This window comes from Acinetobacter lactucae, assembly GCF_001605885.1.
Classification (GTDB): domain Bacteria; phylum Pseudomonadota; class Gammaproteobacteria; order Pseudomonadales; family Moraxellaceae; genus Acinetobacter; species Acinetobacter lactucae.
Genome location: NZ_LRPE01000009.1, coordinates 1 through 115,343, shown reverse-complemented (window position 1 = coordinate 115,343; position 115,343 = coordinate 1). Strand labels below are relative to the sequence as shown.

The window sequence follows — 115,343 nt, the reverse complement described above, 5'->3', positions numbered from 1 at the left end:
ATCAGGAATTTATTTATCTCAAATTATCAATGAGACAATTTTTTCTTATCCAACCACACCTAAACCGAACTTTTCGACCACTATTCAAGCTTTATTTACCAAATTAGGTCTTGTTCCTGCCAAACTGACTGAAGTCCGCGAAATTCACATGGCACTCGGTTTAGTAGCATCGGGTGAGGGTATATGTATTATTCCCGAAAGTGCCTGTGACATTGGAATGAAGAATTTAACTTATTTAAATATCTTGGATTTAGAAGCCTATAGTCCCATTTCTCTATCGATGCGTAACATGGACCAAAGTTCATACATTCCTAAAATCTTAGATTGTATTGAAGAGATCTATAATCAAGAAGAAGTATCTAGAAATCTAAATTTATAACTTTTTAATACGTTTTAAATTGAATTATCATGTTATTTTAAAACTTTAAACCTATAGGTAATATGTAAAAGGAATTATGGAATGAGAAAAATTTTAGGGATAGCTTCACTTATTATGTCTACTGGTGTTGTACATGCTGAACAATTAAATGAACAAGAAAAAATTTCTCCGTATAGTGCGAATATTACTTTTGCTAGCCAATACATTTCACGTGGTTTTCAACAAACTTGGGGCAAGCCTGCATTACAAATTGGTCTAGATTATGCAAATCCGAATGGATTATTTGTGGGAACTTGGGCATCGAATGTAAGTTCTAACTATTTGCGAGATGCTTCAGTTGAGTGGGATGTTTATGCAGGTTATATCAAAACTTTCGATAAGTTTTCGGCTGGAATGACGGTTTTTTATTATTACTATCCGGGAGCTGAAAGCACGCCTGAAACTGGGAGTACCAGTTATAACTATGGCGAAATTGTGCCTCAAATTGGTTATGGACCTTTGACTCTTAAATATTATATTACCTATACCCCAGATTATGCAGGCTATAACTCCGATACGATGGGTGGCCCAGCAGGTAAACGTTCACGAGGAACAACTTATTTAGATCTAACTTTTACTCAGCCTATTAATGAGTCTTGGACTTTTGGTGCTCACTATGGCTATGAAAAAATTAAAAATTTCTCGGAAGCTAATTTCCAAGATATGAAAGTCGAGCTGATTAAAGATTTAGGTGATGGCTGGACTACTGGCTTAGCCTATACCAAAGCTTGGGATAAAGATGGGTTCTATAAGAAGTATAGTAATGGTGAACCCGATGCACCCATTTCAAACCCGATTGATTCGACATTTACTGTCTCAGTTAAAAAAGTGTTCTAATTTATAAATAAAAAAGCCTGATAACTTTATTTTGAATTATCAGGCTTTAAGTAATGAATATATAAAAATTATTTTTTAATTAAATCGTAAGCCATTTTGGTGTCGTCCAGCTGAACAAGTGAAGCATGGCGAGCAGAAAGCGGATCTTTATTTTCAATTGCGGTTAAAATCGCTTTATGTCTCGGTAACGAATGGCCTTGTAAATTTGGACGTAGACTGGTGACCTGAATTGATTGTTGTAAAGGTAAAACCAGCATTTTCGACATATAAGCCAGCAAGTCATTATGCGTTGCTTTAGCAATTGCTAAGTGAAATTGAATATCTGGCTCTATAAATTCTTCAACTGTTGTCGCTTTTTCCATCCCATCATAGGCATGTTTAATGCGTTCAATATCTTCTTCGTTTGCCGTACTTGCCGCAATATAGGCCAGTTCTGGTTCCAAAACGCGTCGTACGGTAGAAAGGGTTTTAAAAAACTCATGTTCAGGCGTCGTTTGAATCAACCAAAACAATACATCTGGGTCGAGTAAATGCCATTCTTCTTTAGGCCTTACTACAGTTCCGATTTTTGGTCTTGAGTAAGTTAAACCTTTCGCATTTAAAACACGGATTGCTTCGCGAAAGACAGGACGGCTGATTTTATATTCCTCACATAAATCAACTTCACTCGGGAGTTTTTCATTTTCTGAGATTTCACCAGAAACAATTTTTAATCCCAATTGTTGAACAATTAATGCATGTTGGCTTTTGCTTGGAATAGGATTTTTATAGTCAGCTTTACTCATATTTCACTATTACGACATGTTGAATATCCTATGGTATAGATGACCTTGTGTTTTAACAAGATCATCTTTTTCAAGAATAAATATTAATGGGAGTGGCGTGGAACTTCTGAGCCTCGGCAACCGACCAAGAAATCAAAATCACAACCTTCGTCTGCTTGTAGAACATGTTCTACATAGAGTTTGCGGTAGCCGCCAATAAAACTTGGTGGAGCTGGAGGCGCTAAATTCTCTAGACGTTGCTTAAGTTCTTCATCACTCACTTCTAGGTGAAGTTTTCCTTCATAGGCATCGAGTTCGATAAAGTCACCATTTTGAACTACGGCTAAAGGCCCGCCAGCCATAGCTTCAGGGGCAACATGTAAAACCACGGTGCCATATGCTGTACCGCTCATACGTGCATCGGAAATACGGACCATGTCGGTAATTCCTTTGGCTAAAATCTTTGGGGGCAATCCCATATTTCCAACTTCTGCCATGCCCGGATAGCCTTTAGGTCCTGCATTTTTCATGACTAGAATACAAGTTTCATCGACATCAAGGTCTGGGTCATTAATGCGGGTTTTATAATCATCAAAGTTTTCAAATACGACTGCACGACCACGGTGTTTCATCAGTTCAGGTGTTGCAGCAGAAGGTTTAAGCACCGCACCTTTAGGCGCTAAATTACCGCGTAAAATACACATGCCGCCATCTTGGCGAATTGGATTGTCTATTTTCCGAATCACTTCATCATTATAAATAGGTGACTGCTGGCAATTTTCCCAAATGCCTTGACCATTTACGGTTAAAGCGTGTGGATGTGGTAAGAGATTGGCTTCGCCCATACGACGAATCACGGCCGGTAAGCCACCGCTATAATAGAACTCTTCCATGAGAAAACGACCAGAAGGCTGCAAGTCAACAATGGTTGGCATACCTCGGCCGACACGGTTCCAGTCATCGAGTTGTAAATCAACTCCAATACGTCCAGCAATTGCCTTTAAGTGAATCACGGCGTTGGTTGAACCACCAATAGCGGCATTGACTTTAATGGCATTTTCGAAAGCTTCTTTGGTTAGGATTTTAGAAAGACGTAAATCTTCGTGAACCATGTCAACAATACGCATGCCAGAAAGATGAGCTAACACATAACGACGAGAATCTACCGCTGGAATGGCTGCGTTGTGTGGTAAAGAAGTACCTAAGGCTTCTGCCATACACGCCATGGTAGAAGCAGTGCCCATGGTATTACATGTACCCGCTGAGCGTGACATACCAGATTCGGCAGAAAGAAATTCATTTAAATCGATTTTGCCTGCTTTTAACTCTTCATGCATTTGCCAAACAATAGTACCAGCACCAATATCTTTACCTTTGTGCTTACCATTCAGCATTGGCCCACCAGTTACTACAATGGCAGGAATATCACAGCTTGCGGCACCCATTAATAATGCAGGTGTAGTTTTGTCACAACCTGTTAGTAACACCACACCGTCAATAGGGTTACCACGAATAGCTTCCTCAACATCCATACTGGCTAAGTTACGTGTAAACATGGCAGTAGGACGTAAATTCGACTCACCATTTGAAAATACCGGAAACTCAACAGGGTAGCCGCCAGCCTCTAAAATTCCTTTTTTTACATGTTCGGCAATTTTTCGAAAATGGGCATTGCATGGTGTGAGTTCAGACCACGTATTACAAATCCCAATAATCGGTTTGCCTTGAAACTCATGATCTGGAATTCCTTGGTTCTTCATCCAACTACGATACATAAAGCCATTTTTATCCGTTGTACCAAACCAAGCAGCCGAACGAAGAACTTGTTTGTTATTCATACAAATTTCCCTATATAGTATTACTATTAGAACTAATTAAATTAAAAATACACCATAAATTTTATTTTTAAAAGGTTTGAAATTTAAATAGTATTACTATATTTTAAATTGAAAGGATAATTTACGAGCAAGATGCTCTATAAGTAAATAATAGGAAATGGAGTCGAACATGGATTTCGAAAAGGATGTAATACGGACGGTCACGTTTAAGCTGATACCTGCATTAGTCATACTATATCTGGTGGCCTACATTGATCGTGCCGCTGTTGGGTTCGCTCATTTGCATATGGGGGCCGACGTCGGAATTGGTGATGCAGCCTATGGTCTAGGAGCAGGCTTATTCTTTATTGGGTACTTTCTTTTTGAAGTACCGAGTAACTTACTTTTAGACAAATTTGGTGCCCGCAAATGGTTTACCCGCATTTTGTTGACGTGGGGTTTAATCACCATGGCTATGGCGCTCATTGAAGGGCCAAAAAGTTTTTATCTATTACGCTTTTTACTTGGTGTAGCGGAGGCAGGCTTTTTCCCGGGAGTTTTATACCTCATCACTCAGTGGTATCCCGTGCGTCATCGTGGAAAAATTATGGGAATGTTTGTGCTTTCACAACCCATTGCCATGATGATTGCTGGGCCTTTAGCTGGTCTATTACTTGGGATGGATGGCATTGCAAACTTACATGGTTGGCAGTGGTTATTCATTGCAGTCGGCTTACCTGCGGTTTTATTGGCTTTACCAACATTCCTGTGGTTACCAGATAACATTGATAAAGTGAAATGGTTAAGCATTGAACAAAAACAATGGCTTAAAAATGAACTTGTTAAAGATGAAGCCGAATACGATCAAACTCGACATGCCAATCCATTACATGCTTTAAAAGACAAACGCGTACTTTTATTAGCATTGTATTACCTACCAGTGACTTTAAGTATTTACGGTTTAAACCTCTGGCTGCCTTCTATTATCAAGCAATTTGGAGGTGGTACTGATCTTCAAATTGGCTTCTTATCGAGCATTCCCTACGTTTTTGGAATTATTGGATTATTAATTATTCCACGTAGTACCGATCGTCTAAATGATCGCTATGGACATTTAAGTTTTCTCTACGCACTAGGCGCTTGCGCAATGTTTTTAAGTGCTTGGCTAAATTCTCCAGTCATGCAGTTGGCTGCTTTGGCTGTTGTTGCGTTCTGCCTATTTTCATCAACTGCTGTGTTTTGGACATTACCGGGCCGTTTCTTAACAGGCGCAAGTGCAGCGGCTGGCATTGCCTTAATCAATTCTGTCGGAAATTTAGGTGGCTATGTTGGGCCATTTGGCATCGGACTTTTAAAAGAATACACAGGAAATATGGCTGCAGGTTTGTATTTCTTATCTATCGTCATGCTTTTTGGTCTGATTTTGACTTATATCGTCTATGCCAAGCTCGAACGTCAAAAAACACAAACAGTGAATATTCAAAAGCCTTTGTAAGGAATAAAACATGCAAATTATTCAATTTGAAAATCGTGCAAATCAACGTGCCGTTGCCAAAGTAGAAGGCAACATGGCATATCCGGTTAAAAATATTCAATCGGTTCGTGATTTAGCACTTTTGGCAATCCGCAATAAAGTTTCATTAGAGCAACAAGTTGAGACATTAGGGTTTGAATCAGAGACCTATGATTATTCATCTTTATTAGCAGATTTAAAGGTACTGCCACCTTTAGACCATTCAGATCCAACGCATTGTTTAGTTTCCGGTACAGGTTTAACTCATTTAGGTTCTGCATCAGCACGCGACAAAATGCATCAGCAAAATTTAAGCGATGACAGCTCAGTGACCGACACCATGCGGATATTTCAATGGGGACTACAAAAGGGTCGTCCACCAGAAGGTCAGATCGGTGCGCAGCCAGAATGGTTTTATAAAGGTGATGGTTCAATTGTGGTGAGACCGGGAGCGGAGTTGCCTTTACCTCCATTTGCTGAAGACGGTGGCGAAGAGCCTGAAATCGCAGGCCTATATGTGATTGGAGAAGACTTAAAGCCTTACCGAATCGGGTTTGCGCTGGGTAATGAATATTCTGACCATGTAATGGAGCGCCGTAATTATTTATATCTAGCCCATTCAAAATTACGTTTTTGTAGTTTTGGTCCAGCTTTACGAACAGGCGAATTACCGAAACATTTAGTGGGAACCAGCCGCTTGCGCCGTGATGGACAAATTATTTGGGAAAAAGAGTTTTTGTCGGGTGAGGACAATATGTGCCATAGCTTGGCAAATCTGGAATATCACCACTTTAAGTATCAACAATTCTTAAAAGCAGGGGATGTTCATATTCACTACTTCGGTACAGCGACTTTATCTTTTGCCGATGGTATTCAGGCACAAGTCAACGATGAGTTTGAAATCGAAATGAAAGAATTCGGTCTTCCCCTTAAAAACAAACTTGCTCATACACAAGCAGAGTTACCGATCGGTTCAGTTATAACACTTTAAGGAATTTAAAATGGTCATCGGACACAACTTTATTGGCGGTTCACGTAGCGCACAAAGTACAACTTTATTGAAAAGTGTGAATGCAACAACGGGTGAGGCTTTGCCTTATGAGTTTCACCATGCAACCGAACAGGAAATTAATCAGGCCTGTGAAGCTGCAAGCCAAGCCTTTAAGACTTACCGGCATACTTCACCTGAACAGCGTGCTACTTTTTTAGAAAACATTGCTGATGAACTCGATGCTTTAGGAACAGATTTTCTAGAAATTGTCTCGCAAGAAACTGCTTTGCCACTTGTACGTTTGCAAGGTGAACGTGGCCGTACCAGTGGACAAATGCGCCTGTTTGCTAAAGTGTTGCGTCGTGGTGACTTCTTAGGGGCTCGTATTGATACAGCTTTGCCTGAGCGTCAGCCTTTACCTCGCCCAGACTTGCGCCAGATTAAAATTGGTATTGGCCCTGTGGCAGTCTTTGGGGCAAGTAACTTTCCACTCGCTTTTTCAACTGCGGGTGGTGACACTGCTTCTGCACTGGCAGCTGGTTGTTCGGTAGTGGTGAAAGCGCATAGTGGTCATATGGCGACAGCAGATTTTGTGGCTCAGGCAATCGAACGTGCTGTCGAAAAATCAAATATGCCTAAAGGCGTATTTAACATGATCTACGGTAATGGTGTGGGTGAACCACTGGTTAAGCATCCTTTAATACAGGCTGTAGGTTTTACAGGCTCTCTTCGCGGTGGCCGTGCTTTATGTGATATGGCCGCAGCCCGTCCACAACCGATTCCAGTCTTTGCGGAAATGAGCAGTATTAACCCGATGCTGATGTTACCGGAAGCCTTGAAAAACCGTGGTGAAAAAATTGCACAGGACTTAGCCGACTCAGTTGTTTTAGGCTGTGGTCAGTTCTGTACCAATCCAGGTTTAATTTTAGGTATTAAATCAGCTGAATTTAGCCAGCTCATTCGTAACCTAACCGAAATTATGGGCGGTAAACCTGCACAGACTATGCTGAATGCAGGCACCTTAAAAAGCTATACCGCTGGTCTTGAGCATTTAACCCAGCATCAAGGTATTAAACACTTGGCAGGTCAAACCCAACAAGGCAATCAGGCACAGCCACAACTATTTAAAGCTGATGTGGAGCTGTTATTGGCAGGTGATCAGCTTTTACAAGAAGAAATCTTTGGTCCAGCGACAGTGGTAATTGAGGTAGCAGATAAAGCTCAACTTGTGCAAGCCCTACAAAGTATGAATGGACAACTGACAGCAACTTTAATTGCCGATGAAGCAGACTTCACCGAGTTTGCAGATGTGGTTCCTGTGCTAGAAGAAAAAGCTGGCCGATTACTTATAAATGGCTACCCAACGGGTGTTGAAGTATGTGATGCCATGGTACACGGCGGGCCATACCCAGCGACTTCTGATGCTAGAGGCACCTCGGTTGGAACCTTGGCAATAGACCGTTACTTACGTCCGGTGTGTTACCAGAACTATCCACAAAGTTTGTTGCCGGAAGCCTTAAAAGACAGCAACCCATTCCAGATTTTAAGACTTGTAAATGGTGAAATGACCAGAGAAGCGATCTAATAAAATAAAAAAAAGAGACCACTAGCTGGTCTCTTGTTTATTATGGTTATCTCTAATAATAAGTCTATAGCGGAGTAGGCAAATTAAGCACCACTTGAGCATCTGCAATAACATCTAAGCGGAGAATTATCTAGCGTAGTCTTTATATATAAATAAGGTCAGAAAAGATGAGATGTTTGTCTTTTTTCTCATTCCCAAAAAACTTATTTAGAGTAGTAAAATGTATAAAAACAAAGTTAACTTTCAAAAGAAAACTATTTTAAACATTATAAAAGATAATTTTTGATCTAATTATAATTTACTATACATATTAATATTTATATAAAGTAGATTGTTCATTAAACGATAGTGTTTATATTTTTCTTTAAATTACATAAGAATATTAAAATTTTAGGACAAATAATTAGTACGTTAAAATAACTTTTTTGTACTCTAAATAGATTGAAATATTACCCATCTTATAACTGATAAAATAAACAGCCTATTTAGCCACTACCACTATGAGTAGCGATGAACATGTCGACAGCTGAGCGGCAGTAGGATTTAATTGTGTTATCGTCTTCTGCTTTTGCATCATCGAAACGTGCAATAATCCGGAGGTTGGATCCTTTGAAAAGCGCAACAAACAAGTGGGCGGACTGAAGAGGATACGGCACGTTTAGAACCTTCTTCATGTGTAACCGACGGAGTAGTGCCTCAATTTGTCTAATGACATGAACGAACACGACTTCGTAATGTAGTTTGCTTAAAATTTTTTGGTTTGTCCTATCAGCTATGATCATAGTCTCAAGACTACGGAAGTCCGAGCTCAATAGAGTACAAAGTAGAGATGATCCCACTGACATAAGCTGTTCTTCGGCTGAACCATCGAGATCTTTTAGAAAAGCATGAGTTGCAAAATGTTGGCAGCGGGTGGCGACAACCGCGCTGAAAAGGGCTTCTTTATTCTCGAAGTGTCTATAAATACTCAGCTTAGAAATATTTGCACGTTGGGCGACCATGTTCAATGTCGCTGCTTTAAAACCTAATTCTACAAATAGTTCGTATGCTGCATCGATTATCGTTTGGCTAAGTGTTAGATTGGCAGGCCGACCACGTTTGCCTCGATTGTTTTTAGTCACAATAATTACTATCCTTTTTATTCTAATTAATAAATTTTGATATCAAAAAATAACGAATGCGTTGAGTCGAAATCACTGTTTGAATTGATCATGGGCTTAGATAGGGCAATATTTAAAGCTAGGCTTAGAGGAGATTTTTAAAATGGACTACAAGAATGTAGCCCATTAATTATTTACGGTACTAACAAATGCTTAGCCCTATGAATCCTTTTTAGCAGCAAGCGCTTTGCGGTCAGTTAGACGATCATGGAAGGCTGCTGCCTTGAAACCTGTTTTAAATACACACCACTGGAGTGGTTCAGGTAGTGTAGAAGGAGTCTTGTGGTATAAGTTCTTCAGAATAGGATTTTCTACTCCTTTAATTTTCTCGGCAAGGAGCTGTCCCATGAGTGACTGAGTCGCAAGCCCATGTCCCGTACAGCCCGCTGCATAGATAATATTTTGATGTGGTCCAGTTGATCCAACTACAGGCAAAAAGTCATAAGCCACACTAACGTAACCACTCCAGCAGTGCTTAATGCCAAGACCTTTCAATGTGGGATGACGCTCACGTAATGTCTGTGCCAGTGCAGCATAGGCGTCGTGATCTGGTACGTTTGGAGTTTTTGAACCGTAAACATAATTCAACTTCTTAACTGTCAACACCATTGTGTTGTGGGCAGTAAGACGATGACTTTCCATCATGAGGTGCGGTGTAATAATACCTTCTCGGCCAGGCCAACCCAGAGACTCCAATTGCTTTGGAGATAATTGGTGGGTTTCAATTGCCGAAACCCGTATTGGCGCAACTTTATCACGCAGCAATCCCAACTGAGGTGTGAAAGCATTTGTGGTTAACACCATGATGGGTGCGCTGGCACTACCACGAGCGGTTTTGCATGTAATGATTGGTCCTTCGTTATAAGAGAGCACTGGTGTTTTCTCATAAATCTTAACACCTGCCTGTATGGCTGCACGGCGTAAACCACTCACGTATTTACCTGGGTTTAGCGTGCCGCCGCGCTGTTCGCTACCAAACAGAAAAGCTGGTGGAATCCCACGAGCACGCATTTCAGCTTGATCTACAAAGCGAGTATGGGACCCTAGTTCTTCACCAACTCTCATACTGCGGCGTAGCCATTTTTCCTGCGAAGGATCTATGACAGCGCGGATAATGCCAGAAGGATTGTAATCACAATCAATGCCTAACTCGACTAGACGCTTTTCAACATAGGTCACACCCTCATCGTAGAAATTAACAAACTGCCTTGCACGATCAACGCCGAGGCGCTTGGCGAACACTTCGAATTCAATTCCCATACTACCGAGCAGATAGCCAGCATTACGGCCGCTGGCACCGAAACCACCGAACTCTTGCTCAAGTACGATGACTTTTGCACCACGAGCAGTGAGTTCAAGAGCTGTCGACAACCCGGCAAAACCAGCACCGACCACAATAACATCTGCACTAACAGAACCTTCCAGTTCCGGTTGAAGGTCGCTAGGCTGTTCTATCCAGCCACCTAAAAGACGAAATGGCATTGATTCAGGGTTGCCACTCATCACTTGTTTATCTGAATAATTCATTCGTTATCCTTCTATATCATTTCACAGTGCTAGAGCACTGGTTTTAATCCTTTTTAAAAACAATGCATTTGCTATGTTTTTACTGGCGAGCAGGAACAAAAGATTGCATAGAAACATTTTGTGATCGCTCTAGGGCTGTATATGCGTAATACAATTGAATAATAGAGAACCCCCAAGTAATAAAAGCCAAAGTCATAAAAATCATATGGTTGTCATCGCCAGGTATAGGGAAGAAGTCATATACGATAGCTATCGATAGACTGCTTATAACTGTTAATGTAGTAGCCAAAGCATGTACGATCTCTCTGGCACGTACCAAACAAATAATGAAGTAACAAAGGTAAATCACCAGAATTACCCACATAACTATGTAAAAATATGGACGTATTTCGTCAAAGAAATCCGCCAGAAAAACAACAAAAGTGCCGGCAAATGAAAATGCGAATAATAGAAACTCCTTAAGAGGAGAAGGTTTGTAATTATGGGTCAGAGCCATCAGGCCAAGCACGGCAATAATTGGCATACCGAAACTACGTGAGAATGAATCAAGAAACATAGTAATTGAAAGATTAACATTCCAAGCAGTCAACATGTAAGCAACAAAGTTAGTGGCAGAGAAAGCAACGATCCAACATTCTAAGCCGAGCAATATATTCTTTTTCTTGAGAAATTTTGCGCCGTACATCCAGCCAATAAGTGCTAATACAATACAGGCAACCAGCCCGCAAATATTTACAATTTCCAAAATAGCGGCATGTGTCATTTCATTGTTTGTTAGGATTTTTGATGCCGTAGCTTCCGTTTCACTGCCGGCATCTAGACCGAGAATTTTCATAATAGACTTCCTTGTAATTAATTGACTGTCATGTCAGTAAAATAATATGTTATGATTAATTAGTAAACTACTTTTTATTTATGGCGATAATGGAAAACAAAATAGGAAGGCCGAGTAAAGCACAGGAAAGGTCTTATGAAATTCTTCAAGCGGCTGTTTCTGTAGTGGCGAGGGAAGGACTCGAAGGAATTACTTTTGCCAAAGTAGCTGAAGCTTCAGGCATGCAACGTACTCTAGTACATCATTATTTTTCGTCACGTTCAGAGTTAATGAACGCTTTCATTGAACATTACATTTCGAAAATGGGGACTGAAATTATTCATCGTTTTAGTGGGAAACCATTGAGCGAACGAATTATAATGATGTTCACACCGGAAGTGTATCGGACTCAAGATGATTTAATCGTTTGGTTCGAACTGGTTGCTCAAAGTGCGAGAAATCCGTTTATCCAGCAAATGCTCCATACACTTTGGACAAAGCATTGGCTTCCGGATTTTGAAAATCAATTGGCACAAGAATATACAAAAGCACCTCCAGAGGCGATTAGCTCAGCGGCCTATGTCATTGTTTGTTTATTTGAAGCTTATTGGGCGTTCAGTATTCAAGGCGTCACTGATCAACATAGACAAAAGCAAATGGAGCAAACGGTATTAATGATTTTAAATGGGCTAAGCTAAATTTAATACTTAATAAAAATGTGAATATAGAGGGTGTTAAAGCTCTCTATAAATGGCTAGATCTTCTAAGGAGTAGTTGCGTAGTGAACAACAATAGGTAAGATAAAAGATTAGAAAATTTATAAAGTACGGTATCTATGAAGAAAAATTCAAAACTTGATCAAGATACACTTTTTATTAAATTACTATTTAAGTCATCTGCCAAAGTGACAGAAGATGAAGTTGAGTACTATCGAAAATATCCTGACCAAATTGACCAAGTCACAGCGCCTATTAATATCCACAAAATATTTTTATGGACTGGAGCACTTTTAGGAATTGTTGTAGTAGCAATCGCTAAACTCCTTAAATTTTCTGGTACTTTAGACTTTTTGTCAGAAGGCGTTTTAGAGTTCGTCATAGATATTATTTATGAAAGTGGAATTGCTTTAATTGGTGCAGCAGTGACCGCTTATATGCTCGGCGTCCTGCTGAATAAACAACAAGAAAACGCCGTAAAATGGCGAGAAGAAATTCGTAAACGGATAGAAGAAACTAAACAATAGATAGAAAAAAAGCTAAAGTGATTTCACTTTAGCTTTTTTATATTTAGTTTTTCTGATCATTTAAACTATGATTTATTAAATGTTGGCTCAATATACGACGAAGTTCTAATACTGTTTCAGGTTTTAGTTGGATTGAATGCCCACCTTTAATGACTTTTTCTGAAATAGCCCCCTCCAAATGAGCGCTCTTATAGGGAACGATACCGTCTGTAATGGTGTTTGGATCATCGCTTTTGGTGATATTGCCCATAATAGAGTGAAAAACTAGACCTTCTTTAGGGGTTATGCCTGAGGTGAGTTCCATAAACTCAGATTTATTACTCAGATCGCTAGGGCCATTTTGAAGTTTATTATTGATAGTTCTTACAAAGTCTTTAAGGTCGTCGTCATTACTTATCAATGTATCAGTTAAGGTTTTTAAAAATGTAGAGGGTAATCGAATAATTTTACGTGCAGTTAAAGTGAACCAACGATCGGCATAGTTTGTCCCCCGATGCGGAGCCGCAAGGAAAATGACGCGATCAAAGTTTGGAATGGGTTCCATTTTTAAACGTTCGCCAATTACAGGATGTTTTCTCATACGTGCTTGTTCATAGTTACTCATCATAGGTAAGGCTTCTTTTAAAATATCAGCATTACTCACTAAAAGCCGACTAATAATTCCTCCCATGCTATGACCAATTAAAACAGCATTAGTGGCAGCTGGATCTTGAGGATTAAGAGATCCAAATGCTTGCTTCAATAATGCGTAAATTTGAAAACGACTTTCCAAAATAGGCATATTGGTTGAGTAAAAGATTTGCCAAACTTGATAATTTTCACGTAACGTTTTATCTCCCATAATTTCATTGGTTACTGCAATCCATGCTTCTGGACTACTGGCAAGCCCGTGAACCAATACAATTACTTTTTTATTTGGATTATAGGGTTCAAGCATATATAAATGCGGCATGTTTAATCGTTGATTGCGGTCAATCAGTGTCAAATATGCAGCCGCACCTAGATTATTTTCGGCCAGCCATAAACCATAAGGTGCAGAAAAATTTGCTGCCAGTGAGTATTCTTTGCCCGCAATATTAATTTTTTCGACATTGTAAGGGTCATAGATTTTTATTTTGAAATCTGGACTATTCAATATGTCACTTTGGGTCGTTATTTTATTTTGTGGTTCGGCCACAAGAGTAGAAGCGAGATAATGGGCTTTATGAATATTGGGATTGATGCCATTTGGGTAGTTGTAAGCTAATGGATCAAGAATATAAGGGTTCTCTTTTTGAGATGGGTCTTCATTAGAGTGTAAAACCGCAACAAAATCTGAACCAAAACCATCACGACGGTTAATACTTCTTAAACCAGAAAAATTCATGTTGTAGCTTGAAGTGAATTTTTCAAGTTTTTTGCCTTGTAATTTTTGATAGGACTCAATATCAATCGTATATGTACTTTTACCAATTTTTATCTCGGAAGGAATTGTTGCGGAAGTATTCTTTTCACTATACACATTCACTAATTGATTGAGTGCTTGATTATAAAAATCTCGAATTTGTACTTGTCGATTATCAAAAATACGATCTTGAGGTTCGCGAGACGACTTAAATAAATAAGCATAGCTATAGCGAATAGTTTTATCTAAAGCGTGAAGTTCTTGTTCCAAACAGTCCCCATTGTTTGCTTCTTCAGCTTTAGCATTTACATTATTATTGGTTTTGCAATCATAAGACTCCGAAAGAGCTAAAGCTTTTGAGAGATAGAGTTCACTGGCAGTAGATAATAATTGATCTCCCTGAATTTGAGGAATTTTCTCTAAATCAGCAATACATGCTTCTGGAGTTTGCATGCAAATTTTTGCATCCATACCAGACATATATAAAACATTTAGGCTGGCTTCACTTAATTTTTTTTGGGTGAGAATACTATTACGTTCGTTTGAAATAGTGGTATGAAGTGTCTGTTTTTTCAAGCTCACCAACTGACAGCCACTTGTAACTACTATACTAAATAGGCTGAGAATACATAGGGATTGGCGTAGGGGGAATATTAGTATTTTCATAAATAGACCTCATAAATAAGGCAGGGCAAAATTCAACTCAACTGAATTAAATATGCGAAAAACAAATTTCTAATCGTCCTTTTTAGAAAAAATATGAAATTTAAAGGCTAATGATGATGCCTAATTAGCCTTTAAAGATTTTTTGAGAATAGGTTATTTATTTAACCCTCCACCCAAGGCTTTATAGAGTTCAATTTGATTATTTAATTTGGTTTGTTCGAGAATCAGTAAACCTTGTTGAGCCGAATATGCAGAACGCTGAGCATCCAAAACAGTCAAATAACTATCAATCCCGGCTCTAAAGCGGGCAGTAGAGAGTTTATAATTGGTATCGGTTGCAGACACTAAACGGCGCTGGGCATTTAAACGTTCTTCGATATGAGCATGGGCTGCTAAGGCATCATTGACTTCGCGGAAAGAAGACTGAATCGCTTTTTCATATTCAGAAAGTGCAATCTTTTGGTCGATCTCTGAAACCTTAATATTGGCTTTACGCGTTCCCCAGTCAAAAATAGGCAGGTCTATACTAGGACCAACTGACCATGCAAAGACGCCAGATTTAAATAAGTCTTTCAGTTCCGTTGATGCATATCCAGCTGAACCTGTGAGTGTAATGGTCGGAAACATGCGGGCTTTTGCAGCGCCAATGTTGGCACCAGCTGCACGAAGTTGATATTCAGCTACTTTTAGGTCTGGACGGTTTTGTAGTAAATCGCTACTTAAGCCTGTTGAAAAATTCTTTTCTTGAGTAATCGTTTTAACCGACTGAGTCGGAAGTAGTTTTGATGGAATCGCTTGTCCAGCCAAAAGATTTAACAAGTTCTGTGCTTGTGAAACTTGAGTTCTGTAGTTTGCGACATCATTACGTGCTGTTTCGACTGAAATCTGGGCTTGGCGTAAAGGTATTTCACTATCAATCCCGACGTTAAAACGTTTCTGGTTGAGATTGTATGAATCAAGTTGAGCTTTTAAGGTTTGCTGCGCAAGGTTTAAGTTTGCTGTTGCAAACGAATAGTTTAACCACGCTTGTGCAACTTGACTCACCAAACTAATTTGAGTTGAGTCTTTAGCACTTTGTGTTGCAAGGTAGTTATTTAATGCCGCATCTTTAAGACTTTTAACACGACCCCAAAAATCTAGCTCATACGCTGTTACACCTAATCCTACCTGAAATGTAGAATAAGGATTGTTAGGATCTACAGATGGGTTAACTTGCCTAATGGCGTTTGCTGTTGCACCAATGGTTGGAAGTTGATCATATTTAGTAATTTGGTATTGCTGCTGGGCACGCTCAATATTTAACGCTGCTGTACGTAAATCACGGTTATTATTCAAGCTTATTTCAATGACTTCCAATAAACGAGGATCGGAAAAGAAAGTTTTATAGCCTTGGTTAGCAATTGAAGGACCAGCATAAGTTTCAGCGAAATTTTGTGGAATATCAGACTTAACAGCCGGTTGAGGCGATTGCATACTTATACATGCAGTTAAAGTAATTGAAAGTGTGGAAATCATAAATCCACGAGATAAAACAGCCGACTTAGACATGCTTTTCTCCAAATAATAGAATAAATTTAGATATAAGAGGAACAAGGGAAATTCTTTAATTTCCCTTGCTTTATTTCATTTAAGATTTAATTTTCTGCTTGGAAGAAAACAGTTTTTCGGCCGCACCTAGTACAAAGATAAAGAACACCGGTACAAAGAAAATTGCCAAAATTGTTGCTGAAATCATGCCGCCAAACACGCCAGTTCCAAGCGCATGTTGTGTTTCAGAACTTGCTCCTGATGCAATGACTAAAGGCACAACACCACAAGTAAAGGCAAGGGAAGTCATGAGAATAGGACGTAAGCGAAGTTTTGCTGCGGCAACAGTAGCTTCAACTAAACTCATTCCTTCTTCTTTGAGCATCTTGGCGAATTCAACAATCAAAATTGCATTCTTGGCGGAAAGACCAATGATCGTAATCAGGCCAATCTTGAAAAACACATCATTCATCAGCCCTTTGCACATAATGGCAATGATCGCTCCAAAAATACCTAATGGCACAACTAGCATGACAGATAGCGGAATTGACCAGCTTTCATAAAGAGCTGCGAGTACAAGGAACACAACGAGCATCGATAATCCAAGTAAGAATGCCATTTGTGATTCTGATTGTTTCTCTTGGAGAGAAATACCAGTCCATTCATAGCCAATCCCTTTTGGTAATTTTGCGATGAGTTGTTCCATTTCACGCATTGCATCACCAGATGAAGTATCGAAGTTAGGAATACCCGCAATACTTAAAGATGGACGTCCGTTGTAGCGGTTGTATTGTTGGGGTGCTTTGTTCCATTGAGGAGTCACAACTTCTGATAAAGACACCAACTGGCCGCTGGCACCCATTACTTTAAGATTCAAAATATCCTTTAATTGCATACGTGATTTTGCTTCAACCTGCACAATCACTTGCTGCATGCGACCTTGATTTGGGAAGTCATTGATATACATCGAACCCATTGATGTTGAGATAATGTCTGAAACATCAGCGAATTTAACACCCAGAGCACTTAATTTTTCTCGGTCAATTTTTAGAGAAATACTATCTCCTTGAGGGAGGCCCTCATTCCAAACCATATAAAACTTTTTATTTTTGGCAGCCATTTCCATTAATTGATCTTGGGCAGCAAGCAATGCAGGCATACCTAAGTTCGCTCGGTCTTGTAATCGAAGACTAAAGCCAGAGAACGTACCTAACTCATCAATGGCTGGAGGTAGAACAGCCATTGATGTTCCTTCTTTACTATGTGCCATTGTTTGATTAATTGAGTTGGTCATTTCAGATGCTGAAGATGTTCTGTCCTTGAAATCTTTTAGTGTTGTAAAGGCAACGGCAACGTTCTGACCTGAACCACCGAAACCCCAACCTAAAATTGATGTATTGCTTTTAACATCCGGATTGTCTTGAATGCTTGCTTCAAACTCTTTCACGACACTTTTAGTTCGTTCAGTAGAAGCATCAGATGGAAGTTGGAAGGTGGTTAAAAACCAACCTTGATCTTCTTCGGGCATAAATGCAGTTGGCCAATATTTCATTCCAGCAAAAGTCGCAACTGTAATAATGATAAAGAGCACCATCATTGGAATGGAGTGTTTGATGACCTTAAAGAGAATGATTTCATACTTTTTAGTGAGATTATCAAAAGTACGGTCAAACCATGCAAAGAATCCTTTTTTCTGATGATGTTCATCAATTGGTTTAAGAATTGTCGCACAAAGTGCGGGGGTTAAAATCAATGCTAACAGTGCAGAGAATAAGATCGACACTGACATGGTCAGCGTAAATTGCTTGTAAATGATTCCGACCGAACCACTGGCAAAAGCCATCGGTAAAAATACAGCAGCGAGTACCAAGGTAATCCCAATAATTGGACTGGTGATTTCTTTCATGGCTTTAGAGGTCGCTTCCTTGGGAGGTAAGCCCTCAGTCGCCATAATTCGTTCGACATTCTCTACGACAACAATCGCATCATCGACGATAATACCGATGGCGAGCACCATACCAAACATGGTGAGTACATTGATTGAGAAACCTGCAATCAGCATGACTGCAAATGTTCCTAACAATGCAATAGGAGCAACAATTGCCGGAATGAGCGTATAACGGACATTATGAAGAAATAGATACATCACAATGAAGACCAAAACCATGGCTTCAAGTAATGTGTGAATTACCTTTTCAATCGATATTTTGACAAATGGAGCAGTATCGTAAGGAATACTAAATTGCATACCTTCCGGTAAATTAACTTTTAATTCTTCAATTTTAGCTCTGACACCTTCAGCAGTTTTTACAGCATTTGCGCCAGGGCTAAGCTGGATGGCTGCTGCGGTTGCTGGTTTACCATTTTCTAAAATAGCAAAGTTATATGCTTGTGAACCAATTTCAACATTCGCGACATCAGAAAGTCTAATGACACTACCGTTGATCTTACTTTTTAAGCTGATATTCTTGAATTGTTCAACGTCATTCAATTGTCCTTGGGCAGATAAAGGAACCGTAATAAGTTGTCCTTTTTCAGCAGGTAAATCACCTAAACGGCCAGGAGCGATTTCGACATTATTTTCACGAATTGCCGCATTTACATCACTGATTGAAAGACCATATGAAACTAACCTATTTGGATCTACCCAAATACGCATGGCTTTTTCGGCACCAAAAGATTGAACTTTACCAACACCTTCAACACGTTTTAACTCTTCAACGACATTTCGGACAAGGTAATCGCTCAGATCAACTTCAGAATATTGATTGGTAGGTGAATTAATACCCACTAACATTAAGAAGCCAGATGATGTCGCCTCGACTTGTAGACCTTGTTGACGAACAATTTGAGGAAGACGAGCTTCAACGGCTTTAATTTTATTTTGTACATCAACCTGAGCCATATCGACATCTGTACCTGGTTTAAAGGTAGCCGATATTTGAGCCATACCCGAAGTGTCGGTGGTTGCGCTGTAATAAAGTAAGTTTTTAACGCCGGATAGTTCTCTTTCAATCAGTGTCACTACACTGTCATTAATTGTTTTCGGAGTAGCACCTGGATAAACAGCACTAATGGTGACCTGTGGAGGCGCGACACTAGGGAAACGTGCTATGGGGAGTTTGGGAATACTAAGTAGCCCAAACAAGATAATGAAAATCGCAATCACCCATGCAAATACAGGGCGACGAATAAAAAATTGTGACAACATCATTGAGCTCCTTTAGTAACAGGTGCTTTCCAATTCGTTATTTCAAGCTTTTGTTTAGGTTGAATGCGATCAATTCCCTCAACGATGACTTTGTCACCTACTTTGAGCCCTTTATTCACTAAGTAGAACTGTTCATATTGCTGCCCAAGTTCAATTGGACGAATATCTGCAGAGCCTTTAGCATTGATGACATAAACCTGTGGATCACCATTGTTATTACGCTGGATCGCTTGAGCTGGTACAAGAAGGGCTTGAGGGACTGATGCTCGGTCAATATTGACACGCACATACATTCCAGGAAGTAATTTACGTTCAGGATTGTTTACTACAATACGAATGGTGACATCGCCTGTTTCAGGATCTACATTGATATCCTCAAATAGCATCTTTGCGCTAACATTGTAGAACTGACCTTGGCTATTAGAAATACGAACGGTTTTATCACTATTGGCAGACAACTCACCGCTTTGTAGTGCAGCCTGTAAACGTTCATATTCACCAATAGACTGCTTTACATCCACATAAACTTTGTCAATCTGCTGCACTGTAGCAAGAGTATTTGTGTCACCTTGGCTGACTAGTGCACCTTCGGTCACAAATGATTGCCCAATACGTCCAGAGATGGGAGCGCGTACTTTTGCGTATTGTAAATTAAGATTTTGACGTACCAGTAAAGCTTTCATTTGCGCGACATCAGCTAAAGCTTGGCGATATTCAGCCTGAGCATTACTGACTTCCTGTTTACTAATCGCATTACTTGGTAAAAGTTGTTCATAGCGTTCCAACTGGACCTTTAAACGTGCGACTTCAGCTTCGGCTTTATTGAGAGAAGCTTTATTGCTGTTTACATCAGCCTGAAAAGTTTCAGCATTAATTTTGTAGAGGGCTTGACCCGCTCTAACTTCACTACCTTGAGTAAATAATACTTTTTCAATAATACCGCCGACTTGCGGACGAATTTCAGCAGTACGGAAGGCTTGAACGCGAGCTGGGAGATTCTCGCTAAAATTAATGGATTGTGGCTTAAGACTTAATACACTGACTTTCGCCGATGGTACTTCTGGTTGTTTAGCTTCTTCGGAACTACAACCTTGGACAACCAGTCCAATAGACAAAAATAATGGAAGTAAAAAATGCTTTTGCATACTGTCCAACCCTATGGAGTTTTTGATGTTGTTATTATTTTGGGTAAGTGTGTAATCAAGATCTTTGAAATGTGGAAAAAGTGTGGAGATCAGCACATAAATAAGCGTATTATGATGTTTGTCTGAAATTTTTCGATGATTTATCTATGTTCGAAGCTTCATTTTCTTTTGATTGTCGTGATAAACAAATTCTTGTTGTAGAAGATGAATACGATATTGGTGACATTATTGAACAATATTTAAAACGTGAAGGCATGAGAGTTATTCGGGCAATGAATGGTAAACAGGCTATAGAAATTCATGCGTCACAAACAATTGATTTAATCTTACTTGATATTAAATTACCTGAACTTAATGGTTGGGAAGTACTCAGTAAAATTCGTCAAAAAGCACAAACGCCCGTCATTATGCTGACTGCATTAGATCAAGATATAGATAAAGTGATGGCCTTGCGAATCGGCGCAGATGATTTTGTGGTTAAGCCTTTCAATCCAAATGAAGTGGTTGCACGTGTTCAGGCTGTTCTTAGAAGAACCCATCAGAATAAAAAAACGGTTATCAAAAATCTGATTTATAAAAATATTGAAATCGATACTGAGATTCATAGTGCTTATATCAATCAGATGGAAAAGAAGACCTTACTTAACTTGACATTAACTGAATATAAAATATTACTTTTGATGATTAATCAGCCACATAAAGTATTTACGCGTGGAGAATTGATGAGTCAATGTTTGCCAGACAGCGATGCTTTAGAAAGAACAGTGGATAGCCACGTCAGTAAATTAAGAAAAAAATTAGAGGAATATGGGCTTGAACAGATGCTAATTAATGTCCGTGGTGTCGGGTATAGATTAGATCATCCCCAAGAATAATAGGATTGGACAGAAACAAGCCGACATACTGTAAGTTGAGATACGACAATGAAAAATAAATTAGGGATTAATAAGCAATTTTTTATTGCTTTTAGTATGGTGAATTTGAGCATCACTTTATTGTCTGTATTTCTAGGCTATGTAGTTTATAAGTATGCAATTGATCATGACTGGATTTCATTAAGTTCGCTGCAAGGAGACTTTACTGATTTTCATTTTATTGACTGGATTTGGCTAGGTACAGTCATTTTATGTGGTTCAATTATTTCTTTAATTATTGGAATGCAGTTAGCAAAAAGATTTATTGTGCCTATCAATTCATTGGCAGATGCCGCGAATAAAATTAGTGAGGGTGATTTGTCTGCCCGAGCAAATGATCAAAAAGTCCATTCTACAGAGATTTATACATTAATTTTAAATTTTAATGATATGGCTCAAAAGCTTGAAAGTTCTGTGCAAAATGCACAAGTATGGAATGCTGCTATTGCTCATGAATTAAGAACGCCTATCACAATTTTACAAGGTAGATTACAAGGCATCGTTGATGGAGTTTTTAACGCTGAACCAGAGCTAATCCGAAGTTTATTGAATCAAGTAGAGGGGCTGTCACATCTAGTAGAAGACTTGAGAACATTGAGTTTATTTGAAAATAAACAGCTTAGATTAAATATTGAGTCAGTTGATTTTTTAACATGTATTGAAAAAGTAGTACAGATGTTTGAGGAAAAGCTAATACAAGCAAAGATTACTATTGATTACGACATTTCACATGATTTTGTAAGATGCGATTCAAGACGTATAGAACAAGTTTTAATCGCTTTGATTGATAATGCTGTTAGATACTCAAACTCTGGAGTTCTAAAAATTAAGTCGTCAGTTGAACAAGACCAATGGACATTAGAAATACTAGATGAAGGACCGGGAATTCCACTTGAATATCAAAAAGAGTTATTCAATCCTTTTTATAGAGTAGAGCAGTCCAGAAATAAAGCTTTAGGTGGAACGGGGCTGGGCTTAGCAGTCGTGCAAGCCATTGTTTTAGCTCATTCAGGTACAATTGAATATGAAAATAAAGACTCGAGAAGTCTATTCATTATCACAATAAATATAAAAAGTTAGCCTTAATTGATAAGTGAGAAAGTAAATCTTTAAAAAAATATAAAGAATAAGAGAGTTATAAATATTAAACTATATTTGATGTGGTTTATTTGGCTTTTTATAAAAATTGATGATATTTAGTTTATAACTAAACCATAATTTATATAATTTAGTGGTAAGAAATATTTAAGGATGAGGAGAGTTACATGGTTATGGAACTAAAAAAGTAGATTTACAAACAATTTTTGATGCTCTTAACGCAGCCCAACCATTACACCGAGATTTAGAGAATTTCCCCGCTTTTATTGAGATGGGTAAAAAAGGACCCTGTGTTACTACAAATTGCATGATAGCCTTAACAGATTTTACTGAAGAAAATGGAGCTACGCGTGTAGTTCCAGGTAGTCATGAATGGGATAATTTTGAAATGTCTGATGAAGAACGCTTTAGACACCAAGAGACTATTCCCGCTCTCATGAAAGCAGGCGATATGCTAATTTGGGAAGGTAAGGTTATCCATTCTGGCGGTGAAAATAAAACTGGTAATGAATATAGACGGGGTACTTCATTGCCAATGATTCCAGGATATTTTACTCCTGAAGAAACTTATCCATTTTCAATAGATCTAGAAATTGTCAGAAATTTACCTGCACGTGTTCAAAAAATTATAGGTTTTAGGTCAATTTTTCCGAAAACTGGTAATGGACTTTGGCAACATAATTTCGAAAAATTAGAAGACTATTTAGGCCTAAATTAGAATTCTTTTTGAACTTAAGTGAAGTAGTTTATATGGCTAAACTTGAGATATAAACTACCGCCACTGATCTTAGACACTTTACTTAATGACCGATTTTTAGGTGTTTGAGGAAAGTTTATAAAGCAATTGCGTAGAGATAAAGGCTAGGTCTGTTGAGTTTATAGAAGCTTTTACCGATAAATCTGAACTGAGCCTAAAAGCATCTAGATCATCTTCCCATTTATGACTTCCGAGTAATAAATCAAAATCAAGGCTGTCTAAATTATTAAAATTAGTTATACATTTTACTGAGGAAAGCACTTCAGGCTTATTCATATCCTGTGGGTTAAACCTTTCAATATAACTCATAAATTTTTGAGCATTATTAGATGTGTGTTTTAAATTGAAATCTTTTATATAAATTTCTGAATTACAATTAGTTTTGATTGACCTTATTAAATCTAACTGTACTTTATATAAAATTAAATTCTTCTCTAAAATTGTATCCATCTCTACTAAGCTACTAATTACATCAAATTTAAAATAATTATTCTTTTTTATATATTTAACTTGATTGTTATCCCAAAAATTACGGATTAATAAAAAGCCATCTTTTTGAAGATGTAGATGTAAATTCTTAGGAAATAAAGTTACAGAGAATTCTGTAACATGTTTGAGTATAAATTCCATTTCTAGCTCCGTATGCATCTTCTAACAGGTGGAAATCTAAATTTTTTATCTAGAGTATTTTTTAGTTCTAAAACAAAAATTACTTAAATTTCCTTTAAAACTCTTAGAGATTATAAAGCTTAAACTATTTTTATTATAGTTTAGTTGTAAAATGTACATGATTTTAATTTAAAATATTTATATATATTAAATACTTATTAGTTTTAATTTTAATTATTCTTTTATTAAGCTATATTTGTTTTTGCTTATTGAGGTGTTAAAATAAGCCCTATATAACTCATGTGAATCATTCTTTTTTAAGAATTACACAGTCAATAGGCTTAAAGGTGAATAAATTTACTGAAAAGATCTATAAAAAATATTAGTTTGGACAAAGTGTTAATCTAAAGTAGACTTTCATCAGTAGGTTGTGAAGTTTTATATGTGGTGATCTGTAGTGAATAATATTCGTGTAAAACGCATTCGTGCGCCTCAGCAAAGGCAAATAGAAAGAACCAATCAAATTTTAGATTGTATGGAAGCTTTGCTCAAAGAAAAAGAAATAAACGATATTAATCTGGTCGAAATTTCTGACTTAACTGGAATAGCATTACCTTCAATCTACTATCATTTCCCAAATAAAAATAGCATATTGGTTGCTCTTACTGAAAGAGTTCATGAAAATTGGAGACAAAATATTCGTTCAAAAATTAGTCCTGATATTGAATCATGGCAAGAGTTAATTTGCCAGTTTATATCTATTGGTGCGAATCATCTTAGAGAAAACTCATATGTACCTAAACTAATTTTAAATAATAATTCACCAATGGAAACTAGAGAAGTTGATTCAAATCAATGTGCTGCTTTAGCGATGGCAATAATGGATAGTCTAGATAATTACTTTGAAGGGATTAACAAAGCTCGTTATACAGAAAAAATGATTATTGCAGTGTATATCTTAGATGGAATTTGGAAAAATGCTTTTTTTCAGTATGGCTCGTTACCAGATGAAATTGTAAAAGAATCCCAAAGAGCATTGATTTCTTATCTAAGAAGTTATTTTCCAGAAGACTTCGAACCCAAAAAGAAGCTAGAGGCTTAAAAATTAAGCCTCTATGAACTCTTAATTGTTAAGAGTTCATAGAGTGTTTTTTAAATTTTTACTTCAATATTTCACAGCTATAAAATTCATATTTCTCATTTATATAACAATAAAGCATAGACTTAAAAGAGACAAATAAAAAAGAATTGTTTAGATTACAGAAACTTATAGTAGCGAAGCTAGCTTAATAAAATAGCCGAGAATACAATTCAGGCAATAAGTTGATTACTAAAATATATTGTTTATAAATAAAAATTAATTATTTCTTATCAAAACCTTATGTCTTTTTTAACTTTGCCTAATTAACATAAATCTCAGAAATTTTTTCAATTAGTCAGTAGCTGATTTATGGGATCAGGAATCCAAAAAATTCTTACTAAACTATATTAATTATAGTTTATTTTTGGTTGGAATAGTTTTATTATTAAAAAATAGCAATTAAGCTATAATAATTGTAGTTTATTATATGTTTGATAGATCCTACAATGGATACAAGTAGCAATATTCTATAGGCATGCTTTTGCAACTTTAAAAGTAAAGCAAAAATGCTTTAAATATTAAATAGTTAAAGAAAAGGACGTCATATGTCATTAACAAAGCTAAGTAAAGATACCGAAATCAATGAAATTGTTTCTACTATCATGAAAGATGGTGGAGTAATTATTGAAAATTTTTTAAATGAAGAGCTTAACCAAGAAATCTATCAAGAATTATCTAAACAATTAGATAGTATCCCTGATGGTGAGGATGAATATTTTGCAGGTACTAAAACACGAAGAATGAGCCGATTATTCTCACGTTTACCACAAATGCAATTGGTCGCAATGAATCCAGTCTTTTTTGAAACTGCAAAAGCTATCCTTCAAAAGCCTTTACATTTTTGGAGTGGTGAAAATAGAGTAGAACTTATCCCAGACGTTCAAATCGGAATGACTCAAGCCATTCAAATTTGGCCAGGTCAAAAAGCTCAACCTCTGCATCGTGATGATGCCGTATGGATGTGGCGTCATCCTATATATGGGCGCGAAGCACGTGTACAAATTATGGTTGCTGTTACTGACTTTACTGAAGAAAATGGTGCTACAAAAGTGATCCCTCAAAGCCATTTATGGGATGACCAAAGAGGGCCTCAAATAGATGAAGCAGTTTCTGCAGAAATGAAAGCTGGGGATGCTTTAATCTGGATTGGATCAACTTATCATGGCGGGGGAGAAAATGTTAGCAGTGAACCTCGAATTGGTTTGACTATGTCTTATGATTTAGCTTTTTTAAGACAAGAAGAGAATCATTATCTTTCTATGTCACCTGAATCAATGAGTAATTTTTCAGATGAGCTGAAGGGGCTATTAGGCTGGAACATGAGTAGTACATTTGTAGGGTTTGTGGAGCATGAGGGTAGAATGATGAATCCTCTTGATTTATTAAATGCTCAACAAACTAGTCAGAAAATCTAATATTTATTATTAAATATTTTAGAGCCAAATAGAGTATGAATGATTATACTTTATTTGGTTTTTTAATATATTTTTATCTATTTAAAATTTATTTCTATTTTAAGAATAAGTTAGATTAAGTTGATGCTATTAAAATATTTTCTATAAAAAATGCAATTCAACACTGTATTATTGAATTGCATGATATTCAATTTAATTAAAATTACTTTTCAAACTGTACTTAGATGTTTTTCTAAAAAGTTAATTTGATCGGTAAGTAACTTTTCTTGCCATGGAGTAGCGTAAAAATCAAAGTGATCAATTGGGTACTCAATTAATTCGGTAGGACCTTTCATTAAGCTTGCAGTTTTTCTGGCAGCATCTGGTGGAGCAATTTGATCATTGGCTCCTACTTGTACTAACGCAGGGCATTGTATACTTTTAGCAAAAGTGATAGGTCGATTTCTAGTTATTTCTAAGGCTGCTCGAGCACAGACTTCATTACGCCACGTCGGGCCAGCCATTGATTTATAATTCTCTTCTGCGCCAGGCGTACTAATCATTGCAGCCGTTCCAGGTTGTCCCACAATTGGAATGGTGTGAGAGTCTTGAAGCATAATTGCCCTAAATTGATCTTTCAAGCCATGGGCAATAGCGGTGGTTAATTGTTTGAAACCGCCATATTGGAAAACTTGAAAAAGAGCGGCTAAACCATCTGTTGCAGGATTCATAGAAATAACAGCTGAAACTTTTTGATCTTGCGCTGCAACGGTAATAACATGACCACCAGAGTAAGAGGTACCCCAAAGTATTATTCGGTTTCGATCTATATAAGGTAGATTCCGCACAGTTGTAATTGCTGCTTGGTAGTCTTCACGCTGAGCTTTATAGGAAACATTTTGTCTTGGGAAGCCGCCAGATTCTCCAAAACCACGATAATCAAAAATAAAAGTATCAAAACCAGCTTTGTTTAAGGGTTCAGCAAAATTTAATAAACCTGTATCTTTAGTGCCGCCAAAACCATTCGCCATGACAATGCATGGTCTACCTTTTGAATTCATATGTTTATCGGTAATTGCAGGAATATACCATGCTGAACATGTAACTCCTTTACTTGTAAATTTGATATTTTCCATAATATTTTTTCCTTTATATTCAGTCGCTTATCTGGGTGAATTTAATAAGAGACTGAAATTTTTTATATATGATTAAGCTTGTACTTTTGCGCCTTCTGGTGATGGGTCCGTAACTACAGTCAATTTTTTCTTTGGGATGATCTGACTAAACTGTAATTCCTTATCAAATACAGGTCCCTTATCAAGTCTTTCAAGATCAAACTCATAATCCTGTAATAAAGTCCATGGACCTTCGGTACCTGCCTTAGGGAATTGTGCAATACTTCTTTGAATGTACCCAGAATTCAAATCGACAAATGGTACACGTTTCATATTTTTGTTACTGATGACTGGTGTAAAAATTCTATATTGGTTCTTATCCATATAGTCTAAAAGTCTACAGAAGTGTCTCCAAATAAGATCAATTTTTAAGGTCCAGGCGATGTTGGTATAGCCAAATGCGAACGCAAAATTAGGTACATCTGACAACATCATTGATTTAAATATCGTAGTGTCTGGATAGTTTATTGCTTTACCATCTACAGATAATTGAATGCGACTAAATGGCAGAGCATTTAAGCCGGTAGCTGTAATAATAATATCGGCGTCTAATGTTTTCCCGGATTTTAGTAAAATACCATTTTTGGTAAATTTATCGATATGATCGGTTACTACTGACGCTTTTCCAGAAGAAATAGCTTTAAACATATCTCCATCTGGTACTACGCATAGACGTTCGTCCCACGGATTGTACTTTGGCGAAAAATGAGTAGATACATCAAAATCTTTAGGTAGTTTTCTTCGTACATCTGCAATTAATAAGCGGCGCATAGCACTTGGGAATTGACGGCTTAATTTATAAACTGCTCTACTTAACGTAATATTCTTACGTCTAATAAGATCAAAGGCACGTTTTGGAGAAAAAAGTTTATTTAAAGTATTGGCGATAGGATCTACACTAGGAAGCGCCATTAAATAGCTCGGAGATCTTTGAAGCATAGTGATATGCTTAACTTTTTCAGCCATAGCTGGAATTAATGTGACTGCAGTAGCACCACTACCAATAACAATTACTTTTTTACCCGTATAATCTAGGTTTTCAGGCCATTGTTGAGGATGGATGATTTGACCTTGAAAGTCTTCAGTTCCTTTAAAATCTGGCGTGTAACCACTGTTGTAGTCATAATAACCTGTGCTTAGGATTAAGAACCTAGAACGCAAAGTGGTGATGTCTTTTTGATTTTTTTGTTTAACTTTGACTGTCCAAATACCTTCATCAGATGAAAATTCTGCATTTGTTACAGAGTGGCTAAGACAAATATGCTTTTCAATATCATTCTCTGAAACTGTTTCTTTTAGATAATCGCAAATCATTTTTGCACTACCAAAAGTTCTTTCGCTAGTCCAAGGCTTAAAACCAAAAGCAAAACATTGCATATCTGAATCTGAACGGATACCAGGGTAACGGAATAAACTCCAAGTCCCGCCAATTTCATCACGGCCTTCTAATATTTTAAATGTCGATTGTGGTCTATATTTCTTTAAATGATAAGCAGCGCTAATACCTGCGATCCCTGCACCAATAATTAAAACATCAGTAATGACTGATTGATCTGATGAGCTCATATCTTTTTCCTCTTTACATAATTTCAGTAAATTGAGCACCAGTTAGATTTCTAAGATGATGATTTTTAATCTTCATTCTTCCTTGACTCTGATGAACAAAAGCCTAATTCCTATATGTCTATTCAGGTTTATAAGCCTGCTCTGGTAAAGGAAAAGAGGCATTCTTTTATTATTAATTTATCAATTACACTGTGTCAATGACTTGTGGTAATTATTGAACTCTACAGTTTAATTTTGAAGTTTTTAAAATAAGCTGTTGATAAATATAGATTAAAAAATAAAAAATATTTTAATTTTTTTAAATTGTTGATTTTATTTAATTAATTTAATTATCGATATGCACTTATTTTTTATCATATTTATTGGAAAAAATATAAAAAGTAATTGAATCTCATAGTTTATTAGAAATTTTAAGTAACATTAAATAATATCAATTATTGGTTAATTTCCATTTTATACAAAATTATTGCTTTTTTAATTTTATTAAGTCATATTTTCTATAGATTAGTTGTGTTGCACAAAAGGAAGTTGTAAATGGTTATACAAGTCGAAAAAATCATGGCTGAACATGAATTACATCAGCGTGCAGAACATGAAGAGCAATATTCTTATGGAAGTGCATTTTGTAATGGACAATACGTACCAATACAAGAAGCATCTGTCCCATTAATGGATGCTGGTTTTTTACATGCAGATGCGGCATATGATGTGGTTACGGTTTCTAGAGGTGCTTTTTTCCGTTTAGACGACCACTTGGATCGCATGGAAGCATCATGTCAAAAATTCTTTCTTGAAAATCCGTATAGTCGCGAAGAAGTTAGAGAAATTCTTACAAACCTAGTTAAATTGACAGGTTTAAAAGATGCCTATGTTTGGTGGGCTGTAACTAGAGGGCCTTTAAGCAGTGCAAGCAGAAAAAATCCTGTATTGCAACAAAATGCTATGTTCGCTTTTGTGTCACCATACTTCTTCCAAGCAGATGATGAACGTAGAACAAATGGCTTAGAAATATTAATTAGTAAGCACTACAATCGTATTTCTGAGAAAGCTGTAGATCCAACAGCTAAAAATTTCCATTGGATGGACATGAAACTTGGTCTTTACGAAGCTCGTAGTCAAGACAAAGATTGGGTTGTTTTGACTGATGGAAATGGTTATTTAACAGAAGCTGCTGGCGCCAATATTTTTGCTATAAAAAATAATGAAATTTATACTCCAGATTCAGGATGTTTGGAAGGTATTACTCGAAGAACTGTCATTGAATTGGCTAATGAATTAGGTGTGAAAACACATATAACAAAAGTGAAAGAAGATGAGCTTTTAGAAGCTGACGAAGCATTCACTTCAAGCTCAGCTGGTGGTGTTATGCCTATTCAAACAGTTGATGAGGTGGTTTTACCGATTGCACCTACCAACGAAAATTCTTTAGCTGCTAAATTACATGATTTATATTGGACAAAGCGTTGGGACGGTTGGTTAGCGACGAAGATCAACTATGATTCTTAAATTTTTATAATATAAAAATAGTTAAGCCTATTTTGTTAAATAGGCTTAACTTGTTTATAACTAAAATATCTGAAACTTATTAAAATAATACTTTTAATTTTATATAATTGATTGTTAAAGATAATTTGAAAATCTGTTTATTTATGAGCTAAAATAATTTAAGTCTTGTCGAAATTTTTATTAATACCTACAATGGCTGCGTGCCCATTTGAACTAGGATAGTATGACAACCGCTCCTCGCCGCCGTAGACCAAAACACGATCCAAAAGAATCTGAGCGAGAAATATTAGAAGCTGCTGAACAGTTTTTAAGTGAACATCATTTTCGTGAACTCAATGTTGATGAAGTTATGCGACGCACGGGTTTAAAACGCCCAGCTTTTTATGTCCATTTTCGTGATAAAAATGATCTTACTTTGCGTCTTGTCCAAAATATTAGTAAAGAACTATTTAATATTGCAGATCGCTGGTTAGAGGGAAATAATCCCCAAGAAGATTTACGTCGAGCATTAGTCGATTCAGTAAAAGTCTATGTGGAGCATGGTCGTTTGTTAAGAGCTTTTGTTGAAGCTGCAAGCGGAGATGAACGAGTTGAAAGCATTTATCGTGGTTTAATACAAGACTTTATCACCGCTGCTGCTCAGCATATAAAGGCAGAACAACAGACGGGAAAAATTAAAAAAAATGTAGAAGTAGAAGAAACAGCAAAAGCACTAATTTGGCTTGAAGAGCGATATCTTTCAGAAGCTTTCGGCCGTACTTCGCAAGTTAAACCCGAAATTGTAATTCGAGTATTAGAAAATATTTGGATTTCAACATTATATGGTATGAATTAGCAAGAATGGCGTAATAGATAGGCACTTTTTCTATTTTTTGACAGCTTTCAAGTTATATTCCATGTTCATTGATTAAAAATATAGTTAAACCGGGCTATAATTTTTCATAATATTGACACAATGTCATTGACACTGTGTTGTTAATTTTGTAGTGTATAATTTGTTCATTTTTATTATTAAAATTAATTGAAATGGATAGGTAAGTTATTAATTAACTTATGGTTTATAAAGAATTATAACTCAAGGATTAATGATGGAAAAATCTGTAAGCAAAGGGTGTGCTGAGTTAGGATCACACTTAGGAATAGTTAAAAATACGATTGTAAATAACCGAATGAAATATTTCTTAGGCAGAAAATTTCAGTTGAAATCTGGCTCCATTATATTTAGTACAATCGGTGTCTTTTTTAGTGGTTATAGCCATGCTTCAGCACTTGAACAGTCGGGCCAATCGATATTGCCTTTTTTGGAAGCCGGTAATTATGCAGAAGCAAATGCTTTCGCTATTGATCCTTCTGTTTCTGGTGTAGTCCATGATCGTCCAGATCTTGTTCGACCTAATCAAAGTCGTAATACAGGAGATATTGGGCAAGATAATCAATTCTATACAGCTGCATTAAAGTTGCAACTCACAGACCGATTCAGTTTTGGGTTACTCTATGATCAGCCTTTTGCTGCAAAAACAGAATATCCAGTTCTCCCTAATAATAGTTATTCTGATGAAGCCAGTCGTGAAGGTACATCCGTAAATGTAAAAAGCCAAAATCTAAGTTTTATTTTGGGTTATTCACCTATTAAAAACTTTCAAGTTTATGGTGGACCTGTTTATCAAAGTGTCGAAGGTGATGTGTCTTTCAGAGGAATGGCCTATACAGAAGCTTTTAATGGATACAATGCTAAATTTAAGGAACAGGGCGAGCTAGGTTGGCTAGTGGGGGGAAGTTATCAAATTCCGGAAATTGCGCTTAAAGCAGCTGTAACTTACCGTTCAAAAATTAAATATGATTTTCAAGTTGATGAAAATATCTTTGGTGAGCCATTACAATATACTGCACCTGCAAAGACAAAAGTCGAAACACCTCAATCAGTAAATATAGATTTTCAAACAGGTATTGCTGAAAAGACGCTTGCCTATATGAACCTTAGATGGGTGAATTGGAAAAAATTTAATATTCGTCCAGCGCAATACGATGCCCTCACAGCACTCTATATGGATACATTAACAGGAGGTGCCTATAAACAAGGCATTGATTTGGATTCTTACCAAAAAGACCAATATAGTGTAACGCTTGGGTTGGGACAGCAGTTAACAGACCGTTGGAGTATTGCATCTGATATTGGTTGGGATTCTGGATCTGGTCATCCTGCTTCAACACTTGGACCAGTGAACGGTTTTTGGTCTTTTGGGCTTGGCGCTCAATTTAATCCAGCGCCTAATTATTTTATTGCTGCTGGCGTAAAATATTTCTGGCTAGGGGATACTAAAGCTGAAGGTGGTGGTTACTTCTTACCAATCGAAGGTATTAAAGAATTTTCAGAGCAGGCTGAGTTTAAAAATAATCACGCAATTGCATATGCAATAAAATTTGGATATCGCTTTTAGATTCTCTAGGGTGACTGTTTTTTGACATTTTTGAACTGTAAGGCAGACAAAATTATCTTTCTGCCTTAGTTTATTTTAATTTAAATTTTTAAAAAATATTTGTTAAATCAATGGAGTGAAGTTTTTGAGGTTCTAATGAAATATATCTCATTAATATTACAAGGGATAAAGTAATGGGAAGTGAAACTGCAATATTAACGAATAAAATTGCTCATATTTTATTAAGCTTAAGTAGTTCCAAAAAAGGTATGCGTTTAAAAGATTTAGTGCTTGAAACGGGTATTGCACATGCTTCTACACATCGTATATTGAATGATTTGATTAAAATTGGGTTTGTTCAGCAGCTAGATAATAAAATATATCAACTTGGTCCAGAAATATTTACTTTAGGACTAAGTGCACCTGTACCAATATCAGACTTAAATACCTTAGAGGAATTTGCGCAAGAGTTGGCAGATGACTGTGGCGATTTGGTTTGTATTGGATTAAAGCAATTTAATGGAGTACGCTATGTCGCTGTTTGTCAAGGTGAAAATCCTATTTTTCCTTATAGCATACATAAAGGTGATTTGAAGCCCTTTACGGCGACTTATTCAGGTATTGCACTTTTAGCTTATTTAAAAGAAGAAGAGCAAAGATACTGGATTCAAAAACCGAAATTAGATGCTCCTATAGAATGGGTTTCAGAGAACCACTTACATTTAAAGAAATCTATACCTGATTTTATAAATAAAATGAAAAAGGATAATTATATATATGCTCAAAATTTAGTCTATCCAAACATTAGTGGGATTACGACTATTATTCCATCCCAAAATGGAGGAGTGCCATATATGACGCTTTCTATTTCAGCTAGTACCGAGCGACTTCAACCAGAGTATGCAAAGAAGTTAATACCCAAAATAATGAGTACAGCAAGTAAGATGTCGAGTTTAATTTATTGATTTTATATAAATAATTAGCTATTTGTTTTTTAATAAATATCAAAATTATAATAATTTATCGTTATATATAGGCTAATTTTTTCAATGTATATAATAAATAAAAATAGTATGTAAAATAATTTTAAATATATTAATTTTGCTTAAAAATCTATTTGAATTAAGTGTTTTTTATTTAAATTTTATGTTTTTTATGAGAATGTGATATTTTATTTTTAAATTTAATTACTTAACAAAAGATGCTGAGTTAATTTTATATCTGGTTGTGTTTTTTATTTTAAAATGATCCATAGAGTGGACTTTAAATAAATTTCAATTGCAGCTATTAATGTTAGAGTTCTTGTGATGACCTATTTATTTTATTATATTTTTAAATAATATTTATATCCTGGGTTATCTATAATAATCAAAATCTTAAATGGAGTTATAAGATGAAAATTAGAGCAGCTGTTGTTAAATCAGTTAATGAGCCATATGAAATAGAAACTCTTGAACTCGCTGAGCCATTAGATGATGAGGTACAAGTCAAAATTGTTGCCTCAGGGATTTGTCATTCTGATGATGCTGTTCGATTAGGCCATGCTGCCTATGAATTTCCAGGCGTATTAGGACATGAAGGTGCTGGTATTGTAGAGAAAGTAGGCAAAAATATTAAAAATTTTAAAGTCGGTGATCACGTTGTTTTAGCTTATGCATACTGTAAACAGTGTAATCACTGCATGCATGGATTGCCTGCAGCATGTACAGATTGGATGACTTTAAATTGGGGTAAACATCGTGATGATGGTTCAGCTCCATTTAAAAAAGAAGATGGTACAGAGGTGAATAATTTCTTCTTCCAATCATCTTTTGCGACTCATACAAATGTTAAAGAAACTAACTTAATTGCAGTTCCTAAAGAAGCAGATCTTCGCCTCCTTGGTCCTTTAGGATGCGGTTTGTTAACAGGTTCAGGCACCGTTCTTAATGGCTTGAAGCCAACAACTGGTTCTTCAATTGCGATTTTTGGTACTGGTGCGGTAGGTTTAGCAGCAATGATGACTGCTAAAATTATGGGTTGCTCAACAATTATTGCGGTTGATATCCATGATTCGCGACTGAGTCTAGCTGAAGAGTTAGGGGCGACTCATGTAATTAATAGCAAGTCTGTAGATGCCGTAGAAAAAATTAAAGAAATTACCAAAGGGGTCGGTGTTAATTATTCAATCGATACCACAGGAATATCTGAAGTTATGAAAGCGTCTATTGATGCATTAGCAATTAAAGGGGTAGCTGCTCCAGTTGCTGTGACAAACAAGGACCTTACCGTGAATACACTAGCAGATCTTGTTGTATATAGTCGAAAGATTATTGGTGTCGTTATGGGCGAAGGTATTCCACAAATTAGTATTCCCCAATTATTAGAATTTCATGCTCAAGGAAAATTTCCTTATGAAAAACTAATAAAATTCTATGATTTTGATGATATTAATACGGCATCTTCTGATTCACTAAATGGAACAACGATTAAACCTGTTTTAATTGTTGATCGGAATTATGCTGCATAGTTTAAATGAATGTTAAGTAAAATGGATTGTAGTTCTTAATATGAAACTATTTATAACTAGAATTATATCTTAGTTAAAAATTTATATTCATAAACCATATATTAAATCTAATAATTTTTAAGGAAAGAATAACCCTTAAAATAGGAGAAATTATGCGTAAATATACAGGATTTTACATTGATGGTAACTGGTTGGATGCACAAGGTGCATCTAACATTGAAGTAATTAACCCATCTACTGGTGAAGTTGCTGGTATTATTTCTGATGGTACTGAAGAACAAGTTAATAATGCCGTAGAAGCTGCAAAACGTGCCTTTGTCAGTTTTTCACAAACTTCAGTCAATGAGCGGCTTGAACTTCTAAAAGCAATTACGAATGAATATAAACAACGTGAAGCTGAAATAGCGGCTGCAATTAGTGAAGAAATGGGTGCTCCCGATTGGCTTGCTAGTCAATATCAGGCAGCGATGGGATTAGCCCATTTAAATACTACGATTGAAGCACTGTCAAAGTTTCCGTTTGAAGAGCAAAAAGGCACTACGCGAATATTAAGAGAACCTATAGGGGTGTGTGGATTTATTACTCCATGGAATTGGCCTATCAATCAAGTGGTTGTAAAAGTTTTGCCAGCTCTAGCTACAGGCTGCACTATGGTATTGAAGCCAGCTGCTCAAACCCCATTTTCAGCATGGCTTCTAACAGAGATTTTTGATAAAGCTGGTGTACCTGCAGGCGTCTTTAATCTAGTAAACGGGCATGGTGGTAAAGTTGGGTCAGCTTTATCACGTCATCCAGATATAGACATGATTAGCTTTACAGGATCTACGGGTGCAGGGATTTCTGTGGCTGTAGATGCTGCTCCTACAGTGAAACGTGTTCATCAAGAATTAGGCGGAAAATCTGCAAATATTATATTAGATGACGCTGATATCGCTCAGGCTGTAGATAATGGGGTCAAAGCAATTATGATGAATACAGGCCAGACCTGTACTGCTCCTACCAGAATGCTTATTCATGAATCAAAATATGAAGCAGCTGTGGAACAGGCTCGTAAAACTGCAGAAAGTATTACGGTGGGTGCTCCATCTAGTAATTCTTATATGGGGCCACTTTCATCTAAAAAACAATTTGATACTGTTCAAAAATATATTCAAATTGGTATTGATGAAGGCGCAGAAATTATTGCCGGTGGTCTAGGTTCACCTGAAGGGTTAGAAAAAGGTTTTTTTGCTAAACCGACTATTTTTGCGAATGTAACGAATTCTATGAGAGTTGCTCGGGAAGAGATTTTTGGGCCAGTACTTGTCATGATACCTTATTCTAATGAGGAGGAGGCAATCGCAATTGCCAATGACTCTCCCTTTGGTTTAGCAGGTTATGTGCAAAGTAGTTCCATAGAACGTGCTCGAAAAGTGGCATCGAAAATTCGGGCAGGACAGATTTATTTAAATTATGCCCCGTTAGATTTTGCTGCTCCATTTGGAGGCTATAAACAATCTGGAAATGGTCGAGAATGGGGAGAACAAGCACTGTATGAATTTGTTGAAATAAAGTCAGTAGTTGGCTTCGGATAATTAAATAAAAAACAGGGCTTTAAAAGCCCTGTTTTTTATTTAATGAAAGTATTTTTTAGCTTGGGAGGTTAATTTTTTAATTATCAATCATAGTAAAAAATCATATTAGATCTGATCCAATTCTGACAAGTAGGGCTATCTTTTTATTATTTTTATGCATGATTTACTATTAAATTTATTCATTTTATTCATTATGTATTTATATGTACGCTAGGTAAATGCTAAACGGAGTTATGAGAATAGATTTTGAGCTTAGTGTTCGTAAACTATTTTTATTAGAGTTTATTTGTAGTAAGAACTTTATTGATAGGAAAAAATAAATGACTACGGAACTAAAAAGGGTAGATAAAAATACAGATTTACAGACAATTTTTGACATTCTACGAAAAGATGGCGCAGTTGTTTATGAAGGATTTGCAAGCCCTGAACAAGTTAAACAAATGAACTTAGATTTTGATCAGCCAATTATTGATACTGGTCCAGGTTCGAAAAGAGGTGATGGATACGAGAGTATTAAAGAATTTCACGGATATCAAACCACGCGTATTAATAATTTAGTCACTCATAGTAAGCTTTTTAGGGAAGAAATATTAGATCATGATTTGATACATGACCTTGGTGAATACTATTTCAGAGAGGAGAGCGGTGATTGGTGGCTATTAGCAACACAACTCATTCAAATTGGTCCCGGTAATACTGCTCAAAGATTACATAGAGATTTAGAGAATTTTCCACCGTTTATTAAAATGGGAAAAAGTGGGCCATGTGTAGCGGCAAATTGTATGCTAGCTTTAACAGACTTTACTGAAGAGAATGGAGCAACACGTATAATTCCTGGAAGTCATGAATGGGATAATTTTGTGATGTCACCAGAAGATCGTCAAAAACATGAAGACACTATTCCAGCCCTAATGAAGGCGGGAGATATGCTAATTTGGGATGGTAAAGTTATTCATTCTGGTGGGGAAAATAAGACAAAAGATGAGTACAGACGGGGTATAGCTATACCATTAACTCCAGCTTATTTTACTCCGGAAGAATCATATGCGTTTTCTATAGATCTAGAAATTGTAAAAACTCTTCCTTCACGTGTTCAAAAAATGATTGGATTTAGATCTGTATTTCCTTCTACAGGCAGTGGGCTTTGGCAACATAATTATGACAAACTAGAAAAATTTTTAGGTTTGGACTAACCCTTATCTTTCTAAAAAATAGTATTTAATTTTTTGATAGTTTTTAACTTACATTTAGCCTCTATTCAAATATGAATAGAGGTCATATTTTATTAAATACCCCTTTATATTTTATTTATATGAGTTTTAATTTAATTAGTTTATTTTTTAGCATCAGTTTTTGATTCTTTAAAATAAAAATATGATTTTTTTAAATTTTCCGTATCAAGCATTCCTGAACGGTACTGCAGACGAGTTTATTGTTCTGCCATACTTTACCGTTATTTAAGCTTCTTGCCTGTGAACTAATGTTTGTACTTAAATCATAAAGAGACCATTCATCAACTCTAAAGTCATGATGAAAAAAAATAATATGATCTAAACTTATAGCTTTGATCTTATCATCAAAGTAACTAATTCCATGATTTAAAATAGAAATAGAAAGTAGGTTGTAATCGGAATAATAGGCCATAATAGCTTGATGTAAAATAACAGAGTCTATTTTTAAGGTTAATTTGTCATAAGTTCGAAAATATTCAGCATAAGAAGACTTACTTTCTGCTTTAAAACCTAAAAATTGAGTTGGTTTAATTTCTAATTGAAAAGGGCGCATAAATATTGATTTATGATTGTCTGGCACTTGTTCAATCACTTGTAACTTATGGTGCTGCTCTGGCTGTAAGGAATCTGGGGAAGGGTAAACTGGAGGAGAAATCTGGAACTCGGGGCCTTGTTCAAAATATGCAAAAGAGATGAGTGCAATAAAAATTAACTGTCCATTTTGTAAAGCTTTTACTTCTCTGCGGCTAAAACTTGAACCATCTTGGAGGTTAGATACTTGATAAAGAATTGGGATATCAGTTCTGCCAGCTTGTATGAAATATGCATGTAATGAATGGGCCGGGCGATCTGTTGTTTTTGCTGCAGCGACTAAGGATTGAGCTAAAAGTTGTCCACCAAATAAATGTGAACCGAAGACCTGTGTACAATTTCCTTGAAATATTAAAGAATCGATTTCTCTTAGCTCAAGTAAATAAAGGAGATCCTGAGTAAGGATGTTCATTATTTATGTCCCTTAATAAATAAAAAGAGACAGATTTATTTAAATATGTCTCAATAAATGATTAACCTAATCTTATCTCAATTCTTTACGTAAAATTTTACCTACATTTGATTTAGGTAGTTCACTTAAAAACTCAATATATTTAGGTTGCTTGTACGCTGTTAATTTATCTGAAACAAATGCGAAAATATCATTTTCAGTCAAATCATTTTCTTTTTTTACAATGAATAGCTTGGGGACTTCTCCACTTTTTTCATCGATGACGCCAATCGCTGCTGCTTCTAGTACCTTAGGATGTCTACTAACAACTTCTTCTATTTCATTAGGATAAACATTAAAGCCAGATACTAAAATCATATCTTTTTTGCGATCCACAATTTTTGTGAAACCATCTGAGTCCATTACCCCTATATCCCCAGTACGGAAAAAACCGTTTTGTGTCATCACATTCGCCGTTTCTTCCGGACGGTTCCAGTATCCTTTCATTACTTGGGGACCTTTAATCGCAATTTCTCCCTCTTGGTTCAATGGAACCTCATGTCCATTATCGTCCAGAATAGCAACCTCAGTGGAAGGTAAAGGTATACCTATTTTTCCATTAAATCCTTTAAGAGTCGGTGGGTTAATCGTGACAACCGGTGAAGTTTCAGATAAACCGTAACCTTCTAGTAGAGGTTTATTTGTTAGTTCATACCAAGCTTTTGCAGTTGATGGCAAGGTGGCCATTCCACCGCTAGTCGATAATTTTAAATGACTAAAATCTACTAATTTAATATTTTCATGGTTGATTAAAGCGTTGGTTAAAGTGTTTACAGAAGGAAATAATACAGGAGGATATTTAACCATTTCCTCTATCAGACTTGCAGTATCTCTTGGATTTAAAATTAATACACAAGCGAAACCTGCATACTGAGAAATCATGGAAAGTTGAAAAGCGAAAATATGATAAAGCGGTAACGCACAAATCATATTTTGATGATCTTGACTGCCTGTGAGTAAAACTGGGCCATAAACTGCATCATTTTGTAATAAGTTAGCAACCAGATTGCGATGTGTTAATTCGGCTCCTTTAGACACACCAGTTGTACCACCTGTGTATTGTAAAACAGCGGTATCATCCAAATTTAATTTTGGTTTAGTATAACAACATGACGGATATCTTAATCCTCTATTAAAAGAATTAAATTTGTCATGAGTATGGTCTGTGAATGGATGAGTTAAAGAATCTTCTAGATTTACTATAAATAAATGTTTTACAAATGTATTTGAGGCGATCTGCTGAAAAATACCTTTTAAATTTTCTAATAAAATAATAGCCTCAGCACCCGAGTCTTTAAGTTGATGCTCAAGTTCTCTTGGAGTGTACAGTGGGTTTACATTTACTAGAATTAGTCCTGCCCGCAAAATACCCATAACTGAGATCGGGTATTGTAAAACGTTCGGTAGCATCACTGCGATACGTGTACCTTTTTTTAGTCCTAGAGACTGGAAATAGGCCGCGAACCGTAAAGATAAATTATCTACTTGTTGATAGCTTAATTTTTCATTTCTAAAAATATAAGCCGTTTTGTCTGAGAATTTTTGAACATTTCTTTCAAAAATCTCAATCATTGAAGTGTTTACTGGTGGCAATGTAATTTCGTTAGGAATGCCTAATTCATCATATGTCTTTTGCCATTTTTTATTCACTGTTTAATTCCTATCTTCCTTGTATTGCAAAAAGAGTAAGGTTTTTTATTCAATGAATAAAATGAATTAAACAAATATTAAATCATGCATAAAACTAATTTTATTTAGTCACTTTTAAACTGGTTTTGGAGAGTATTCATAATCTCTATTAATTGTGCTTTACACCACACGATTTCTTGTTCTTTTGATTTTTCTTCATCCCAATAAAGGTTCATTTCATACCCTTCAATTTTTGCTGGAATAGAATAAATATTTACATCTGGATAATTTTTTTTATGATACAACGCTTGCGTGTGAGAAATCGTAAGTAAGTACTCTGTTTGAGCCAACATACTAATAGCGGTCTGATACTGTTGGCAACGAAGTTTAATTTCTCTCTTAAATCCATGTTTTGATAAAATAAAATCCTCAAATACTCTACCTGTTGGTCGAGCGGATACCGTAATATGTTTTGCATTTAAATAGCTTTCTATGCTTATACCCGATTGTAAAATTGGATGTTCTTTATGACACATAATGACTAATTTATCTTTCAAACAGGTTTGCTGAGCAATTCCTTCTTCAACTAAATGATTAACATCTATCGAAAAATCGATTCTTCCCGACACTAACTCTTGACGTAAATTTTTTCTATCAATACGCACGCTATTTATAATTAAATCTTTATTGAATTTTGAAAAATGTTGAGTAATTAAAGGAAGTAGTATCGGTTCAAATTCATCAATCATTGCAATTGTTAATTTTTTTAAGTCTCTTTCTGGTTGAAAATCTAAAGTGCTTTTTATTGCTTCGTTCATTAAAGATAGTGATTGTTCAATATTGGGCCATATGCGTTTAGCTAATATAGACGGCATTACGCCGTGTCCATCTCTAATAAATAATGGATCATTAAAATGTTCGCGAAGACGTGCAAGCGCATGACTTACCGCAGGTTGGCTTAAGAACAATTGTTCACTAGCACGTGTTAAGTTTTTTTCTTTATAAATCGTGGCAAAAACTCGAAATAAATTGAGATCAATTCTCGCAAGCGATGCTACCTTTTTATTATCTTCGTGCATGATTTACTATTAAATTAATTCATTTTATTCATTATACGATTTTATGTACGCTTGGCAAATACTAAAACAGAGTTATAGATAATGGATTTTGAACTTAGCGCTAAAGGTAAGGCGTATTTAGAAAAAACTAAACAATTCATGGATACAGAGATTATTCCAATAGAAGAAAAATTTTGGAAAGAAGTACACCAAACTTGTGATCCAGAAGATTGGACTACGTGGAAATGGCCAGCAGCTTTAGAAATTCTAAAAGCTAAAGCAAAATCAGCTGGATTGTGGAATATGTTTCTGCCTGATGAAAAGCTTGGAGCCGGATTAAGTATTCAAGAGTATGCTCATATTGCTGAATATACTGGCCGTAGTTTTTTAGCACCTATGGTCTTTAATTGTAATGCGCCTGATACAGGAAATATGGAGCTTTTGTGGAAGTACGGCAGTGAAGCACAAAAGAATCAATGGTTAATGCCATTATTAAATGGTGAAATTCGTTCCGTATTTTGTATGACTGAACCTGATGTAGCTTCAAGTGATGCAACCAATATGCAAGCCACAGCAATAGTCGATGGAAATGAAATTATTTTAAATGGCCGTAAATGGTGGTCATCAGGGTTAGGAGATCCTAATACAAAACTCTTAATTTTTATGGCACATACACCTGATTCATCAAAAGTCCATCATGAGCAACATTCTATGGTTCTTGTTCCTGTTAACACACCAGGAGTAAAAATTGAAAGAATGTTACCAATTTTTGGCGATATTGATGCGCCGCATGGTCATGGAGAAGTTTGTTTTAATAACGTGCGTGTCCCTATTGAAAACTTTATTGGTGGCCCAGGTGAAGGTTTTGCAATCGCCCAAGGCAGACTAGGTCCAGGACGAATTCATCATTGTATGCGATGTGTGGGTGCTGCAGAGCGTGCATTAGAGTTAATGATTGACAGGGGAATGACTCGCATTGCTTTTGGTCAACCCATCATAGAATTAGGGGGAAATAAAGAAAAAATCGCAGATGCTCGAATTGCTATCGAACAAGCACGTCTAATGACACTTTATGCAGCTTGGAAAATGGATACGGTTGGGAATACTGCTGCAATGACAGAGATTTCGGCGATTAAGGTAATTGCACCAAATATGATGCAACAAGTTATAGATATGGCCATTCAAATGCACGGAGCGATGGGAGTTTCAAATGACACACCTTTAGCACGTTTTATGGGAATTGCTCGCTCATTAAGACTCGCCGATGGTCCTGATGAAGTCCATAAGAGAGTAATTACAAGAATTGAGCTCAAAAAGCGAGGTTACGGACATAATTACCAGCCATTAAAAGGAAAGATTGCTTAATGAGTACTATAGATGTAGGTGGAGCTGTTCGCAGAGGTGAAGAGTTAGATATTGAGAAAGTAGATCAGTGGTTGAAGAAACAAGACATTATTTTAAAAGGTATACCACAAATTACTCAGTATTCAGGTGGGGCATCTAATTGGACATATCGAATACAGTATGAAAATCGAGATCTGATTTTACGGCGTCCACCTGCAGGAACCAAAGCTAAGTCTGCCCATGATATGCAACGTGAATATAACGTTCAAAAAGCACTTAAGCCACTCTATCCATTGGTACCAGATATGGTGGCACTTTGCACTGATGCAAATATTATTGGTTGCGATTTTTATGTTATGGATCGAATTGAGGGCGTAATTACAAGAGCAAATCTTCCAGAAAATTTAGACTTAACACCTGAACAAATGCATCAACTATGTATTAATGCAATAGATGCTCTAATCGCACTTCATAATGTGCCTTATAAAGGCTCTGATTTAGAAACAATCGGTAAAGGTGATGGATATTGTCGTAGACAAGTAGAGGGTTGGATACGACGTTTTGAACAAGCAAAAACACCAGGTGTTGCTAGTTTTAAGGGTATACAAGCTTGGTTGTTAGAGCATATACCAGATGATGTGAAAACCTGTGTTATTCATAATGACTGGCGTCTTGATAACGTGATTCTAGATCCTAAAACGCCTACAACACTCATTGGTGTATTAGATTGGGAAATGGCAACTTTGGGTGACCCCTTAATGGATTTAGGTTGTGCGCTAGCTTATTGGATACAAGATGATGACAGCGTTTTATTAAGAACTTTGAGGCGACAGCCTACCCATTTGTTTGGAATGCTCACTCGTCAGGAAGTGGTTAAATATTATTTACAAAAGACCGGGTTACACACGGATAACTGGAATTTTTACGAAGTTTTTGGTTTATTTCGTTTAGCCGTAATTTGCCAGCAAATTTATTATCGTTATTACCATAAAGAAACACAAAACACTGATTTTAAAGAGTTTGGTCGTTTTGTTGAAGCTCTATTTGTTCGTTGTATGCAATTGACTTGGCAATCGAAATAAAAGAAGGAGATTATCGTGGCTTTAATTACCTTTGTTAGGCATGGGCAAGCTTCATGGGGCACAGATAATTATGATCAACTATCAATAAAAGGAACTGAACAGGCTAGGGTTCTGGGTAAAGTCTTTGATGATCAGGCTAAATCATTCGATATTGCATGGCGTGGAGAAATGGTTAGGCACTATGAAACCGCACAACATTGTTTAAGCGAGATGCATTCTTCTCTGGTCGCTATACCGCATACAGGTCTAAATGAATTTGATCATGAACAAATTTTGTTGAATTTAGATAAGAAAAAATATGCGAATAAATTTGAGATTATTCAGTTTATTAAAAATTCAACTCATCCAGCAAAAACACTGGGAGACATGTTTGCTGAGGCGGTTTACCGTTGGCAGAGTGGAGAATATGACACCGATTACACTGAAACATGGAAGCAATTTCAGAATAGATGTGTAGGTGCTTTTACAGATATTGTAAATAGTTCAAAAGGGAAAAATGTCGTCGTTTTTAGTTCTGGTGGAGTGATCTCCGTGATTATTCAATCTTTACTGGGTTTAAGTGATCGCGCGACATTTAGATTGAATTGGTCACTGGTGAATTGTGGTATTACTCAAATTCTTAGCGATACTAAACGTCATAGTATTTTAAGTATGAATGAACATCAGCACTTCCGTGAACATGGTATAAATTTATTAACTTGGCACTAACTTATTGAAGTGGAAAAATAAGTTTACTAAAGCAATAAAAAAATCATTATTAGGATAGATGGAACACAAAGGAACTAGGAGTATAAAAGTATGGCCACAAATCTTTTTGATTTAACTGGAAAAATAGCTTTAGTTACAGGAGCTAGCCGTGGTATTGGTGAAGAAATTGCTAAATTATTAGCAGAACAAGGCGCTCATGTCATCGTTTCAAGCCGAAAAATTGAAGACTGTAAGGTCGTGGCAGAAGAAATTATTGCAGCCGGAGGTACTGCGGAGGCATTTGCTTGTCATGTTGGGAAAATGGAAGATATATCATCTATTTTTGAACATATTCGTAGTCAGCATGGCCGATTAGATATTCTGATAAATAATGCTGCAGCAAATCCATATTTTGGTCATGTTCTCGATACGGATTTAGCCGCTTATAACAAAACTGTTGAAGTGAATATTCGTGGTTATTTCTTCATGTCTATTGAAGCCGGTAAATTAATGAAATCACAAGGAAGTGGTGTCATTGTAAATACTGCATCTGTGAATGCTCTGCAGCCGGGAGACCAACAAGGAATATATTCTATTACCAAAGCTGCTGTAGTTAATATGACCAAAGCATTTGCAAAGGAATGTGGACCGCTGGGTATTCGAGTGAATGCTTTGCTACCTGGTCTTACCAAGACCAAATTTGCTTCGGCACTATTTGAAAATGAAGATATCTATAAAAGCTGGATGGATACAATTCCATTACGCCGTCACGCAGAGCCGCGTGAAATGGCTGGAACTGTACTTTATTTAGTGTCAGATGCTGCGAGCTATACGAATGGTGAATTTATTGTGGTTGATGGCGGTTTAACTATTTAGGGAGGAATAGCAATGTACGAACATTATTCAGGTCAAGTGGTCTTAATCACAGGTGCGGCGAGTGGATTTGGTGCATTGATGGCAGAACAACTGGCAAAGTATGGTGCAAAATTAGTGTTGGGTGACTTGAATATTGAAAGGTTAAATACTGTAGTTGAACCGCTACGCCAAGCAGGAGTGGAAGTGGTTGCGCAAGTGTGTGATGTCAGCTGTGAAGCAGATGTACAGGCTTTGGTGCAAAGTGCAGTTACTCAGTTTGGTAGAATCGATGTCGGGATCAATAATGCAGGTATGAGTCCGCCTATGAAAAGCTTTATTGATACCAATGAAGCAGATCTAGATTTGAGTTTTGCCGTCAATGCCAAAGGTGTGTTCTTTGGAATGAAGCATCAAATTCGTCAGATGTTGCAACAAGGTGGTGGCATTATTCTGAATGTTGCTTCTGTTGCAGGTTTAGGCGCGGCTCCCAAATTGGCTGCCTATGCTGCGGCAAAGCATGCTGTGGTGGGATTAACCAAAACAGCAGCGATTGAATATGCAAATAAAGGTATTCGAGTTAATGCAATTTGTCCATTTTATACAACCACCCCGATGGTGGTCGACAGTGAACTCAAAGAGAAACAAGACTTTTTAGCGCAGGCCTCGCCAATGAAGCGTCTTGGCCATCCAAGCGAAGTGGTGGCAATGATGCTGATGATGTGTGCCAAAGAAAACTCATATCTCACAGGTCAAGCCATTGCAATTGATGGCGGCGTGACAGCTTATTAAAACATTTATTAAATACATCTTATTCATTTATTTAGGAAAAAATCATGACAATTAATTTAAAAAATCGTGTAGCAATTGTGACTGGTGCAGGTGCAGGCCTTGGAAGAGAGCATGCTTTATTATTGGCACGCTTAGGCGCAAAAGTTGTTGTAAATGACCTAGGTAGTGATGTTCATGGTAATGGCGGTTCAACTACTGCTGCTCAAAAAGTAGTAGATGAAATTATTGCTGCAGGCGGTGAAGCAATTGCAAATGGCGCATCTGTAACTGATGCAGCCCAAGTAGAAGAAATGGTAAAGCAAACAATGTCCCGCTGGGGGCGTGTCGATATTTTAATTAATAATGCAGGTATCCTGCGTGATAAAACATTTACCAAGATGTCTTTAGACGATTTTCGAACTGTTATAGATGTGCATTTGATGGGAGCTGTAAATTCCACTAAGGCTGTATGGGATATTATGCGCGAGCAAAAATATGGTCGTATAGTAATGACGACTTCTTCTTCTGGCCTATATGGGAACTTTGGTCAGTCTAATTATAGTGCTGCAAAAATGGCGCTAGTGGGATTAATGCAAACGCTAGCTCTTGAGGGAGAAAAATACAATATTCGGGTTAATTGCCTTGCACCTACGGCAGCAACTCGCATGTTGGAAGGTTTATTACCTGATGAATCTCTTAAAGCACTTGCACCTGCTGCAGTAAGTCCAGCTGCCGCCGTGTTAGTGAGCGAAGATGCTCCAACAAGAATGATTTTATGTGCAGGAGCGGGAAGTTTCGAGGCTGCACATATTACATTGACTCAAGGTATTCACATTGGAAACAGCGACGAGACAGCACATAAATTGTTAGAGCGATTAAATGAAGTATCTAATCGTGCAGGTGAAATCGTCCCTACATCTGGTTTTATTCAAGGTAATTTAGAGTTGGATAAAGCGGGTTTAAAAGTAGGGGAATAAAAATGGGTGATACTCTTTCAAATAAAACTCCGATTTCAATTGCTCAACTTTTTGAACTGCAAGGCGAAGTACTTGGAATGTCTGATTGGATTACTATTGATCAAGCAACAATTAATGCGTTTGCAGATGTGACACGAGATTGGCAATACATTCATGTCGATACGGAGGCAGCAAGTAAAAGTCCATTTGGAGGCACAATTGCCCATGGGTTCCTTACCTTATCATTGTTATCTGCTATGGCTTCAGAAGCTTTGCCGCAGATTAAAGAGCTAACGAGTTCTATAAACTATGGAATGAATAATTTACGTTTTATTCATCCAGTTCATAGTGGAAAAAGAGTAAGGGGCCAATTCTTATTAAAATCACTTAAAGAGAAGTCTCTTGGCCGTTATCAAATGGTTGTTGATGTAAGTGTTGAAATTGAAAACGAAACTAAGCCTGCGCTTGTCGCAGAATGGTTATCTCTTCTCATTTTATAGTAGGTATTTTCCATGGTAGATGAACTTATTCTGTCTCGTAGCGATTTGGATTTTATATTGTTTGACTGGTTAAAAGTAGACCTATTAAACCAGAGAACACGTTTTTCTGGTCAAGATCGTTTTGACTATACTTCAGTTTTAAATGTTTATGAAAGTTTAGCAACTGATCTATTTGCCCCACACAATAAGAAAAACGATAGTAATGAACCTAGCTTTGATGGAGAAAAGGTCACGGTAAATCCAGAAGTGGGAGTAGCATTACGCGAATTTTCTGAAGCTGGATTAATGAATGCTGCACTTCCGCTAGAATGGGATGGAATGAGTCTTCCTACTACAATTGAACGGGCTGGTATGGCATATCTGCTGGGTGCAAATGCGGGTACAGCAGCTTATGCCTTTTTAACAATTGGGAATGCTAATCTTTTAATTACATATGGTGAGAAAGAAATTATCTCGCCTTATATTACTGCTATGGCGGCAGGAAAATGTTTCGGGACTATGTGTTTATCTGAGCCCCAAGCAGGCTCAAGTCTAGCTGATATTCGTACACGTGCTGTTCCTAATGGAGATGGTCGATATCGTCTATTTGGCAATAAAATGTGGATTTCGGGAGGAGATCATGAAATTTCTGAAAATATTCTACACTTAGTACTTGCTAAAATTCCTGATGAAAATGGTCAAATTCCGACAGGAGTTAAAGCTATATCATTATTCGCCGTCCCTCGGAAACTACTTAATAAAGATGGGCAACCAGATGAAAGAAATGATGTAGTTCTGGCTGGAATAAACCATAAAATGGGCTATAGAGGCACAGTTAATTGTGTTTTAAATTTTGGAGAAGGTAAGTTTACTCCTGAAGGTGAAGCTGGAGCCTTAGGACACCTCATAGGTGAACCTGGTAAAGGACTGGCTTATATGTTTCATATGATGAATGAAGCTCGTATTTCTGTGGGATTATCAGCTGCGGCATTAGGTTATACGGGTTATTTGCATGCTCTTGATTATGCAAAAACTCGTCTACAAGGGCGACCAAAAAGTGACAGAAATCTTAATTCTTCTCAAGTCCCAATTATAAAACACCCTGATGTTCGTAGAATGCTATTAGCACAGAAGTCTTATGTATCAGGAGCTTTAGCATTATGTTTGTATGCAGCAAGATTGGTCGATGAGATTAAATCCGTTGAAGATGAAAAAGAACAAAATAATATCAATGCTTTACTAGACCTATTAACACCCGTCGTAAAAAGTTGGTCTTCTGAATGGGGGCTAGTCGCAAATGACTTGGCCATTCAAGTTCATGGTGGATATGGGTATACGCGTGAATATAACGTTGAGCAGTTTTATAGAGACAACCGTCTTAACCCAATTCATGAAGGTACATTTGGTATTCAAGCTCTCGATTTATTAGACCGTAAAACACGTATAAATGATGGTTTATCTATGAGGTTGTTAAATGAACGGATTACTAAAACAGTTCACCAAGCACTTTTAATAGATAAATTACATAATCACGCTACAAAGCTAAATGATCATTGGCAAGAAATTCTTAAAGTTACTGAGCAATTACACGCCTTAGATGATTTAGAAATGCAGTTAGCAAATGCTGCAAATTATTTAGAGGCTTTTGGGCATTTAGTTGTAGGATGGTTATGGTTAGATCAAGCAATAACTATATATGAAATGATTAAGACATCATCGAGTAGCGATTTCTTAAATGGGAAATTGGCAGCTTGTGATTACTTTTTTGGCTGGGAAATGCCAAAAATATCCAGTTGGTTGGCAGTACTGGATCCAGTGGAGACAACACCACTGAATATGCCTGAGCAATGGTTTTAAGGATTTTAGATATATAAGCAATTATTTTTAGAATGAAAAGTGACTTCTAATTCAAGCCCATTCTAAATTAGGTAGTGATAGATTATTCGATAAAAATATTCTTATTTCAATTTGTAGACTAAGTAAGTAAATAAGTTTCGTTACCTAACGAGGCAATGTATTTGCTTTGCCTAAAATTTATAAAACTTCCTTATAAGCTTAGCGCCACTTTAATAAGTTGGAATATCTTTAATACCTTAATTCCATTGCAATATTTCTATTTATTTCTCTTTTACAAGGAAGATTTATGATTGATGCAGTAATTGTTTCAACAGCTCGTACACCTATTGGGAAAGCATATAGAGGTGCTTTTAATGCTACGCACTCCCCAACGATGTTAGGACATGCTATTAAACATGCCGTTGAACGCGCAGGCATTGAACCTGATCGTATTGAAGATGCTGTTATTGGTTCGGTTTTAAATGCGGGTACGGCAGGAAATAATATCGCTCGAAATGGTTTATTCGCTGCTGGATTACCAGCGGTGATTGGTGCTCAAACAATTGATCGACAATGTGCATCCGGTTTAATGGCGATTGCTACCGCAGCGAAACAAATTATGTATGACGGTATGCAAACCGTTATTGCTGGAGGTCAGGAAAATATTTCTGCTGTACAAAGCCGATATATGGAATGGGTGAAAGCTGAAATGGACCCTAATGTTTTAGCCCATCAGCCTACAGCTTATATGCCAATGTTAGAAACCGCAGAGTTTGTTTCAAAAAAATATGGCATTTCTCGAGAAGTTCAAGATCAGTATGCCTTAGAGTCACAATTGCGTACAGCTCGCGCACAAGTAGCTGGAATATTTGATAATGAAATTGTTCCAATCACAACTCAGATGATGATAACGGATAAAACTACCGGGATATCTTCATTTAAAGAATTAACGTTAAGTCAGGATGAAGGTAATCGTCCAAGTACTACGATAGAGTCATTAAATAGTTTATCTCCAGTCATTGAAGGGGGCGTAATTACTGCTGGAAATGCGAGTCAGCTATCCGATGGTGCAAGCGCTTGTGTAGTAATGAATGGAAAATTAGTAGAACAGTTGGGGATCGAACCTCTAGGTATTTATCGTGGAATGACTGTTGTTGGAAATGCGCCTGAAGAAATGGGTATTGGTCCTATTTATGCGATTCCTAAACTACTTAAACAACATGGTCTTTCAATAGATGATATTGGATTGTGGGAACTCAATGAGGCTTTTGCTTGCCAAGTACTATATTGCCGTGATCATCTAGGCATCGATCCAAATAAATACAATGTAAATGGAGGGAGTATTTCAATTGGCCATCCATATGGCATGACAGGATCAAGATTAGTGGGGCATGCTTTACTTGAAGGTAAACGACGTGGTGTGAAGTTTGTAGTGGTTTCAATGTGTATTGGTGGAGGAATGGGCGCTGCTGGATTATTTGAAGTCGTATAAAGTCAAAAATTACTGAACTACTGTTTGTATTGAAATAGAATAAGGTGCAAACAGTATTTTTATAACAAATTAAATTATTATGAATAAAAAAAGAGAACTTTTTCTATCTAAGAAAAGTTCTCTATCTATTTAATTAAAAAGTCTTTTTTATACCAAATACTACAGTGGATGAACATTTATCTCCATATGCCATGATCTGTGTACATTCTGAATTCGTTAAATCAGTATCAGCATAAGCGAGTGTGTAACTAATATCATTATATTTTTTCCCTAACTCTACCTTGCGTGTACTGTAATTATGACGGATATCACCATTCTCATTTTTTAATTGTATACCTACATCATTATAGCCATAACGCATATCAAGCCAGACGTCATTAGGGAAATTATATTTATAACCTATATAACGATATTGAGCATTTGAGTTTTTTCCCCAGTCATAAAAGTAATTAAAAAAAGCTCCATAAGCATTCGCACTGATAAACCATTCAGTTACGTTGCCGTCAGCCCAATTTGGATAGATAGTTTGCCCTAGAGAGGAGTAAACATATACTTTCTCATTAAAGGCATGAAAATAGCCTGCCGTATAAGCGATCTCATATTTTGCTGGTACAACGACTACATCATAATTGGAAATTTGTGCAGAAATATCCCACCCTGATTTATGAGCGAGAGATACCAAGCCTTGTACTACTGGTTTACCATCACTCAGATCAAAACCAGAACGGCGATATTCTGACATAGCCGTAGCAGTGAGATTTAGATTTAAATCCTTATTAATTTCAACTGCTTGAACCAGTGGTGAAGTTGCTGTAAAGCTTAAAAAAACAATTATAAGTTTTTTATTTAACATGATTTTTTCCTTAAATATCATGAAATTAAGTTGAGTTTTCCTAGCTTGCGATTAATAATCGCAAGATTTTTTAAACTATGTGTTTGATTGATAATATTATTTGCTTATTCTTTACTGTTGACTATTTCAAGAGAGCGGTTAGTGGTAAGGGGGCCATATAACATCACTGGAACGGCGAATAGAATATACAATGCTGCGGCAGTGAACATTACTCCTTGTATCCCACCATTGGTAAATAACCAAGCACCAAGAACTCCAGAGACTGCACCTCCAAAGCGACCAATGGAGATAATAATTCCACTTCCTAATGCTCGTAATTTTGTAGGCAATGATTCAGGAATATAAGTGTAATAGCCACTTACAATGATGCCCGTGACTATGCAGGCAATACCGCCAGCAACGATTAATTCCCACATTATATTTGATATTCCTAATATAATAAGAGGGATAGTCGTTAATGCTGACATGGCTAAAATTAATGACTTACGTTCAAAGCGATCAAGTATAAACATAGTTATAAATGGAGTTACGCAGTAGATCACGTTCCATATAAAGAAAATATAATAAGCTTTTTCTTCGGAATAGTTTAAACCATAGACGAAAGAGTAGACCGCCCAGTTGCCAAATAAGTAGTATGCTAATGTTGAGCCGAAGTAACCAATACCCATTACAATAATAGTAAGAACAACGGTTTTATTTGTGAAAAGATCGGAAAGTTTTGCCTCTTTATAATGTTCTACAGATGAAATATTTGGCGTTTCTAATATTTTATTTTTTAAAATCGCTTGTCTCTCAAATTGGCTAATAAGGGTTTCTGCTTGTTGATATTTTTTTCTGGCAATGTACCAACGCACAGATTCAGGGATATAAAAACGCATAAAAGGAGCAATGAAAAATCCAATACTGCCTACATAAAAAAGATGACGCCAAGCATTATCACCACTATTGGGTAAATAGAACAGTGCTAAAGCGGATGCGGCTACAGCTGAAAATGCAAAACCGATTGTGACCACCGACATAAAGCGACCACGAGTATTACTAGGAAACATTTCAGACACATATACGAGCAAAACTGAAGTTGCTGCCTGTACGCCAATTCCTGTGATTGTTCTCGAAAACAGCATTATTTCATAGCTGGGTGAAAGGGCTGTCAAAAGTGAGCCGAATGAGTAGAGAAGAGTAGCCCAGACCATGATGGAACGCCGTCCAAATTTATCAGATAACCTTCCACCAACTAAGGCTCCAATAATCATACCAACGAAAAACATACTTCCTATAAGACCAATTTGTTCTGTACTATAATTCGTATGCGCCTTAATCGTTGGAGAAGCATATGCAAAAATTGCATTATCGTAATATTCCAGCATTAAATTTATTGCTAGCAATAATGCCCAAAAGTAATGCATCCTCATAACCGGTAAACGATCTAAGCGAGCAAGAAGTTGGGCACCACTACTATTATCATTTATTGGGCCTGAATTACTCATATTAAAAACTCCATTTACTATTATTTAATTTAGTCCATTGTTTTATATAAAATTAAGCATAAATACCTGTTCTTACTCTATTAAGGAGGTTTATTTAGGCTTATTTGTATGAAAGTGATTATCTACAGCTTTAAGAGCTAAATTTATTTATCTCCACAGCCAATCACCGCTACTACACGTATTTCGATTTTGAATTCTGGCCGAGCTAGTTGAGATACACCTATACTTGTCCAAGCAGGATAATTCTCTGGCAAATACTCATCTTTTACAGACATAAATTCAGCAATTTCTCCTCTTTGATCTGTATGGAATGTGATGATTTCCACGATGTCACTCATTGTTGCACCGGCAGCATTGAGCACTTCTTTTATGTTCTCAAAGGTCTGACGGGCTTGTTTCTCCATGGATGGTTCTAGAACACCAGTTTCAAGATTTTCACCTACACATCCCGAGACCCAAATCATATTGCCTACACGTACAGCAGCAGAAAAATGAAATGGATCGTAGTGTTTCTCTTTGCGTAAACCAGGGTTAATTAATTGTTTTTGCATTTTTTATTCCATTTTTAAGATTTTATTTATTAAGCAATTTTCTGAAAGATTGGTGATCTAAATAGATCTCCTTCATTCAGTTTTTCCATTTCTTCTCTAAAAAGAAATCCATTACGTGCATGGCTTGGATTTGAAGTAGGTAAACAACGAAACGTAGCATCATCGCCAAAGAAACGTAAAACTAATGTATGTCTAGTTGGACACTGTTCGTCGACAGGAGCTCCGCCATGTAATGCTCTTGGATGAAGAATCACAACATCTCTTGGTTTTAAATCCCATGATAAAACATCGTAAGCATTTGGATCTTTTGATAGTTCTTCATCAATATGGGGTAAGCGAGGGTAAGTTCCATCACCCCATAATGGCTCTGTTGGATCGTCTGGATTGCTGAAACTTGAACCATCATATTGGATACCATTATGAGAACCACGAATAATTTCTAAAGAATTTTTCTTAGGTAAAGATTGAAAAGTAATCCAAGCATTACCCCAATGTTTGCCAGCCCATGGAAGGTTGGCTGTGTCTTGATGCCAAGGTCCTCGACCGCTGTTACCATTTTCTTTTGCAAAAATTTCTTCAGCGAAATACCAAACATTTTCAGATCCCCAAAGTTCTTGAAAAATCTTACCGAAAGGCAAGGTTTTTACTAAATTATCTAACTTATCTTTAGATAATGGATTTGCATTATCTATATGGGTTTGAAGTTTGGTACCATCTAAAGCACGAAAATTACTTGGCCCCGGATGAGCCATATTCCATTTAAATATTTCGTAGCAGTCTGAAATTTGCTTTTCAGTAAGACAATTTTCAAAAAGAAAAGCTCCGTCATTACGAAAAGCGTCTATCTGACTTTTGGTAGGCTTAATTTCCATATCATATTCCTTTGAACTTTTAATAAATAAAATAATTAATTTCCAAATTGTGTGAGGTTTTTTTGGAAAATGACTATTAAATATATAGAGTTATGGGTAGTTATCATCGTGTTAAACCCACATCCTTATAATTCTTATTTATCCCAAATTATGACTATCTTTTGAGCTTAACTAATTTTTTATAATGAATAAAATGAATTAAATAAATGATTAACTATGCACAGTAGTTATTTTTATTCTTATTTTTTTGACTATATTTTCTTTCCAAAATCTATTGTTTCGTATGATGAAATAATTTTTTAAATATCCAATCACATTAGGACCCAATGAGGAATATTGATTCCAAAATTGAAATGTAGGGAATAGTTAATATGCCAATGTATAAAGCACCACTTCGTGACATTAATTTTGTATTAAGCGATTTACTCGATTTTGAATCACTCTATTCACAATATCCTCAGTCAAAAGAAAAAATGACCCGTGAAATAGTCGTCCCATATTTAGAAGTAGCATCTGAATTTTGTGAAAAAGAACTGCATCCGTTAAACCAAATAGGAGATCAACAAGGATGTAAGCTTCAAGATGGAGTGGTCACCACACCCGATGGTTTTAAGGAAGCCTACAAAAAATATATAGAATTAGGATTTCCCTCTTTAACCGGTAAGGAAGCGTTTGGAGGACAAGAATTCCCAGGATTATTATGGATCGCCATTTCAGAAATTTTGACGTCGACTAACTGGGCTTGGGGAATGTATTCAGGCTTATCCCATGGAGCAATGTATACCATTGAGAATCATGGAACAGATGAGCAAAAAACAAAATTTTTAACTCCTCTAGTTTCTGGAATATGGACTGGAACCATGTGCCTTACCGAGTCACATGCAGGTTCAGATTTAGGCCAAATCCGAACTAAAGCTGTCCCAAATAGCGATGGAAGCTATGCTATTACAGGGGAAAAAATATTCATTTCAGCGGGTGAACATGATTTATCTGAAAATATTATTCATATTGTTTTAGCCCGTTTACCGAATGCTCCAAGTGGCACTAAGGGTATATCGTTATTTATTGTGCCAAAATTTAATCTTGATGCTGATGGAAATATTGATAGCCGTAATGGAGTAACCTGTAGTTCTATAGAACACAAAATGGGTATCCATGGAAATGCAACGTGTGTATTAAATTTTGAAAATGCTAAAGGTTTTTTAATTGGCCCTGAAAATCGTGGCTTGAATTGCATGTTTACCTTCATGAATTCAGCACGAGTTTTTACGGCGGTACAAGGGTTAGCTGCCTCTGAAGCTTCCTATCAAGGTGCATTGGTATATGCAAAAGAACGGTTGGCTATGCGTTCAATATCCGGTCCTAAATTTCCGGATTTACCTGCTGATCCAATTATTGAACATCCTGCTGTGCGGAACATGCTTTTAACACAAAAAGTTTTTACCGAGGGTTCTCGTGCATTAGCTTATTATCTGTCGACTTATGTGGATATTGCTGAATTAGCTACAGATGAGTCTGAAAAAAAAGTAGCTGAAGATAAATTGGCATTACTGACTCCAATTGCAAAAGCATTTATAACGGAATTGGGAGTAGAAGTTGCTAAACATGGAATGCAGATTTATGGTGGGCATGGTTATATTTCTGAACATGGAATGGAACAAATTGCTAGAGATGTTCGCATTTCAACATTATATGAAGGGACTACTGAAATTCAGGCAATCGATTTATTAATTCGTAAAGTCATTGGTTCAAAGGGAAGCTTATTATTCTTATTAACTGATGAAATTCAGTCTTTTACAAAAGAACATCGCGGTATGGGTCTCACAGAGAATATGCTATCAAAGCTTGATCTACTCGTTAAAGAATGGCTTGATTTATCCACATTTATCCAAAATAAATATCCAGAAAATCTAGATGAGGTTGGAGGAGTCTCCATAGACTATCTATATTATTCCGGTTACGTGGTTTTTGCTTATTTGTGGGCAAAGATGGCGATTGTAGCTCAAAATAAAATTGATCAAGGAACCCAAGATGAGTTCTATTCTGCAAAAGTTTCTACGGCGCAATTCTATTTTGATAGAATTCTACCGAGAACTTTAACTCATTCTGCGTTGATTAAATCAAATACAGAATCATTATTTAAACTAAATCCTCAATCATTCAAATTTGATTAATTTCATTTCATACGAAGCTGTTGATAAATACTATCGGCAGCTTTTCGTGAACTCACTAAAAAATAAATCATGATATTTTTAAGCTTAAAAAATTGATCCATCAAAATTTAACTTTTTTACAAAACACTCATTAAAGCTCTAGAATAAAAAACATTTCAAATATGAAATTAATTTCATATTTGAAATGTTTTTTGTTTTTTAAGTATTTGAATTTTAATGTAAAAATAATGGCATGCAATTTGCTCCAACGCATATAGTTACAAGGAGTGAATAATGAATGCTAACCATATACTGCAATTGAGCGGCCTATTGCAGGAAAATTTGGGGTTAATTCCTCATGAGATTCAGTTAAAAAAGATGAGTGGTGGGGCTATTCAAGAAAATTGGCTCGTTCAAACTCAAGATTTTGCTTTAGTTCTGCGAAAAAATGCTGAGTCGAGCGTAGAGGCCAGTTCAGATCGTGAACAAGAGTATTTACTTTTAAATCGCCTCTATCATTTTGGAATTAAAGTGCCACAGCCGCTTTATTTTGAAAAATCACCTAACTTTTTAAATAGTGATTTCTTCATTATGAAAAAAATTGATGGTGTAACAGAAGGCCATAAATTAGTTCGAATTGCTGAAGAAGAAAAACGAAAAAAAATTACTCAAGAAATGGGTAAACAACTGGCTTTAATACATGCCATTCAATCAGACGAAATATTAGAAAAATTACTTCCTAAGCCAGATAGAGATCAATATTTAGAGAAAAAACTTAAAAGTTTTATAGAGCAACTAGATAGCTTGAAAAGACATCGTCCAATTCTTGAGTATGCAATTCAATGGATGTTTAACAATATTCCAAAAGTAGATGATCTGGTGTTAGTCCATGGTGATTATCGCATCGGCAACATCATGATTAATGATGATCAGATTTCTGGAATTTTAGATTGGGAGTTTACCCAGTGGGGCGACCGTAGAGAAGATATAGGTTGGTTTACTTCTAAATGCTGGCGTTTTGGTCAAGATAAAAATATAGCAGGGGGTATAGGTTCATATAAAGACTTTGCCAAAGCCTATGCTGAAATTTCCGATATCTATATCCCTGAATTTGAAATGAAGTTCTGGCATGTGCTGTCTCATGTTCGATGGGCAATTATTGCCATGCAGCAGTCTGACCGAAACAATGAAATGACTACTCCATCACTTGAACTAGCCCTAACGGAATTTTTAGTTCCCCGCCTTGAAAAGAATATCTTGGAAATATTGGGAGAAAAAGAATGAAAGAGCAAAAAGTGATTGACCTGATCAAAGCGAGTCAAGCCGTGATTAAAAATGAGCTTTTACCGCAATCGGGCAATCAGAAATATAACTTGTTAATGCTGATGCGAAGCTTTGAAATTTTGCAGGCTTATATTTTGCAAAAGGAAACTTGTTCATTACATAGCTCAGGAATTTTGCAAGATTATTTTTCTTTTCCAATCAAAGATGTTGATGATGCTATTCAATTGTTTATTGCCGATATACGTGAGGGTAAACAATCTGAGCATACATTTGAAATATTAAAAGCTCTTAATTCTGAAGACCTAAAAATTACTGAACCCAAGGTGGCTCATCATGGATAAGCATCGGCTACGTATTTATTTGGTTCGACATGGGCATGTTTCATATTTTGATGCAGATAATAATCCGATTAATCCTAAATTTGCCCAATTATCTCAACGTGGAATAGAACAAATACAAGGTTTAGCACATCAATTACGCGATATTAATTTTGAAAAAATTTATTCGTCTACCATGCCTCGTTCAATACAAACCGCAGAGATTCTGAATAGCTATCAAAGCGAACCTAAAAACATTATGTCATTTGATGATATTCGAGAAATTAAAGCAGGACGTTTAAGGGAAATTTCTTTTGATCGCGCTGAGCTGGAAATCAAAAAGGCCTATCAGTTCCATAAAAACAATCTTGAGTTGTTTGTACAAGGTGAAAGTTGGTCTCTTTTTATTACACGTGTACTGACATGGTTTGAAAAGATAATTTTAACGGCGAACAAAGACCAGAATATTCTTATTTCTTCGCACGATATTGTGAACAGAATACTTATTAATTGGGTATATGGGCATGACTGCAAAGATGTCTATTCGCAGGAACAGGATTATGGCTGTTTAAATATTCTTGATCTAAAGATTGAAAATCAAATTGTTATAAGTAAACGAATCAAACTCCAAAACTTCACTGCATATAATCTGATTAAAAATGAGCTATTTAATAGCGCTATGGATGATGTGTATGAAACGTATATCGCGACCCAAGGTTTTAAATTAAAGGAGCTCAGCTCATGATCACGCTATCTAATGAATTATTAGAGTTACAACAGAAAGTAAGAGAGTTTATCCAACAAGAGGTAATTCCATTAGAAAATGATCCTCGTCAAGATAGCCATGGGCCTAGTGAAGCGTTGCGCAGTGAATTAGTAAGTCGTGCACGCCGTTGGGGACTACTTACTCCACATGCAAGTCAGGAGATGGGAGGACTTGCATGGTCGCATTTACAAAAGGCTGTGGCTTTTGAGGAAGCGGGTTATTCTGCTTTAGGTCCAATTGCTTTAAACATTCATGCACCCGATGAAGGAAATATTCATTTATTAGATGCTGTAGCGAATGATGCGCAAAAAGAAAGATGGTTAAGGAAGCTAGTCGCGGGGGAAATTAGATCTTGCTTTGCTATGACTGAACCTGCACCGGGTGCTGGCTCAGATCCATCTATGCTTCAAACAACCGCAATTGCTGATGGTGATGATTATATTATTAATGGGCATAAATGGTTAATTACAGGAGCAGAAGGAGCAAGTGTCGCTATTATTATGGCAAAGATGGAAGATGGCACTGCTTCTATGTTTTTAACAAATACGGATGTTGATGGCTTTATATTAGAAAAAAGTATGAATGCTATGGATTCATGTTTTTCGGGAGGACATGGCATTTTACGCTTTGAGAACTTACGTATACCTAAAGAAAATGTCTTGGGTGAAATTGGTAAAGGCTTTAAATATGCTCAAGTTCGCCTAGCCCCAGCTCGTTTAACACATTGTATGAGATGGCTGGGACAAGCCAAAAGAGCACATGATATTGCTACACAATATGCACGTGAACGCCAATCTTTTGGTAAGAGATTAGGCGACCATCAAGGTGTAGGTTTTATGCTTGCCGACAATGAAATGGATATCTTAACGACTCGATTAGCTGTTCATTATTGCGCGCAGGTTTTAGATTTGGGCGAGAAAGGAAACTACGAGTCCAGTTTAGTCAAGGTGATCAGTTCTGAAGGTATCTGGCGTGTGGTGGATCGGTCAGTTCAGATTTTAGGTGGTCAGGCCATGACGGATGAATCAGTAGTCTGCAAGATTTTTAAAGATGCTCGTGGTTTCAGAATCTATGATGGAGCAAATGAAGTTCATCGCATGAGCATTGCTAAAAAGCTATTAGGGAAACAGGCATAATAAAGGGAGGAATAAAAGAATGAATATTTTTGACGTAAAAGATAAATATATTTTAATTACGGGTGCTTCAAGTGGTTTGGGACATCATATGGCTGAATTGTTTGCTAAGGAAGGAGCTCATATTGTCATTTGTGCCAGACGATTAGAACGATTGAAAGAGTTAGAGTCCTATATCAAAAATGAGTTTGGAGTAAAAGTTCATACTTTTTCATTAGATGTAAATGACCGTTTAGCTGTAAAAGATATGCTCACTGCCTTAGAAGTAGAAGGAGTGACCATAGATGTGTTAATTAATAATGCTGGAGTAGGTGATACCAAGCGTTTTCTTGATTATAACGATGAAGACTGGGATAAGATTGTAGATACTAACCTTAAAGCGCCTTGGCAATGTGCACAAGAAGTTGTGCAGCATATGATTAAAGCTGATCGTAAAGGGTCGATCATCAATATCACTTCAATTCTTTCTCAGTCTACTAACCTTGGTGTTAGCCCGTACTGTGCGTCAAAAGCTGGATTACGTCATTTAACAGAAGTAATGGCAGTAGAGTTAGCTAGATTTGGTATAAATGTAAATGCTATAGCTCCAGGTTATATGATTACTGAAATTAATGAGGAATATTTAACGAGTGAGGCAGGGCAACAGCTTTTAAAGAAGATTCCTACAAGGAAGTTTGTAGAATTTGATGATTTAAATGGGCCTCTACTATTACTTGCTTCTCAAGCGGGCCAAGGCATCACAGGCATCGAAATTAAAGTCGACGGCGGTCATAGTTCTGCCCCTATATAAAACGTTTTTTAATGGAGTAAAAAATGCTAAATCGAAAACCAATTAATATTTTGGTCACCTATATTAAAAAACCTAATATTAATGGTTTTCGCTCTTTGGTCGAGCTGGCAATAAATGAAGTAGATTCTGATGAAATTGATTTGGTGGAATGCCATATTTCGGATGTACAAGATGTTGCTCAAACCTTAGTAGAAAATGGCTGTCAGATTCTTCTTTGTACGGGAGCTACAGCAAGTTTTCTACAAAAGAAATTAAATATAGATATTCAGGTTATTCGAACCGGCACTTTTGATGTCATTCAGGCCATATCAAATTTAAAACAATATAAGCGCATTGCTTTGGTTGGGAACACGTCTACAGTTGATCTTGAGAACTATTCGGATATTTTTGCTTTAGATATACAACAATTTAACTATGACTCATATTTAGATGCCAAGAAAACCATTCATTTAATTAAGAATCAAGGCTTTGATGCCATTATTGGTTCGCCTGTTGCAGTAGAGCTGGCACTCAATGAAAATCTAGTCGGACATTTGGCTATTAGTGTACCGTCTTTAAAAGACTTGCTGCAAAATGCTTTGCGTACCCTTGAAAAGATCCGTAGGGAGCAGTACTCGACTTTACGTTTGACCGAGATTTTTAATCACTTAAATGAAGGTATTTGTTTTATCACAAAACAAAAAAAGATTTCTTTAATTAATAACTCCATGAGTGCTTTACTCGAAAAAGATCCTTCAGATGTATTAAACAAACCAGCATTAGAGATTTTTGAAGGGCTCAACTTTGATATCGATCAAGAAAATAGTCATCAACTCGTTCAATTTAAAAATCTAAAGCTTGCTGTATATATTTCCAAGCTAAAAAATGACTATATAGATGGCTATATCTTAAGAGTGCAGGAGTTAAATGCCTTAGAGCAGTCTAATAGTCAGTTTAGAAAGGTTTCGTCTAAGAACTTCAATACCAGATATACCTTTGACCAGATTTTCACTCAAAATTCCAATTTCCAGCAGATTATCAAGTTATCAAAAGCATATGCAAAAACCGATAGTACGATTCTCATTACGGGTGAGAGTGGTACGGGTAAGGAAGTGCTGGCACAAAGTATTCATAATCATAGCACTCGTTATAAAGCGCCATTTGTAGCGATCAACTGTGCATCTTTTCCTGAAAGTTTATTAGAAAGTGAGCTTTTTGGTTATGAAGAAGGGGCTTTTACAGGGGCGAAAAAAAATGGGCGTATTGGTTTAATTGAAGCGGCGCATACCGGAACACTGTTTTTAGATGAAATTGGCGATATGCCACTACATCTCCAAACTAGATTTTTAAGGGTATTGCAAGAGAGACAGATTAACCGTTTAGGCTCCGTGGTGAGCCATCATTTAGATATACGTGTAATTGCTGCAACTCACGCGAATTTAGAAGAGTTAGTACAAAATGGTACGTTTAGGGCAGATCTTTACTATCGTTTAAATATTTTAAGAGTGTATACACCTTCTTTAAAAGAACGAAAAGAAGATGTCTTGTATTTAGCAAATCTGTTTTTAGAGAAGTATAAGAAAACGCTGGATGATTTGCCTAATATTTTACAGAAGGCTTTTTATCATTATTCTTGGCCGGGTAATATTCGTGAACTTGAGAACATTGTTGAAAGAATCAATGTGTTATTGGAGCTTGATCAGGAAATTTTAACTCCAGAATTTTTAAAACAACAATTACCGGAGCTATTTCAGCCGCAAATGAATCAAACTGCACAACCTTTATTAAAAGAAGTAAAGGTAAATCAGGAATTGAGTTTAATTGAACAAATACTTGCAGAAGTAGATGGTGATTTAGACCTTGCTGCACAAAAACTCGGAATTAGCCGAACTACTTTGTGGCGTAGAATGAAGTTAATAAATAATTAATTTCAAAATTGAAATTTTTTCAAAAAAGAAAAATAACAAAACTTAATAAGCTATTGAAAATAATAATAAAAATATTTGGCACCATAGTTGCATTGACTCATATAAGCATCTGAATCAGTTGCTAAATTGTGTGAGGGAATAAGAATGACGAATGGATTAATGATGCATTGTAATTTAAATATTACTTCAATAATGCAGCATGCTTTGACAGTTTATACAGATCAAGAAATTGTATCCTTAAAGGCAGATGGGGTCACTAAGCATCGATATACATATAAAGATGCTTTCGGGCGAGTTGCTCAGTTTGCCAATGTGTTAGATCGATTAGGTGTAAGTCCTGATGCTAAAGTTGGAACAATGGCATGGAACTCATATCAGCACTTTGAATTACATTACGCCATCCCATGTACGGGAAGAATTTATCATACAATTAATCCTAAATTGGCAGCTGAACAATTAATTCAAATTATCAATTCTGCTCAAGATGAAGTACTTATTATTGAGCCTGATTGTTTGGCATTAGTTGATTCTATCTATGACAATATAAAGCAAGTCATAAAGCATTTTATCGTGTTGGGTGATCCTAATAGCGATCTAAAAGCAAAATTTGATTTTATGTTTTATGAAGAGATCATTGCTTCAGAACAGCCTGAATATGATTGGCCAGATATCCCGGAACAACGTGCAAGTGGACTTTGCTATACATCCGGTACAACAGGCGATCCTAAAGGTGTTCTTTACTCACATCGTAGTACGGTATTACATGCGTTAATACTCAGCATGCCAAATGCGATTGGGTTAACGCATGGCAGTTGTATTATGCCTTTGGTTCCTCTTTATCATATTAGCGCATGGGGAATGCCATTTAACGCCGTTTTATCGGGGGCAAAAATCGTTTGGCCTCATTCATTTGCCGGTCAGACTGAGAAAATTTTCAATTTGATCCAATCAGAGCACGTCGATATTTCTATGGCTGTTCCTACCATCTGGAATTCTTTTAAAAATTATCTTGAAGATCATCATATTTCATCAGTCAGTTTAAAACGTGCGATTTCTGGTGGATCTGCTGCACCATATTCGCTAATTGAGTCTTTGAGTCAATATGGCGTTGCTGTTGAAAATGCTTGGGGAATGACTGAAACCAGTTCAATGGGGACTTGTAATCGATTAGATCAAATTAAAAGCAACATTGAAACTCAATCAATTAAGTGCGGTAAACCTATCTTTGGCCTTCAAATGAGATTACGTGATGAAAATCATCAATTACTTCCTCACGATGGTGTTCATGAAGGCATTTTAGAAGTACGAGGACATACGATTGCTGAGCAATATATCAATCAACCCAAAACCTTAGATGAAAATAATACATGGTTTGATACAGGAGATATCGCGTGCATAGATGAATATGGATATATGCATATTACAGACCGCGCTAAAGATATGATCAAGTCGGGAGGAGAGTGGGTCAGTAGTGTTGAAGTTGAAAATGCAGCGATGGGATATGAAAAAGTTGCAGAAGCCGCCGTTATTGCCGCCAATCATCCGAAATGGGGAGAACGCCCACTTTTAATATTGGTGCCAAAGTCTCCACAAGAAAAAATTGAACATTCTGAAATTGTAGTTTTTCTATCATCCAAATTACATAAATGGGCCATTCCTTCAGCAACCATATTGGTTGAAGAAATACCGCATACACCCACTGGAAAAATCAGTAAAAAAATATTGAGAGAACGTTATCACGACTATTTCACCAATAGTTCTTTTGCTGAATGTAAATAATGATCTACATAAAAAAGGATTTTTTATATGAATTACTCTCAGGAAGCAAGCATTGTCTTAGATACTAAATTTAAAAAGATGGTGAAGCAAAGAAACCGATTTGCTGTTTTTTTAAGTTTAATCGTACTTAGCATTTATTTTATCTTTATAGGAACAGCCACATTTCGACCTGAGTTGCTTGCAATGCCATTAGAAGCAAGCAAGGTCACAGTTGGTTGGCCTATTGCTGCAGTTGTTATTGTATCAAGCTGGCTAATAACAGGCTTATATATCTTCATTACAAATCAATATTTTGACAAACAAAAAGAAAAATTAAGAAAGGAATACCGTTATGAATAAATATATAGCTTTTACTATTCTCGCTTTACTTAGCTCGGGTGCTTGGGCGGCTCCAACTGAACCAAGAAACTGGACTGCAATCATCATGTTTGGATGCGTAGTCGGTATTTCATTGCTTATTACCTTTAAAGCTGCCAAGAAAACCGTATCAAAAGAAGATTTTTATACAGCTGGCAATTCAATTTCTGCTAAACAAAATGGTCTGGCGATTGCTGGTGATTATATGTCGGCATCAACCTTACTGGGTATTTCAAGTATGGTTTTCTTTAAAGGTTATGATGGGTTTATCTATGTGACGGGCTTTTTTGTTTGTTGGCCTATTTTAACTTTCTTAATGGCCGAGAGACTTAGAAACCTTGGAAAATATACATTTGCCGATATTGTCTCGTACAGACTAGATCCACAAAGAACGCGTATTTTAGCAACTTGTGGCTCGCTCATCGTGGTGTGTTGTTACTTAATTTTGCAAATGGTGGGAGCAGGCCAGCTTATTAAGTTACTGTTTGGATTAGATTATAAAATTGCTGTCATTCTTGTTGGCTGTTTAATGCTGGTATATGTCATTTTTGGAGGAATGCTTGCGACAACGTGGATACAGATTGTTAAAGCAATTCTTTTACTCTTTGGTGGAACAGTTTTAGTATTTCTGGCATTTAAAGCATTTGGTTTCAGTCTAAATAATATGGCTACGGCCGCCGTTAATGCGCATAAACTTGGACAAAAAGTCTTAGAACCAGGACCAATGCTATCAAACCCAATTAATACCTTATCTATGTCTATTGGTTTAATTTTTGGTTTAGCTGGTTTACCACATATTCTTATGCGCTTTTTTACAGTACCAAATGCTGCTGAAGCACGCCGTTCCGTGTTTTACGCTTCTGGTTACATTGGATATTTCTTTATTGTAGTCTGTATTTTAGGTTTAGCTTCAATCGCTATAGTAGGCACTAATCCACACTATTTTGTAGGTGGACAATTAGGTGGTGACCTCATTGGTGGTAGTAATATGGTTGCTATGCATCTAGCAAAGGCGCTTGGTGGAAATTTATTACTTGGCTTTTTATCTGCTGTAGCATTTGCAACGATCTTGGCGGTTGTTGCTGGTTTGGCATTGGCTGGAGCTTCAGCAATATCTCATGATCTATTTCAAAAAGTCATTAAGAAAGGTAAAGCAACTGAAAAACAGGAAATGGTCGTATCTCGACTTTCGGTGGTGGTTTTAGGTGTGATCGCAATAGCATGTGGAATCTTATTTGAAAAAATGAACATTGCTTTTTTAATGGGTCTCACGTTCGGTATTGCTGCTTCAGCTAACTTTCCTGTACTTATTCTTTCTATGTATTGGAAAGATTTGACCACTCGAGGAGCTATATATGGTGGTTTTACAGGAATTATTTCTGCAATTGTTTTCGTAGTTTTATCTCCGACAGTTTGGGTTGGAGTATTAGGACATGAAAAAGCGATATTTCCGTTTGATAATCCAGCTTTGTTTTCTATGCCACTCGCATTTTTGGTGAGTATCGTTGTTTCTTTGACTGACAAAAGTAAAAGAGCTGAGTTAGACAGACAGGGCTTTGAGTTACAAGTGGTACGTTCCGAGCTTGGTGCTCAACAAAGTAGATTAGATAAAATGCCTTTGCATTAAGTCTATTAAATAATTCGAAAAAATCAGAAAGCATGATGTTTTTATCATGCTTTCTTTATAATAAGATTTACGTTAATAACAATGTACTAAAGCATTATTTTAGATGGTGCATCGCTAACTGATTTGGCTCCATAGTCATGAATTAAATTAGTATGAGGAATTACACGGGTAACTCTTTAATCGCTTTACTAAATTTTAACTGGTAAATTAAGCACGACTTGAGCATCTTCAATAACATCTAAGCGGAGAATTATCTAGTGTAGATTTTATATATAAATAAGCTTAGAAAAGATGAGATATTTGTCTTTTTCTAATTTTTTAGAAACTTATCTAGAGCATTGAACTTATATAAAAATAAATACAACTAATTTCAATTAATATATGAAATTTTAATAAAATATTTTAAAAGAAATAATATTTAATAGATAAGAGTTATGGAAATTAGTCCTCTTACTTTATTTCTTCGAATCTAGAAATTGTTCCCGATAAACTTTGGGAGGCAAACCAAACTGTTTTTTAAAAGAACGGCTAAAGTGAGTACCATGTGTGAATCCCCATTCAAATGCAATTTGTGAGATGGGTTTGTTTTTTAAGGCAACATTTTCAAGGTCTCGACAACAAAATTCAAGACGTTTAATCCATATATAGTGTGCTAAGGGCATAGGTTCATCTTCAAAAATCCTATATAAAGAGCTAACAGACATTTCCAATGCCGAAGCTATTGTTGCAACAGAAAGTTCAGGCTCGTCCAGATTTAGTTCGATATATTTTTTTATTCTTTTTAGATGATAAGACCTTACAGAATTCAACTGAGTTTGATTATTTTGAGGCATGCTCTGCAGTGCCCCTGCAACCATTTGTAAAATTGCTCCAGATACATTTAGTTGTGCTTCATGTGGGAGAGTTGAAAGCTGATCAAGTGAAGTGAGAAAATTAGATAGAATATTTCCCATGGGATGTTGTCTAGGCATTTTGTATGCGCATAATCTCTCAGGCGCTGCAATATGTTGTTTTAATAACATGCGAGGTATACGTAGAACCAATTTCTCAAAATCATCATTGAATCCCATGCGATAAGGACGTGTGCTATCAAAAAGAATAAAATCTCCTGGTTGGAGCGAAACAGATCTGTTGTCCTGCTCAAGAAAACCATTTCCTTTTAATTGCAAGCTGAACAGGAAGAATTCATCTTCGCCCTTATCCATTCTGATTTGGCGATTATTACGTGAAACAGTATGGCTAGAAGCATTTAACTTCATTACATCAATTTCTGAGACACGATCATGGATGAGTTCAGCATGAATGTCTTTTGATGGTGTAGAGTTTTCCATTGTCAAATCTAGTTCAACAAAGCGTTCACGAACTATTTGATGCCAGAAATCATAACGCTGTGATTGCGGAAGCATATCAGTACTAATCAACATGTTAATTCTCCATCCTGGATGTTCTTATAAAATCTAGCAAAAATGATGCCGCGATTGCTGTGACAGTAAATGAGGTTCAGAGCAACGGTAAAACTAGTCATGTTTAGCTAAAATTATTCCTTAAATGCCTTGTACAAATGATAATTCTTCCTGAATTTGCACTATTGTAAGGCTCCTTACAGATTAGCACGCTTCGTAAATGTGCAACATCACTTGCAGTAATTTTAAGCAAAAATATCAATAAGTCTGGTACATGGATGGCTAGTGGCTGACTGCAATAATCCCTGAAGCTTTCTTAACGAAGAAAGTAAAAATTTAAAATATTGAGATTGGGATAGAAATGATAGTAATGCGAAAAAGGGTGATGGTCAGTCTTCTGGCTCTATCTGGTTTTTATAGTATTTCTGCATCAGCTTATGATGTTTTGGATAAAGATTCTCCATGGGCTCTTGGCGACTGGGGGGGGATGAGAGAGGAACTGAATAAAAAAGGTTTTAGTTTTGGCCTTCAATATCATAATGAAATAGCATCAAACGTTGCTGGAGGATACGATACTCGTACTACTTTAGGGACTTCTGACCAAACAACTGTATTGTTCAATTATGACTTGAGCAAAATGACAACAGTGGATGGTCAGTTCAATGTGATTCTGACAAATCGAAATAACCATCGTCTAATTACTACGGAAAGGGTTAATGATCCTCGTTCTGGCACGCTGCCAAATCTGACACAGGAAGTTTGGGGATATGGTTCTGTTAACCGTATTACTCGTCTGACATATACCCAAGGTATTGCTGATAGAAAGTTTCAATTCACCTTCGGTAAAATGACTCCAACTGCTGATTTTTTCCCAAGTTATCCCGAATTTCAATCTCTTCTAAACAGCGGAACTGTTCCAGGAATTAGTCCTATTTGGTACGGATGGCCTATCGGTTCGTGGGGGGCAGACTTTACTTGGAATATTTCGCCAGAGATTTATCTTCGTGCGGGAGTGTTTCAACAGAATCCAGAGTTAACGAAAAATGATAAAGGTATGTCGCTTACCTTTTCTGGTGGTCAGGGAGAAATATATCCTGTTCTGTTAGGGTGGCGTCCACACTGGGGCGAAAATAAGTTAGCCGGCAATTATTTTATTGGAGCATTTTATAGCAATGTAACTGCTGATGATGTTTATGAAGGTCCAAATGGAGGTGCTGAAGCATTTAATCCAGCAGCAGGTTATAAAAAACATAATAATAAACGTGCTGCATGGTTCTATCTAGATCAACAATTAACAGGACCAGGTGATGGAAGCAAAAAGGGCTTAAAAGGTTTCATTAACGGCGAGATTAACGATAAAAATACTTCAGTTCTCCACTACGCATATGGTGCGGGTCTTTATTATACAGGGCTATTTGAAAACCGGCCTGATGATATGCTGGGCATAGCTTCAACTTATATCAAAATCAACGATAGATGGTCACAGAATAGAACAATTGCGAACGAGCTTACAGGAGTTTCGGATTATTCTGACCCGACTTATTTACCGCCTGGTGGTGGTGAACTTTCTACAGAGCTGTTTTATCGAATCAAAGCAACGGGTTGGCTGACGCTTCAACCAAATATCCAGTATTACCACTCGCCGGGTGCAGTTAAAAATGTACCTGATGCTCTTGTTATTGGTTTACAGACAAAAATTGATTTTTAATTATCGGAAGAAGATCACATGTTTAAATATAGCCCTATAACTTTAGCAATTATTATTGGCTGCTGTCAGGCTGTTAATGCAGAAGATGCTGCGAAAAGTAAACCTTGGATGAACAATAAACTAAATGCTGATCAGCGAGCTTCAGCACTTGTACAGGTAATGACATTAGAAGAGAAAATTCGCCGTGTACACAGTGAAATGGCTTTGCCCATTTTAGGATTTTCAGTGCCAGAAGGAGCTATTGGCTCAGCTGGCTATGTGCCTGGGGATGACAAACTAAGAATCCCTGCTTTACAAGTTAGTGATGCCAGCTTGGGTGTAACCAACTCGGCAAATGTTAGGCCAAATGATGGTGCAACTGCTTTGCCATCTGGCTTATCAAGTGCAGCAACTTGGGACCCAGTATTAAATTATCGGAATGGGCAACTTATTGGAGGTGAAGCATGGAGTAAAGGGTTTAATATTTTACTTGCTGGCGGGATAAATCTGGCGAGAGATCCACGGAATGGACGAAATTTTGAATATTACGGAGAGGATCCATTACTTGCTGGGATTATGGTAGGGCATAGTATTCGTGGCATACAGAGCCAGCATGTACTTTCGACAATCAAGCATTTTGCGATGAATGATCAAGAAACTGTTCGGCAGGGAATGAGTGCGGATATTTCAGAAGATGCTATGCGTGAAAGTGATCTTTTGGCATTTAAAATCGCAATGGAAATTGGGCAACCTGGCGCTGTAATGTGTGGTTATAACCGTGTAAATGGAATTTATTCTTGTGAGAATAAAGAGTTGTTGCAAAGGATTCTAAAGGATGACTGGAAATATCGTGGATTTGTAATGTCGGATTGGGGAGCAGTCCATAGTGCAGAAGCTGCGCTTACAGGTCTTGATATTGAAATGGGATCCCAGTTGGATAGATTACTTTACGGAAATGTCTGGTTTGATAAACCTCTTGCTGAAGCAGCAAAAGATAAGCCTGAATATTCAGCTCGATTGGATGACATGAATCATAGAATTTTACGTTCACTTTTTGATAGTGGACTGATTGAACATCCTCCAACTATTACACCGATAGACTACAAAAAAAATGCAGAAAAAGTTCAGCATGCTGCTGAAGAAGGAATGGTGCTACTAAAAAATGAATCTGGATTTCTTCCTTTAAAGGATAAAGCTCAGAATATCCTTGTTATTGGTGGTAATGCTGATATAGGTGTGCTGACAGGTGGAGGTTCATCACAGGTTACGCCTGTTGGGGAACCCCCAATGATAGTTCATACGGGTGGCGAAGGATTACTGAATTCGCTCAGAGATCAGACTTGGTTTAAGTCATCCCCACTTGCTGCTTTGAAAGCAAACCTACCTAAAAGTAAAATTACATTTAATGATGGACGTAATGTGGGAGAAGCTGCTGCATTAGCTAAAAAAGCTGATATCGTCATTATCTTTGCAACACAATGGATGATGGAAAGCTATGATGCCTTCGATCTTTCATTACCAGATGGTCAGGATGCAATGATTGAGGCAGTTGCTCAATCAAACCCACAGACTGCTGTTGTACTAGAAACTGGTGGTGCAATCACTATGCCGTGGTTGAAGAATACAAAAGCGGTACTGCAGGCATGGTACCCAGGTTCAGCAGGAGGACCTGCTATTGCTAATGTTCTTACGGGTATAGTGAATCCATCTGGCCATTTACCAGTTACTTTCCCAAAAAGCCTAAAGCAATTACCAAGACCTGAAATTGTTGGGTTTGGAGAACCAGAAAACGCTAAAGTCAATGTGAATTATAATATTGAAGGTGCTGAGGTCGGTTATCGTTGGTTTGCGAAACGCAATGAAAAAGTTTTATTTCCATTTGGTTTTGGACTTTCATATACCCGATTTACTTTTAATGGAATACATGTAGATTCGACAAATCCATTGAAGATGAGTGTAAATGTTAAAAATGTGGGGGATATCAAAGGTAAGGCGGTTCCACAATTTTATTTACATAATGTGAATAAAAAGGTTAAAACAAGACTGCTTGGTTGGGAAAAGGTTGAACTTGCACCAGATGAAGAGAAACGAGTGACTGTAACTGTTGATCCACGCCTCTTAGCTGATTACTCTATTAAAGATAAACAATGGAAAATAGCAGCAGGGAATTATACAGTAGCAGTAGGCTCTTCTTCAGAGGATGATTCTGAAAAGACAACTGTGGTATTAGAGCCTTCTTCATTTGCTGATAGTGCGGTTAGTCATTAATAAATGGCCTCGAAAGAGGCCATATCACTTCGCACTTAAATAGTTTTTAGAAAAATAAACTAAACTAACTTCAGTGTCTTTGCCTAAGTACTAAACGATATGCAAATGATACTAGCGCTGCTGCAACTATTAATGCCAGACATTCATTAAAAGCTGTTTTAATCGACACAGCGGACATACCTGCTTGGCTTGCTAATAGAAAACACATATTTCCATCTAAAGCTGGGGCAGCAGTCTTTGGCCAACATCTTAGTAATCCACCAATTAAGAAAAAAGGTAAAATTGTCAAAATGATCATTGATGTGCTGAGAAAATATGGCTGGATAGCAAAACGATAAAAAAATGCTAGACACACGCCGAAGATAACCCCAATAAACATTTTTAATGCCATATCGTATGGGTCTTTAAGACTTGCTAATGCCATTGTAAATATACAGGTCCCTAGCGTTACAAGTTCACCCGCAGACCAGCCGCTCTGATGAAAAGTGATAGCGCAAAGTAAAACACCAGTACTTGCTAATAAAGCAAACCGTAAAGCCTTTACATTGTCCTGATGTTTCTGAATGTGGGGATGATGGATAGTGTGGGGACTCCACTTTAATAATCCACTGTACCAAATCTCATCGTTATTCGCTTGCGTATAGCGTGTTGTAATAACCGTGACTAAGATAACGCCAATGAAGGTACATTGGATACGAGATAAGGCGAGTTCCCAAGCATGCTGTTTAAGCATTAGCGCAGGTACTAAGATTATAATAATTGTCACAGCCATCATTTGCGGAGCATAGCCTTTCGTACCATGGCTGACTCGCATGCTAAATATGGTGATAAAAATAGTGAATGAAATTAGAGAAATTATTATCCATGCGTTATTAGTGGCTTTGAGAATAGTAAGCCCTAGTAATGCACCTGCAAGGGTACCTATTATACGATAGGCACCTCGCTGGAACATCATTCCTCTTACTTGTTGAGAGATGACCCATACAGGCATCGCTGCCCAATAAGCATTATCCACCCCAAGTAAAATTGCGATTGAAAATGATAACCAAGCTGCAATGCTAAGCCGTAGACCATGTGAGATATTTGTATTCATTGAATTTCTTTAAAATATACAGCTTTTATCCATTCAACTGAATTTGTTGTAGTCGGCGAGGGGCAGTTTCTTTCAGTAAAATGCCGATGAAAGCACATGCTAATGACACACCGCCGACGATCAACATTGGACCTTTCAGACCTATTTGGTCAGCTATACCACCAGCAACAATTGGCATGAGCACACCACCAATGAGTTCACTAATAGCTGTTGGTACACCTACTGCAGCACCAATCATGTTTGGTGGGACTGATTCTCCAGGAATAATTGCGAGAAAAAGTGGGGCTAGACTAAAGCCAAAAATACCGGCAACAAAAAGGATGGAAAACATGGCAATAGATGTTTGTGTATAAAATACGAATGCAAGCATGAGCATGCCATAAACGGCGGAACAGGTAACAAGGACAGTACGTCGTCCGATATAATCTGAAATTGCAGGACCAGCAATCATACCTATAAAACCACCAAATCCCCATCCAGAAACAATCAAACCAGCTGTAGATAACGGCAAAGATTTTACCTGAGTGAGATACAAGGTAATAAAAGTTGAAAAAACAAAGAGTCCAGTCTGAAATAATGAGCCAATTAGAGTTGTCAGCCAAATATTACGATAACTGAAAACCTGCCAAATGTTTTTTTTCGGGAGGTTTTGTGAAGCGTGATGTGTAATAGGGGACGCTTTCATAGACTTCATTAACCAGTAAGTGATAATGAAACCAGGAATACCTAAAATGAAGAAAACCCAGTGCCAAGACATGTGTCCACTCATTTGAGTCGCAATAATTGGCCCGAATCCAATACCTAGCAAAGGGAAGAATGATTGATGTATACCAAGATTCAGTCCTTTCTTCTCAGGCCGAGAGAAATCGGATATTGCAGCCACACTACTACTGAATACGCCACCTTCTCCAACACCAAGAAGTCCTCGCACTATCAACATCTCACCAAAGCTTTTGACGACACCAGTAAAGCAAGTCATCAGTGAAAAAAATGCTGATGAAAAAATCAATACCTTTTTTCTGCCAACGGTATCTGACAGATTACCCAATCCCCATGACGAGATCGCCCAAGTCAGGGCGAGTACAGATGCGATAGCACCAGCTTGTAAGTTATTAAGATTCAACGCAGGTATCAATATAGGGAACAGATAAACTACTACTAATCGATCCAGCCCCACAACTCCGAAAAGTAGGGCTAGCATTATTACCATCCGTTTTTCGTAACGGATATCTTCAGGCGAAAATTTACTCATTATTTTATCCTCTTAATTATATTTCTAATTAGGCTTCTTCATCTTCTGAAGAGATTATGATTCCATTATCGAATAGGGGTACTTCATTCCGTTGTACAGGTCGTAAAGACTGATTATTAAAAATTAAGCGCGTAACATCATTTCGAGAATAGTGGCCAACTGGATCACCTGCTACTTTGGCGATTGTTATAGCATCGAGATGTATATCAGCATAAAGAATGCCTTCTTCGTCTTCTTTGAGTGGATGAACAAGGGATGCGCCATCAGGACCATAGATGCGAGTAAAACCACCACCGATTTTAAGCAGTTCTCGTTGTTCATCGCTTGAGCATAGAAGATCGATTGTGTCCTGTGAAACAGTTGCACATGGAGCAATTACATAGCACTGACCCTCGACAGCATAGGTACGTGAAACAGCTGTATTAACTTCTCCACCGATTGCTGGCGTGACTTCAGTATAAAGAGAGAAGCCTGGCCATGCCGCCACATGAATTTGCTCGTGTTGGCTGTACATGGCAAATTTTGTCAAGGGTTGAATATGCTCCCAACAACATAGAGCACCTAATTTACCAATTGACGTGTCGTGTACAGCAATATCACTACCGTCACCTTCACCGAAAACCAGACGTTCAGCCAGTGTAGGTTTAAGCTTGCGGCGAGTCGCAAGAGTTTTACCACTTTCATCAATAATCGCCTGTGACATATACAAGCTTCCGTTATCTTTCTCCGTAAACCCCATAACAACTTGAATCTGGTTATCAGAAGCTGCCTTCTCAAGCCTCTGATATTGTTCACTTCCAACGATAAGTGCCTGTTTATGGTAGTCATTCATAAATTGCATTGCCCATGCTGGAGTACCAAGCCAGACAAACCAAGGATAGCCTGGAAGAAAATTTTCAGGGAAAGCAACCAGACGTGCGCCGTTCTTCGCAGCTTCAGTAATTAGATCTATCGCTTTATCAATGCTGGCATTCAGATCCATATAGATAGGCGAAGCCTGAACTGCGGCAACGCGGGAGGAATGAAAATTTGTATTCATACTGAATTCCATGTAATTGAGATATTTTCTCTATCATTAGATAAATTCAGTGCATGGAGTGAACTCTACTTCCTGCTTGTTTTAACCTTAGTTATAACGAGGGCAAATTATTCGTTATTGCGAATAATAAGAGCTTAATGAACCGGACTTTTTAGCTTAAATCAGGGAATGAATAGAATTATTAATGTATTGAAAGACTGACTAATTTATTTCTAAAAGTAATTATAACTTATTGTCTTATATGGAAAATATAATTTTAATTGAAGAGTCGATTTAAATCATCTAATTTATTTTTATCATCTTGAGTGCTTGAAAACCCATTTACTGCTCAAATAAATGGGTTGAATATTACTTATTGGCTCAAATAAACTCACTGTAGTTAAATTTTTAAGAAAAATTAGAAGCTTGCAATAATATTCTAACTAAGTTCTCTGGTTGGGAAATGAAAGGTTCATGACCACTATCTAATGTTTGGATATCATCTATATTGGCACGACTTGCCATCAGAAGTTGTAATTCTGATGAAACCGCATTGTCACGGGTACAATGAATATAGGTTTTGGGTAATATTATGAAACCTTCACTCAATGTAACAGGGGTTACGACTGGCGTAATGGGTTGAGGCCGAAATTTTGGTAAAAAATTTTGGATAATTTGTGGTGAACAGTCATTAAAAAATGTACTGGCAATACTGTCGGGTAATAGGCGAGAAGCAAGTCCTGCATCAACCAATTCCACTTTAGGCCCACTCCCTGAAAGAGCATGGCCTTCTTTTGCCAGAGCAGCTACAGATTCACTAGAACGAGGTAAAAAGGCACATACATAAACGAGCTGATGAAACAGATTCGGTGCTGCGGATGCAGCAGCCGTAATAGCGGCGCCACCCATACTATGTCCGACAAGAATTAATGGGCCTAAGGGCATTGATTTCGCTTGTGAGATAATCGCTTGTACATAAGTATCTAGTGTTACATTGGATATTGGTGTTTGATCAGTTCCACTACCGGGTAGATCAAAAGCACGTGCAAAAATGCCTTGAGTTGTTAATTGTTGGATCACCTCATCCCACACCCAAGCGCCTTGCCAAGCCCCATGAACGAAAAGAAAATTGGGTTTACTTTTTTGTTCTGACAAATGTTGAGCTTGGTCTTTATTTTGTTGCATGAGTTTTACCTTTTAACACTAAGATGAATTAGGGAATTGCTACGAGTGCGATGCGTGTCTAAGTCCGGTAATTTATGCCAATAAATTATCGAGTTTGTTATTGAGTGTTTGTAAAGTCGAACCTGTTGCAGGCAATTGATGTACCTTATCGCCATCAACAAACAACAAAGTTGGAAAAGAGGATACGCCTAGCGCTCGACTCATTGCAAAATCAGCCAAAGCTTGCTTTTGTCCAGATCCATTTTTTAAATCCCGTAATACGGCATTTTTATCCAGTCCACCAGCAGTTGCAATATCCGTGATGGTGGTGTGGTCAGATAGACTCAAACCACGAATATAAAAAGCATGTTGTAGCTCATGTGCCCAATGTATGGCTTTGTCTGGGGCATGATCTCGAAGTACAGCGAATGCAATACCTGCATCTAATGAATTTAAAATCATTGAGCCATCATTTAACAAAGTATCATATTCTTCACCAAAAACTGCGCCAGTTAAACTGGTAATTCGCTTGTTTGCCTCAGGAATATGAGGATAGTTCGAGATAGGTTGAGCATGATCCCCAACAAAAAGTCCGCCCGAAATAGCAGTGAATGCAATACGGTGTCGATTGGCTGTCTCAAATGCTTGCAGTTGTTTAGAGAAACCCCAACACCATCCGCAATAGGCATCCATGACGTAGACAATAGATTGAGATGGGAGATTAAATGGGTTCATCGTTACATCCTTTGGAAATGGGTTTTGATGAATGATTGACTCTATTTGTTAGAGATATTCATTGAACGTTCAAGAATTGTATTGATGACTAAAACAAAGATATACTCTTTAAAAGTTAAATCATTGTTTACTAAATCGAGCAAATCATGGATCGTTTGACGTCGATACGCGTTTTTGTAGAAACTGTTGATCGAGGTACCATTAGTGCAGCGGCAAATGCTTTAGATATGTCACGTGCGATGGCAACACGCTATTTAGAACATTTAGAAGAATGGTTAGGAGTTCGATTACTGCACCGAACCACAAGAAAACTTTCGTTGAGTGAAGCTGGTGAAAAATTCTTAAAAAATTTCAGAGAAATGTTGGTCTTGACTGAGGATATTGTACTTCAGGCGGCACAGGGTGGCGAAGTTCAAGGGAAGTTACGTGTTACTTCTACACCATCCTTTACACAGGCTCAGCTCATGACTGCAATAGTCGATTTCCAAGCGCATTATCCTAAAGTTGAAATTGAGATGATGATGCTTGATGGTACAGTCGATTTAGTTGAAGATCGTATTGATTTAGCAATTCGACTCAGTAATCGAATAGAAGAAGGTTTAATTGCACGGCATTTGGCAGTCTGTCATTCAGTGATATGTGCTTCACCAGCTTATCTTAAGCGTATGGGAAAACCCCAGACGCTACAAGACTTGACAACACATCATGCGATTATTCACAGTACAAGATATTCTTCTTTTGATTTGTGGTTAGGCGAACAGCTAACGACAGTCGCTGTATCGTCTAAGTTGATAGCCAATGAAACATCTATCGTGCTTGCAGGTGCTTTAGCAGGTGCGGGGATTGCCATGCTGCCAACTTATTATATTGGTAAAGAACTTGCCAATGGCGAGTTGGAAGTCCTTTTACCTCAATATCAATTAGAGCCTTTAAATATCCAAGCGATTTATTTATCACGTCGTCATCAGCCTTTAGCGCTACGTTTACTGATTGATTTTTTGGCCGAAAGATTTGGTGGTGATATTGCTCCTTGGGATATGAAACACTTGAATTAATAATTAATTTCAAATTTTTTCAATTTTGAGATCAATGTCGTCGGATTTATTCCCAATAGCTTAGCTGCACCATCTTCCCCAAAAATTTTTCCTTCACATTGCTGTACGGCAGTTGTGAGATTTTGCACTTCTAAATCTTTCAGTTGTTGTACGGTTAACACTTGATTTGCAAGTTGAGCCTGCTTTTCTTGTGCTGTAATGGCTTTGCTTTGGGGGTGTTCTTCAAGTAAATATTGGAACGATACCATGCCTTGTTTAGCAGTAATCATGGCTCGCTCAATCACATTTTGTAGCTCACGGATATTACCCGGCCAGTCATATTGCTGTAATTCCAAAATATGTTTTTGTGAAAATGGTAAGTATTGCACTTTTCGCTGTTCACTAATCAGCTTGGTAAAATGGCTGACCAATAACGGGATATCTTCTTTACGATCTCGTAATGCTGGAGAGTAAATTGGGAAAACATTCAGGCGGAAATACAAGTCTTCACGGAAATGTTTGAGCTTTACTTCTTCTTTTAAATTACGGTTAGTTGCGGCAATAATCCGAACATCGACATGACGGGTTTTTTCTTCACCAACACGTTCAAAGGTGCCTTCTTGCAACACCCTCAGTAATTTACTTTGCAGCTCCAGTGGAATTTCACCAATTTCATCTAAAAACAAAGTACCTTGGTCTGCTAGTTCAAAACGTCCAGCCCGATCACGTATCGCTCCAGTAAATGCTCCTTTGACATGCCCGAAAAATTCACTTTCAAAGAGTTCTGATGGAATCGCAGCACAATTAACTCGTATCAATGGGTATTGTTTACGGTGACTAGATTGGTGAATAGCGCGTGCGATTAACTCTTTACCTGTACCAGATTCACCATAAATCATTACATTGGCATCGGTAGGGGCAACTACTTTGATTTTTTCAATAATTTGTAAGATAGATGCGCTATTTCCGACAATTTCATGATATTGATTTTCTTGTAAAATTTCTTCTTGCAGATATTCATTTTGCTGCTCAAGGCGACTTTTTAACTCTTGTAATTCACCTAGTGCATGGGTGAGTTGTTTTTCAGTATTGAGGCGGTCACTGATATCCCTAAATACCACCACTGCACCAATAATTTCACTGTCACGAATAATAGGAGTGCTGGTAAATTCTACTGGAAAATAACTACCATCACGCCGCCAAAAAATTTCCTGTATTCCTTCATGTACCACTCCATCGTGAACCGCTGCATAAATTGGGCAGTCTTCAACAGGATAGTGTTCACCATTTTCATGAGTATGATGGTGAATTTTGTGAATATTTTTACCAAGTACATTCTCAGGTTGTAGCCCTAGCATTTTTGCACCAACAGGATTTATGAAAGTACATAAGCCTTGTTGATTGATACTGTAAATACCATCTCCTACGGAGCTAAGTAATAAATGTTTACCAGTATCGGAGTCGATAAAAAGTTCTTGCAGTGCTTGCCATTCCTTAATTCCAGCACGAATCATTTTGTCAGCATTTTTATTCAGTTGGCGTAGTTCAAGATCTTTGACATCAACCAATGACCAGATCAATAAAGTTTTATTTTTATAGGGAATGGAAACAGAACTGATATCCAGCTGAATTTTTTCACCATTTTTATCGAAGGCATACATTTCATTATTCCATGCAAATCCTTTATCTAATGTTTCTTCTGTAAATGCCATTAAGTGAGGAAGTTGACTGAAATGTCCGAAGATTGATGTAACAGTTTTTTGGATCAATTCATGACGTTCATAGCGCAGCAAACGTGTTGCACTGATATTGACATCGACAAACTGGTTTTGATGTGGGTCCAGTATCAGTAAAGCCTGTGAGGTATGTTCGAAGGCCAATGGTCGTATCGAATTCTCAGAAGTCACCCAGTCTGAAATAAAATCGCTATTGTTCATGCTATGAAATTTCATATTTTTTACTATGAAATTTCATATTACTACGAAAAATCATAATTATCTAGTGTTTTATTTTTAAGCAATAAAAACTTTTTATAAAAATTAATTTTTATATTTCAATACTTTAAAAATAAATTTCAAATAAAAACTAAACTTGGCACAGCTCTCGCAATAACTCTATCAAACCAAACACTGGTTGATTGCAAATAGCATTATACGAGGAGCTGCTATGCCAAAAGTTGATATTGAACAATACAAAGATGGTGATTTTCTTGTCGATTATGAAGAAAAGGTCTTTGAGGATGTAAAAGCGCAGCCGGGCGAAAAAGCTTTAGTGACTTTTCACACCATGGCTTTTGAAGGATCAATTGGTTTGGTCAATGTGCTGCAAGCTAAACGCTTATTACGCAAAGGTTTTGAAACCAAAATTTTGCTTTATGGACCAGGTGTGCAATTGGGGGTGCAACGTGGTTTCCCAACTCTCGGTGCGGAAGCTTTTCCGGGGCATTTGGCTGTGAATAATCAGTTAAAAGCTTTTATGGAAGAAGGTGGTGAAGTGTATGCCTGCCGTTTCGCATTGCAAGCTTTATATGGCCAAACTGAAAAAGCATTGATTGCTGGTATTCGCCCAATCAATCCTTTGGATGTGATGGATTTGAAATTGTTAATGCGCCGTGATAATGCGTTGATCATTGACACTTGGACTGTTTAAAAGCTTGAGAAGAAAGGGGAATAAGTCATGAGTCGAATCGTTAAAGCTGCCGCAGTGCAATGTAGTCCGGTGTTATATAGCCAAAAAGCCACGGTGCAAAAAGTCTGTGACATTATTTTTGAGTTAGGCAAACAAGGTGTGCAGTTTGCAGTTTTTCCTGAAACAGTAGTGCCTTATTACCCTTATTTTTCTTTTGTGCAACCGCCATTTGCAATGGGCAAAGAACATCTTAAATTGCTCAATGAATCGGTCGTCGTGCCATCAGAAGCGACTTTTGCCATTGGACAGGCTTGTCGAGACGCCAATATGGTGGTGTCAATTGGGATTAACGAACGTGTAGGCGGCACAATTTATAACGCACAGTTGTTGTTTGATGCGGATGGTTCGATTATTCAGCACCGTCGCAAAATCACGCCGACTTATCATGAACGCATGGTATGGGGACAAGGCGATGGTAGTGGTTTACGTGCTATTGATTCAGCTGTTGGACGCATTGGTTCATTGGCGTGTTGGGAGCATTATAACCCATTGGCGCGTTTTGCCTTGATGGCAGATGGTGAGCAAATTCATGCTGCCATGTTCCCCGGTTCATTGGTCGGTCAGGTGTTTGCCGATCAGATTAGTGCCACTATTCAACATCATGCCTTAGAGTCGGGTTGTTTTGTGGTCAATGCCACTGCGTGGTTACACCCTGAGCAACAGCAGCAAATTATGCAAGATACAGGTTGTGAGTTAGCTCCAATCTCTGGTGGTTGCTTTACTGCCATTGTTTCACCCGAAGGTAAATTTTTAGCACCGCCAATTACACAAGGCGAAGGCTATTGCATTGCTGATCTTGATTTTAGCTTGATTGATAAACGTAAACGCATGATGGATTCAGTTGGGCATTACAGCCGGCCAGAGTTGTTAAGTGTGTTGATTGACCGTCGTCCAACACAGGTGTTGCACGAACTGAAAGTTGAAACCTCAGATCAGGCACATCTAGAAAAACTTTCCAGATTTAACGAAGAACAGGTTTAAACCGTAGCAAGCCAATAGCGAAGATAGGGGGCGAGTATGTCTGCAATACAACTGTTGACCGATTTGCAATGTAACGGTCTGAAATGGGAAGGTGAGTTTGGTCTATCTCGTAAGGGCGGTGCAGGGCCAAGCGATCATAAGGCTTTGAGTCTCGATGGGCAGACCATGATGATTCCTATACTAAATTTGGCTGCGCAAGAGTCGCCTTATAGTGCCCAAGTAGAACCTGATTCGGATAAGGTCATTATTTTTAAGAACCGTATTCCTGTGGCGACTTTAACTGCGCCATCTCGCCCACGGTTTTACGATTTACAGACGGCTGAGGGTATTTCATACGAGCAAATTGCTACCTTGCACAGCCATGATGTGTTAGCCACCACGGTTTTACAGCATTGCATCCGTATGAACGATAAAAGCACCGCATGTCAGTTTTGCTCGATTGATCAATCGCTCAAAGGCGGGCGAACACTGATTCGAAAACGCCCTGAGCAGTTGGCAGAAGTAGCTAAAGCTGCGGTAGAACTTGATGGTGTGAAACAAATGGTGATTACCACAGGTACACCCAATACCCCTGATCGTGGTGCAGAAATTCTATATGACAGTGTGAAAGCCATTCGTACTGAAGTGGATTTGCCGATACAGGTGCAATGTGAACCACCTGATGATTTTGCATGGTTTCATAAACTTAAAGATGTGGGGGCAGTATCTATTGGTATGCACCTTGAAGCGGTGAGTGATCGGGTACGTCATCAAATTATGCCGGGCAAAGCCGAAGTGTCCTTAGATACCTATTTTTCAGCTTTTAAAGCAGCAGTTGCAGTGTTTGGGCGTGGTCAGGTCAGCACCTACATTTTGGCAGGCTTGGGCGACACTGAACAAGAAATCATCGAGATGACTGGCAAACTGACTGAAATGGGTGTGTATCCCTTTGTGGTGCCTTTCGTGCCAATTGCGGGAACAGCGCTGGAGCATCATGCCAAACCTGATCAAGCCTTTATGCAATCGCTTTATCCAAAAATTGGACAGCAACTACGCCAACAGGGCTTGAACTCGGAAGATACCCAAGCCGGTTGTGCCAAGTGTGGGGCATGTTCCTCACTGAAAGCCTACGAGTAGGAGGTCATGATGGAACTTTCACGTTATCCATGGTTGCTTGAACTGAATGAAGAACTGAAACAGTTTGTGAGCGATGACATCATCATCAAAGTGGTCTCGGAAGATTGGGAACGTCGTCAATATTACCGACTCCGTGAAGCCACCTTTCGTGATGAACAAAAGATTTTAAAAGAAGATCGTGATGAATACGACTTCAATGCTTTAGGCATTGTCGCCATTGGAAATATGTTTGGAGAACATGATCGTGTGGTGGGCGCGGTACGTATTTTCCCCGATGGCAAAAATACATGGTGGGGTGGGCGCTTATGTGTCGAACCTTTGTATCGCTACCATCATGCTATTGGTAAAGCTTTGATTAATGCCGCCGTGACCACCGCGAAAAATTTAGGCTGTCAGACTTTTTTAGCCACCGTACAGCAGCAGAATGAACGCTATTTCCAAAAACTGTGCTGGGACAGTATGCGTGAGTTACAGGTGGCTAATATTCCACATGTCTTAATGCAGGCACAAATTAAACACTATCCGCTACAACACGTGTCTATGCAGGCCTATATGCAGAAAGAGGTGGGATGATGTCACTTAATCAACTGCTTGAATTTTTACGGCATACCCCCGCAATGCTCTCTAAACAGGCAATTGCCGAAAGCGTGTCTATGCCCAATGTCGAGGGTGTAAACACAATGCAAGCGCTGTATGCCTATCCCGGTGATGACACAGCAGCCGTTGCCTTACAAGATCAATATTTGTTGCATGCCTGTGAGGGAATGTTGCCGAGTTTTGTTGCCAATCATCCTTATTTTGCAGGCTGGTCGGCAGTTATGGCGAATGTCAGTGATATTGCTGCAATGGGCGGACAGGCATTGTCGGTAGTGAACAGCATTTGGCATCGTGACACGGAACAAGCGCAACTGTTAATGCAAGGTATGCAAGATGCCTGTGCTGCGTATGGTGTGGCGTTGGTGGGTGGGCATAGCAATATTGGCATTCAGTATCAACCGACATTGTCGGTGGCAATTCAGGGTACGGCACAAAAATTATTGTCGATTTTGCATGTCAAACCGCAACAGAAAATTTTGATTGCTCTCAATTTACATGGGCAATTTCACCCTAACACGGTGTATTGGAAATGCTTTGAACGTGTCTCAGGACGTATTTTGCAGGCGCAATTGGCCGTGCTACCACAACTGGCGGAACAAGGTTTGGCCCAAGCTGCACGTGATATTAGCAATGCAGGTATTTTGGGCAGTTTATTGATGCTACTCGAAGCCACTGGAAGTGGTGCAAACATTGATCTTGATCGTATTCCAAAACCAGATGGGGTGGATTGGCAAACATGGCTGCAAATTTTCCCCAGCTACGGCTTTTTACTGACTGCCGATGAAGATGAATGCCAAGACATGATTGAACTGTTTGAAAGTCAGGACATTTGCTGCGCCGTGATTGGCGAATGCAATGCCACTGGAAAAATTCAGATTTACCATCAAGCACACAGTGCCTGCTTTTGGGATTTTCAGCAACAACGCTTTACTGGCTTTGATTATGCCGACATTTTAAAAAAGTTAATGGCTCAGTCGAGTGCGATTGAGCTGATGAATCAGGAGGCCAAGTATGCCTAGTGTCAATTTTACCGTGAAATGGCCCAATGGTGAGCATGTGCAATATTACTCACCCTCCACCGTGATTTATGACTATCTGGTGGCGGGAGAAAGTTATCCCGCAGCACATTTTTTAAAGCAGGCTGAGAATGGTTTGAATGCTGCTTCGGAGAGAGTCAGAGCACGTTACGGTTTTGCTTGTAGCTCAGCAATGGATAGTTTAGCCACCATTAAACGGCAAGCTCAAATTTTTGCCGTACAAGCAGATGAACAAATCGAAATTACTGAAATGAGCAAAGAATAAGGGGAACAAAATGTTAACGTTAAATATTCAAGCACAGGAATTACAGTCGAATTATGATGTTGTGATTGTTGGTGGGGGACAGGCAGGATTATGTATTAGTCACTACCTCCAAAAAGCGGGTATTGATCATGTGGTTCTGGAAAAAGAATCAGAATTGACACATGCGTGGCGCCAAAAGCGATGGGATAATTTTACTCTTGTAACTCCAAATTGGCAGTGTTTACTTCCTGATCATCCTTATAATGGTAATGATCCCGATGGTTTTATGAAGAAAAATGAAATCGTTGAATATTTAGATAGTTTTATTGAAAAGCTGAATCCTCCAGCACTGTTAAATGTACAGGTGACACATGTTGCCAAAGTTGCACCCCAACAATTTGAAATTGAAACTAATTTAGGAAAAACTACGGCTAAGCAATTGGTAGTAGCAGCTGGTGGTTATCACACGCCGATTTATCCAAAACTCAGTGAGACTTTGCCTGAAAATGTGTTGGTGATACATTCGGAGCAATATTTTAATGTTGATCAACTTCCTGAAGGCAATGTATTGGTTGTTGGTTCGGGTCAGTCCGGTGCACAAATTGCTGAGGACATTCATTTGGCTGGTAAAAAGGTTTATCTTTCAACAGGAGATGCACCGCGATGTGCGCGTTTTTATCGTGGTAAAGATGTAGTGACATGGTTATTTGAAATGGGTTACTACGAAACTACGGTAAAAGATCATCGTTATAGCGAAGAAGTACGCAATAGTACTAATCATTATGTGACTGGGCGTGATGGCGGGCGTGACATTGACTTACGCAAATTTGCTTTAGAAGGGATGCAATTGCTTGGACGTTTTGAGGACTTTCAAAACGGGCAGTTGGTTTTCCGTCCTGATTTAAACCAAAATTTGAAAATGGCAGACGCAACTTATAACCGCATTAATGCCTCTATAGATGATTATATAGCAAAGAACAATATAACAACTGATGAGCCAGCATCGGTTTATCACCCCCTTTGGATACCTGAGCAAGAAATTACCCATATTGATTTAGCTGCTGAAAATATTACCTCAATTATTTGGTGTATTGGTTTTAGACCAGATTATTCGTGGATAGACTTAGACATTTTCCAAAATAATGGTTATCCAATGCATGATCGTGGTATTACCGTTGACTCTGATGTGTGCTTTATTGGTTTACCATGGTTGAATACTTGGGGGTCTGGTCGTTTTATGGATGTAGGGAAAGATGCGAAATATATTGTTGATCATATTAAAAACAATACAAAATTTTTAAAGAAGAAGGATGTTGAACCATCCCTTGAAAATTGCCCTTAATTTATTAATTTTAAGAAAACTAGAATAAAAAAGCCTATATATGGGCTTTTTTATTCTTTTAAAACTATCTTTTTTAAAATTATGTGCTCTATAACAAAGCAAAATTTATGGAATTAAAAGCCTTCCGTATCTGGTTTTTTAATAATCATTTTGTCCGATATGCGGACATTGAAATCATTAATCGGTTTTTACTGAAATTTATCTATATCAAAAGTGCTCTAAAAAAAATAATTTATGGATCAGGATATGGAGAAAATGTGATGGAAAACTTAACTACACAAGTTGCAATTATTGGATCAGGCCCAGCAGGACTATTGCTTGGACAACTTTTATATAAAGCTGGTATTTCACACATTATTATTGAGCAACGTAGCGCAGATTATGTTGCAGCACGTATTCGAGCAGGAATATTAGAGCAAGTCTCGGTTGATTTGTTGCAACAGGCTGGAGTTGACGAAAATCTAAAAAAATTTGGAATACCTCATGAAGGAATTGAAATTCTAACTAATGGCTTGAAACATCGAGTGGATTTATCTGCTTTAACTCAAGGTAAACAAGTTACAGTATATGGTCAAACAGAAGTCACAAAAGACTTAATGCATGCCAGAGAAGCAGCAGATTTATGTACTTATTATGAGGCTCAAAATGTTCAAATTCATGATTTCGAGAAACAGCAACCGTATGTAACTTTTCAGAAGAATGGTCAGTCTTTTCGTTTGACTTGTGATTTTATTGCAGGGTGTGATGGTTATCATGGTGTGTGTCGAGCAAGCGTACCACAAGATAAAATTAAAACATTTGAAAAGGTTTATCCATTTGGCTGGTTAGGAGTACTAGCAGATGTACCACCTGTTTCAGATGAGTTGATTTATGTTCAGTCAGAACGCGGATTTGCTTTATGCAGTATGCGTTCAAAAACTCGTAGTCGTTATTATTTACAAGTTCCTGTGACAGACCATGTAGAAGAATGGTCTGATGAAAGGTTTTGGAATGAATTAAAAAGTCGCCTTGATGAAGAAAGTTGCAATAATTTAGTGATAGGTGCTTCTATTGAAAAAAGCATTGCACCTTTACGTAGTTTTGTTACTGAACCGATGAGATTTGGAAAACTATTTCTGGCAGGAGATGCGGCACATATCGTACCGCCTACAGGGGCAAAAGGTTTAAATCTAGCTGCATCTGATATTGCCTATTTATCGAGTGCTTTAATTGAGTTCTATCAAAGAAATTCGACACAAGGCATCGATGAGTATTCTGAAAAATGTTTGAAACGTGTTTGGAAAGCAGAGCGCTTTTCATGGTGGATGACACATTTACTGCATCGTTTTGAAACTGAAACTGAATTCGATCATAAAATTAAGCAGGCTGAACTGAACTATATTTTAGATTCTAATGCTGGGCTTACGACATTGGCCGAAAATTATGTAGGTTTACCTTATTAGGATAAAGCTATACCTAAATATGAAGAAATCATTGTAATACAAGAGCATAGTCGATCTTATTTCTTCCTAAAAAATAAGATTAGACGATATTAAACAATGAAGCAGATGGATTGCTTCTTTAAAAAGGGATATACCATGAGTTTAGCGCAGAGTTTTAACCAACAATTTATCAATGGACAATGGATTAAAGGTTCATCGAATAAAATTGTAACGAATACCAACCCTTATACTCATCAGCATATTGATGATATTCAAGGAGCAAGCCAACAAGATGTTGATGCAGCATATCAAGCTGCGCAATCAGCGTTTAAATCGTGGCAAAAAACCACTGTGAGTGAACGTCAAGCTCTGATTGAACGTATTATTGCGGTGATTACACAACATCGTGAATCTCTTGTAGATTGGTTAATAAATGAAGCTGGAAGTTCAAGACTCAAAGCGAATATTGAAGTAGATGCGGCACTTAAAATTTCTCAAGCATCTTTAAAATATGCGAATGCTGTAAATGAGGTAATTGATTTAAAACCTGCTCATGAGGGACAAGTTAGTCAAGTATTCCATAAGGCTTTAGGTGTAATTACAGTCATAAGTCCTTGGAATTTCCCTTTCCATTTGAGCATGCGATCGGTGATTCCTGCAATTGCTCTGGGTAATACTATTGTTCTTAAACCAGCAAGTGATACGCCTGTGACAGGTGGGTTGATTATTGCCAAAATTTTTGAATTGGCAAATGCCCCTGCGGGTGTGTTGAATGTAATTGTCGGGGCAGGCAGTGAAATTGGCGACTATGTGGTTGAGCATGATACAAGCAAGTTTATTTCATTTACTGGTTCAACACAGATCGGCAAGCGAGTAGCTGAAAAAGCTATGTCTGCCAGACGGATTAAACGTGTTGGCTTAGAACTTGGAGGCAATGCGCCATTAGTAATTTTGGACGATGCTGATTTAGACCTTGCAGTGAATTTAACGGTAATGGGACGCTTTTTGCATCAAGGGCAAATTTGTATGAGTACCAATCGCGTCATCATTGATGAAAAGATTTATGATCAATACCTAGAAAAATTACGTCCTGCTTTGGCAAACATTAAAGTTGGTGATCCAGCCAATGAAGAGACTCTAGTTGGGCCAATTATTAACAATCAGCAAACTGACAATCTTCGCCGTATTATTCAGCAAGCACAAAATGAAGGCGCATCGTTATTCTTTGACGGTGGAATTGAGGGCAATTTGGTTGGACCTCATGTGTTTGTTAATGTCGAACCAGATTTTGCTGTGGCGAAAGAAGAAAGTTTTGGTCCAGTTCTGCCAATTTTAAAAGCACGTGATGAAGCTCATGCACTTGAACTTGCCAATGACACTGAATTTGGTTTATCGAGTGCGGTGTGTACTTCAAATCATGAACGTGGAGTGAAATTTGCATTGGGGATTGAAGCAGGTATGTCCCATATTAATGAGATTTCAGTTGCCGATCATCCTAACGCCCCATTTGGCGGTGAAAAGAACTCAGGTCTAGGCCGTTTCAATGATCAATGGATCGTTGAAGAATATACGACTACCCATTGGGTTACGGCGCAAAAATAAAACTTGGTATCTGATTAAGCTTAGATACATTTTGTTTTAGATGTTATTTCACTTGGAATCTATAGCATCCTATTTTTAGGGTGCTATTGGTTCAGACGAAAGGAAATGTGAATAAGACGCTTGTTTTTATAAAAATATAATCTGATACAGGATGTTGAGATATGACAAATTTTACTGAGATTACTGCAGCTGTGACCCAAAGCAAAGGTGCAGATTTTGAACTCAGGCAACTTCAGATTCGTGAACCCCAAGATGATGAGGTTTTGGTAAAAATCGTAGCAACAGGTATGTGTCATACCGATTTAATTGTTAGAGATCAATATTATCCTGTTCCTTTGCCAGCGGTATTAGGACATGAAGGGTCGGGAATTGTAGAAGCGATTGGTCCAAATGTGAAAGATTTAGCAATCGGTGATCATGTAGTTCTTAGTTATGGATATTGTGGGATTTGTGAGCAATGTGGCAGTGGGAATCCTGCATATTGTCAGGACTTTTTTGGTCGTAACTTTGGTGGCACTGATCCCGAAGGGAATTCTGCAATTTGTACACACGATCATCATAAAGTACATGACCATTTTTTTGGGCAATCTTCATTTGCAACCTATGCGATCAGCCGTGAAAATAATGCAGTAAAAGTCACTCAAGATGTGCCTTTAGAATTATTGGGTCCATTGGGATGTGGAATACAGACAGGCGCAGGTGCAGTCATAAATGCATTAGGTGTTAGACCTGCCAGCAGCTTTGTGACATGGGGTGCAGGTGCCGTTGGATTAAGTGCATTGCTTGCTGCAAAAGTATGTGGAGCAACTACGATCATTGCTGTCGATATTGTGGAGTCCCGTTTAACGCTTGCAAAAGAACTAGGGGCAACACATGTTATTAATAGTAAAGTTCAAGACCCCATTGAAGCAATTAAGGAAATTACGCAAGGTGGTGTTCAATTTGCACTAGAATCTACAGGCCGTCCTGAAATTGTAAAACAGGGGATTGATGCGCTTGGAATTCTTGGCAAAATTGCAATTGTTGGTGCACCACCATTAGGGGTAACGGCAGCTTTTGATGTAAATGATTTACTGATTGGAGGTAAATCAATCACGGGAGTTGTAGAAGGAAATAGTGTTGCTAAACGCTTTATTCCAGAACTGGTTGCGTTATATCAGCAGGGTAAATTTCCATTTGATAAACTGATCAAATTTTATGACTTCAAAGATATTAATCAAGCAGCAATCGATAGCCAACAAGGTATAACACTCAAACCAATTTTAAAGATTGGTTAAATTTCAAAGGCCATAGCATTTATTTGATATGGCCTTTTTAAATTCCTATGAACCATAATTAATTTAAATTTCTTACAATTGAATATCACTATTTGAATAGTGATCGAACCAGATTTTTCTAAAGATATTCGTAAAATCTATCAGATCTTTATTCGCCTATATTTCGATAGTATATCTAAGCGTACTTATGAATATAGATAGTATCTATAATTTATAATAATTATTATTCATTTGATCTATATTTTTATAGCTTCTAAGATTAATTCATAATATCGCAAGCAAGGAACTATAGTGAAAACAGTCCACCAATATACTTATGACATTTTAAGAAAAAACAATATTAAAGTCGTGTTTGGTAACCCTGGCTCAAATGAGCTTCCTTTCTTAAAAAATTTCCCTACTGATTTCCAATATATTTTAGGTTTACATGAAGGTGCTGTAGTCGGGATGGCTGATGGTTATGCTCAGGCTATAGGTCAGCCTGCATTTGTTAATCTGCACTCAGCTGCCGGCACGGGAAATGCGATGGGAGCATTGAGTAACGCGTGGAATTCACATACTCCTTTAGTGATTACCTCTGGACAGCAAAACCGAGCGATGATGGGTGTAGAACCACTCCTAACCAATTTAGAAGCAACATTGTTACCGAAACCATTAGTGAAATGGAGCCACGAACCTGCTAGCGCGCATGAAGTGCCTCACGCTATTACGCGTGCCATTCATTTATCTAAAGCTGAAGCAGCCGGTCCTGTTTATGTTTCAATTCCTTACGATGATTGGGATGTGCAAGTAAATGAACAGAATGAACACTTATTAGAAAAAGATGTAATCAGCTCACAATGTCTATCTGCAAAAGATATAAATGCTATTGCAGAGCAGATCAATCAGGCTAAAAGGGTAGCTCTCGTATTTGGCACAGATGTCGACAGATTGAATGCTAATGACAGTGCAATTAAATTTGCGGAAACTTTAAATGTGCCTGTGTGGGTCGCTCCTTCTTCTCCACGTTGTCCATTTCCAACTACTCACGCGTATTATCAAGGGATATTACCTGCAAGTATTGATGGTATTGCAAAGATATTCGAACAATATGATCTCGTTTTAGTATTTGGTGCACCAGTATTCCGTTATCACCAATATGAACCAGGTAAATATTTAGGCAATCAAACTAAGCTCATTGCATTAACTTGTGATGTACAAGAAGCAGCCCGAGCAGCTATGGGTGTTTGCTATGTCGGCGATTTAGAAGATAGCTTAATACGCTTATGCGATCAGGTTGAAACAAAAAAATCACAGGTTATTTCCCGTAAGAAAAATGAATTGGCTGCACCGAGTCAGGGAAATTACATTCAACCTGAACGATTATTTGATTTGATCAATTCATTGGTGCCAGATAATGTTATTTTTGCGAATGAATCGACCTCAACTAATGGAATATTGTGGGAACGTTTAAATATTACAGGACAGGGTAGCTACTTCTTTGCTGCTGCAGGTGGTCTTGGTTTTGCTATGCCTGCTGCAGTTGGCATCCAGTTGGCTCAGCCAGAACGACGAGTGGTTGGAATTATTGGTGATGGTTCCGCAAATTATAGTATTACTGCTTTATGGACAGCAGCACAATATAAAATTCCTGTCATTTTCCTAATTTTGAAAAATGGCACTTATGGTGCGTTACGTTGGTTTGCAGGTGTATTAAAAGCTGACAATGTACCAGGAATGGATGTTCCTGATATTGATTTTACCCAAATTGCTAAGGGATATGGCGTCGATGCGTATAGCGTTCGAAGCGATCAGGATTTTGTTGAGACATTCCAAAAAGCTTTGAATGCAGATCACCCAGTGCTAATCGAAGTAGTAACAGCTGATTGTAAATAAGTCAGTGAATTATGTGTAGGGAGTATCACAATGCAAAATAGGGATTGGATAAGAGAATTTCAGAGTATATTGAAATCACACCAAATCTTAACCGATGAAATTGCAAAGTCTCCCTACTTAAAAGGATTTAGAGTTGGGAAAGGTGAAGCAGTTGCTGTGTTGATTCCTGACACTTTATTGGAACTTTGGTACATATTAGAAAAATGCGTTAAACATGATCTGATTATGATCTTACAAGCTTCTAATACGGGAGTTACAGGTGGATCCACTCCTGACTCTAATGACTATGATCGTGATGTTGTGGTGGTAAGTACAAAAAAATTAAAAGGCTTGCAGTTGCTCGAAGACGCAACGCAAGTGCTTGCATTTCCAGGAACAACATTAACCGAACTTGAAAATGCTTTGAAACCATTCAACCGTGAGCCCCATTCAGTGATTGGTTCATCTTGTATTGGCGCATCTGTGATTGGCGGAATATGTAATAATTCGGGTGGATCTTTGATTCATCGAGGGCCAGCTTATACGGAAAAATCCTTGTTTGCTCAGATTGATGCCGAAGGAAATTTAAAATTAGTCAATCATTTAGGTATTGACTTAGGAGAAAGCCCTGAAGAAATTTTCAAAAATTTAGAAAACCAAACTTATCTAACAAAAAAAAATGAAGGATGGCAGGGGCGAATTTGGGCAGAAAATTATGCTGAAAATTTAAGAGATACCACTTCGCCCACACCGACACGCTATAACGGGAATCCCGAATATTTACATGAAAGTTCTGGTTGTTCGGGCAAACTGGCCGTCTTTGCTGTACGTTTACCAACTTTTCAAGCTGCTGCTGAAACGACTACCTATTTGATTGGTAGCAATGATGAATTACAGTTGATTCAGTTGCGCAAATACTTACTAGAAAATTTATCCGAGCTCCCAAGTCAGGCTGAATATATCCATAAAAATGCTTTTGAACTAACGCAACACTATGCCAAACACATGTACAAAGCGATTGATGTCTTTGGTGCAGGAAAAATTCCTGAATTATTTGCACTTAAAGCGAAAGTCGATGGTTTTTTTAAACGTATACCTGTTTTACCCAATAATACGTTAGACCGTTTTATTCAGTTGTTTAACCGTCTGACTCCGTCATGGATTGAGCCACGATTGCAGCAGTTTCATCATCAATATGAACATCTGCTGATGCTGAAAATAGATATAAAAAAGAATGAAGAGATTCAGCAGCAATTACTAAAGTTCTTTTCAGGTCAATCAGAACAGTTTATCGAATGTAATAAAAAAGAAGAAAAAAATATATTCCTTATCCGTTTCGCTGTTGGTGGATGCATTATCTATTATGCAGATAGTCAAGGAATTGATCCGAATCAACGTTTGGTTTCCTTTGATGTTGCCTTTAGACGCAATGATGAGCAATGGTTAATCAACTTACCTCAGCATTTGCAAGATCAAGTGCAGATGGAAAGTTGTTGTGGACATTTTTTCTGTTTTGTTTGTCATCAAGATTATTTGCTCAAAGAAGGAGTAGATGCACACCAGTTCAAAGAGGAAGTATTGACCTATTTGGAGCAGCGCGGTGCAAAATATCCCGCAGAGCATAATGTTGGGCATCTTTATCAAGCATCACCTGACTATCAGGCACACCTCAAACAAATCGATCCGACCAATACTTTAAATCCGGGAATTGGTAAAACCAGTAAAAATAAGCACTGGCACTGAAAATTCAAAATAGTAGTTACTTACCATGAAAAGGAGAATATCTTGTCTCGAAAGCTGATTAATGTAGAAGATTATCGACTTCAGGCAAAGCGAACGTTGCCGAGGATTATTTTTGATTATCTTGAAGGTGGAGCCGAAGATGAAAAAGGTTTAAATCATAACCGTACTATATTTGATCAGTTTCGATTAAAACCTAAGCGACTCGTTGACATTAGTCAGCGCGATATTTCCTGTAAAATTTTCAATAAAAAATGGGATGCGCCTTTTGCAATTGCACCCACAGGACTGAATAGTTCACTTTGGCCGCATGCTGATAGCATACTTGCGAAAAGTGCAGCGAAAGCCAATATTCCTTTTATGCTGTCCACCGCTTCAAATATGTCTATTGAAGCAGTTGCTAAAAGCTGTGATGGAGAAAAATGGTTTCAGTTATATGTTGTACATCAAGAACTTGCTGTGAAAATGGTGCAAAGAGCTTTAAGTGCAGGTTATACAACTTTAATTATTACGCTGGATGTGGGGGTAAATGGCTATAGAGAACGTGATATTCGAAATGGATTTGCTATACCGTTAAAATTTTCACCGAGTTTGATTTTGGATGGAATGATGCATCCTGGTTGGTCGTTACGTTTTCTCTCGCAGGGCATGCCTAAATTAGCCAATTTTGAATCATCAGAAGCACATAGCTTAGAAGTACAAAATGCCTTACTCAAGAGGCAGATGGATACTACTTTTAATCTAGAAAGTTTGAAAAAAATACGTGATCTCTGGCCTCATACGTTATTGGTAAAAGGTCTTGTGCGTCAGGAAGATGCGTTAAAGGCAATAGAAGCGGGGGCTGATGGCGTGATCTTGTCAAATCATGGTGGACGCCAGTTAGACTGTAGTATTTCACCGATGGAGACTTTATATGAGGTTTCTCAAACCATTGAGCAGCCTGTTCTTATCGATAGTGGCTTTAGAAGAGGTTCTGATATCGTTAAAGCACTATGTCTAGGTGCGAATATGGTGTGTTTAGGGCGTGCAACATTATATGGATTGGCTGCAAATGGTGAGGCGGGGGTAGATGATGTGATCCAGCTACTTAAGCAAGATGTAGACCGAACATTGGCTCAAATTGGTTGTCCTAGCGTAAGTCAATTGAATAAAGAATATATTACCTAATATCAATTAAAATCATCTTAACTATATAAAGATGGGCTAGTTTGAATATGCTTGTTATTTGGTACTAATGTCGCTTTTGAATTCTATTTCTATACCAGTTTTAGAGCTGGTTTTTTTTTAAGAAGAAAGTTATTGAGTCAAAACAAGACGGAAATTACTTTTATTAACTTAATATTAGATCGGAATCAACTCCACTAATAGAATTGATTCCACTAGAACAATGCCTTTTACTTATTTGTTTAAAGCCCTAAACGTCCACCTAAGTTATAAACAATTTGTAGTCCTACAACTGCACCATCTTTATTAGGTTTTGCAGTAGGGTTGTAAAAATTGCTCGGGTTAAAGATATATTGGATACTTGGTTCAACCGCTAAATAATTAGTAGCTTGCCAATGCATATTTAATTCAACACGAGATTCTCCACGTGAAGTATTCTGGTCAATGCCAGTAGCATCCAGTCTTTGTTGCGTTTGGAATTCAGCTTGTTTCTCGGATAATCGTAAATAGCTTGCTTTCAAATTTACCGAATCTTGAGGGCGTCCAAAGGGACCAATCCTAGAAATACCAGCTTCAATAAATTGTTGGAATGGCTGAAATTCGTCAGCATTCCAAGACCAAGCACCAAATACTTGCCATGCTTTATCTAGGTCTTTCGAGGTTGGATTATTATTATAAATGGTTTGATTAAAGCGAAAGAGAATACCTTTACTGTTATGTTCTTTCCCACTATCACTATCAACTTGTTTAGCACTATTAGAAAATACATTTAATTCATATTTGTGTGGTAAAGGATTTTGGGCGATTGTCTCTTGGTGACCGAAACCGAATAAGCTTGTTGCCTTACTTGATCCATCTAAGCCCCACTGCAAGCCGTTAGTTTTATTTGCATAATCTTGCGGGGTGGATTCAAATACACCACCATGAGTATAAAATCCATTATCCATTTTATACTTTGAATAAGCTCCCCAACTACCATAAGGGTATGGAAGAATACCGGTTGTATACATAAATAGTGGGTCATTACATGCAATCATAGCGCCACAACTGGAGATATAGAAATATCGTTGAGCGTTGGTTCGACCCAAGGTGATTTGTAAGTGGTCATCTAACAGCATTTGATTGTACGCAAATAAGGAAAGGTATCCTGTAGAATCAATATCATTATGTAGTGTTGCACCAGCAAATGCGCTTCCTGCTGCACCTTGCCATTTGGTTGATGATTGCAAACCTGTGTTATGGAGCCAAGGGAAGAAAGTGTATTCAAATTGCAGAGTACCAGCATCATTACCCATTAATTTCCCCAAATTGACGTCTGCACCGGTAAATATTGCTCCAGCATTAGCAAAAGAATGTGGACGTGGACCTGTATCAAGATTTCCAACTGTTTGATTAGTAATTACAACATGAGGTTTAAATACTTCATTATCTGCATTGGCATTATTAATGCCTGCTGATAAAAAACCACCTGCGAACAATAAAACAATACTTAAATAACGATATGAAAATAAATTGTCCGTAACATAATTAACTGTTTTCATAATTTTTCCCTGAATAAGATTACAGCGTGAAAAGCTCTCGGTTTAGTAAATAAACTCAATGAGCAATTTCAGGAATTGGACTAGGACCCCAAATAGATTCTAGGGTTTTAGCGATAGAGAGAATTTCTGCATCCTTGCCGGGCATTCCGTCAATTTCCATGCCGACAGGAAGTTGGGTTTTTGGTCCTAACCCTACAGGGATACTGATCCCTGGCATGCTGACATTGCTGCTTGGATCAGTATTGCGAATGATTCTAAGAAAATGTTCAGGTGTTCCTACTTCAGGACCTGTTTTAATTGCAACTTCTGGAACTGTCGGGAACAGTAATCCATCAATTTTATTTTCTTCGAAGGTAGTCTTATAAAGTTTGGCCAGTTTAGGCAGTCCATCCTTGATTGCCTTTTTATAAACGGGTTCTGCGGAAGTCATCTTCCCATCTTTGCCTGGAATCTTCACAGGCATTACCATGTCATGAAAAATACCTTGAACATCAGGACTAGAAATTTGAGTTACCATTTGATCAATGGTAATTCCAGTCTTTTGTTCTTTCAGATAATTCTTAAGGGCTTTTTTTGCTTCTACGATAGCAACAGGCGTTGCTACTGTTGCTACTAAACTTTGAATTTCAGGCATTTTAACTGGTACAACTTCAACGCCAGAAGCTTTCAGTGCTTCAATTGCATCATTTGCTTTAATACGGACATCATCATCTAGATTTGCCCAAAAAAAGTCGGGTAGCCCTAGTCTGATTTTAGAGGCAGGTTTAGCGGGTAATGGTGATTTTCCGCTCATAATTGAATCAAGCAGAATTACATCACTAACGGTGTTAGCCATGGGGCCAGCAGTGTCACGTGTCGTTGAAATAGGAGTAATTCCATGTCCACTATAACGACCTACCGTTGGTCTAAATCCAACGCATCCATTGAGTGCACAAGGTTCACGAGTTGAACCGCCTGTGTCAGTACCAACTGCGATTGGTACCATACGTGCACCTAATGCTGCAGCATTACCTGAAGATGACCCACCAGCGATACGGCTTTGATCAAACGCATTTCTTACACCGATAACACCAGAAATATGATAAGCCGTATTGTAACCAGTCGCACCAAAAGCTAATTCATGCATATTGGTTTTGCCGATGACAATTGCCCCAGCTTTCAATAATTGATTAATGATAGGAGCATTGTGTGTTGGCTTAAAGTTGCGTAATGCTGGGGTGCCTGCAGTATTAGGGAAACCAACGACCTGAATATTGTCTTTAATTGCAACTGGCACACCTTCTAATGGGCGGCACGTACCGCCATTAGCAAGTCGAGCATCAATTTTTTTAGCCTCATTCTCTGCATATTGTTTATCTATTGTGATAAATGCATTCAGTTGAGGTCTGTCTTCGATTCGTTTACCCCAATATTTCACAACCTCTTCGCTAGAAATCTTTTTATTACAAATAGCTTGAGCAGTTTGCTCTGCACTCAATGTATAAAGAGGAGGTAGTGTTTCAGCTCTTGATATATTTGATACTGTTGATGTAATTGCAAATGTCAAAAGTGGTATCATTTTAGACATTTTGAGTCCCTCAGATTAATGCGACACCGCCGTGGTATCGTTATCTGATTTACCCATAAAAATGATTTTCAACACATCCTCAAAAATGATGAGTTTAACAACGCATCAAACCACGAATTGCTAAATCAGTTCTATTACTAGCTCCAGTTTTATGCATTGCATTCTTTAAATGTGTGCGTACGGTGGTGAACTCAATTCCCATCAATCGTGCGATTTCTTTATCACTACAACCTTTTGCGACATGTTCTACTACTGAAATTTCACGTTGTGTCAGTTTAGTAGGCCTTGGTGAAATAGCCGATAACGATTCTTCAAAATAAGGAGTTAATGCATTAATAAGCATCAAATCTTTTATATCAAAAGGTGGTTGGTCAGCACTCCGCCAAATTCTTAAGTCACCAATATCATGATTCTGACTAACAAAGAAAACATTCATACCATGGTGCATGCCACATGGTTTAAGAAACTCATTATAATGTTCGCTAACTTCAAGTATTTTTCTATCAATGAGATTATCAACACAAGCGGCTTTACGGTGTTCTCTCATTTTCCGTGTGACAAAGTCACTAATATATAAATGACTTTCATATTCTTGAATCATTTTAGAGTCAATATTAATTGAAATACCTTTGGTAGACCTTGCTTGATGGCAGTCATAGATATGAGATGCCCCAAAATCTGATTTGAGTAATCTGGTAATATCAATGAGTATTTGTTGTCGCATATTTTCATGATTACTTTCTGATTTTCGTAGGCGCCATATGATTTCAGAAAATAGATCTAATTCATTATTTGTTATTTCCAATTTGCTAGACATCAAAGAACTCCCTTCTATCGTGGAACAAAAAATGCCTATTTAATTCAAGCATTTTTCATACCAATATCTAGATATTGATAACTTTTTATTACTCGTGTCCTTTATGCTTACTATTTTTAGATAGATTTATATAAACAAGGTAGTAAAGAGTTTTATTGCCGAATTTAACGGAAGATAGCTGTAGTTTAAATTTAGATTATCTCTGTCGATCCTTCGCAAAAATAATCTAAATTTAGGGGACATCTGAAAAGTAGTAGAGAATTTAACTCTTCACTGCCTGTTGTATTGCTGAAGATTTGCGATGTTTAAACAAAGCAATTGAAATAGCGCCAATAATGCCAGGAATCGAAAAGACCATAAAATTCTGTTCAAACGGTAGATTGACAGCTAAAAGAAAACCACCAAACAACGGGCCGGAAATGGCCCCAAAACGTCCCATAGCAGCTGAAAAACTTACACCTGTTGAACGAATATTGGTAGGATAGAAGTCTGCTGCTAAGGCATGTATGACTGCCATTGTGCCTACAGTCGCACCACCAGCAATAATAAGAAGAAGGGTTAATAGGATTGCTGGAGGATGGAATCCAAGACAACTGATAGAAAGAACAGACAGTAAATAACCCAAAATCAGTGCTTTTTTGGTACCGATTTTATCTGCAATAATACCAAAGATAAGTGTTCCTAAAATAGCGCCAATATTTAAAGTTACTAGAAAAGAAATACTCGAACCTAAAGAATAGCCTCCGACATTCATTAATTTTGGCAGCCATGTATTAAGGCCGTATACCATTAACATGACCATGGCGAAACCGCACCAGATTAATAATGTTCCTAAACCTTTTCCTTCTGTGAACAGACCAATTACAGGGATCTTTTGTGAAGGGGGAGTTAAATCAACTACATATTGCATTTCTGGTTGATGTTGATGCTGTGGATTGAATTTTTCTAACGTTTTGACAACATCAGCTTGACGATTTTTATGTATTAAATAGCTAATCGATTCAGGAAATGTTTTATATATAAACGGAATAACAAAAATGAATAAGCCTGCTACCCAAAATGTAATTTGCCATCCAAAACGTGGGATAAAAAATAAGCCAGATATACCCGAAAGTATTGCACCTACACCGTAAAATGAAAGCATTAAGGTAATTAGACGATTACGATGGGTATTGGGTGACATTTCTTTGATGATGGTAACTAAATTAGGTACGGCACCGCCCAAACCTATTCCAGTGAATAAACGACATATAAAGAAAGTCTGAGTATTGTGTGCAAATCCATTCAGTGCTATGGCAATGCTAGCTAAAATAACACAAAATATAATGATGTTTTTACGACCAAACTTATCTGCAGCCATTCCTAATGTCACGGCGCCTATCATCATGCCCATTAATGATGCTGCACCAAGAAGACCTGCTGTTTGAGGCGATAAGGCCCACTCTGTCATTAAATGAGGTAAGACAGAACCATAAATAACGAGGTCATATCCATCAAATAACATAATGATAGAGCACCAAAATACGAGTAGTTTATGGTGTTTATTTAGAGTAGTTCGGTCAATCAGACCTATTGCATTTACCTTTTGCATAGATTCCTTCCTTAATTAAATTTCCATTTAAAATTAATGTTTTATATAGCTTTCCTGCTGTTTTAATAGATTAAATATATTCGGTTTAATATGAGTTTATTGATATAGTAATTATTGATCAAATGAATAAAACATATTATTGTATATTAGCTATGTCTATAATGGTGTGTTCAATACAGTTTTAAGAATATTAAATTGATATAATTCAGTAGTTTATGTTTTTGAAAATGTAGATCAAAGCTGTTTAAGATCATAAGGAATTATATAGAGGCAAGTCTGATGACTTGATTTTAATGATAATTTAATGATTGTTAGTTCAATCCAAATTTTATATTTCGAAGTATTCATTATGATTGATCTGAATTTGGTTAAAATCTTTATTACGATTTATGATACACGTAGCGTAAGTGTTGCCGCGGAGCGTTTAAATATTACCCAACCTTCTGTAAGCCATAATCTGGCTCGCCTAAGACACATTTTCAAAGACCAACTGTTTAACAGAACTAAAGAAGGGATGATCCCCACAGCATATTCTGTTCAATTATATGAATCTTTAAATCAACCTTTAATAGATATAGAAAATACCATTAGTGAAGTGACCAATTTTGATATCACAAATAGTGAACGGTGTTTTAAAATTGCATTAACCGATATTGGTGGACTTTATTTTTTACCTAAAATTTATGAAAAATTAGATAAAATTGCCCCCAATATTTCATTGGAAGTCGTGAGTATGGACATGAATAAGCTCACTGACTGGCTAATTACAGGTAAGATTGATGCTGCAATTTGTAATAAAAATTTAGAAGATCGAAATATTAATACGCTAAAGCTTTTTCAAGAAAAGTATGTTTGTTTGGTTAGTAACAATATTAAACTAGAGAACAATGAATTAACTTTACAGCAATTTTTAAAGGAAAATCATGCAATTGTTTCAGCCTCAACGGGACATAATCTAGTTGAAAATTATTTGAATAAAAAAGGATTACGTCGAAAAATTAAGCTAAGAGTACCTCAGTTTAGTATCCTCAATGAGCTTATTGAAAAGCATAATTTAATTGTAACGGTACCAGAGCGAATCAGTCTTTTTTTTGAGTCAAATAAAAATATCAATATTTATGATGTGCCATTTGAATTACCAGAATTTGATATCACTTTACATTGGTATAAAAAATCAAGTGATATTGCAGCACAAAAGTGGTTTATAAAATTTTTACAGGACACTTTAAGAAATATATAAATTAATATTGCATATTTTATTATATTTTGGATAGGTGATATTTCTTCGTTAGATAAGAGTGCAGCAGAACTCAACATTGAAAGTTGAGCTGAACTTAATAGTCGAGTGATGACTAAAGAAGTGAGAATATTTAATCTATTAAATCAGGGAGCAGTGTCAAGTTTAACTAAGTTTCAGTGTCGCGTTTACTTTTGAATATTAATGAGCTTGAAAATTATACGCGTTGTGTTTGATGAGTAGAGATCATCAATTGAACTCAGGACCAATTAAGAGCATAAAGTCTAAGTAGGGGCAGGCTGTAAATGTATAAGCAGAATATAGTAATCTCAATTTTAAAATGAGAGATAAAGAAAATTTAAATGTATTTAGGAGCTTTATATTAATAGAAAAACATAATATTTTCAGCAGACTATCAAGCTGAATTTTGTGAGAGACTAATTTAAATAGGTTCAGAACGAACGGTAACGGTTTTTGAGGAAAATAGATTTGAATAAAATTTCACTGCGTATATGTTTAATAATTAAAAGAGAGTAAATACTCTCTTATTATTTTAACTTATATTAATCAGCTCTAATCCAAGTTTGACTTCGTCCCAAAAGTGAAATACCTATATAGCCGCGAAGTATTATTTTTTTACCGTTTGAGCTCATTGTAATTTTACCTTTATATATATTTCCAGAGGCAGGATCAAGGATTTGGCCGTTAATATATTCATTTTTAACTTTAGAATTTATAATAAAATTAGATAATATATTTAATCCAATCATGGGTTTATTGTTTAAATCACCTTTGCAATTAACACACTTATCAAATTTTGGTGAACTCCCATTTGGTAAATTATAAATTTTTTCAATTTTTCCAGAATAGCTATTATCACTATTTTTATTAATATTAACAACTGCCCTAGGAGTGCCTGTTTTATCGTCAATAGTTTTCCATTTACCAACGATGTCGCTAGCCCAAGTGTTAGAAATACAATTTAGAAATAAAAAAAACAATATTAGAAAAGTATTTCTAAACTTTGTTAATTTATTTATTAAAGTTTCCTGGGCTTTAATTAATATCGCAAATGGTGATGATTTCTTGAGTAGAAGCTCATTTTTGAACATAGTAGGCTTAACATTTATAATATTCATTTATAGTGTTCCTTAAAACTTATAACCTATTTTTAGACCATAAGCCCATGCTGTGTTATTACTAAAATAAGCATCTGAGTTATTTGTGCCAAAGTCAGCAGCAGACTGAGCTCTAGCATCACCTAACCAAAAATGTTTTACACCTAAAGCAATATCGTAATTGGGTTGAGGGCTAAATTTAAAACCAACACCGACATTCCAGTAACCTTTTGTTGGCCCTAATGTTGTAATCGGATCACCAGCACCACTATCCCAACCTACAGACAAGCTTCCTCCCCAATGATCGTTTAACTTACGTCCCAATCCAACGTTTGCTGAAATCTGATCTTCATAATAAGTAACTAAATCTATTCCTTTACCCATCACTTGTTGTGTTGTTTTGTATAATTTGGGAGGCGAGATTTTATTCTTTGACCATTCCACCCAACGTACATTTGCAAATGCAACAGTATCAGCCATGATTCCTGATTGCAGGTCTAAATTAATGCTTTGAGGTGTAGTCACAGTTGAAGGTGATACGTCAGTACCAAAGTCGGTGACACCATATACTGGATGTCTCAGTGCTAGTGATTCCGTCATTTTTACATCATGATCGATTTCGGAACGATAGGTTAGTGATGTTTTTAATGCAATTTCAGGAATTGAGTAAGCGATGCCTGCTAACCAACCTGTACCCAATTTCTCAGAAGTTGTCATGTCATATTTTAACCACATATATCCTGCACCACGGACATGAGTTTCACCTTTTACAGTTTGTAAGACTGGGCCTGCATAGAAATTCCAATTTTCATTTGGTTGATAGCCGACAATTGTGCTTAAGTTTTGTGTGGTCACTTTAGCACCAGTACTTGCATCACCTTCAGTATAGGCTGGTAATTTTTGTATGGGATAAAGTGAGTCTGAACCAAAAGGGTGATCGTATAAAAAACCAATTGAGAAATGATCTGTAAGCTGTAACTTGAGAGCCGCAGATGGTGCAATATAGTGATTGGCAATATTACCTGTATCCATATTTGCAGCTGCGCTTAATCCACCTTTATTAAAATCAGCGTCAATTTTTCCAGATACATTTGGATCAAGCACATTTATTCCTGCTTCAAAATAATGATTAGGTTGCAAGAATGCTGCAACACTTTGGGTCGTGCGTTCCATTCCAGCCCCTAAAGTTAAGCTAAATGGGAAAATGGTTAAACTAGTACCGATAAAAATACTTTTGTTCATCTTAATTCCTTAAATTCCATTTTAATTAAGCCTTATTCCTAAAGACTTAGAATGAAGTCTAAGTTATTACAAAATAAAAAAATGGTTGAATAGTCTCAATTGAATAGTTAAATAGTCTCATTATGTTTGTTTTGCCATTGTTTAGGTGTCATACCAAAGCATTGCTTAAAAGATTTAATAAAGTTGGAAGGGTGGCTAAAACCTAGATAATAAGCAAGTGAGCTAATTGACCCTCTATTTTGTATAAGATATTTACTTGCAAAATCCATACGTACGTATTGTATAAGATCTTCGTAATTGGTTTCATGTTCTTGTAATTTTCTAAAAAAAGTACTTCGTGAAATATATAAAAGCTTAACAAAATCTTTTGTATTTAGTGGTTTGTTGATGTGACTATAAATAAGACCAAGTACCCGAAATATCCAATTTTTTTTTATACTATTAAACACCTTGAAATCATACTCAGCTTGCTTAATTAATTGGTAAAATTCAGATTCTTTTTTATTTATAAGGGATTTTTTTTCAAGATTTATTATTGGGATAATAAGTCGAGTCTCGGGTTTATCCCAGTCGATTGAACATCGTAAAAAGTTTAATTTCCGCGAGTACACAGGTGTTGGAAATTCAAAATCTAGCTGTAATCCCTTAATATCATAAAAATTAGTTAATAATCGAATTATTAGAATACTTAGGACTTCTTGGCTATATTGATTGAATTGGTATGTATCACCAAGAGGAATCATTTTACGGTAGTGGATGATAATTAGTTGATCTTGTTGCTCAACCTTAAACCAAATTGTAGGGTCAATTAAAAGACTATATCTCTCTAAAATATGAAGGGCATCAGCAAGTGTTGGGCTATATTCTAATAATTTCCCAATTATACCTAAATGATGTAGTTGTATATATTTACCTACTTTTATTGATAGTTCATCTGAAGATAATGCTGTTATACAATTTAATGTTAAAGTATTTAACTCTGCATATGTTAGTTTAAAATGCTTATTGCGTAAATCATCTAGTGAAAGATCTAAATTTGAAAAAATATCTTCATAAGAAATATGCTCTTGTAAGCAAAGTTCCACAATTGTAAGAGGAATATACGTTGGCAAAAAAGATTCATAAAATTTAAATTGCATGGTTTTCTTCCTTTTTACTAAATTTTACTTAGCACTTAAAATACTTATAAAATCCTTTTTGAATTTTAAGTGTTTGATTAAAAATAATTTATTAATTAGGGGTGGAATAATTTTATCTTTTTGTGGTATCGGGCATACTTGGTTTAATTTAAACGTATCTTATATACCATTCCAAACTCTTAATTCCACCTTCTAATTTTGCAGGCAATTAGTCTCTTGTGTATATGAGTTAACCTGAATATTGGATACAATGTAACCGTTATGTATGGAAAGTACAAGCCTTGCATAGGTCTTGGTATTAAATTGGCTTGTATGTAATTTGATAAAATATCGCCATGACTATGTTGGGTTGTAAGATTTGACATATAAAGTAAATAAAATTTTATATTATATAATTGATTAATAAAGTGTTTATTTCTATTTCTAAGTAAATTTCATTTTTTAATTATTAATTCTTTATTTTAGAAAGTTTGATTATTTTTCATTCTTTTATTGACATTAAATATTTATGGATACATAGTATCCATAAATATTGTGAGTATATATCATGAACAATTGGGCTAAACCGCAAAAAGACTCAAGGTTTGTAGTAGTTGATGGTTTGCGTATTCATTACAAGCTAAAAGGCAAAGGTTCTGTAATCTTAATGCTTCATGGGAGTGGATCTTCTTTACAAGGAGTTGAAGAAGTTGCATTACTTTTGTCAAAGTCTTTTACAGTGATTTGGCTTGATCTTCCTGGGTTTGGGTTAACAGGACCACGTCCCGATCATGATTATCGTATTGAGACATATGTTTCAACCATAGCAAGATTTATGGAGGTATTGAAATTTAGTAAATATAGTTTAGTGGGAAATTCGCTAGGCGGAAATATTACGTGGAATCTGGCATTGAAACATCAATATAAACTTAATGGAATTGTGTTGATCAATGCGACAGGTTATCCAGAAAAGAACATTCCTTCAGGGCTTCGTTTGGCACGCAATCCTTTTTTTAGACCTTTATTACGATTGTGGCTACCGCGTATTGCAACTGAGCGTAATCTTAAATCGATAGTTGGTTCTACTTCTACAATTGTGAATAAGGCGATGGTTGACAGAGTGCATGGTTTGATGTCGTTGCCTGGTAACCGTTCTGCTTTTATTGACCTTATGAATACTGATCAAAAAGATTGTAGTGTTGAAATTCGTGAAATTACAGTGCCCACACTTGTATTAAGAAGTAAATCTATTAATGGTCAAAATTTTTCAAAAGATATTTCCGGTAGTCGGGAATTAGTACATACGCATGCAGGGCATTTACTGCCTGAGGAGGACCCGGCATGGGTTGCTGATTCTATTGAAAAATTTCTGAATAATTTAAAAAAATAACGAGAGGCAGAAAATAAATCATGAAGTACTTTGTCTTAAAAAGCGAAAATCATCGCCTGAATGAAAAGATGCGAACTGCTCTGCGTGGAAATTATATTGAACTATCTGATGGTGTGACTCATTACGAGCTCTTAGGTCCGGAGAATGGACAGCTTATTGTGTTTGTTGGTGGTCTTACAGTGCCTTTATTTTATTGGGATAAAATTATTTCGATTTTACATATAGCTGGATTTCGTACGTTAACGTATAGCTCTTACGGGCGGGGTTATTCAGATCGGATTCGTAACACTAGTTACGATGATACTTTATTTATACGACAGATAAGTGAATTGATAAAAGCCCTTGCCTTAGCTGATGGCTTTCACATTGTGGGTGCCTCTATGGGTGCTCTAGTTGCTATGGGATACGTAAACCAAAATGCTGATGCTATTTCATCATTAACAGTAGCTGGGCCTGCTGGACTTGCTAAAAAACCGATTGCATTACGATTGTTGCAATCTAGTAATTTACTTGCCGGAGTAATTGCTAAGAATTTTGGGAGTAAGTGGCTTTCACTACATGAGAGTAACGACTTAGGGGATCAAACCCATGCTGCAGTTCTCTCAAATATGTTACTTGACGCATATCGGTTTGAAGGTTCTCTCCATGCAGTTTTCGATACTGTACAGCACTTTGGACTATTTAATCGGGCTGCTCTATATCAACGTATGTCTGAATTAAAAATACCTACTATGTTGATTTGGGGAAAAGAGGATCGAGTAACTCCAATTGACAGCCTAGATAATGCTTGTCTTCTTCTACAACCAAAGCAGTGTCATGTACTTGACTGTGGCCATATGGTGCCTTTTGAACGCTCGAATGAAGTTGCAAGATTTATCCAATTGTTTGTAAATAATTTATAGTATTAGGAATATATCATGAGTGAAAAAACTAAAGAGCATCTAATTGATGTGCTCATCGTTGGTGCGGGTCCAGCTGGTATGGCACTTGCAATAGATTTAAAGCGCCGTGGGCTTAACATCCGTGTTGTAGATAAAGCTTCAGCCAGCTTTGATGGATCAAGAGCAAAAGGCATTCAGCCGAGAACGTTGGAGATTTTTCAGGATCTAGGTTTAGTGAATGAGGTACTTCAAGCAGGCAATGCATATCCGCTTCTTGGTGTTCACCTTGGCCCATTCACAATTCCTTGGCGAATGATGTCCAATCGATCACGTTCATCGGATGTACCTTTTCCAAACACATTATTGATCCCGCAGTTCAGCACAGATGCTGTATTACATACACGATTTAAGTCGTTAAATGGCGTGGTTGAGTTTGATAAACAATTCGTTTCTCTAAGCCAGACAGATGATTACGTAACTGCTGAAATTAAGAGAGAGGATGGGGCAGTAGAAGAAATTACTGCACGTTATATGGTGGGTGCAGATGGTGGTTCTAGCAAAGTCCGTCAGCAGTTAGGTATTAAGTTTACTGGATCAACTGTTGAAGAAGATCGAATTATCATTGTTGATGGTGTGACAACGGGTTTATCTCGTAACCGATGGCATATTTGGCCTGGGAAAAGTGGGCAATTTATTGCTGCATGCCCACTACCAAATAGTGATTTATTCCAATGGATGATACGTTTAGCACCTGAAGAGCATCCTGAACTTGAATTAGATGCTATTAATGCACGTATTCAAAAGCGGATAGGTAATTTGAAAGTCGTACTACATCACGTGCAATGGAAGTCGGTTTTTAGACCTAATATTCGGATGGCAGAAAAATATCGAAGTGGTCGAGTCTTTCTTGTAGGTGATGCAGGGCATGTGCATACCCCAGCTGGTGCACAAGGACTGAATACAGGTATTCAAGATTCGTACAATCTAGGTTGGAAAATTGCTCAGGTGTTGGCAGGTACAGATAATAGCCTACTTGATAGTTATGAAGCAGAGCGTTGGCCTATAGCAGCATCTGTACTGGCATTATCAACCAAAAAATATGATGGCATTGCTAAGCTTGATCCTTCCAGTATTAAACGTGGTAAAGATGAGTCACAACTATCATTAACATATCGTAATGGCCCACTTGCTTTAAATGATCGCACTTTTAATTCAAAAATACATGCTGGGGATCGTGCTCCAGATGCAGACCTAACTGCTGTACATGGTGGACAAATCCGTTTATTTGATACTTTTCAGGGCCCACATTTCACGCTTATTGGTTTTGGTGAAAAAACTGCTCAAGTAGTCAAAGATTTTGCATGGCCTTCTAAAGGGGCTAATTTAAAACGCTTACTTATAAATGTCGATGATTCACATAGTGCTGATTATGTATTGAAAGATACAAAGCGAACATTTAGTAAAGCATATGGTGTATCTGCAGATACTGTAATGTTAATTCGACCTGATGGTTATATTGGCTATATAGCAACCTCGAATATGCAAGATAACTTAAAAGCTTATATTAAGAAAATAGCACCCTAAATAGCGGGTTGCTCATCATTTAGAGTAAAGCAAATGAATCGAATATTATTACGCGGCTCAACGGTTATTACCATGGCGCAAGATAGACCAGACTTTGAACGTATAGATATTTTGGTTGAAAATGGACGCATCACGAGAATGGAACCTATGTTAGAGATTCCTGATGTTGAGGTGTTTGATTTTACTGGACGAATACTTATACCAGGTCTTGTTAATGCACACTTACATAGTTGGCAGGCGGCATTAAGATCTGTAGGAGCTGATTGGACATTATTAGAATATCTTGCGCAAGCACATGCTGGATTGGCACAGCACTACACACCAGAGGATATGCGAATCGCTGCACGTGCTTGTGCCTTAAATCAAATTAACTGTGGAACAACTACATTAGGCGACTGGTGCCATAATGTGCAAACAAAAGAACATGCCGATAGTACGATTCAAGGATTGATTGAGTCAGGGATTCGTGGCGTTTTTTTACATGGTATGCCGCATAAATTTAGACAATCTGAACATCCAATGCAGGAAGTTGATCGATTATTGCGAGGCCCAATAGCAGCTCATGATTTATTAACGTTGGGAATTGCAATTCCAGGCCCTCAATACTCAAAAAAGGAAATAGCATTGGCTGATTTTCGAGGAGCTCGTGAACGCGATATTATTGTTTCGATGCATCAAAGTGGCGGTAAGCCTGGTGAGGCATGGGAAGCTGTACGAAATGCCAATTTGATTGGGCCGAAAACCAATATTGTGCACGGCAATGAAATTCCTGATGATTGGTTGAAGATATTTGTAGATGCGGGTGCTAGCTTTACTTCTACTCCTGAGAATGAGTTGGGACAAGGGCATGGTTTTCCCATCACAGGTCGGCTTTTAAGTTATGGATCGGCTCCGTCACTTGGTACTGATGTCGATACTGTTCTGTCAGGCGAAATTCTCACCGCAGCACGTATAGCTTTGGCTCAACAACGTGGACTTGACCATGAACAGCAGAGACAAACTACAGGGCTTTTTTCTCCAAAGCCAACGATCTCAAGTAAGCAGGCACTTTCTTGGGCAACAACAGAAGGGGCACGTGCGCTTGGACTTTCTGATCGTATAGGAAGATTAGAGGTTGGGATGCAAGCAGATATTGTTGTAATAGATGCTCAGGCTATTAATTTGTGGCCAGCTCATGACCCGATTGCTACGGCTTTGCAAGCTAGCATTGCCAATATAGAAGCTGTAATGATCGCAGGTCAATGGCGTAAACGTGATTACAAATTATTAGATGCAAGTCTCAATTTAGTAAAAGAACAATTATACGAGTCGGGGCAACGCCTTGTTGGCGTAATGCAATCACAAACAATGATGGCGCGTTTACGCAATAAAGTTATTAATCACGTTGTTCACAGAACGTTAATAAAACAAAGCCGTTCTTAAAAATTTTTTAAATTAAAAACTGCATAATTTTTTATGCACTCTGAAGGGGTGAAATCTTAATTTATGAAGACTATAGATAAAACAATAGTAGATTTTACAGCGCCCCAAGTCCCTCCACCAAATTCGCTAATTTTTTTATTAGCTTGTGCATGTGGCTTAATTGTCGCTAATTTATATTATGCTCAGCCTCTAATAGGTTTAATTGCACCAGATATTCATCTAACTACTACAGTAAGTGGTTTAATCGTTACATTAACCCAAATTGGCTATTGTTTGGGGTTGTTGTTACTAGTTCCACTCAGTGATTTACTTGAGAATCGTAAGTTATTTTTATTTATCATGAGTGGGGGAGTTCTAACTTTAGTTATTGCAGCATTTTCAAAGAGTGCGCATGTATTTTTATTTTCATGTTTTTTGATTGGTTTTGGATCAATTTCAGCACAAATTCTGGTTTTAATTGTAGCTCATATGGCACCAATAGAATTTCGAGGACGAGTGGTTGGTAAAGTTATGAGTGGCTTATTTATTGGTATAATGCTATCACGGCCAATTTCTAGTTTTATTGCAGCAAGCTTTGGTTGGCGGTTTGTGTATATATTATCTTCGATAATTATGGTAATTCTGATCGGAATGATGTGGCGATTGTTACCATCACGTATACCAAAAGTTCAGCATAATTATTATGAGTTAATAGGGTCACTTTGGCATCTCTTACGTGATACTTCTGAACTACGTCGCCGTGCAGCTTACCAGGCAACACTTTTTGCAAGTTTTAGTTTGTTTTGGACAGCCGTTCCTTTGATTTTAGCATCTCCTCGCTTTAATTTGACTCAGAAGGATATTGGCCTGTTCTCTCTGGTAGGCGTAGCAGGTGCTGTTGCTGGCCCAATAGCTGGTTGGCTGGCTGATCAAGGAAAGTCACATCTGATGACTGGATTATCTATTACAATGGTGTTTTTTTCATTTTTACTGGCATGGTTTGGGGGAATAAATTCTTTAGGAGTCTTGTTGGTTTCAGCGGTTCTTTTGGACTTTGGAGTTCAAGCGAATCTTGTAGTTGGACAACGTGTCATATTTTCTCTTGGAGAACATATAAGAGGCCGATTAAATGCTTTATTTATTGCTTTGTTTTTTTTAGGCGGTGCAGTGGGTTCAGCATCAGCTAGTATTAGCTATGTCTATGGAGGATGGCCATTAGTATGTATGGTTGGTATTATTTTTCCTTTATTGTCACTGCTGCTTTATAAAACAGAGAGGGTAAATAATGATCAATAAGATGGATGGCTTGATTAAATCTCAATTAAAATTGTATTGCTATAAGAGTGTTTAATAAACCATAAGCAACAATAATATGGATCTTTAAAATAGAACTCTAAATATCGCTTTATTATTTTGGGCCAATCAACCATATCCTGACAAAATTTTATTATAATGCATTTTGGTTTTTTAGATGCTTTTAAATATTCAGTATTAAAATCATTTAATATGAATATAAATGTAATATTTGATAGAGGTGATGATGTCACTATCCCAAGTATCCCCAGGTCGTCCTTCACTTCCACTTGAACGTATACTGGCAGTTGCCCTAGAAATTGCTACTACTGAGGGTGCTGATGCATTAACCCTACGTTATCTTGCAAAAAAATTAAACTCAGGAACAGCAACATTATATCGGAATTTCCAAAGCCGTGAGGATTTAGTGGCACAAGTGGTTGACCAATTATTCTTGAAAATGGAAGCTACGATGCCTGATATGGTAGGACTAAAATGGGAAGAAGCATGTCGTATATTGGCAACACATATGTTCAAGGTTTTAGCGACTCACAGAGGAGCCGCAAGACTTTTACTTGAGTCGATTCCAAATGGCCCTAGTGCTATGAAACAAAGGGAGCGAAGTTTTGCCTTGTTCCTTAGCAATGGTTTTTCCCCATCGCTAGCAGCTAAGGCTTATACAACACTTGCCCGATTTGTTCTTGGATTTGCTATACAACTTTCAGATCAGAATGATTTAAGCAATGGTGATCCTCAACAGTCTAATGCATTTGATAATATTGATTGGACTCAATTTCCATCCACTCTAACAGTTATCAACGAGATACCCGTTCCTCTAGAAGTTGAGTTTTCTTTTGGTTTGAATTTAATGATTAATGGTCTAGTTAATCTTTATAAAGATGAGTTAAATCAAGGGTAAACAGGTTGGAAATATGGATGTGGTTCTAATTTCAAGTAAAAAATAAAGGATATTTTTTTTATTTAAGATATTATTCTCTGCGAATAATAATAGTAGTGTTAAAATTTAATTAATATTATATTGGAAAATTTATTATATATACCTATTTTTTTTGAATTTCTTTAAGTAAATTAACTAATTGCTCCATAGAATCATTATTATTAAAGCTGCTAGTTGATTCCTTGTTATCATTTAGATATCCCGTAAAGTATTTTTCTGCTAAGCGAACTTTTAGATCTTCACTTTTATTTTTATCTATATCCACTACATAGGTTGCCATTGCTACCAATTCGGTATGACATTTCATGTAATTATGATATTGATTAGATAGAACATTTTTTTCCTTAATAAGGAATGCTATGAAGCTAGATATAGCAATTACTAGAGTTAATGAATATAGGAAATCAATTGTTTCTTTAGGATGATTAAAATATTTCTGGAAAAAAATTAAAATTATAGTAATAAAAAGAGATACAATAATTGCATTTAATAAATAAATATAAACTTTTAAATCTTCTGCTTTCTTTTTAAATTCTATAATAGTACTTTCGTTTTTTGCTGATTCAATTCGTATATTCGTTTGTATTTCTTTTTCTTTTAGCTCAACTTCCTGACTACGAATATTTTTTTCAGTAGTCTGTATTAAAAATTGATTTATTTCATCAAAAATTAGAGGATCATATGTATTATCAGTAACTCTATTATATGCAAAGATTAATTTGTTTAATAAATTATTTTGATCCTCGCTATTAAGTTTATTAAACTCCCTCTTATAAAAATCTGCACTGTTTGAAAAAGTTTTTAATATAAAATTTAATGCTATTTCTTTTTCCTGAAGAGTTAAATCATCTTCTATTTCTTTTAGAAAAACTTTTTGATTAATTAAACTCAATAATGCAGACTTTAAATCATCAAAAACTCTTATTAAATCAATTGTATTTTCTTCATTCAATTGGTTAATTGATACTATGAAGTTATCAGAAAATTGATTTATTACTTTAATTTTTTCAATTGCTTCTGCGGCTGTTGAACCTTTTAAAAACTTAATAATATTGTTAAATTTATCATAACATTCATTTAAATTTGGAAGAAATTCGAAAGTCCATTCATGGATTAATTGATTAGGCAATTTAAATTCGTTATTGTTATTAGGAAACGTTGGTATTAAACTAATATTATTAATAGCTTTTAATCTTGTTAACTGGTATTGTAAATTTTTCTGTTGTTCATTCATGAGTTTAATTTTTTTCATAAGTCTCAGATATTATTAAATAAATAAAATTATAAAGC

95 protein-coding genes (1 of these 95 running past the window's edge) are annotated in these 115,343 nt (G+C 37.0%); 61 read left to right on the top strand and 34 right to left on the bottom strand.

The window, feature by feature from the left end; genetic code table 11:
• Both AWW73_RS04240 and AWW73_RS04235 read left to right on the top strand, forming a co-directional pair.
• Window positions 1–379: the 3' end of a LysR family transcriptional regulator gene (locus AWW73_RS04240; protein ID WP_062848845.1), read on the top strand. The gene continues 536 nt to the left of window position 1, outside the view; 379 of the gene's 915 nt are visible here — the last part of the coding sequence; the start codon falls outside the window, past its left edge; its stop codon occupies window positions 377–379.
• Window positions 380–460: 81 nt separating this feature from the next.
• Window positions 461–1,255 carry a TorF family putative porin gene (locus AWW73_RS04235; protein ID WP_062848844.1) on the top strand — a complete coding sequence of 265 codons (795 nt, stop codon included), beginning with the start codon at window positions 461–463 and terminating at the stop codon, window positions 1,253–1,255.
• 68 nt (window positions 1,256–1,323) lie between these two features.
• Here AWW73_RS04235 and AWW73_RS04230 read toward each other — a convergent pair whose 3' ends face one another.
• Entirely contained in the window at window positions 1,324–2,040 is a 717-nt protein-coding gene (locus tag AWW73_RS04230) for a FadR/GntR family transcriptional regulator (protein WP_062848843.1), read from the bottom strand.
• Between the two features lie 83 nt (window positions 2,041–2,123).
• Complete coding sequence (locus tag AWW73_RS04225; protein WP_061875033.1) at window positions 2,124–3,857, bottom strand: IlvD/Edd family dehydratase; 1,734 nt, start codon at window positions 3,855–3,857, stop codon at window positions 2,124–2,126.
• A 169-nt stretch (window positions 3,858–4,026) separates the two neighbouring features.
• Between AWW73_RS04225 and abaQ the strand changes: the two genes are divergently transcribed.
• The 3 genes from abaQ to AWW73_RS04210 are packed head-to-tail and all read left to right on the top strand — an operon-like array spanning window position 4,027 to window position 7,925.
• Window positions 4,027–5,331 (top strand): multidrug efflux MFS transporter AbaQ, encoded by a 1,305-nt coding sequence (abaQ, locus tag AWW73_RS04220; protein ID WP_016140856.1) that lies wholly within the window; start codon window positions 4,027–4,029, stop codon window positions 5,329–5,331.
• A 10-nt stretch (window positions 5,332–5,341) separates the two neighbouring features.
• Entirely contained in the window at window positions 5,342–6,340 is a 999-nt protein-coding gene (araD1, locus tag AWW73_RS04215) for an AraD1 family protein (protein ID WP_062848842.1), read from the top strand.
• Window positions 6,341–6,350: 10 nt separating this feature from the next.
• On the top strand, window positions 6,351–7,925 hold the full coding sequence (locus tag AWW73_RS04210; RefSeq protein ID WP_062848841.1) for an aldehyde dehydrogenase (NADP(+)): 1,575 nt from the start codon (window positions 6,351–6,353) through the stop codon (window positions 7,923–7,925).
• Window positions 7,926–8,410: 485 nt separating this feature from the next.
• Here the strand turns inward: AWW73_RS04210 and AWW73_RS04205 are convergent, their stop codons facing one another.
• The 3 genes from AWW73_RS04205 to AWW73_RS04195 all read right to left on the bottom strand — a co-directional run bounded on the left by AWW73_RS04205 (window position 8,411) and on the right by AWW73_RS04195 (window position 11,447).
• Window positions 8,411–9,046 carry a TetR/AcrR family transcriptional regulator gene (locus tag AWW73_RS04205; RefSeq protein WP_062848840.1) on the bottom strand — a complete coding sequence of 212 codons (636 nt, stop codon included), beginning with the start codon at window positions 9,044–9,046 and terminating at the stop codon, window positions 8,411–8,413.
• Window positions 9,047–9,244: 198 nt separating this feature from the next.
• Window positions 9,245–10,612, bottom strand: a complete 1,368-nt coding sequence (locus AWW73_RS04200) for an NAD(P)/FAD-dependent oxidoreductase (RefSeq protein WP_062848839.1) — start codon at window positions 10,610–10,612, stop codon at window positions 9,245–9,247.
• 79 nt (window positions 10,613–10,691) lie between these two features.
• Window positions 10,692–11,447, bottom strand: a complete 756-nt coding sequence (locus AWW73_RS04195; RefSeq protein WP_062848838.1) for a hypothetical protein — start codon at window positions 11,445–11,447, stop codon at window positions 10,692–10,694.
• Window positions 11,448–11,527: 80 nt separating this feature from the next.
• Here AWW73_RS04195 and AWW73_RS04190 point away from each other — a divergent pair, with 80 nt between their 5' ends.
• Entirely contained in the window at window positions 11,528–12,124 is a 597-nt protein-coding gene (locus AWW73_RS04190) for a TetR/AcrR family transcriptional regulator (RefSeq protein WP_031948456.1), read from the top strand.
• 137 nt (window positions 12,125–12,261) lie between these two features.
• The gene (locus AWW73_RS04185) at window positions 12,262–12,669 is read left to right on the top strand and encodes a hypothetical protein (protein ID WP_031948455.1); all 408 of its coding nucleotides are present in this window, start codon (window positions 12,262–12,264) and stop codon (window positions 12,667–12,669) included.
• A 43-nt stretch (window positions 12,670–12,712) separates the two neighbouring features.
• Here the strand turns inward: AWW73_RS04185 and AWW73_RS04180 are convergent, their stop codons facing one another.
• The 4 genes from AWW73_RS04180 to AWW73_RS04165 all read right to left on the bottom strand — a co-directional run bounded on the left by AWW73_RS04180 (window position 12,713) and on the right by AWW73_RS04165 (window position 20,602).
• Window positions 12,713–14,719, bottom strand: a complete 2,007-nt coding sequence (locus tag AWW73_RS04180) for an esterase/lipase family protein (RefSeq protein WP_062848837.1) — start codon at window positions 14,717–14,719, stop codon at window positions 12,713–12,715.
• A gap of 153 nt (window positions 14,720–14,872) precedes the next feature.
• Window positions 14,873–16,267, bottom strand: a complete 1,395-nt coding sequence (adeC, locus tag AWW73_RS04175) for an AdeC/AdeK/OprM family multidrug efflux complex outer membrane factor (RefSeq protein ID WP_062848836.1) — start codon at window positions 16,265–16,267, stop codon at window positions 14,873–14,875.
• A gap of 79 nt (window positions 16,268–16,346) precedes the next feature.
• Window positions 16,347–19,457, bottom strand: a complete 3,111-nt coding sequence (locus AWW73_RS04170) for an efflux RND transporter permease subunit (RefSeq protein ID WP_062848835.1) — start codon at window positions 19,455–19,457, stop codon at window positions 16,347–16,349.
• Window positions 19,457–20,602: an efflux RND transporter periplasmic adaptor subunit gene (locus AWW73_RS04165; RefSeq protein WP_062848834.1), complete on the bottom strand. Its 1,146-nt coding sequence runs from the start codon at window positions 20,600–20,602 to the stop codon at window positions 19,457–19,459. Before AWW73_RS04165 ends, AWW73_RS04170 begins: the two co-directional genes overlap by 1 nt.
• 146 nt (window positions 20,603–20,748) lie before the next feature.
• Between AWW73_RS04165 and adeR the strand changes: the two genes are divergently transcribed.
• From adeR to AWW73_RS04150, 3 genes are all read left to right on the top strand, one after another.
• Window positions 20,749–21,477, top strand: coding sequence for an efflux system response regulator transcription factor AdeR (adeR, locus tag AWW73_RS04160; protein ID WP_062848833.1), 729 nt, complete (start codon window positions 20,749–20,751; stop codon window positions 21,475–21,477).
• Between the two features lie 48 nt (window positions 21,478–21,525).
• A complete protein-coding gene (gene adeS / locus AWW73_RS04155) occupies window positions 21,526–22,596 on the top strand; it encodes a two-component sensor histidine kinase AdeS (RefSeq protein ID WP_062848832.1) in 1,071 nt (356 codons plus the stop codon).
• Window positions 22,597–22,816: 220 nt separating this feature from the next.
• Window positions 22,817–23,332 carry a phytanoyl-CoA dioxygenase family protein gene (locus AWW73_RS04150; protein ID WP_062848831.1) on the top strand — a complete coding sequence of 172 codons (516 nt, stop codon included), beginning with the start codon at window positions 22,817–22,819 and terminating at the stop codon, window positions 23,330–23,332.
• Between the two features lie 96 nt (window positions 23,333–23,428).
• Here the strand turns inward: AWW73_RS04150 and AWW73_RS04145 are convergent, their stop codons facing one another.
• Window positions 23,429–24,001 carry a hypothetical protein gene (locus AWW73_RS04145; RefSeq protein WP_062848830.1) on the bottom strand — a complete coding sequence of 191 codons (573 nt, stop codon included), beginning with the start codon at window positions 23,999–24,001 and terminating at the stop codon, window positions 23,429–23,431.
• A gap of 436 nt (window positions 24,002–24,437) precedes the next feature.
• Here AWW73_RS04145 and AWW73_RS04140 point away from each other — a divergent pair, with 436 nt between their 5' ends.
• A complete protein-coding gene (locus AWW73_RS04140) occupies window positions 24,438–25,082 on the top strand; it encodes a TetR/AcrR family transcriptional regulator (protein ID WP_031948445.1) in 645 nt (214 codons plus the stop codon).
• Between the two features lie 584 nt (window positions 25,083–25,666).
• Window positions 25,667–26,536 (top strand): phytanoyl-CoA dioxygenase family protein, encoded by an 870-nt coding sequence (locus AWW73_RS04135; RefSeq protein WP_031948444.1) that lies wholly within the window; start codon window positions 25,667–25,669, stop codon window positions 26,534–26,536.
• Window positions 26,537–26,745: 209 nt separating this feature from the next.
• Here AWW73_RS04135 and AWW73_RS04130 read toward each other — a convergent pair whose 3' ends face one another.
• A complete protein-coding gene (locus tag AWW73_RS04130; protein WP_062848829.1) occupies window positions 26,746–27,651 on the bottom strand; it encodes an alpha/beta hydrolase in 906 nt (301 codons plus the stop codon).
• A gap of 72 nt (window positions 27,652–27,723) precedes the next feature.
• On the bottom strand, window positions 27,724–29,256 hold the full coding sequence (locus AWW73_RS04125; protein WP_062848828.1) for a flavin-containing monooxygenase: 1,533 nt from the start codon (window positions 29,254–29,256) through the stop codon (window positions 27,724–27,726).
• Window positions 29,257–29,790: 534 nt separating this feature from the next.
• Here AWW73_RS04125 and AWW73_RS04120 point away from each other — a divergent pair.
• From AWW73_RS04120 to AWW73_RS04090, 7 genes are all read left to right on the top strand, one after another.
• On the top strand, window positions 29,791–30,762 hold the full coding sequence (locus tag AWW73_RS04120) for an aminotransferase class IV (RefSeq protein ID WP_062848827.1): 972 nt from the start codon (window positions 29,791–29,793) through the stop codon (window positions 30,760–30,762).
• A 223-nt stretch (window positions 30,763–30,985) separates the two neighbouring features.
• Window positions 30,986–31,597, top strand: a complete 612-nt coding sequence (locus AWW73_RS04115; RefSeq protein ID WP_062848826.1) for a TetR/AcrR family transcriptional regulator — start codon at window positions 30,986–30,988, stop codon at window positions 31,595–31,597.
• Window positions 31,598–31,850: 253 nt separating this feature from the next.
• Complete coding sequence (locus tag AWW73_RS04110) at window positions 31,851–33,200, top strand: OmpP1/FadL family transporter (protein WP_081409482.1); 1,350 nt, start codon at window positions 31,851–31,853, stop codon at window positions 33,198–33,200.
• Between the two features lie 173 nt (window positions 33,201–33,373).
• Window positions 33,374–34,144, top strand: coding sequence for an IclR family transcriptional regulator (locus AWW73_RS04105; RefSeq protein ID WP_062848825.1), 771 nt, complete (start codon window positions 33,374–33,376; stop codon window positions 34,142–34,144).
• A gap of 428 nt (window positions 34,145–34,572) precedes the next feature.
• Window positions 34,573–35,688: an NAD(P)-dependent alcohol dehydrogenase gene (locus tag AWW73_RS04100; RefSeq protein ID WP_062848824.1), complete on the top strand. Its 1,116-nt coding sequence runs from the start codon at window positions 34,573–34,575 to the stop codon at window positions 35,686–35,688.
• A gap of 152 nt (window positions 35,689–35,840) precedes the next feature.
• Window positions 35,841–37,262, top strand: coding sequence for an aldehyde dehydrogenase family protein (locus AWW73_RS04095; protein WP_062848823.1), 1,422 nt, complete (start codon window positions 35,841–35,843; stop codon window positions 37,260–37,262).
• Window positions 37,263–37,582: 320 nt separating this feature from the next.
• Window positions 37,583–38,455, top strand: coding sequence for a phytanoyl-CoA dioxygenase family protein (locus AWW73_RS04090; protein ID WP_016145417.1), 873 nt, complete (start codon window positions 37,583–37,585; stop codon window positions 38,453–38,455).
• Window positions 38,456–38,645: 190 nt separating this feature from the next.
• Here the strand turns inward: AWW73_RS04090 and AWW73_RS04085 are convergent, their stop codons facing one another.
• The 3 genes from AWW73_RS04085 to AWW73_RS04075 form a co-directional block, all read right to left on the bottom strand.
• The gene (locus AWW73_RS04085; RefSeq protein WP_062848822.1) at window positions 38,646–39,497 is read right to left on the bottom strand and encodes an acyl-CoA thioesterase; all 852 of its coding nucleotides are present in this window, start codon (window positions 39,495–39,497) and stop codon (window positions 38,646–38,648) included.
• A gap of 72 nt (window positions 39,498–39,569) precedes the next feature.
• Entirely contained in the window at window positions 39,570–41,186 is a 1,617-nt protein-coding gene (locus AWW73_RS04080; RefSeq protein ID WP_062848821.1) for an AMP-binding protein, read from the bottom strand.
• Window positions 41,187–41,290: 104 nt separating this feature from the next.
• Complete coding sequence (locus tag AWW73_RS04075) at window positions 41,291–42,244, bottom strand: LysR family transcriptional regulator (RefSeq protein WP_016145414.1); 954 nt, start codon at window positions 42,242–42,244, stop codon at window positions 41,291–41,293.
• 81 nt (window positions 42,245–42,325) lie between these two features.
• Between AWW73_RS04075 and AWW73_RS04070 the strand changes: the two genes are divergently transcribed.
• The 9 genes from AWW73_RS04070 (at window position 42,326) to AWW73_RS04030 (ending at window position 51,722) form a co-directional block, all read left to right on the top strand.
• Window positions 42,326–43,588, top strand: a complete 1,263-nt coding sequence (locus AWW73_RS04070) for an acyl-CoA dehydrogenase family protein (RefSeq protein WP_062848820.1) — start codon at window positions 42,326–42,328, stop codon at window positions 43,586–43,588.
• Window positions 43,588–44,649 carry a phosphotransferase family protein gene (locus AWW73_RS04065; RefSeq protein WP_062848819.1) on the top strand — a complete coding sequence of 354 codons (1,062 nt, stop codon included), beginning with the start codon at window positions 43,588–43,590 and terminating at the stop codon, window positions 44,647–44,649. The genes AWW73_RS04070 and AWW73_RS04065 overlap by 1 nt, the downstream gene beginning before the upstream one ends.
• Window positions 44,650–44,664: 15 nt before the next feature.
• Window positions 44,665–45,357, top strand: coding sequence for a histidine phosphatase family protein (locus tag AWW73_RS04060; protein WP_062848818.1), 693 nt, complete (start codon window positions 44,665–44,667; stop codon window positions 45,355–45,357).
• Window positions 45,358–45,447: 90 nt separating this feature from the next.
• Window positions 45,448–46,212, top strand: a complete 765-nt coding sequence (locus AWW73_RS04055) for an SDR family oxidoreductase (RefSeq protein WP_062848817.1) — start codon at window positions 45,448–45,450, stop codon at window positions 46,210–46,212.
• A gap of 12 nt (window positions 46,213–46,224) precedes the next feature.
• Window positions 46,225–46,980 carry an SDR family NAD(P)-dependent oxidoreductase gene (locus AWW73_RS04050; protein ID WP_062848816.1) on the top strand — a complete coding sequence of 252 codons (756 nt, stop codon included), beginning with the start codon at window positions 46,225–46,227 and terminating at the stop codon, window positions 46,978–46,980.
• 44 nt (window positions 46,981–47,024) lie between these two features.
• Window positions 47,025–47,936 carry an SDR family NAD(P)-dependent oxidoreductase gene (locus tag AWW73_RS04045; protein ID WP_062848815.1) on the top strand — a complete coding sequence of 304 codons (912 nt, stop codon included), beginning with the start codon at window positions 47,025–47,027 and terminating at the stop codon, window positions 47,934–47,936.
• A 2-nt stretch (window positions 47,937–47,938) separates the two neighbouring features.
• Window positions 47,939–48,415, top strand: coding sequence for a MaoC family dehydratase (locus AWW73_RS04040; RefSeq protein ID WP_016145407.1), 477 nt, complete (start codon window positions 47,939–47,941; stop codon window positions 48,413–48,415).
• A 12-nt stretch (window positions 48,416–48,427) separates the two neighbouring features.
• Entirely contained in the window at window positions 48,428–50,251 is a 1,824-nt protein-coding gene (locus AWW73_RS04035) for an acyl-CoA dehydrogenase family protein (RefSeq protein WP_016145406.1), read from the top strand.
• A gap of 286 nt (window positions 50,252–50,537) precedes the next feature.
• A complete protein-coding gene (locus tag AWW73_RS04030) occupies window positions 50,538–51,722 on the top strand; it encodes an acetyl-CoA C-acyltransferase (protein ID WP_062848814.1) in 1,185 nt (394 codons plus the stop codon).
• Between the two features lie 133 nt (window positions 51,723–51,855).
• Here AWW73_RS04030 and AWW73_RS04025 read toward each other — a convergent pair whose 3' ends face one another.
• From AWW73_RS04025 to AWW73_RS04010, 4 genes are all read right to left on the bottom strand, one after another.
• On the bottom strand, window positions 51,856–52,575 hold the full coding sequence (locus AWW73_RS04025; protein WP_062848813.1) for a TorF family putative porin: 720 nt from the start codon (window positions 52,573–52,575) through the stop codon (window positions 51,856–51,858).
• A 104-nt stretch (window positions 52,576–52,679) separates the two neighbouring features.
• On the bottom strand, window positions 52,680–54,062 hold the full coding sequence (locus AWW73_RS04020; protein WP_062848812.1) for an MFS transporter: 1,383 nt from the start codon (window positions 54,060–54,062) through the stop codon (window positions 52,680–52,682).
• Window positions 54,063–54,205: 143 nt separating this feature from the next.
• Entirely contained in the window at window positions 54,206–54,613 is a 408-nt protein-coding gene (locus AWW73_RS04015; RefSeq protein ID WP_031948427.1) for a RidA family protein, read from the bottom strand.
• 29 nt (window positions 54,614–54,642) lie between these two features.
• A complete protein-coding gene (locus AWW73_RS04010) occupies window positions 54,643–55,485 on the bottom strand; it encodes a phytanoyl-CoA dioxygenase family protein (protein WP_031948426.1) in 843 nt (280 codons plus the stop codon).
• A gap of 371 nt (window positions 55,486–55,856) precedes the next feature.
• Between AWW73_RS04010 and AWW73_RS04005 the strand changes: the two genes are divergently transcribed.
• The 10 genes from AWW73_RS04005 to actP all read left to right on the top strand — a co-directional run bounded on the left by AWW73_RS04005 (window position 55,857) and on the right by actP (window position 67,598).
• Window positions 55,857–57,659 (top strand): acyl-CoA dehydrogenase C-terminal domain-containing protein, encoded by a 1,803-nt coding sequence (locus AWW73_RS04005; protein WP_062848811.1) that lies wholly within the window; start codon window positions 55,857–55,859, stop codon window positions 57,657–57,659.
• 273 nt (window positions 57,660–57,932) lie between these two features.
• Window positions 57,933–58,922, top strand: coding sequence for a phosphotransferase family protein (locus AWW73_RS04000; RefSeq protein WP_062848810.1), 990 nt, complete (start codon window positions 57,933–57,935; stop codon window positions 58,920–58,922).
• Window positions 58,919–59,263 carry a hypothetical protein gene (locus AWW73_RS03995; RefSeq protein WP_062848809.1) on the top strand — a complete coding sequence of 115 codons (345 nt, stop codon included), beginning with the start codon at window positions 58,919–58,921 and terminating at the stop codon, window positions 59,261–59,263. Before AWW73_RS04000 ends, AWW73_RS03995 begins: the two co-directional genes overlap by 4 nt.
• On the top strand, window positions 59,256–59,984 hold the full coding sequence (locus AWW73_RS03990; protein WP_062848808.1) for a histidine phosphatase family protein: 729 nt from the start codon (window positions 59,256–59,258) through the stop codon (window positions 59,982–59,984). Before AWW73_RS03995 ends, AWW73_RS03990 begins: the two co-directional genes overlap by 8 nt.
• On the top strand, window positions 59,981–61,141 hold the full coding sequence (locus tag AWW73_RS03985) for an acyl-CoA dehydrogenase family protein (protein ID WP_062848807.1): 1,161 nt from the start codon (window positions 59,981–59,983) through the stop codon (window positions 61,139–61,141). The genes AWW73_RS03990 and AWW73_RS03985 overlap by 4 nt, the downstream gene beginning before the upstream one ends.
• Window positions 61,142–61,160: 19 nt before the next feature.
• Window positions 61,161–61,928, top strand: a complete 768-nt coding sequence (locus AWW73_RS03980; protein WP_062848806.1) for an SDR family NAD(P)-dependent oxidoreductase — start codon at window positions 61,161–61,163, stop codon at window positions 61,926–61,928.
• Between the two features lie 23 nt (window positions 61,929–61,951).
• Window positions 61,952–63,835, top strand: a complete 1,884-nt coding sequence (locus tag AWW73_RS03975; protein WP_062848805.1) for a sigma 54-interacting transcriptional regulator — start codon at window positions 61,952–61,954, stop codon at window positions 63,833–63,835.
• A 144-nt stretch (window positions 63,836–63,979) separates the two neighbouring features.
• On the top strand, window positions 63,980–65,614 hold the full coding sequence (locus AWW73_RS03970; RefSeq protein ID WP_062848804.1) for a long-chain-fatty-acid--CoA ligase: 1,635 nt from the start codon (window positions 63,980–63,982) through the stop codon (window positions 65,612–65,614).
• A gap of 27 nt (window positions 65,615–65,641) precedes the next feature.
• Complete coding sequence (locus AWW73_RS03965) at window positions 65,642–65,953, top strand: DUF485 domain-containing protein (RefSeq protein WP_031948417.1); 312 nt, start codon at window positions 65,642–65,644, stop codon at window positions 65,951–65,953.
• Window positions 65,946–67,598 (top strand): cation/acetate symporter ActP, encoded by a 1,653-nt coding sequence (actP, locus tag AWW73_RS03960; protein WP_062848803.1) that lies wholly within the window; start codon window positions 65,946–65,948, stop codon window positions 67,596–67,598. The genes AWW73_RS03965 and actP overlap by 8 nt, the downstream gene beginning before the upstream one ends.
• A 455-nt stretch (window positions 67,599–68,053) precedes the next feature.
• Here the strand turns inward: actP and feaR are convergent, their stop codons facing one another.
• Entirely contained in the window at window positions 68,054–69,022 is a 969-nt protein-coding gene (feaR, locus tag AWW73_RS03955; protein ID WP_005131630.1) for a transcriptional regulator FeaR, read from the bottom strand.
• A gap of 340 nt (window positions 69,023–69,362) precedes the next feature.
• Between feaR and AWW73_RS03950 the strand changes: the two genes are divergently transcribed.
• Together AWW73_RS03950 and AWW73_RS03945 are read left to right on the top strand one after the other, a co-directional pair.
• The gene (locus AWW73_RS03950; RefSeq protein WP_081310156.1) at window positions 69,363–70,709 is read left to right on the top strand and encodes a carbohydrate porin; all 1,347 of its coding nucleotides are present in this window, start codon (window positions 69,363–69,365) and stop codon (window positions 70,707–70,709) included.
• A gap of 18 nt (window positions 70,710–70,727) precedes the next feature.
• A complete protein-coding gene (locus tag AWW73_RS03945) occupies window positions 70,728–72,956 on the top strand; it encodes a beta-glucosidase (protein WP_062848801.1) in 2,229 nt (742 codons plus the stop codon).
• A gap of 70 nt (window positions 72,957–73,026) precedes the next feature.
• Here AWW73_RS03945 and AWW73_RS03940 read toward each other — a convergent pair whose 3' ends face one another.
• The 5 genes from AWW73_RS03940 to AWW73_RS03920 all read right to left on the bottom strand — a co-directional run bounded on the left by AWW73_RS03940 (window position 73,027) and on the right by AWW73_RS03920 (window position 78,218).
• A complete protein-coding gene (locus tag AWW73_RS03940) occupies window positions 73,027–74,049 on the bottom strand; it encodes an FUSC family protein (protein WP_062848800.1) in 1,023 nt (340 codons plus the stop codon).
• A 25-nt stretch (window positions 74,050–74,074) separates the two neighbouring features.
• On the bottom strand, window positions 74,075–75,250 hold the full coding sequence (locus AWW73_RS03935) for an MFS transporter (protein WP_228142588.1): 1,176 nt from the start codon (window positions 75,248–75,250) through the stop codon (window positions 74,075–74,077).
• A gap of 79 nt (window positions 75,251–75,329) precedes the next feature.
• Window positions 75,330–76,340, bottom strand: coding sequence for a carbon-nitrogen hydrolase family protein (locus AWW73_RS03930; RefSeq protein WP_062848799.1), 1,011 nt, complete (start codon window positions 76,338–76,340; stop codon window positions 75,330–75,332).
• A 387-nt stretch (window positions 76,341–76,727) separates the two neighbouring features.
• Window positions 76,728–77,504 carry an alpha/beta fold hydrolase gene (locus AWW73_RS03925; protein ID WP_062848798.1) on the bottom strand — a complete coding sequence of 259 codons (777 nt, stop codon included), beginning with the start codon at window positions 77,502–77,504 and terminating at the stop codon, window positions 76,728–76,730.
• A gap of 72 nt (window positions 77,505–77,576) precedes the next feature.
• Entirely contained in the window at window positions 77,577–78,218 is a 642-nt protein-coding gene (locus AWW73_RS03920; protein ID WP_062848797.1) for a DsbA family protein, read from the bottom strand.
• A gap of 146 nt (window positions 78,219–78,364) precedes the next feature.
• Between AWW73_RS03920 and AWW73_RS03915 the strand changes: the two genes are divergently transcribed.
• A complete protein-coding gene (locus AWW73_RS03915; RefSeq protein WP_062848796.1) occupies window positions 78,365–79,273 on the top strand; it encodes a LysR family transcriptional regulator in 909 nt (302 codons plus the stop codon).
• On the opposite strand, the gene AWW73_RS03910 is transcribed toward AWW73_RS03915, so the two are convergent.
• Window positions 79,270–81,204, bottom strand: a complete 1,935-nt coding sequence (locus tag AWW73_RS03910; RefSeq protein ID WP_039252190.1) for a sigma 54-interacting transcriptional regulator — start codon at window positions 81,202–81,204, stop codon at window positions 79,270–79,272. The genes AWW73_RS03915 and AWW73_RS03910 overlap by 4 nt on opposite strands.
• A gap of 214 nt (window positions 81,205–81,418) precedes the next feature.
• On the opposite strand from AWW73_RS03910, the gene AWW73_RS03905 reads away from it, so the two are divergent.
• The 13 genes from AWW73_RS03905 to AWW73_RS03845 all read left to right on the top strand — a co-directional run bounded on the left by AWW73_RS03905 (window position 81,419) and on the right by AWW73_RS03845 (window position 96,318).
• Entirely contained in the window at window positions 81,419–81,901 is a 483-nt protein-coding gene (locus AWW73_RS03905) for an MSMEG_0572/Sll0783 family nitrogen starvation response protein (protein ID WP_004942753.1), read from the top strand.
• Window positions 81,902–81,928: 27 nt separating this feature from the next.
• Window positions 81,929–82,921 carry a Nit6803 family nitrilase gene (locus tag AWW73_RS03900; RefSeq protein WP_062848795.1) on the top strand — a complete coding sequence of 331 codons (993 nt, stop codon included), beginning with the start codon at window positions 81,929–81,931 and terminating at the stop codon, window positions 82,919–82,921.
• A 36-nt stretch (window positions 82,922–82,957) separates the two neighbouring features.
• Complete coding sequence (locus AWW73_RS03895) at window positions 82,958–84,037, top strand: MSMEG_0568 family radical SAM protein (protein WP_062848794.1); 1,080 nt, start codon at window positions 82,958–82,960, stop codon at window positions 84,035–84,037.
• Between the two features lie 9 nt (window positions 84,038–84,046).
• Complete coding sequence (locus tag AWW73_RS03890; protein WP_062848793.1) at window positions 84,047–84,610, top strand: MSMEG_0567/Sll0786 family nitrogen starvation N-acetyltransferase; 564 nt, start codon at window positions 84,047–84,049, stop codon at window positions 84,608–84,610.
• The gene (locus AWW73_RS03885; RefSeq protein ID WP_062848792.1) at window positions 84,607–85,653 is read left to right on the top strand and encodes a sll0787 family AIR synthase-like protein; all 1,047 of its coding nucleotides are present in this window, start codon (window positions 84,607–84,609) and stop codon (window positions 85,651–85,653) included. The genes AWW73_RS03890 and AWW73_RS03885 overlap by 4 nt, the downstream gene beginning before the upstream one ends.
• Window positions 85,646–85,936: an MSMEG_0570 family nitrogen starvation response protein gene (locus AWW73_RS03880; RefSeq protein ID WP_005131648.1), complete on the top strand. Its 291-nt coding sequence runs from the start codon at window positions 85,646–85,648 to the stop codon at window positions 85,934–85,936. Before AWW73_RS03885 ends, AWW73_RS03880 begins: the two co-directional genes overlap by 8 nt.
• A 10-nt stretch (window positions 85,937–85,946) precedes the next feature.
• On the top strand, window positions 85,947–87,257 hold the full coding sequence (locus AWW73_RS03875) for an MSMEG_0569 family flavin-dependent oxidoreductase (RefSeq protein WP_005131649.1): 1,311 nt from the start codon (window positions 85,947–85,949) through the stop codon (window positions 87,255–87,257).
• 260 nt (window positions 87,258–87,517) lie between these two features.
• Window positions 87,518–88,699: a 4-hydroxybenzoate 3-monooxygenase gene (gene pobA, locus AWW73_RS03870; RefSeq protein ID WP_025470050.1), complete on the top strand. Its 1,182-nt coding sequence runs from the start codon at window positions 87,518–87,520 to the stop codon at window positions 88,697–88,699.
• Window positions 88,700–88,795: 96 nt separating this feature from the next.
• Entirely contained in the window at window positions 88,796–90,280 is a 1,485-nt protein-coding gene (locus AWW73_RS03865; RefSeq protein ID WP_081409481.1) for an aldehyde dehydrogenase family protein, read from the top strand.
• Between the two features lie 161 nt (window positions 90,281–90,441).
• Entirely contained in the window at window positions 90,442–91,557 is a 1,116-nt protein-coding gene (locus tag AWW73_RS03860) for an NAD(P)-dependent alcohol dehydrogenase (protein WP_005131652.1), read from the top strand.
• Window positions 91,558–91,848: 291 nt separating this feature from the next.
• The gene (gene mdlC / locus AWW73_RS03855) at window positions 91,849–93,432 is read left to right on the top strand and encodes a benzoylformate decarboxylase (RefSeq protein WP_062848790.1); all 1,584 of its coding nucleotides are present in this window, start codon (window positions 91,849–91,851) and stop codon (window positions 93,430–93,432) included.
• A gap of 30 nt (window positions 93,433–93,462) precedes the next feature.
• Window positions 93,463–95,154: a D-lactate dehydrogenase gene (gene dld / locus AWW73_RS03850; protein WP_062848789.1), complete on the top strand. Its 1,692-nt coding sequence runs from the start codon at window positions 93,463–93,465 to the stop codon at window positions 95,152–95,154.
• A gap of 42 nt (window positions 95,155–95,196) precedes the next feature.
• Entirely contained in the window at window positions 95,197–96,318 is a 1,122-nt protein-coding gene (locus tag AWW73_RS03845) for an alpha-hydroxy-acid oxidizing protein (RefSeq protein WP_062848788.1), read from the top strand.
• A gap of 239 nt (window positions 96,319–96,557) precedes the next feature.
• Here AWW73_RS03845 and AWW73_RS03840 read toward each other — a convergent pair whose 3' ends face one another.
• The 4 genes from AWW73_RS03840 to AWW73_RS03825 all read right to left on the bottom strand — a co-directional run bounded on the left by AWW73_RS03840 (window position 96,558) and on the right by AWW73_RS03825 (window position 101,831).
• A complete protein-coding gene (locus AWW73_RS03840; protein WP_240491645.1) occupies window positions 96,558–97,793 on the bottom strand; it encodes a carbohydrate porin in 1,236 nt (411 codons plus the stop codon).
• Window positions 97,794–97,911: 118 nt separating this feature from the next.
• Window positions 97,912–99,423 (bottom strand): indoleacetamide hydrolase, encoded by a 1,512-nt coding sequence (gene iaaH / locus AWW73_RS03835; RefSeq protein ID WP_062848786.1) that lies wholly within the window; start codon window positions 99,421–99,423, stop codon window positions 97,912–97,914.
• A 94-nt stretch (window positions 99,424–99,517) separates the two neighbouring features.
• Window positions 99,518–100,240: a helix-turn-helix transcriptional regulator gene (locus tag AWW73_RS03830; protein ID WP_062848785.1), complete on the bottom strand. Its 723-nt coding sequence runs from the start codon at window positions 100,238–100,240 to the stop codon at window positions 99,518–99,520.
• Between the two features lie 262 nt (window positions 100,241–100,502).
• The gene (locus tag AWW73_RS03825) at window positions 100,503–101,831 is read right to left on the bottom strand and encodes an MFS transporter (RefSeq protein ID WP_062848784.1); all 1,329 of its coding nucleotides are present in this window, start codon (window positions 101,829–101,831) and stop codon (window positions 100,503–100,505) included.
• Window positions 101,832–102,180: 349 nt separating this feature from the next.
• On the opposite strand from AWW73_RS03825, the gene AWW73_RS03820 reads away from it, so the two are divergent.
• The gene (locus tag AWW73_RS03820; protein WP_062848894.1) at window positions 102,181–103,071 is read left to right on the top strand and encodes a LysR family transcriptional regulator; all 891 of its coding nucleotides are present in this window, start codon (window positions 102,181–102,183) and stop codon (window positions 103,069–103,071) included.
• Window positions 103,072–103,631: 560 nt separating this feature from the next.
• Here AWW73_RS03820 and AWW73_RS03815 read toward each other — a convergent pair.
• The 3 genes from AWW73_RS03815 to AWW73_RS03805 form a co-directional block, all read right to left on the bottom strand.
• Window positions 103,632–104,207, bottom strand: coding sequence for a DUF2147 domain-containing protein (locus AWW73_RS03815; RefSeq protein WP_081310159.1), 576 nt, complete (start codon window positions 104,205–104,207; stop codon window positions 103,632–103,634).
• A 12-nt stretch (window positions 104,208–104,219) separates the two neighbouring features.
• Window positions 104,220–105,428 (bottom strand): OmpP1/FadL family transporter, encoded by a 1,209-nt coding sequence (locus tag AWW73_RS03810; protein WP_081409480.1) that lies wholly within the window; start codon window positions 105,426–105,428, stop codon window positions 104,220–104,222.
• 107 nt (window positions 105,429–105,535) lie between these two features.
• The gene (locus tag AWW73_RS03805) at window positions 105,536–106,567 is read right to left on the bottom strand and encodes an AraC family transcriptional regulator (RefSeq protein WP_062848782.1); all 1,032 of its coding nucleotides are present in this window, start codon (window positions 106,565–106,567) and stop codon (window positions 105,536–105,538) included.
• Window positions 106,568–107,114: 547 nt separating this feature from the next.
• Between AWW73_RS03805 and AWW73_RS03800 the strand changes: the two genes are divergently transcribed.
• The 6 genes from AWW73_RS03800 (at window position 107,115) to AWW73_RS03775 (ending at window position 114,014) form a co-directional block, all read left to right on the top strand.
• The gene (locus AWW73_RS03800; RefSeq protein WP_005131667.1) at window positions 107,115–107,936 is read left to right on the top strand and encodes an alpha/beta fold hydrolase; all 822 of its coding nucleotides are present in this window, start codon (window positions 107,115–107,117) and stop codon (window positions 107,934–107,936) included.
• 20 nt (window positions 107,937–107,956) lie between these two features.
• Complete coding sequence (locus AWW73_RS03795) at window positions 107,957–108,838, top strand: alpha/beta fold hydrolase (protein WP_062848781.1); 882 nt, start codon at window positions 107,957–107,959, stop codon at window positions 108,836–108,838.
• 15 nt (window positions 108,839–108,853) lie between these two features.
• Complete coding sequence (locus AWW73_RS03790) at window positions 108,854–110,401, top strand: FAD-dependent oxidoreductase (protein ID WP_062848780.1); 1,548 nt, start codon at window positions 108,854–108,856, stop codon at window positions 110,399–110,401.
• A 33-nt stretch (window positions 110,402–110,434) separates the two neighbouring features.
• On the top strand, window positions 110,435–111,823 hold the full coding sequence (locus AWW73_RS03785) for an amidohydrolase family protein (RefSeq protein WP_062848779.1): 1,389 nt from the start codon (window positions 110,435–110,437) through the stop codon (window positions 111,821–111,823).
• Between the two features lie 63 nt (window positions 111,824–111,886).
• A complete protein-coding gene (locus tag AWW73_RS03780; protein ID WP_062848778.1) occupies window positions 111,887–113,098 on the top strand; it encodes an MFS transporter in 1,212 nt (403 codons plus the stop codon).
• A 244-nt stretch (window positions 113,099–113,342) separates the two neighbouring features.
• Window positions 113,343–114,014: a TetR/AcrR family transcriptional regulator gene (locus AWW73_RS03775; RefSeq protein WP_062848777.1), complete on the top strand. Its 672-nt coding sequence runs from the start codon at window positions 113,343–113,345 to the stop codon at window positions 114,012–114,014.
• A 142-nt stretch (window positions 114,015–114,156) separates the two neighbouring features.
• Here AWW73_RS03775 and AWW73_RS03770 read toward each other — a convergent pair whose 3' ends face one another.
• Complete coding sequence (locus AWW73_RS03770) at window positions 114,157–115,287, bottom strand: hypothetical protein (protein WP_139111777.1); 1,131 nt, start codon at window positions 115,285–115,287, stop codon at window positions 114,157–114,159.
• Window positions 115,288–115,343: the final 56 nt, after the last annotated feature.

Excerpts from the sequence above, each read along its gene's own strand:
- AWW73_RS03775 (WP_062848777.1), top strand. The coding sequence starts at position 113,343 with ATGTCACTATCCCAAGTATCCCCAGGTCGTCCTTCACTTCCACTTGAA.
- AWW73_RS03780 (WP_062848778.1), top strand. The coding sequence starts at position 111,887 with ATGAAGACTATAGATAAAACAATAGTAGATTTTACAGCGCCCCAAGTC.
- AWW73_RS04185 (WP_031948455.1), top strand. The coding sequence starts at position 12,262 with ATGAAGAAAAATTCAAAACTTGATCAAGATACACTTTTTATTAAATTA.
- AWW73_RS03940 (WP_062848800.1), bottom strand. The coding sequence starts at position 74,049 with ATGAATACAAATATCTCACATGGTCTACGGCTTAGCATTGCAGCTTGG.
- AWW73_RS04170 (WP_062848835.1), bottom strand. The coding sequence starts at position 19,457 with ATGTTGTCACAATTTTTTATTCGTCGCCCTGTATTTGCATGGGTGATT.
- AWW73_RS04035 (WP_016145406.1), top strand. The coding sequence starts at position 48,428 with ATGGTAGATGAACTTATTCTGTCTCGTAGCGATTTGGATTTTATATTG.
- AWW73_RS03895 (WP_062848794.1), top strand. The coding sequence starts at position 82,958 with ATGTCTGCAATACAACTGTTGACCGATTTGCAATGTAACGGTCTGAAA.
- AWW73_RS04210 (WP_062848841.1), top strand. The coding sequence starts at position 6,351 with ATGGTCATCGGACACAACTTTATTGGCGGTTCACGTAGCGCACAAAGT.
- AWW73_RS03995 (WP_062848809.1), top strand. The coding sequence starts at position 58,919 with ATGAAAGAGCAAAAAGTGATTGACCTGATCAAAGCGAGTCAAGCCGTG.
- AWW73_RS04050 (WP_062848816.1), top strand. The coding sequence starts at position 46,225 with ATGTACGAACATTATTCAGGTCAAGTGGTCTTAATCACAGGTGCGGCG.
- adeS (WP_062848832.1), top strand. The coding sequence starts at position 21,526 with ATGAAAAATAAATTAGGGATTAATAAGCAATTTTTTATTGCTTTTAGT.
- AWW73_RS04130 (WP_062848829.1), bottom strand. The coding sequence starts at position 27,651 with ATGGAAAATATCAAATTTACAAGTAAAGGAGTTACATGTTCAGCATGG.
- AWW73_RS03825 (WP_062848784.1), bottom strand. The coding sequence starts at position 101,831 with ATGCAAAAGGTAAATGCAATAGGTCTGATTGACCGAACTACTCTAAAT.
- feaR (WP_005131630.1), bottom strand. The coding sequence starts at position 69,022 with ATGTTGATTAGTACTGATATGCTTCCGCAATCACAGCGTTATGATTTC.
- AWW73_RS04070 (WP_062848820.1), top strand. The coding sequence starts at position 42,326 with ATGGATTTTGAACTTAGCGCTAAAGGTAAGGCGTATTTAGAAAAAACT.
- AWW73_RS04235 (WP_062848844.1), top strand. The coding sequence starts at position 461 with ATGAGAAAAATTTTAGGGATAGCTTCACTTATTATGTCTACTGGTGTT.
- AWW73_RS03865 (WP_081409481.1), top strand. The coding sequence starts at position 88,796 with ATGAAGCAGATGGATTGCTTCTTTAAAAAGGGATATACCATGAGTTTA.
- AWW73_RS03790 (WP_062848780.1), top strand. The coding sequence starts at position 108,854 with ATGAGTGAAAAAACTAAAGAGCATCTAATTGATGTGCTCATCGTTGGT.
- AWW73_RS03930 (WP_062848799.1), bottom strand. The coding sequence starts at position 76,340 with ATGAATACAAATTTTCATTCCTCCCGCGTTGCCGCAGTTCAGGCTTCG.
- AWW73_RS04100 (WP_062848824.1), top strand. The coding sequence starts at position 34,573 with ATGAAAATTAGAGCAGCTGTTGTTAAATCAGTTAATGAGCCATATGAA.
- abaQ (WP_016140856.1), top strand. The coding sequence starts at position 4,027 with ATGGATTTCGAAAAGGATGTAATACGGACGGTCACGTTTAAGCTGATA.
- AWW73_RS03910 (WP_039252190.1), bottom strand. The coding sequence starts at position 81,204 with ATGAAATTTCATAGCATGAACAATAGCGATTTTATTTCAGACTGGGTG.
- AWW73_RS04200 (WP_062848839.1), bottom strand. The coding sequence starts at position 10,612 with ATGAATTATTCAGATAAACAAGTGATGAGTGGCAACCCTGAATCAATG.
- AWW73_RS04020 (WP_062848812.1), bottom strand. The coding sequence starts at position 54,062 with ATGAGTAATTCAGGCCCAATAAATGATAATAGTAGTGGTGCCCAACTT.
- AWW73_RS04225 (WP_061875033.1), bottom strand. The coding sequence starts at position 3,857 with ATGAATAACAAACAAGTTCTTCGTTCGGCTGCTTGGTTTGGTACAACG.
- AWW73_RS03900 (WP_062848795.1), top strand. The coding sequence starts at position 81,929 with ATGAGTCGAATCGTTAAAGCTGCCGCAGTGCAATGTAGTCCGGTGTTA.
- AWW73_RS04065 (WP_062848819.1), top strand. The coding sequence starts at position 43,588 with ATGAGTACTATAGATGTAGGTGGAGCTGTTCGCAGAGGTGAAGAGTTA.
- AWW73_RS03830 (WP_062848785.1), bottom strand. The coding sequence starts at position 100,240 with ATGTCTAGCAAATTGGAAATAACAAATAATGAATTAGATCTATTTTCT.
- AWW73_RS03800 (WP_005131667.1), top strand. The coding sequence starts at position 107,115 with ATGAACAATTGGGCTAAACCGCAAAAAGACTCAAGGTTTGTAGTAGTT.
- AWW73_RS03820 (WP_062848894.1), top strand. The coding sequence starts at position 102,181 with ATGATTGATCTGAATTTGGTTAAAATCTTTATTACGATTTATGATACA.
- AWW73_RS04105 (WP_062848825.1), top strand. The coding sequence starts at position 33,374 with ATGGGAAGTGAAACTGCAATATTAACGAATAAAATTGCTCATATTTTA.
- AWW73_RS03795 (WP_062848781.1), top strand. The coding sequence starts at position 107,957 with ATGAAGTACTTTGTCTTAAAAAGCGAAAATCATCGCCTGAATGAAAAG.
- iaaH (WP_062848786.1), bottom strand. The coding sequence starts at position 99,423 with ATGTCTAAAATGATACCACTTTTGACATTTGCAATTACATCAACAGTA.
- AWW73_RS04010 (WP_031948426.1), bottom strand. The coding sequence starts at position 55,485 with ATGGAAATTAAGCCTACCAAAAGTCAGATAGACGCTTTTCGTAATGAC.
- AWW73_RS04005 (WP_062848811.1), top strand. The coding sequence starts at position 55,857 with ATGCCAATGTATAAAGCACCACTTCGTGACATTAATTTTGTATTAAGC.
- AWW73_RS03770 (WP_139111777.1), bottom strand. The coding sequence starts at position 115,287 with ATGAATGAACAACAGAAAAATTTACAATACCAGTTAACAAGATTAAAA.
- AWW73_RS04135 (WP_031948444.1), top strand. The coding sequence starts at position 25,667 with ATGTCATTAACAAAGCTAAGTAAAGATACCGAAATCAATGAAATTGTT.
- AWW73_RS04015 (WP_031948427.1), bottom strand. The coding sequence starts at position 54,613 with ATGCAAAAACAATTAATTAACCCTGGTTTACGCAAAGAGAAACACTAC.
- AWW73_RS04090 (WP_016145417.1), top strand. The coding sequence starts at position 37,583 with ATGACTACGGAACTAAAAAGGGTAGATAAAAATACAGATTTACAGACA.
- AWW73_RS03805 (WP_062848782.1), bottom strand. The coding sequence starts at position 106,567 with ATGCAATTTAAATTTTATGAATCTTTTTTGCCAACGTATATTCCTCTT.
- AWW73_RS04145 (WP_062848830.1), bottom strand. The coding sequence starts at position 24,001 with ATGGAATTTATACTCAAACATGTTACAGAATTCTCTGTAACTTTATTT.
- AWW73_RS04115 (WP_062848826.1), top strand. The coding sequence starts at position 30,986 with ATGACAACCGCTCCTCGCCGCCGTAGACCAAAACACGATCCAAAAGAA.
- AWW73_RS04030 (WP_062848814.1), top strand. The coding sequence starts at position 50,538 with ATGATTGATGCAGTAATTGTTTCAACAGCTCGTACACCTATTGGGAAA.
- AWW73_RS04055 (WP_062848817.1), top strand. The coding sequence starts at position 45,448 with ATGGCCACAAATCTTTTTGATTTAACTGGAAAAATAGCTTTAGTTACA.
- AWW73_RS04230 (WP_062848843.1), bottom strand. The coding sequence starts at position 2,040 with ATGAGTAAAGCTGACTATAAAAATCCTATTCCAAGCAAAAGCCAACAT.
- AWW73_RS03885 (WP_062848792.1), top strand. The coding sequence starts at position 84,607 with ATGATGTCACTTAATCAACTGCTTGAATTTTTACGGCATACCCCCGCA.
- AWW73_RS03875 (WP_005131649.1), top strand. The coding sequence starts at position 85,947 with ATGTTAACGTTAAATATTCAAGCACAGGAATTACAGTCGAATTATGAT.
- adeC (WP_062848836.1), bottom strand. The coding sequence starts at position 16,267 with ATGTCTAAGTCGGCTGTTTTATCTCGTGGATTTATGATTTCCACACTT.
- AWW73_RS04000 (WP_062848810.1), top strand. The coding sequence starts at position 57,933 with ATGAATGCTAACCATATACTGCAATTGAGCGGCCTATTGCAGGAAAAT.
- AWW73_RS03785 (WP_062848779.1), top strand. The coding sequence starts at position 110,435 with ATGAATCGAATATTATTACGCGGCTCAACGGTTATTACCATGGCGCAA.
- AWW73_RS03935 (WP_228142588.1), bottom strand. The coding sequence starts at position 75,250 with ATGCTAGCCCTACTTTTCGGAGTTGTGGGGCTGGATCGATTAGTAGTA.
- AWW73_RS03980 (WP_062848806.1), top strand. The coding sequence starts at position 61,161 with ATGAATATTTTTGACGTAAAAGATAAATATATTTTAATTACGGGTGCT.
- AWW73_RS04025 (WP_062848813.1), bottom strand. The coding sequence starts at position 52,575 with ATGTTAAATAAAAAACTTATAATTGTTTTTTTAAGCTTTACAGCAACT.
- AWW73_RS03815 (WP_081310159.1), bottom strand. The coding sequence starts at position 104,207 with ATGAATATTATAAATGTTAAGCCTACTATGTTCAAAAATGAGCTTCTA.
- AWW73_RS03965 (WP_031948417.1), top strand. The coding sequence starts at position 65,642 with ATGAATTACTCTCAGGAAGCAAGCATTGTCTTAGATACTAAATTTAAA.
- adeR (WP_062848833.1), top strand. The coding sequence starts at position 20,749 with ATGTTCGAAGCTTCATTTTCTTTTGATTGTCGTGATAAACAAATTCTT.
- AWW73_RS04190 (WP_031948456.1), top strand. The coding sequence starts at position 11,528 with ATGGCGATAATGGAAAACAAAATAGGAAGGCCGAGTAAAGCACAGGAA.
- AWW73_RS03975 (WP_062848805.1), top strand. The coding sequence starts at position 61,952 with ATGCTAAATCGAAAACCAATTAATATTTTGGTCACCTATATTAAAAAA.
- AWW73_RS03810 (WP_081409480.1), bottom strand. The coding sequence starts at position 105,428 with ATGAACAAAAGTATTTTTATCGGTACTAGTTTAACCATTTTCCCATTT.
- AWW73_RS03920 (WP_062848797.1), bottom strand. The coding sequence starts at position 78,218 with ATGAACCCATTTAATCTCCCATCTCAATCTATTGTCTACGTCATGGAT.
- AWW73_RS04075 (WP_016145414.1), bottom strand. The coding sequence starts at position 42,244 with ATGCACGAAGATAATAAAAAGGTAGCATCGCTTGCGAGAATTGATCTC.
- AWW73_RS04045 (WP_062848815.1), top strand. The coding sequence starts at position 47,025 with ATGACAATTAATTTAAAAAATCGTGTAGCAATTGTGACTGGTGCAGGT.
- AWW73_RS03990 (WP_062848808.1), top strand. The coding sequence starts at position 59,256 with ATGGATAAGCATCGGCTACGTATTTATTTGGTTCGACATGGGCATGTT.
- AWW73_RS04085 (WP_062848822.1), bottom strand. The coding sequence starts at position 39,497 with ATGAACATCCTTACTCAGGATCTCCTTTATTTACTTGAGCTAAGAGAA.
- AWW73_RS03890 (WP_062848793.1), top strand. The coding sequence starts at position 84,047 with ATGGAACTTTCACGTTATCCATGGTTGCTTGAACTGAATGAAGAACTG.
- AWW73_RS04180 (WP_062848837.1), bottom strand. The coding sequence starts at position 14,719 with ATGAAAATACTAATATTCCCCCTACGCCAATCCCTATGTATTCTCAGC.
- AWW73_RS03945 (WP_062848801.1), top strand. The coding sequence starts at position 70,728 with ATGTTTAAATATAGCCCTATAACTTTAGCAATTATTATTGGCTGCTGT.
- AWW73_RS04095 (WP_062848823.1), top strand. The coding sequence starts at position 35,841 with ATGCGTAAATATACAGGATTTTACATTGATGGTAACTGGTTGGATGCA.
- AWW73_RS03915 (WP_062848796.1), top strand. The coding sequence starts at position 78,365 with ATGGATCGTTTGACGTCGATACGCGTTTTTGTAGAAACTGTTGATCGA.
- AWW73_RS03880 (WP_005131648.1), top strand. The coding sequence starts at position 85,646 with ATGCCTAGTGTCAATTTTACCGTGAAATGGCCCAATGGTGAGCATGTG.
- AWW73_RS04120 (WP_062848827.1), top strand. The coding sequence starts at position 29,791 with ATGGTTATACAAGTCGAAAAAATCATGGCTGAACATGAATTACATCAG.
- actP (WP_062848803.1), top strand. The coding sequence starts at position 65,946 with ATGAATAAATATATAGCTTTTACTATTCTCGCTTTACTTAGCTCGGGT.
- AWW73_RS03970 (WP_062848804.1), top strand. The coding sequence starts at position 63,980 with ATGACGAATGGATTAATGATGCATTGTAATTTAAATATTACTTCAATA.
- AWW73_RS03985 (WP_062848807.1), top strand. The coding sequence starts at position 59,981 with ATGATCACGCTATCTAATGAATTATTAGAGTTACAACAGAAAGTAAGA.
- araD1 (WP_062848842.1), top strand. The coding sequence starts at position 5,342 with ATGCAAATTATTCAATTTGAAAATCGTGCAAATCAACGTGCCGTTGCC.
- AWW73_RS04195 (WP_062848838.1), bottom strand. The coding sequence starts at position 11,447 with ATGAAAATTCTCGGTCTAGATGCCGGCAGTGAAACGGAAGCTACGGCA.
- pobA (WP_025470050.1), top strand. The coding sequence starts at position 87,518 with ATGGAAAACTTAACTACACAAGTTGCAATTATTGGATCAGGCCCAGCA.
- dld (WP_062848789.1), top strand. The coding sequence starts at position 93,463 with ATGCAAAATAGGGATTGGATAAGAGAATTTCAGAGTATATTGAAATCA.
- AWW73_RS03905 (WP_004942753.1), top strand. The coding sequence starts at position 81,419 with ATGCCAAAAGTTGATATTGAACAATACAAAGATGGTGATTTTCTTGTC.
- AWW73_RS04125 (WP_062848828.1), bottom strand. The coding sequence starts at position 29,256 with ATGAGCTCATCAGATCAATCAGTCATTACTGATGTTTTAATTATTGGT.
- AWW73_RS04165 (WP_062848834.1), bottom strand. The coding sequence starts at position 20,602 with ATGCAAAAGCATTTTTTACTTCCATTATTTTTGTCTATTGGACTGGTT.
- AWW73_RS03860 (WP_005131652.1), top strand. The coding sequence starts at position 90,442 with ATGACAAATTTTACTGAGATTACTGCAGCTGTGACCCAAAGCAAAGGT.
- AWW73_RS03925 (WP_062848798.1), bottom strand. The coding sequence starts at position 77,504 with ATGCAACAAAATAAAGACCAAGCTCAACATTTGTCAGAACAAAAAAGT.
- AWW73_RS03950 (WP_081310156.1), top strand. The coding sequence starts at position 69,363 with ATGATAGTAATGCGAAAAAGGGTGATGGTCAGTCTTCTGGCTCTATCT.
- AWW73_RS04040 (WP_016145407.1), top strand. The coding sequence starts at position 47,939 with ATGGGTGATACTCTTTCAAATAAAACTCCGATTTCAATTGCTCAACTT.
- AWW73_RS04110 (WP_081409482.1), top strand. The coding sequence starts at position 31,851 with ATGGAAAAATCTGTAAGCAAAGGGTGTGCTGAGTTAGGATCACACTTA.